The organism is Trinickia camelliae, assembly GCF_053525655.1.
In genome coordinates, this window is sequence record NZ_JBCHAA010000019.1 from 1 (window position 1) to 111,927 (window position 111,927).

Sequence of the window (111,927 nt, forward strand, 5' to 3'; positions counted from 1 at the left end):
CGCGGATCACCGGCGCGGATTCACCGGTAATCGCCGATTCGTCGACCGACGCCACGCCTTCGACCACTTCGCCGTCGGCCGGAATCGTGTCGCCTGCTTCGACGAGCACGACGTCTTCGCGACGCAGGTCGTTCGCGGCCATGATGCGTACTGCCGCTTTCGGATGGGGTTCTTGGAGTTTCTTGGCGACCACGTTGTGCTTCGCGCTCTTGAGCGATGCGGCTTGCGCCTTCGAGCGGCCTTCGGCGAGCGCTTCGGCGAAGTTCGCGAACAGCACCGTGAACCACAGCCACAGTGCGATCGCGAGGATGAAACCCGCCGGGGCTTCGGCCTGTCCGCCGAGCGCGGCGGCCCACAGGATCGTCGTGAGTATGCTGCCGATGTACACGCAGAACATCACCGGGTTGCGCACTTGATGGCGTGGCGCGAGCTTTTTGAATGAATCGGCGAGCGCCGGCTTCACGATCGCCGGGTCGAACATCGAGCGCGCGGCGGTGCGCGCCTGGCCGATGTTGCCCGGCTGATGGACGGGCGGTTGGGTGCGGGTGCTCATGCTTTCCTCTCAGTTCTTTTTTCTCGCGATCTCCGGCGTCGAGCGCTGACGGAGTTCGTCGAATGAACTTTAGGAAAGCCGGCGTAAAGGCCGTGGCAAGGGTTGGGGCGCGGGTGTAAAGAGGCAGTAAAAAAACGAAGGGGGCGCATGCCCCCTTTGAATACCAAATCAGGCATACCGAATCAGGTATACCAAATCCGATCCTCAATCGATCCCATGAAACACCGCGTCGTCCGGCCCGAGATACGCGGGCGGCTGCCACGTGGCATCGCGCATCGAATGCTGGACCAGATGATCGACGCCGAGCAGCACCGCAAAAATCGCCATGCGAACCGGAATGCCGTTGTCGGTCTGCCGGAAGATCGCGAGCCGCGGATCGTGATTCAGGTCGACGGAGAGATCGTTCGCGCCCGGCCGGCTGTCGCGCGGCAGCGGGTGCATGATCAGCGTGTCGCGGCCGCAGACCGAATCCACCAGCGCCTGGTTGATCTGGAAGTCCGGCGTGTAGCCTTCGAACGATTCGTCGGTGAAGCGCTCCTTCTGAATTCGCGTTGCGTAGACGACGTCCGCGCCGGAGAGCCCCGTCGCGAGGTCGTGCGTCTGTTCGACGACATGTCCGTGACGCGAGATCTGATCGACGATATAGGCGGGCATTTCGAGCATCGGCGGCGAAACCAGTGTGAACTTGAGGCCGCGATAGAGCGCGAGCAGCTTGACGAGCGAATGCACGGTGCGTCCGTACTTGAGGTCGCCAACGAGCGCGATGTGCGCGCCGTCGACGATCTTGCCGAGCCGCGAAAACTCGCGCTGGATCGTGTACAGGTCGAGCAGCGCCTGGCTCGGGTGCTCGCCCGGACCGTCGCCGCCGTTGATCACGGGTACGTTCGTCGCGCGCGCGAATTCGGCCACCGATCCTTGCTCGGGATGGCGCACGACGAGCGCGTCGACATAGCCGCTCATGACGCGGCTCGTGTCGTAGATCGATTCGCCCTTGGCCATCGACGAGAACGTGAAGCCGGTCGTGTCGCACACCGAGCCGCCGAGCCGGCAGAACGCCGCGCCGAACGACACGCGCGTGCGCGTGCTCGCTTCGAAGAACAGGTTGCCGAGCACCGCGCCTTCGAGCACGCGCGAGATTTTCCGGCGGCGCGCGATCGGCTGCATGATGTCCGCGACCCGGAATAGCGCCTCGACCGATTCGCGCGAGAACTGATCGACCGACAGCAATTGCGCCTTTCCTTCGAACAGCATCTGGCTCGCCAGCGTACCGGTATGTACGCTCTGCGTAGTCTTTTCGTCGGGACCGCCGTGAACGACGATCTCCGACACAAAGCGCTGCACGATCTCCGGCATCGCGCGCGATTCTTGAGAGTCCTCGGGCAAGAGCCACGTATCGAGGGCGCGGCGCGAGACGCCGATGCGGTTCGCAAAGCTTTCGCGGGTCATGTTCATGCGGCGCATGGCGTCGCGGAGGAAGGCTTGCTGGGGCACGGTCATCGATCGCCTCTTCGGGTGGTTGTACGCGGTGCGTATATTAAGTCGGATTTTCGGGATGTCAAGAAAAATGCTTGGCGAGTAGCCGGGCGAGCCGGTAGACTCGCTCGGATGGAAACCGCACGCATTCCCTTCGCGCTCGAACTGCTCGCCGGCGACTCGCTCGGCACGGTGTTCGCGCGCCCGGTTTCCAAAGCCAAAAAACAGCTGCTCATCTGACCGGAGCAGGCTGTTCCGTCAGATGTGCGACGGGACAGTTTGCGAGGCGCGCCTTAGACCTCTTTCTCTACTCCCTTGCTGCACACTCTGAACGGATTCGATTCGGTCACGTTTAGAGGTGAAGTCATGGGTGTGTTTTCGGGTATCTGGATTCCGCTGGTCACGCCGTTCAATCGCGGCGCCGTTGATTACGTTGCGTTGCGCTCGCTCGTCGAACGCTATGCGAAGGCCGGTGTCTCCGGTCTGGTCGCGCTCGGCACGACGGGCGAGTCGAGCGCATTGAGCGAAGCGGAAAGCGACGAGGTGCTGGCGACGATTCTGCACGCGGCGCGCGGGTTGCCTGTGCTGGCTGGCGTCGCGGGCAATCAGACGGCGCGGCTCGTCGAGCGCGTTGCGCGCCTCAACGCGCTACCGGTCGCGGGGATTCTGGTTTCGGCGCCGTACTACATCCGGCCTTCGCAGGCGGGGCTGATCGACCATTTCACGCAGCTCGCGGACGCGAGCGAGAAGCCCGTCGTGCTCTACGACATTCCCTACCGGACCGGCGTGCGGATCGAACTCGATACGCTGTTGACGCTGGCCGGCCATCCCCGCATTCAGGCGATCAAGGATTGCGCGGGCTCGATCGAGACCACGCTCGCATTGATCGTCGATGGCCGCCTGCAAGTGCTGGCCGGCGACGACAGCAATATTTTCCAGACGCTTTGCATGGGCGGCAGCGGGGCCATCGCCGCGTCGGCGCACCTGCGGCCGGAGCGCTTCGTCGCGATGTATCGCGCGCTGGCGGAAGGGCGGCTCGTCGAGGGCAGGGCGATCTATCACGAGCTGGCCCCGCTCGTGCGTGCGCTCGGTGCGGAGCCGAATCCGGCGCCGGTCAAGGCGGCGCTGGCCGCGCAAGGGCTATTGCGCAACGAACTGCGCGCGCCGATGACGTGTGCGACCGAAACGCTCAGCCGGCGGCTTGCCGAACTCGTGCTCGATTGACGATCTTTGGTATGCAATATCCGGTGTGCTGCATGCAGAATGCCGGCTCGTTCGCGCTACATCATGCCGCCGCCGCCTCCCGTTCCTCCGGTGCCCGTGCCGCCCGTGGTGCCCGGAGGCGTGATCGGCGCAGGCGGGAGCGGATGCTGCGCGCCGAGCGTCGTCATCAGCGTGACCGCGACGGGGTCCGGCTCGCCGTTCGAGTCGATGGCGCCAGCTGCGAGCAGCGCTTGGAGGTCGCTGTCGACGCCCGGCTTGCCGACGACAAAGGCGGTGGTCAGGAAGTTCGTGACGCTGAGCGTGAGGTGGTACTCCGTGTCGAGTCCTTGGACGACGGCCGCTTGCGCGTTCAGCACGGTGCTTTCGTTCGCGAGCGTCTGCTGAAACTGTGCATTGCGCGGAAAGTTGTTGATGAGAGTGCCTTCCGTCGTGCCGAGCTGCGCGGCCACGTAGACGAGCAGCAATTCCGTTTCCGGCGTGACGTTGAAGGTGCCGCCGGCGAAGGCGGTCGAACGCAGCACCGTGCTGCCGGACGTCGCCGTGATCAGGCACGGCGCGGCCGCCGAGAGCGTCGCCTGAAAAGCGCCGCTCGCGTTGGTGCTCGCGCTCGTCGAGCCTTGTGCGCAGACGATTCCAAGCATCGCGTTCGGCAGCGCACGGCCCGTCGCCGCGGTGCCGGACAGCGCGATCGACGGCGGCGGGGAACTGCCGCCGCTTCCGCCTCCGCCGCCGCATGCAGCCAGCAACGCAACGCCCAGCGTCAGCAATAGCGCATTGCCGGCTGGCCTGACAGATCGGGACCGCGTGTTCATCGTGAGCTCCGGCGAACGTTCGGGTACGCCCTATAAACGAATGCCGCTCGGCCCCTATTCCACGCTTGCCCGGTGTTTTACACCGCCTGCGCCGGTACCGGCGTGACGAGCGCAAACCCCTCGTCGATCCAGCCCGTGATGCCGCCCGGCATCACCTTCACGGGCCGTCCCAATTGCGCGAGCCGAATCGCACCACGGGTCGCGCCGTTGCAGTGCGGGCCCGCGCAATAGGTGACGAACACGGTATCGGGCGCGAAGTCCTGCAGCTTCGACGCGACGATCTTGCCGTGCGGCAGGTTGATCGCGCCGGCGACATGTCCGCTCGCGAATAGCGCGGGGCTGCGCACGTCGAGCAGGATGAAGTCGGGCGTGCCGGAGGTGAGCGCCTGATGCACGTCGGAGCAGTCGGTTTCGAAGCGCAGGCTCGCTTGGAAGTGGGCGAGCGCGGCGGCGCTGTCGGCGGGGGCGATGTGGGTGACGGCGGACAAGATCGATCTCCTTGAGTCGAATGAAGCAACGGGAGTCGTCATTGTCGCGGCTCAGCCTTGTAGATGGCAGTGGCGCGATCGACAAGTTTCGGTAACATCGCGCCATGGACAATCATCTCGTCGTCGCGCTCGCTTACGATCGCCTCTGCACTTTCGAATTCGGCTGTGTCGTCGAACTGTTCGCGCTGCCGCGTCCGGAACTCGATGTCGACTGGTACCGCTTCGCCGTTTGCGCAGCGGAATCCGGACCGATTCGCGCGGCAGGCGGCATCACGATCGAAGCGCCTTATACGCTGAAGCTGCTCGATCGCGCGCAGACGATCGTCATCCCCGGCTGGCGCGATGCCGACGAAACCCCGCCCGAGCCGCTATTGCGCAAGCTGCGCGCAGCCTACCGGCGCGGCGCGCGGCTGTGCTCGATTTGCTCGGGCGTCTTCGTGCTGGCCGCGGCCGGCGTGCTCGACAACAAGCGTGTCACGACGCACTGGCGTTATGCCGACAAGCTCCAGCAGCGCTACCCGTCGTTGCAGGTCGAGCCCGATGCGCTCTATGTCGACGAAGGGCAGATCGTCACGTCCGCGGGGTCGGCGGCGGGGCTCGACATGCTGTTGCACATCGTGCGCAACGACCATGGCGGCGCGGTGGCGAATCGCGTCGCGCAGCGCCTCGTAGTGCCGCCGCATCGCGAAGGCGGTCAGGCGCAATTCGTCCCGCGGCCGATGCCGCCCGGCGACAGCAGCCGCATCGCCAAGCTGATGGACTGGGTGCGCGAGCGTCCCGCGTTGCCGCATACGCTTGCGTCGCTCGCCGAGCGCGCGGCGATGAGTCCGCGCACGTTGCAGCGGCAGTTTCTCGAGGCGACCGGATTCGGTCCGTATGAGTGGCTGATTCGCGAGCGCGTGGCCGTCGCGAAGGAGATGCTCGAAGCGGCGGCGCCGATGGCGATGGCGAGCGTTGCCGAGCGCTCGGGCTTTGGGTCGGAAGAATCGTTGCGACGGCACTTCCGGCGCATCGTGCAGACGAGTCCAGCCGCCTATCGACGCAAGTTCGGACCGGCTGGGCGCGCGCAGGCTTAGCGCTTGCCGGCCAGCGCGAACCGTTGCCAGCCGTTTCTAGCCAATGAGCGCCTGCTTCGTGCGATCCGCCCGCCAGCGCGCCGGGCTCGCGCCCGTGTGCCGTTTGAAGGTCCGCTGAAACGCGGCCTCCGACTGATAGCCGACCGCTTCGCCGATCGCCGCGATCGGCTCGTCGCTTTGCGCGAGCTTGCGCGCGGCGAGCGTCATGCGGATTTCCGTGAGCACGTCGTTGGCCGAGCGGCCGAGCGCGTCGTCGAAATGGCGCACGAAGGTCGCGCGCGACATGTGGCAGAGCTCGGCGAGCGCAGGCAGGGTCCACGGCTTGCCGGGCGCATCGAACATCGCGGCAAGCGCAGGCTGCAGGCGTGAGCGTTGTGCCAACGCGAGCAGTCCGCGCGGCGGCTCGGGCGCCTCGCTCGCGAAGCGCAGCGTCAGCGCGAACAGCGCGCCCGACAAGTGATTGATGAGCGCCGCGCTGGCGGGTGCGCCGTCGAGCGCTTCCTCGCGCATCAGTTGGATCAGCCGCGTGAGCCGTGAGCCTGCGGGCGCTGCTGGGGCGGCGTCGGCATCGCCGATGGCGCTACCTCGGCCTTCGCCTTCGCTCCGTGCCGCAGGCAAGCTGCGCACCACGAGACGCTCCGGGAGGTAGTCGCGCAGCAGCCTGTCGGGCATGCCCGGCAGCAGAAAGCGGCCGCAGAGGATGTCGGCGCGCTTGCCTGTGCCGCGATTCTCGTGGACGAGCAACTCGCCCGCACGATGCTCGACAGCCGGCCTCGGACGCTTGCCGCTGCCGTCGTGCAGCCGGTGCGGGCTGCCGCCCGGAAACAGCACGATGTCGCCGGCCGCGAGGTGTTGCGGCGCGCCGCTGTCGTCCTCGATCGTCGCCTCGCCTTCGAGCAGCACGTGATAGGGGATTTCGCTGGTCTGCGCGGCAGGATGGTCGATGACCCAGGGCGCGCCGAAGTGGCAGCGCACGTCGACGCGGCCGTTGACCGGCAGCAACGCAAGCAGGCGGCTTAGCAGATCCATGTGAGACGATCGAGCATAAATGTGCGGTTTTTGAATATTAACAGGATCATGGGCAGTGCCTAAAGTGACGACATGCCAGACGAGCTGGCCCATCAACAAACCAGGAGCCCATCATGTCCCGTTTTAGCTCAGTCAATCCCGAAGCCGCTACCGGCGCTACTGCTGAAGTGTTCGCGAAGATCAAGAAGGCCGTAGGCAAGGTGCCGAACGCGTATGCGACGATCGGCAGCCACACTCCGGCGGGCTTGAGCGCGATGCTCGCCGCCGACGCCGCGGTGGCGGCCGGCAGCCTTTCGAAGCCCGACGTCGAAGCGATCAAGCTCGCGGTCAGCGAAGTGGGCGGGTGTGACTACTGTGTCGCCGCGCACACGATGGTCGGCAAGATGGCGGGCCTCAAGCCCGAAGAGATGAAGCAGATCCGCGCGGGCGAAGCGACCGGGGCCGCGCAGCGCGATGCTCTGGTGCGCTTCGTGCGCAACGTGATTCGCTCGAGCGGCACCGTCGATGCCGCCGAAGTCGAGGCGATCCGCGCCGCCGGCTACTCGGAGACGCAGATCATCGAAGCGTTGCTGGCGGTGACCGTCATCACGTTCACGAACCTCGTCAATCGCGTGAACGATACGACGGTGGATTTCCCGGCTGTCGCGTAAGGGTTGGGCCGCGGCTGCTGAGAGGTCACTCCAGGGCCGCGGTTTTGCAACGGTTTTCCGGCGATTTAACGGCCGCGGCGCGCACGCACCGCGGCCGCGAGCGTTTCGAGCACCGGCTCGGTCTGCGTCCAGCCGAGGCACGCGTCGGTGATCGATACGCCGCGCTTGAGCGGGACGCCCGGCTTCAGATCCTGCCGACCTTCTTCCAAGTGGCTCTCGACCATCACGCCGATGATCCGTTTCTCGCCGCCCGACAGCTGTCCGGCCAGATCCTGAGCCACATCGACTTGCCGCAGGTGCGACTTGTTCGAATTCGCGTGCGAGCAATCGACCATCACCTGCTCGCGCAAGCCGGCCGCACGCAATGCCTCGCAGCATGCCTCGACCGACGCCGCGTCGTAGTTCGGGCCCTTCTTGCCGCCGCGCAGGATCACGTGGGCATCGTCGTTGCCGCGCGTTTCGAAGATCGCGGCCATGCCCATCTTCGTCATGCCCATGAACGCGTGGCTCGCGCGCGCCGCGACGATCGCGTCCGCCGCGATCTGCACGCCGCCGTCGGTGCCGTTCTTGAAGCCGATCGGGCACGAGAGGCCCGAGGCGAGCTGACGATGGCTCTGGCTTTCCGTCGTGCGCGCGCCGATCGCGCCCCACGCGATCAGGTCGGCGATGTATTGCGGGCTCAGCAGATCGAGGAATTCGGTGGCGGTCGGCAGGCCGAGCGCGTTGATGTCGAGCAGCAGCTGCCGCGCGCGGCGCAACCCTTCGTTGATGCGGAAACTACCGTCCAGGCGCGGGTCGTTGATATAGCCCTTCCAGCCGACTGTGGTGCGCGGCTTTTCGAAGTAGACGCGCATCACGACCAACAGGTCGTCGCGCAAGGCGTCGGCCTCGCGCTTCAGACGCTCGGCGTACTCCATCGCCTGATCGTGGTCGTGGATCGAGCACGGGCCGACGACGATCAAGAGCCGGTCATCGCGGCCCTTGAGGATATCGGCGATGGCCGAGCGGCTGTTCTCGACGAGGTCCTGCACCGGCTTCGGCGCGGGCAGTTCGTCGAGCAGCAGCGCGGGGGAAATCAGCGGACGGACCGCTCCGATGCGGGTGTCGTCGACGCGGGTGATGTCTTCGGTCGAGTCGGCAATGCCGACTTCCTGATCGTGTGCGGGGTTGTCGATGCGGCTCAAGATGTTCTCCGGGCTTCTTTGGCAGGCATCGATTATGGCACTGCGCGCGGGCATGGCGCGCTGAATCCGGAATTCGGTATACCAAAGCTGGTATTCCGAATTCCGCATTCCATTCAACGCGCCTCGCGGCGGCGAGCCTGCGAGCGCAGGGCGTCGACGAACTGGGCCGCGGACCAGTCTTCGCGCAGCGCTTGCTTGCACAGCATCTGCTGACTGGGCGGGGCGAGCCCTCCTAACGGTGGATCGCGATCAAGATTGGTCGGAAACGGATAGCCTTCGGCGCTCGCTGCGATGACGGCATCGAGCTGCGCATCGCTCATCCGCTGCTCCTGGCGACACGCGCGCAGCACCGGATAAAGCGCTTCGCACATCGCGGCGCGATCGACGGATTCCATGGCTCGCCCGTAGGCCGACGAAATTTGCAGCAGGTTCGCCATGCGCGAGATGTCGGGCGTGCGGTTCGATCCGGCGGCATGAAAGAGCGCGGGGTTGAAGAACAGCGCATCACCCTTTGCGAGCGGCAACTGCACGCAGTGCGCTTCGAAGCAGTCGCGAAAGTCCTGACGGCGCCATGCGAGATAGCCGGCCGCGTAGCGCTGCGAAAACGGCAGCAGCTTGGTCGGGCCGCTCGCGACGGGCATGTCGCCGTGCGCCACCGCGCCTTGCAAGGTCAAGAACGGCGACATGTGATGCACGTGCGCCGGATAGCGCTCGGCGTCCTCGACGGTCTGAAAACCGAGGTGGTAGTCGCGATGCGCCTGCTGCGCTTCGCCGCCGGGCCGCACGACGTTGATTTGCGATGTCATCTGATAGTGCGGGCCGAGCCATGCCTGCGCTGCCGCCGCTAGAAACGGGTTCGCGTAGTAGCGCGCGAAGACGTCGGGTTGGCGGAGGCAGAACTTTTCGAGCGCGTTCCAGATGCGGTCGTTGGCGCCCGCTTTGGCGAAGTGGTCGGCGCCGCTTACGCCGGAGGCGCGTTCGTCCGCGATGATCGATTCGAAGACGGCGGTTGCGGCGTCGATAGGTGCGGTGTCGCCATAGGCCTGTTGCAGCACGATCACGCCGGCCCCGTCGAGCATCACGCGAGCCCATTCGGCGAGTAGCCTTGGTCGCGCGGCGTGATCGTTCAGCGTGCTTTCGAGCGCGGGGCAGTCGTAGACGGGGATGTTGCGCTGTACGTCGGACGCGAACTCGAGACTTGCTTTATCGGTCTGCGAGCGCACCAGCGCTTCGAATTCGCCGATCGAGCAATCGGCTTCGCGGTACCACGCGGCGGCTTGCTGCGATGGATGCGAGGTGTGTTCGGGCATGGCGGCGTCTCCTGATCTCGTTTGACAAGACTCGTTCGACAAGAGGATATCGCCTTGATCGAGCGGCGCGTGAACGGCGATCGATAAAAAGCGCATCCGTTTCGACAAATCGATTCCGATTCATCGCGTGCCTGGCCACCGGAGGTCAGTTTTCTTCAATACGCGCCTGCATGCCCGGCCTACGCTTCGGACATTCCAACTTCCGAACAGGCATTCCAAGCATGCTCATGACCGCTCTTCCTTCCATGGCCGCGTTTGCGCTGGCGTCGTCGATTTCCCCGGGGCCCGTCAATGTCGTTGCGCTGAGCTCTGGCGCGCAGTTCGGGCTGCCGGCGAGCATGCGCCACGTGACAGGCGCGACCGTCGGCTTTTCGGCGCTGCTCTGGTTGACCGGCATGGGGCTGCACGATGTGCTGATGCATTGGCCGCATCTGACGAAAGTTATTCAGTGGGCCGGCGTGGCGTTTCTGCTTTACATGGCCTGCAAGCTCGCGCTCGACGACGGCACGTTGGGCGTTGGCAAAACACCGAAGCGTCCGTCGCTCGTCTACGGCGCGACGATGCAGTGGCTCAATCCGAAGGCGTGGCTCGCGTCGCTTGCCGGCATGGCGGCGTTCGCGGCACACGGCGAGGTGGCGCTGGTTTCGCAATTCACGCTGATCTACTTCGTGATTTGCTACCTATCGATTGCGTGCTGGGCTTGCGCCGGGGCGCTGCTGCGGCAGCATTTGCGCGACGCGCGGCGCGTGCGTTTTTTCAATCGCGTGATGGCCGCACTGCTCGCGGCAAGCGCGCTCTATTTGCTGGAAGCCTGAGCGCCACGGCGACGCGCCAGGTTCAAGAGCGGTATTGACCGGGCGTCACCGCCAGGAATTGCTTGAACGCGCGCTGGAAATGCGCCTGGTCGGAGAAACCGGTTGCGTAGGCGACGTCGGCGATCGAATGGCCGTCTCTCAAGCGCGCGCGGCCGATCTGAATGCGGCGGTTCACGAGATATTGATGCGGCGTCATCCCGTAGTGCTTGCGGAACGCGCGGATCAGATACGACGCGGAAAGGCCCGATGCCGCGCAGATTTCGTCGAGCGTCAGCGCTCGCGTGCAGTTGTCGGCGAGGAACTCGGCGGCGCGCACGACCTTGTCGCTTGCGTCCGCTTTGGTTTCCCGGGCGCGCACGGGGCTCAATTCGTGCTGCACGTGCGCAAAGAATTCGACTGCCGCGCTGTGTTTGTGCAGCGTGTCGGCGTGCGCGTCGGTCAGCGTGTCGCAGAGGTGGATCAGGCCGTCATAAAGCACGGTATCGGTGCTGAGCATGCTGGCGAACGGCGTCAGCTCGCGGCCATTGCCGATGCCCATTTCGTGCTGGAGTCCGGCGAGCCAGCGCGTATCCACATAGAGCATGCGATACGCCCACGCCTGATCGTCGATCGGATTGCACGCGTGGACGTCCTGCGGGTTCATCACGACCACCGCGCCCGCACCGACACGCTCTTGCCGGTTGCCGTTCAGATAGGTGCTGCGTCCGCCCGTGACCGCGCCGATCGAAAACGTCTCGTGCGAGTGACGTGCGTAGCAAAACGCGCGGCCGTCGTGCACGACGCGTGCTTCGATGAACGGCAGCGACGCATCGCGCCAGAAGGTCGATTGGGTTTGGTGGGCGCGGCGGGCGTTCATGTGGTCACTCGAGTTAGCGGGCGGCTGCCAGCGCCGCAAGCGCATTGCGCACGGAGGCAATCACGCTGTCCCAGTCGCCGAGCGTCGGCTGGCGGAACAGTCGCACGTCGGGATACCACGGACTGTCATCGCGTCCGAGCATCCAGCGCCAGCAGGTGTCGAGACGATTCAGTATCCAGACGGGCTTGCCGATCGCACCGGCGAGGTGGGCAGTCGACGTGTCGACGGAAATCACGAGATCGAGATTCGACACGAGCGCGGCGGTGTCGGCGAAGTCCGCGAGTTCCTCGGTCAAGTCGACAATGCCGCGGCTCGCCGGGTAACGCTCATGCAGCACCGCCAATTGCTGCGCTGGCGGCCCTTTCTGCAAGCTGAAAAACTGGACGTTCGGCACATCGAGGAGCGGAGTCAGGCATTCCAACGCAAGCGAGCGCCGCGCGTCGTTCTTCCGCAACTCGGGCACATGGGGCCGGTTGCCGCCTGCCCAGACGAGGCCCACCTTCAATACGTCTGCGCCCGGTGAAGCGGCGTCCATCGTCATCGCAACGCGTGAGCGCCAGTGCGCGACAGCCTTGGGATCTGCGTACAGGTAGGGCGTATCGCCGGGAATGCTTGCAAGACTGGTCTTGAACGCGAGCGGCAGGCTCAACAGCGGACAGTGATAGTCGAACGCGGGCAAGGGCTGGCCCTGCGCAACGAGCTGCGTCACGCCTTCGAGCGGCCCAAGCAGTCTCATCAATTCGGGCTGCACTTCGAGCACGACCTTCGCGCCGAGCTTCGCGACCATCGGCGCGTAGCGGCAGAACTGCAGCGTGTCACCGAGACCTTGCTCGGCATGCAGCAGAATCGTTTTACCTTCCAGCGATTCGGCGCCGAGCCACAGCGGTTGCGTGAAGCCGCGCAGACTCGCTTTGCTCCGGTTGCGTCGCCAACGCCATTCGTATTCTTGCCAGCCCTCATCGAGCCGACCCATTTGCAGCAGACACAACGCGCGGTTCCAATGCCCTTCGACGGAATCGGGCTTCAGCGCGAGCGCGCGATCGTAGCTCGACAGCGCGTCGGCATGGCGGTTCATGTCGATGAGCGCGAGGCCCAGGTTGTTCCAGGCATCGGCGAGCGTTTGCTGTGCCGCGATGGCCTGGTGATAGCTCTGTTCTGCTTCGTGAGGACGGTTCAGGTCGCTCAATGCGTTGCCGCGATTGCTCCACGCTTCCGCGTAGTTCGGCCGCAGGACGATCGCGTGATCGCAGCTCGTCAGCGCGTCGGCGGGGCGGTCGAGATCGCGCAATACGCAGCTGCGATTGTTCCAGGCTTCGGGCATGTCGGGCTTGAGCGCGAGCGCGCGGTCGAAGCTCGCGAGCGCCTCGGCCGGCGCATCGAGCGCGCCCAGCGCCGTGCCGCGATTGTTCAGCGCATCCGCGAAATTCGGCATCAGCGCGAGCGCGCGATTCGCGCTTGCGAGCGCGTCTTTGTATTGCTGCTTGGCGTTCAGCGCGAAAGCGAGATTCGAATGAATCGGCGCGTGCATCCCGTTGATCGAAACGGCCTTTTTGAGGAACGTGATGCCGTCGTCGAGACGCCCCGCTTGCAGCGAGAGTGCGCCGAGCAACTGCAGCGCGTCGAAGTGCTTGGGCCGGATCGCGAGGATCTCCCGGTACAGTTCCTCGGCTTCGGCCAAGGCGCCGTTTTGCTGGAGCGCCAGGGCCTGCTGAAGCAGGGTGTCGAGTTGTCGCTGATTGCCGGGCTTGCTCATGAATGACGCGGTAAGGCAGGGCGCATCGACCTGCGGGTGGAGACGAACGAGTGGGGCTGATTATCGCTGAAACGGTGGCGCATTTTATGGCGCCGCATTACGGTTTTCTTACGCGATCGAGCCGGCCTCATGTGCTCGCTAAGAGTTCGTATAGGCGCTGCACCACCCATGCGCCGCGACCTCTTTCGCGCCAAACAGCACGCAGCCGCCCGATGGAGCGCCCGACTTGCCCGAGTAGAGCGAGCAATTCGCGCATTCCTGCCCGGCTTGATAAGTGGAGTATTTCGCCTTGTCGACTTTCGACGCATCCGCTTGGTAGCCGTACGACAGCGCTTGCGGATCGGATTCGCTCAACTGCTCCGCGGCGCCAACCCGTTGCGCCAAAATCAGCGACGATCCGATGCCGACGCTGGCGATCAAAAAACTCCGACGCGATGCCTTCATGGTTGGACTCCGTTCCGGTTACGTTGGGGACTTCTTCTTCGTGTTCTTCTTCGGCGACGACCGCAACGCCGGCCCGTCGTCGAGCGACCGATACGCCTCGTGCACGATGCTCTTGAACCATTCGAGCCCCGGATCATGCGCGCTCGTGCGGCGATAGAGCATCGATACGTCGTAGTCGTCGAACCGCACCGGCGGCGCGCACATCTCGAGCTGCGAGACTCGCGCGAGCACACGGGCGGCATGCAGCGGCAGCGTGGTCACCGCTTTCACCGACGCCAGGAACGCCGGCACCGCCGAGAAATGCGTGAGCGCGGTTTGCACGTGACGCGCCTTGCCGATCGCGCGCAAGGCCGTATCGACGGCGCCTTCGCGTCCCGAGAACGACACGAGCACATGCGGCAAGGCGAGGTAGTCGGCAAGCGTGAGCGGCATCTTGATGCCCCAGCGCACGCTGTCGACCACGCACGCGTAGTTGGAGGTGCCGAGCGGATCGCGGCAGGCCCAGCGTTTCGGCGATGCGCCTACCGTCACCGCGAGCTCGATCTGCTGTTCCTCCAGCATCGCGTCGACGGTGTGCCGGTTCGTCTGCCTGAAGATAACCGATACGCCGCTCGCGCGCTCGAGCACGCGCCGCGAGATTTCGGGGCCGATCGCCAATTCGAAATCATCGGACATGCCGATGACGAAGCGCCGCGTCGACGCGAGCGGATCGAACTGGGGCACCGGCGCGAGCGCGGACGAGAGCGAACCGATGCCGCTTTGCAGCTGCTCGACGATGTCGAGCGCGCGCTGCGTCGGTTGCATGCCGCCTCTGACACGTATGAAGAGTTCGTCCTCGCAAGTCTCGCGCAGACGCGCGAGCGCGGCGCTCGTTGCCGCCTGGCTCAACGCGAGGCGCGCCGCCGCGCGCGTCACGCTGCGCTCTTGCCACAGCGCGAGAAACACCACGGCGAGATTCAGATCGATCTTCCTGACATCCAAAATATCGATTTTCATCATCCAAACAATTTGTTTTATTCATATTCACGGCGGTAGCATACTTGGCTTCCTCAACTAAGGGGAGGGTCGATTGATGAGCACGCATCGTGTTGCCGTGGTTCAAGCCGGGTCTACGCTGTTCGATACGCCGCGCACGCTCGAGCGCATGCGCGCGCATTGCGAAACGCTCGCTCGCGAGGGCGTCGAGCTGGCGGTGTTTCCTGAGGCGTATCTAGGCGGGTATCCGAAGGGCCTCGATTTCGGCACGCGCGTAGGCTCCCGTTCGAGCGCCGGACGCGACGATTTTTTGCGCTACGCGCGCTCGGCCATCGATGTGCCGGGCGTCGAAACCGAGCGCATCGGCGCGTTCGCCCGAGAGGCGCGTTGCAACCTCGTGGTCGGCGTGATCGAACGCTGCGGCGCGACGCTCTATTGCACGGCGCTCTTTTTCAACGAACGCGGCGTGCTCGTGGCCAAGCACCGCAAACTCATGCCGACCGCAAGCGAGCGCTTGATCTGGGGCAGCGGCGACGGCTCGACGCTGCCCGTGGTTCAGAGCAGCGTCGGCAAGGTGGGGGCGGCGATCTGCTGGGAAAACTACATGCCGATGTTGCGGCAATCGATGTTCGCGCGCGGTGTCGAGATCTGGTGTGCGCCGACGGTCGACGAACGCGAGATGTGGCAGGCTTCAATGCGCCATATCGCGTATGAAGGGCGCTGCTTCGTGCTGAGTGCGTGCCAGTTCCTCACGCGCGAGGATTGCCCGCCCGATTACGATTGCATCCAGGGCAACGAGCCCGGCACGCAGTTGATCTCAGGGGGTAGCGTGATCGTGAGCCCGCTCGGCGAGGTGCTCGCGGGCCCCGTCCGTGGACAGGAGGCGGTGCTCACCGCCGATATCGATTTGGATGATGTCGTGCGCGGCAAATACGACCTGGACGTGGCGGGGCACTATGCGCGCCCCGATGTGTTTTCGCTGCAGGTCGACATGCGGCCGAAGAGCAGCGTCGTGTGCACGATCGATGCGCTCGACGCAAACGGCGAAGAAGCGGCAAGCCGTTTGCCCGAACCGCCGCCGATGGCGCATGGCGAATGAGCGTGACGCTGGAGGTCCGGGCCGTGTGCTTGCCGCGTCACGCCGGCGGCAATTCGCGCACGTCGGCGGTCGGGACTTGGCCGAAGCCATCGCTTAGCACATAGCCGATCAGTTTCGACGCCGATTGCTCCGGCGTTGCGAGCTGCCCGTTGCGCTTGAGGTCTTCGAATCGTTCGCGCAGCGGGAAGCGGTCGGCTCCCGTGCCGCGGATTTCGGCTTGCATGTCGGTGTCGACGACGCCCGGCGCGACGCTGCAGATTTTCAGCGCGCGGCTCTCGTCGAGCGCCACCGAGCGCGCGTGATGATCGAGCGCGGTTTTGGTCGCGCAATAGATGCTCCAGCCGGCGTACGCATTGCGTGCCGCTCCGCTCGAGATATGAACGATGCGGCGGTCGCCTGCGTCGGCGGTCGCCGCCGCGAACGCGCTTGCGAACATCAACGGCGTCGCGACGTTCAGCGAAACGGCACGCGCGATTTCGCCCGCGTTCTGCACTTCGCAAGGGCCGATCGGCTGCACCGTCCCTGCGTTGTTGATGAGCAGCACGCGTTGCGCTCCGCTCGTGAAATCGCGCAACGCGTCGCCGGCGAGCCATTGTTCGACGTGCGCGAGGTCCGACAAGTCCAGTTCCGCTTCATCGAGCAAGCCTGCGAAGCGTTGCGCCAGCGTGGCGTGGCGCGAACGCGAGACGCCCAGCACGGCGATGCCGCGTGCGAGAAGTTGCTCGGCAAGCGCTGCGCCGATGCCGCGCGTATGGCCGGTGAGGATGACTTTGGTGAGCGGGGTGCTGCTGGAGGGGGTGGGGGTGGTCATGGCAAGGTTGGGTAGACGCGGGAAGTCGCAAAGTGTGCGTATTTTGCGACTGAACGAAAGGATTGGCTATGTAGCTACGATGTAGATACGGGCGCTTGACTCGTCGATCCGGTGTATCTACAATGGCTATCCATAACTGGAGTGCCGCAATGGAACTGTCGATTCAGAAATGGGGCAACAGCGCGGCCGTGCGCTTGCCCACCGCATTGCTCGATCAACTCAAGGTTGCTTTGGGCGACAAGCTGGCTGTGGACGTCCGTCCAGAAGGCATCATGCTGAAGCCCGCGCGGCACAAATACGTGCTCGAAGACCTCGTTGCTCAATGCGATCCCAAAGCGCCGCTGCCTGCCGATCTGGAGGCATGGGGCGGTGTGGTTCCGGTTGGTCGTGAAGCATGGTAAGGCGCATCAAGTTCGATCGGGGCGATATCGTGCGCGTCAACCTGAATCCAACGGCGGGGCGTGAGCAGCAAGGCGATTTTCGCCCGGCGCTCGTGCTTTCGCCCGCGGCGTTCAATGCACTTGGTGTCGCGCTTGTGGCGCCGATTACCCAAGGCGGCGAGTTCGCGCGCTTCGCCGGCTTTGCTGTTCCGTTGTCGGGCTCTGGCACGGAAACGCAAGGGGTCGCGCTGGTGAATATGGTTCGAACGCTCGATCTTGAGGCGCGCGGAGCGAAGAAGGTAGAACGCGCACCCGCTGAAGTCGTAGACGACGCTCTGGCTCGCTTGCAAACCATCCTTGATTGATGTGACGCAACACGTTAGATGAACGCCCGGCCTAACTACAGCTGGGCGTTTGCCATTCACTGAAAATCCGTCGACACCGACACCGCCTCCCACGCATCGATCTCCGCCTTCAGCGCGCTCAACTTCTCCCGCACCAACGTCACCGCGTCACGCCCGAGCAGCAGATGCATTGGCGGGTTCTCCGATGCCACGAGCTTGAGCATCGCCCGTGCCGCCTTCGCCGGATCGCCCGGCTGGTTGCCGTCGAGCTTGCGGCGCCGCTCGCGAATCGGATTGAACACCTCGTCGTAGTCGGCAATCGTGCGTTCGGCGCGCACGAGCGAGCGGCCCGCCCAATCGGTGCGGAACGCACCCGGTTCGACCGCCGTCACGGCGATGCCGAGGCTCTTCACTTCCTTCGCCAGCGCCTCGGAAATCCCCTCGAGCGCGAACTTGCTGCCGTGATAGATGCCGAGGCCCGGGAAGGTGATGATGCCGCCCATCGACGTCACGTTGAGAATGTGGCCCGCGCGGCGCTTGCGCATATGAGGCAGCACCGCGTGAATCATGGCCACGGCGCCAAAGACGTTGACGTCGAATTGCTTGCGCAATTGATCGAGCGTCGATTCTTCCAGCAGCCCCTCGTGGCCGTAGCCGGCGTTGTTGACTAGCACGTCGATCGGACCGAAATCCGCTTCGATTTCGGCGACGACGCGGTGGACGGCATCGGTGTCAGTAACGTCGAGCAGCTTGCCAAGGGCACGTTCGGGATCGAGTCGATTGAAGGCTTCGAGCGCGTCGGCGTTGCGTACGGTGCCGACGACGCGATGTCCATCGGCGAGCGCGGCTTCAGCGAGCGCGCGCCCGAAACCGGAATTGGCGCCGGTGATCAGAAAGACTTTGCTTTGCGGGTTCGACATGGGTTTGACCGTTCGGTAGGGGAAGGAACCCTCATGCTAGGTCCGTCCCTTCCGTTCGGTAACCCGTTTTGGCGCGTCAGCCTTTGAAGCCAAACTTCAAGCGGACGATCACAACAGCAGCAGCGCCGCGCTCGCCACGCAGGTCGGCACGATCGCAGCTGCGAGCAATCCCATCACGCCGACGGATTCGTCTTCGAAGCCATGGCGCACGATCGCGAGCCCGGCGGGGTTCGGCGCATTCGCGATCACCGTGAGACCGCCACCGGCCACCGCGCCCGAGACCAGCATGTATTTCGCCTCCTCGGACATGCCCGCGATCAGCGAGCCGAGGTAGGTGATCGCGGCGTTGTCCATGACGGCCGTGAGGCCCAGCGCACCGGCGTAGAGCGCGTGAGCGTCCATCGATGCGACCACGGCTTGCAGCCACCACTGCTGCAAGCCGCCGAGCACGACGAGCCCGCCGAGGAAGAACGCAACGAGCAGACTTTCGCGCAGCATCAGCGGCGATTGGAATTGCTCGTAGGCTTGCGTGTAGCCGAGGAAGAACAGGAACAGGCCGATGAAGACCACGGGATGATGCGCGCCGATCACCACGCCAACGAGGAACAGCAGGTGGATGAGTGTCACGGGCAACGGCACGGCGGGCGGTTTGGGCGTGTCTGCATTCGCGCCGGTCGTCCCGGTCTCGGTTGAGCGCGCGTTGCGCAGCGCCGTGCGCATGAGCAGCATCAGGCCGGTGGCGTTGATCACGACGGCAAGCGCCGCTTTCCAACCGAACTGCGCGGCCATGAACGTGCTGTCCCATCCCCATGCGGACGCCACCATCAGCACGGGCGGCGCGGCGTAAGCGGTCAGCGTGCCGCCCACCGAGACGTTGACGAACAGCACGCCCAATGTCAGATACTTCCAGCGCTCCGCGATCGGCGCGGCAAAGAGACGATCGCGCAGAATCAGCGCGGCGAGCGTCATTGCGGCAGGCTCCGTGATGAACGAGCCGAGCAAGGGAATCACGGTGAGCGAGAGCCAGACGACGGTGACATTCGTGTCGAACGGCAAGAGGCGAGCGATGCGCATGACGAGCCCCGTCACCGCTTCGAGAATCGGCCGGCTCGCCGCGATCACCATGATCGTGAACACGAAGAGCGGCTCGTTGAACTCGCGCGACTCCGTGTAGTGCAAGGCCTGCTGAGGCCCGGCAAGCGCGATGATCGCGAGAATCAGAATCATCGCCCAGAAGCCGAACACGACTTCCACTTCGCCGAGAAAGTGAAAGAGCCCGGCATGTTCGGGATGCCGGTGAGCGAGCACCTCGAAGCGTTTCGCGAGAAACGTATGGACGAGTGCGAGACCGAAAATCACCGCGCCGGCAATCTCGACTGAATGTGGCATCTGCTCTCCTCGATATAAACGATTCGCGCGGAGTGTACGCGATGAGTACGCAGATGGTCTGCTTTTAAGATGAGCGCGGGCGATGTCGGAAACACTCGGGGATTCGTTGGTTGCGCATTGTTTTTAAGACGAGTCTGATATTTAAGCCTCCTGCACGTGGTCAGAATCCTAGCCACCTCTCCCATCTAGAAAAGGCAACCACGATGCAATCCACTCACCGTTCTCGCCGGCTGCGTCTCGCGATGTGGCATCAGATCCTGATCGCGTTGATTCTCGGCGTGGCCGCCGGACACTTCATCGGCGAACCCGCGAAGATGCTGCAGCCGCTCGGCGATATCTTCATGTCGCTGATCCGCATGTGCGTGATTCCGGTCGTGTTCGTTTCGCTCGTGTGCGGGATCACGTCGCTGTCCGATCTGGCCGCGATGCGCCGTATCGCGACGAAGTCGATCGTCATCTACTTGGCGCTGATGGGGTCGACCACGGTGATCGCCATCGTGATCGCGATGACGGCGCGCGTGGGCGTCGGCTTCGATCTGCCGGCAGGCGCGTCGGCGACCGCGGCGATGAGCGAACCGACGAGCCTCAAGGAAGCCTTGCTCGCCGCGATTCCGTCGAACCCGTTCAAGGCATTCGCCGAAGGCGCGCTGCTGCCGACCATCGTGTTCGCGATCTTCTTCGGCCTTGCCGTCAATCTGTCGGGCGAGCGTGCGGCGCCGGTCCGCACGTTCTTCGAGAGCCTCTCCGCCGTCGTCTTCAAGCTCATCGGCATGGTGCTCAAGTTCGCGCCATTCGGCGTGTTCGGCCTGATGGCGTTCGTGACCGCGGACCGCGGCTTCTCCGTGCTTGGCCACCTCGCCTCGCTCGTCGTGGTGAACTACGCGGTGATGCTGTTCTTCATGATCGTCGTGTGCAGCATCTTGCTGATCATGGTGCGCCTGAATCCGCTGCCGTTCTTGCGCAAGGTGTTGCCTGTACAGCTCTTCGCGTACTCGTCGGCGAGCAGCGCGGCCACGCTGCCGCTCAATCTCGAGACCACCCAGGAGCGGCTCGGCGTCGATTCGCGCGTCGCGAGCTTCGTGCTGCCGCTCGGTTCGACGGTCAACATGGCCGGCCTCGCCTGCTACCTCGGCACCGTGACGATCTTCGCGAGCAACGCGTATGGAATCCATCTGACGACCTTGCAGCTCGCGATGGTCGTGGCGACCACGGCGCTCGCGTCGATCGGCGCGGCTGGCATTCCCGGCGCGGGTCTCGTCGTGATGAGCCTGGTGTTGGCTTCGGTCGGGTTGCCGCTCGAAGTGATCGCGGTGATCGCGGCGGTGGACCGTCTGATCGACATGTGCTGCACGTCGGCCAACGTGACCGGCGATACGCTGACCGCCGTGGTGGTCGCGAGGACCGAAGGCGCGCTCGATCTCGAACAATACAAGCGCGCGTGATTCGCGCGTCCGGGCGCGCCTTTCGAGCGCGAGCCCGGCTCTATCGCAGGAACGCTTCCGTATGGGGCGTTCCTGCTTTTTCTTCCTGCCGCAGAAAGTCGATCAGCGCCCGCAGCTTGGGCGCCACGCGGCGCCGGTCCGCGTAATAGAGCGTGAAGCCGGCGAGCGGCGGGCTCCAGTCCGCGAGCACGCGCACGAGGCGGCCGTCGTCGAGGAAACGCTCGAGGTAGCCGTTGATCATGTAAGCGATCCCGATGCCGTCGAGCGCCGCCTGCACGAGCGCAGCGGAGTCGTTGACGATGAGCGGCCCGCAGACCGCCAGCTCGAGCGTTTCTCCTCCCTTCTCGAACGGCCAGCGTTCGATCTGGCCGGACGTCGAATGCCGGAAACAGATGCAAGCGTGATTGAGCAGATCGTGCGGATGCCGGGGCAAGCCGTGACGCGCGAGGTATTCCGGCGAGGCGATCACGTGGGCCGTTATCGGCGGCCCGATTTTGACGGCGACCATGTCGCGTTCGACCAGATCGCCGAAGCGGATTCCCGCGTCATAGCCGCGCCCGACGATATCGACGAGCGAGTTTTCGATCGATACGTCGAGGCGGATGTCGGGGTACTGGTCCAAAAAGCGTCGCAGGATCGGCTGCAGCACGATCATGTGGCCCGAGCGCGCCACGTTCAGGCGCAGCAATCCGGCAGGCCGGTCGGCGACCGCGCCGAGTTCCTCCGAGGCGAGCGTCAATTCGCGCACGGCCGGCAAAATGCGCTCGAAATAGGCCGCGCCGGCTTCGGTCAGGCTCGTGCCGCGCGTGTTGCGGTTGAACAGCGTGAGCCCGACGCGCGCCTCCAGATGGCGGATCGCCTGGCTGACCGCCGACGGCGATACGCCGAGCTTCACGGCCGCCGCCGAAAAACCGTTCTCTTCCGCTACCGCAATAAATGTGACGATTCCATCGAGCTGATCCTGACGCAATTGCAAGCTCCTGCGATGGGATGGGCTCGGTCAGCGCTGTTTCAACACGTCTTCGAGCCGGTTGCAAAACATATCGCAAATCGATTCGTCATGCGCGATCGACAAGTAAAACTTCGTGCCCATCGGATTGAGGAAGATCCCGCGCTCGAACAAACCGAGCATCATCTTGCGGGCCATCCGTTTGTCGCCGCGAGCGCTCGTGCGGTAGTCGTTCACCGCGCCGCTCGTGAAGACGATTTGCGCGAGCGGGCCGTCGCCGATCACTTGTCCCGTCACGTCGCATTGCTCGAGCACCTCTCGCAGCGAGGCGCGAAAGCGCTCGCCTAGCGCATGCAGCGCCGCATAGGTGTCCGGCGCGCGCAGCACCGCGAGCGCGGCATTGCCCGCCGCGCTCGACACCGGATTGCCGCCGAGCGTGGAAGCCATCCACACGTAACCCGGCGAGCCGATGTGCTGCTCGTTCACGTGGTCCATCAACTCGGGCCGGCCGCCGAACGCGCCAATCGGATAGCCCCCGCCGAGCGCCTTGCCGTAAGCGACGAGATCGGGCACGACGCCGTAGTATTCCTGCGCGCCGCCATAGGCGAGCCGAAACCCGGTGACGACCTCGTCGAAGATCAAGAGCACCTGCGCTTCGTCGCAGATGCGGCGTACGCCCGCCAGAAAGCCGGGCTCCGGCGGCGTGCAACGCTGCAGCGGCTCCATGAGCACCGCGGCAAGCTCATGGCCGTGCTGCGAGACGATCAACTCGGTCACGCCCAAATCGTTATATGGCGCGACGAGCAGTTCGCGATCCACCGACGGCGTGCCCGCGCTCGTGTGCTCGGGCTGCGGGAACGGCAACTGCTTGCTGGGGAAGAGGCTCGTCACGCCTGCTTCGTTGGCGCCGTGATAGGCGCCTTCGAACTTGAGTATCTTGGGCCGCCCTGTCGCGGCACGGGCGAGCCGCTGGCAGTACATCGTTGCCTCGGTGCCCGACGCGCAGAAGCGGACCTGCTGCGCCGCCGGGCTCACGCGGCGGATTTCCTCGGCGAGCTGCAAGCAAGGTTCGTTCAAGTGTGCAAAATTCGAACCCAGCGCCGCCTGGCGCTGTACGGCTTCGACGACTTCCGGCCGCGCGTGTCCCACGAGCGCTGAACCCCAGCCCATCGAGAAGTCGAGGTATTCGCGCCCGGCGGTGTCCCACAGCCGGGCGCCTTCTCCGCGTTGTATTGCGATCACGCTCTCAGGCGGCCAACCGAATTCGCCATTGGCGACGCCGCCGGGAAAGACCTGCAACGCTCTCGATGCAATCGACTCGGCCATGATCGTTCTCGCGAAGACACGCTGTTGCAATTCGCAAAACACCTTTCAGTCAGCATAGACGATGATGCAGGGAGCGCATGATTCGGCGCGAGACTTCATGTCCTAGCGGCGAAAGCGCCGCGACATCAAATCGCCACAAGACACGTCGAGCATCGTCCACTCGCCGCCGCGCTTTACGGCGCGTCGCGGCTGGGCGCCGCTTTGACCTTTGACTCAACGCAGCCACGATTCACGATCTAGGAAAGGAGTGCACTATGGACCTGCAATTCGATCACGTCGTTGTTCTGATGCTCGAAAACCGATCGTTCGACCACTTGTTCGGCTACCTCGGCATCGGGGAGGGCGTGCCCGCAGGAGGCTTCACCAACTACAAGACCGCCGGCAACGCCGAGACCACGGCGTATCAGACTCGCAAGGGCGGCGACTACACGTCGGTGGGGCAAGGCCCGGCGCACTCGCTCAAGCAGATCAACGAGCAGCTCTTCGGCAAGACCAATGTGCCCGCAAACCAGCCTGCCGCTTCGGCGAAGCTCGATGGTTTTGTCGCGTCGTTCAATACGTCGTTGCGATACGACCTCAAGCGCGACCCGACCGATAGCGAGCTGCAGCAAGTGATGAATTGCTTCGATCCGGTGCAATTGCCGGTGCTCTCGACGCTCGCGAAGAACTTCGTGCTGTGCGACCACTGGTTCTCGGACGTGCCCGGGCCGACAGTGCCGAATCGCGCGTTCGTGCATGCGGCAACGTCGCAAGGCTATACGTACAACGCGAACTGGAAGCCGAATCTCACCTGCGACACGATCTACGACCGCATCAACGCGACGAAGAGCGCGTCGTGGCGCGTCTACTATCACGACACGAACGACGTGCTCCAGCTCTTTCCGAACGTCGAGAAGACGCCGCAAAACAACGTGCTGTTCGAAGGCAACTTTCTCGCCGACGTGTCCGGCGACAAGCTTGCCACCTACTCGTTCATCATGCCCGCGTTCATCGGCTCGCCGACACAGCCGGTCAACAGCATGCACGCGCCGGCCGACGTGCGGCCCGCGGAAAAGCTCGTGGCGGACATCTACAGCGCGCTGCGCGCCAACGAGGACGTTTGGAAGAAAACGCTCTACATCATCGTGTTCGACGAGCACGGCGGGTACTACGACCACGTGCAGCCGCCCGCAACGATATCGCCCGACGGCATTCCGGGCCGCCTCGACCAGTCCTATCTCGTGCCGTTCGATTTCGATCGACTGGGGCTTCGCGTGCCTTGCATCCTGGTTTCGCCTTGGTTCCAAGCGGCGGTCGATTCGACCGTGTACAGCCATTCGACGATTCCCGGCTCGGTGATCGAAGCGTTCGGTCTCGGCAACTTCTTGACCAAGCGCGATGCGCAGGCCGCCAAGCTGACCCAGAAGTACCTCGCGAAGAACGACACGCTGACCTGGCGCACGGACACGCCCGATGTGACCGTCCCCGTTCAACCGCAGGTCATGGACGCGATGCAGCGAGAGTTGCTCGATGGCTCGGTGCATCTCGATCCGCATCCCGCGAACCGCAATCCGCTGCGCACGCAGGACATTCAGGACCCGCAGCAGGCGAAGGACTTTATCCGCACCCAGGTCGCGAAGCATCTGGAGCATTACTTCGCTTCGGGCGGCAACAGTAGGGTCGCGGCCGGGTTGTCGGCCGACAATCAGCATCCTGGCGCTTCCGTTAGCGCGTCGCGTATCGACGAGTTGCGAGCATCGAAGGGGCATCATGCGGAGCCGAAGGAACGGCCCTAAACGACGCCGCATGCACAACAGCGACGAAGCAGCGTATCGTCTCGAACAGGGCGGGCGATGATGCTGGAGCAAAGGCGTCATCGCTCCGGCAACATCGAATCAACTTGCAGGAGACACGTTTTGAATCCACTCGTCGCGATGGCGGCCGACGATCTCGCGCAAACGATTCGTGCGCGCGAGGTGTCGTGCCGCGAAGTGATGCAGGCTTACCTCGATCAGATCGAACGCTTCAATCCGTCGGTCAATGCAATCGTCGCGTTGCGCGAGCATGACGCGCTGCTTGCCGAGGCCGCCGAGAAAGACGCCGCGCTCGCTCGCGGACACTATGAAGGCTGGCTGCATGGCATGCCGCAGGCGCCGAAGGATATCGCGCAAGTCGCGGGCATGATCACCACGCAGGGCTCGCCGATTTTCCGCAACAACGTGACCGGCATCGACGGGATTGCGGTGGCGCGCGTGCGTCGCGCCGGGGCGATTTTCATCGGCCGCACCAACACGCCCGAGTTCGGTTTGGGCTCGCACACCTTCAACGAAGTCTACGGCGCGACGCGCAATCCCTACGACGCGAAGAAGAGCGCGGGCGGCAGCAGCGGCGGCGCGGCCGCGGCGCTCGCGATGCGACTCTTGCCCGTTGCCGATGGCAGCGACTTCGGCGGATCGCTGCGCAATCCCGCAGCGTTTTGCAACGTGTATGGCATGCGCCCGTCGCGAGGCCGCGTGCCGGCAGGGCCAGCTCCCGAGCGTTTCATTCAGCAGCTCGGCACCGAAGGGCCGATGGGGCGCACGGTGAAGGATGTCGCGATGCTGCTCGCGATTCAGGCGGGCTACGATGCGCGTGCGCCGCTGTCTTTAGCCGAGGATCCCGCCGTCTTCACGCAGGCGCTCGACGCCGATGTGAAGGGACAGCGCATCGGCTGGCTCGGCGACTGGAACGGCTATCTGCCGCTGGAGAATGGCATTGCCGCGATGTGCGAGCGCGGGCTCGGCGCGTTGCGCGGCATCGGTTGCGATGTCGATGCACTTGCGCCGCCCGTCGCGCCCGAGAGTCTGTGGCAGACCTGGCTCGTGCATCGTCACTTGCTAGTCGGCGGCAATCTGCTCGCGCTCTATCAGGACGAGGCGAAGCGCGCGTTGCTCAAGCCCGAGGCGGTGTGGGAAATCGAGGGCATGCTCAAGCTTTCCGCGGCTGAGGTTTATGCGGCGAGTGTCGAGCGTTCACGCTGGTATGACGTGCTGCTTGACGTGTTCGAGCGCTTCGACTACCTCGCGGCGCCGACCGCGCAAGTGTTCCCGTTCGATGTGAACAAGCGCTGGCCGGACGCGATCTCAGGCGTGCAAATGGACACCTATCATCGCTGGATGGAAACGGTGTGCCCGTGGACGCTCTCCGGCTGCCCGGTGATCAACGTGCCGGTCGGTTTCAACGAGGCGGGCTTGCCGATGGGGATGCAGTTGATCGGGCGGCCGCGCGGCGATTTCGCTTTGCTGCAGCTCGCGCGCGCGTATGAGCGGGAATGCGATTGGGTCAATACGATTCTGCCGCCGGCATTGGCTGATGGGATCCAATGAAGGGATCGAATAAAGCGTTGCACTAGGATGAGATCAAGTATGAATAGTCGCGAAACACAAAGGGACCTTATCGAGCTGCGCGATCGCTTGCGCGAGTTCGCGGCCGAGCGGGACTGGGAGCAATTCCACACGCCGAAGAATCTGGCGACGGCGCTGAGCGTCGAGGCGAGTGAATTGCTCGAGCCTTTTCAGTGGCTCGTTTCCGGAAACGAGGAGTTGGACGACGCCAAGCGGAAGGCCATCCGCCACGAAATGGCGGACGTGTTGGCGTATTTGGTCATGCTCGCGGACAAGCTCGACATCGATCTCTTTCAGGCGGCATTGGAAAAGATCGAAATCAATCGCGCGAAGTATCCCGCGGACAAGGTGCGAGGGGACTCGCGCAAGTACTCGGAATACAAGCACTCCGAGCGATAACCCGTCATATGGCGAGCCGGTGTGCTGTGCGCTACAGATCGAGCAGTAGCCGCTCGCCGCCTGCCTTCTCCGCGCTCGCCGGAACAGCGCAGCAAATCAGCGCTTCGCCATCGGGCACTTCGAACATCGGCGGTTCCCGATAAGCGACCGCGCCTTCCACGATCCGCGTGCGGCATGCGCCGCACATTCCCGCGCGGCAGCCGAACTCCGGCGTCAAGCCGCGTGCTTCCGCCAGATCAAGGAGCGTTCCGTGATCGGGCGTCCAGCGCGCTTCCTTGCCCGAGGCGACGAATAGCACTGGAGCGGATTTTTCCGCAGGCGCTCGCGCCTGTCCCACTTCGGCGCATCGATCCTGGGTGCGCTGAAGTCCTGACGGTCCGAACGATTCGGCGTGGATCCGCTTGTCCGCAATCGAGAGTCCGCGCAAGCCGTCATAGAGCGACTGCGTGAATCCGGATGGGCCGCAGACGTAGAAATCGAAATCGTCGAAGGGCAGCGTGGCTTTCAGCACGTCGATATCGAGGCGGCCTTGCGCATCGTAGTCGTGTTGTTCGACGGCGCCCTCGGTGTCGCTCAGCATGCGAATGATGCGCACGGCGCCTCGCGACTTCTCGACCAGCGCTTCGATCTCCGCCGTGAACGCACGCTCAGCGAGCGAGCGCGCGGAATAGAAGAACCACGTAGGACGAATCCGCCGGCGGCGCAGGCCCTCGTAGACGAGATGCCGCAACATCGCGAGCATTGGCGTCACGCCGACTCCGCCAGCCAGCAATACGACGGGGCGCTGTTCGTGCGCGTCGATCGTGAAGTTGCCGGCGGGCGCGCGCGCTTCGATGACGTCGCCCTCGCGCAGCGTGTCGTGCAGATGTTGCGACACGGCGCCGTCGCGCTTCACGCTGATCCGGTACGTGTCGTCGGACGGCGCGACCGATAGCGTATATGTGCGAATCAGCGGGGTTTCGCCCGTTGTACGAGCGATGCGGATCGGCAGATGCTGGCCGGCCAAGTGCGGGATCAGTCCCGCTCCATCCGCGGGTTCGAGATGAAACGAACGGATCACCGAGCTTTCGTCGACGATCTTCGCGATCCGGAAGGGGCGCCATGCGTCTGCGAGCTTCATCGCCTTGACGCGCTCCGCGCTTTCCTCCCAGCTTCCGGTCATCGTCGCATAGGGGGAGACGCCGTCTTCCGGCAGCGTCCAGCGCAGCGGCATCGCTCCCGCACGATAGACGATGCGGCGCGGCGTGAAGCGCCACAGCCGCTCCGCGCCTCGGAACGTGGCGATCTCGGGCGAGTCGAGGTCCACTTCGGCGTCGCCGGTGAGCTGCAGCAGGTCGCCGCTTTCGAAATCGGCGAACACGAGCCCGGCCTTCGGGTTCGATAGAAAATTGCCGAGCGTGTTGAAGAACAAGTTGCCTGAAAAGTCCGGCACGGTGAGCACGCCGTCTTCACCCAGGCGCACGAACCCGCGCTTGCCGCCGCGATGCGAGACGTCGACTTCGCGGCTGCCGTCGCTGCGCTCGACGTATGACGCGACAAAAAACGTATCCGCTGCAGCGATCAGCGAGGCCGCGCGCGCGTCGAGACGAGACAAGTCGACCGGCGTTTGCGCTGACGGCAATGAAGGCTCACGGACGAATTCAAACTGGCGCGCCTGGATATAGCGATTGCAGTTGCCGAACGATTGCCTGACGCCGACATCGAAGCCGCGCTCGGACGCCTGGCTCACGACGCCGTTCAACCGGTTGCGCCGCCGCGTGTGCAGTTCGACGCCGATGAGCGCGACGGCCGCGCCGTCGTGAATCCCGGCGCTGGCGGGATCGCGCGGATCGCGCATCGCGTTCACCTGGAGCGCGTCAGGCGTCGGCGCCTGCAGGAAGCCGGGCTCGCCCGCGAGCAACGTGGCCCATACGTCGCCCGCTGCGTCCACCGCGCCGAGCGCGACGAACGGAATGAGCGGATAGAACTCGCGATGCTGGTCGATCAGATGATCGCGCACCACGCGGCGGCCCACGCCGTCCATTTGCCTGACGACTCCGGTACGCCGCTGCAACGCCAATTCGCCCGCATGCCAGGGCGAACCGGTGTCATTCTCTTGTGCAGGCGTCGGCATGATGAACCCTTTACGTGAACGCGATTTGCGCAATGCGCCATCGAAGGAGTGTAGGGTAGCGCTCGCCGCCGCGCTTCGATAGACACCGGGCGCGGGCTTGAGACGATTGAGCGGATATATGAGCCACCCGAGCGTGCGCCGGCAAGACAAGGCTCCTACACTCGAACCGCAGCGCACCGAGCGCTGACCCGCATTGGAGCGTCCACTGGAGAACCCATTTCATGACGACACAGACTGAACCGTCCGCTGCGCTTCCGTCCACCGCGTTGACGCTGCCAAGCCGGCACGATTTCCAAACCACGGTCATTCGACTGAAGGATGCGCTGGCCGCGAGCGGCATCACGCTGTTCGCCGACATCGACCAAGCCGCTGCCGCACGCGAGGTAGGAATGGCATTGCGCCCGACGCGGCTCTTTCTGTTCGGCAATCCGAAGGCGGGCACGCCGGTCATGGTGGCCAATCCGCTTGCTGCGTTGGAATTGCCGCTGCGTGCGGTGATCTGGGAGGACGAGGCGCACGCGGTCCACCTCACGTATCACGACGTGACGAAAACGCTCGATGGCGTGTATCGCGTCGATCCCGCGCTCTACGCGCCGTTGAGCCGAGTGCCGGCGCTGCTGCAGCGCATCGTCGGGGAGGATTGAAAGCGAGCGATCCCCCTCGGTTGTCGAACGCCGCGATCTGACCGACACTATGCGTCTCGCTGAAATTGAACGCATAGACGCTACCTGGAGAATCGCGATGTTCGAGCACGTTCCCGCCTATCCCGGCGACCCGATCCTGAGCCTCAACGAAGACTTTCAGCAGGATCCGCGGCAAAACAAGGTCAACCTGAGCATCGGGATCTATTTCGACGACGCCGGCGCGCTGCCGGTGATGGGCGCGGTGCGCGAGGCGGAAAGCGCGCTGCTCGGCAGCATCGGGCCGCGCCCGTATCTGCCGATGACGGGCCACGCGGCGTACCGCGACGCCGCGCAGGCGCTCGTGTTCGGCGCCGATAGCGACGCCCGCGCGAGCGGCCGGATCGCGACGCTGCAGACGATCGGCGGCTCCGGCGCGCTGAAAGTCGGGGCCGATTTCTTGAAGCGCTATTTCCCGAACTCGCAGCTTTGGCTCAGCGATCCGAGCTGGGAAAACCATCGCGTCGTGTTCGAGAGCGCCGGCATCACGGTCAATTCGTATCCGTACTATGACGAGCGCTCGGGCGGCTTGCTCTTCGAGGAAATGCTCGACACGATCAAAGGCCTGCCGCCGCAAAGCGTCGTGTTGCTGCACGCGTGCTGTCATAACCCGACGGGCGTCGACTTGAACGACGCGCAATGGGCGGAACTCGTTCCCGTCTTGCAGCAACGCAAGCTGATCGCCTTCGTCGATATGGCATATCAAGGCTTCGGCGCGGGGCTCGAGGAAGATGCGGCATGTATCCGTATGCTGGCTTCGTCGGGTGTGCCGCTCATCGTCGCCAACTCGTTCTCGAAGAATTTTTCGCTGTACGGCGAGCGCTGCGGCGCGTTGAGCGTCGTGTGCGAATCGGCCGAAGAAGCGAAGCGCGTGCTCGGCCAACTGGCGTCGAGGGTGCGCGCGAACTACAGCAATCCGCCTACGCACGGCGCGCGGCTCGTGGCCGGCGTGCTCAATGCGCCGGCGCTGCGCGCATCGTGGGAGCAGGAACTGGGCGCGATGCGCGAGCGGATTCTGGCGATGCGCAAGCGCATTTACGACGGGCTGAACGGTCACGTCGAAGAGCGGCTTCTCACGCGCTATCTCGCGCAGCGCGGCATGTTCACGTATACGGGCTTGACCGAGGCTCAGGTGGAAAGCCTGCGTGAAGAGCACGCGGTGTATCTGCTGCGCTCCGGGCGCATGTGCGTGGCCGGCTTGAACGAGCGCAACGTCGGCTACGTGGCTTCGGCCATTGCCAGTGTTGTGAAAAGCACCGCGTGAGCGGGGGCGTGTTCGAGCGGCGGCGTGATTTCGCGCGATGGGCGGCTGCGCTGGGGGCCGCCGCATCGGTCGTTTTGTCGGCGGTCGCGCTGCCTGCAGTCGCGCAAGAGCAAGCGGGGAGTTCGACGCTGCACCCGGTAGCGGTGATCGCGGATGCGCGTCTGCCGATCGACACGCAGCAAGGGCATGCGGAGTTTCCGCTCTATGTGTCGGGAGACTGGAGCACGCCGCAACCGCGCGTCGAGCGCGCCGTGATCGTGATTCACGGCAGGCTGCGCAACGCCGATGTCTACTACCGGACTGCGGAGAAAGCGCGCGACGCTGCCGGTGTCGATGCTGCCACGACGCTATTGATCGCGCCGCAATTTCTCGCGACGATCGACGCCACGACGCACACGCTGCCGGAGGGCTTGTTGCGCTGGAAGGGCGAAGCATGGGAGGGCGGCGAGGCCGCTGTCGGAAGCGTGCCGATCAGCTCCTACGCCGTCCTCGATGCGATCTTGGCCCGCCTCGCCGACCGGCGTCTCTTTCCCAACCTCAAGTACGTGACGATCGCGGGCCACTCGGGCGGCGCGCAGGTGGTCCAGCGTTACGCCATCGCCGAGCATGGAACGCAAGCGCTGACGGACGAAGGCATCGACGTGCGTTACGTCGTGGCCAATCCATCTTCCTACGCATATTTCGACCGGCAGCGCCCCGACGCGCAAGGCGTCGCGGGCACATTCGACGCCGCGCAATGTCCCTCGTTCGACGCCTGGAAATACGGCATGGAAGACCGCCCCGCTTACGTGAACGATCGCACACCGGCGCAACTCGAAGCGGCATTCGTGAAGCGGCGCGTGGACTATCTGCTAGGCGGAGACGATATCGATCCGCAGCACCCGGCTCTCGACAAGAGCTGCATGGCGGAAGCACAGGGCCCGCATCGCATGGCACGCGGCCGCGCTTACTTCGCTTATTTGCAAAGCCGTCATCCGGGCGACTTGAATCAGAGCCTGCACATCGTGCCGGGCGTGGGGCACAACGGCGATCTCATGCTGAGCTCGCCGTGCGCGCTTCATGCGATGTTCGGCACGGGCGAATGCGCGGATTGATCGGAAAGACTCTCGATGAAGCGCGCGACCAGCGGATCGGCGATGAAGCTCGCGGCGGAGTCCGCGAGCAGAATCGCCGAGCACTCTTGCGGCCTCGCCACGACATAACCTTGCACGTAGTCGACACCGATTTCATGCAAGGCCTTTAGCGTATCCAAGTCTTCGACCCATTCGGCGACGCTGCGCATGCCGAGATTGTGCGCAAGCGCGACGAGCGCTTCGACGATCGCGACGTCGGCCGGATGCGAGCACATCGAGCGGACGAACTCGCCGTCGATTTTCAGGGCGTCGGCCGACAGCGACTTCAGATAGCGGAACGACGTATAGCCCGCGCCGAAATCGTCGAGCGCGATCTTGGCGCCCATGTCGTGCACGCGGTTGATGAAGCGCTGCGTGTTCCCGAGGTCGTGCAGCGCGACGCTCTCTGTGATCTCAAGGCAGAGGTACCGAAGAATCGAACGGTAGCGGGCAAACAACACGAAGATGTCTTCGGTGAAGCGCTCGTCGTTCAGCGAGCCGCCGTTCAGATTCACGCAGATGAAGCGCGTCTTCGGCAGCGACCTCTGGTTGGTTTCGATCCAATCGAGCGTGGTGCTGACGACCCATTTGTCGAGCGCGGCGATGTTGCCGGACTCTTCGGCGGCGGCAATGATCTTGTCGGGCGTGACGACTTTGCCGTCGGCCGCGCGCATGCGCAGCAGCACTTCGAAATTCAGCGATTCGGTCGGCGCGGCGAGCGACATGATCGGCTGCATCACGAGGAAGAGGCCGGCCGGCAACTGATTGCGGCCGAACGATTCGACCAGCTTCAGCTCCGCTGCGCGTTGTTCGAAGGCGGCAGCCCCCTTGCGATACACGACGAGCCGGTTGTGGCGGCTTTCCTTGGCCTCGCGGCACGCGCGGTCGGCATGCGAGAGCGCGTCTTGCACGCGCACGCCGTGCGAACACTCGACGAGGCCGATCGACGCCTTGACTTGAAACGCCCGGCTGCCCACCTGATACGGAATTTCGTTGAGTTCGGCGAGCAGCCGCGTGCACATCTCGACGGCTTCATCGATCGACGTCTCGTGCATGATGCACACGAATTCGTCGCCGCCCATGCGCCCGAACGAGAAGTTGCCGTGAAAGCGCGCGAGCACGCGGTCGGCGACCTGCTTGAGCACTTCGTCGCCCGCGCGGTGGCCGAAGAGATCGTTGATCAACTTGAAACGGTCCAGATCGATATAGGCGAGCGTCCAAAGCGCCGCGTTCTCGCTTTGCGTCGCGATCGCCTTTTCCAAGCCGCGCCGGTTCAGCGACCCCGTGAGCGGATCGTGCTCGGCGAGAAAGCGCAGCCGCTCGATCGCCTTCGAGCGTTCGGTCACGTCTTGTAGCGAGCCTTCGATCCAGTTGTTCGACGTGATCGCCTTGAGCAGATAGCGGCGATCCGCCGTGCCGTGCGCTTCGGAGCCGCCGATTTCGAGTTCGCTGTCGCGGCCTTTGAGCGACAGCGCTTGCAGCGAGCCCCATGCGCCCGGCTCGAAATAGTCGTTCCAGTGGCGCAGCCCGTAGTCGCTCTTTTGCATGGCGAGTATCTCGCGCAACGCGGGATTGGCGCGCACGAAGCGCCCGCGCGAATCGAGCGTGAAGAGGCCGATCGGCGTGACCTCGTAGGTGTTGCGCAATTCGATCTGCGCCTGGCGCCGGTGCTCGCGTTCCGCGCGCATCTGTTCGGCGATGGCGAAGGCGGCCATCATGCTCGAGGTCAGCGCGGCAAGCACGGGGCTGACACCGGCAGCCAACTGGCGCACGCCAAACGCCGCGCCGAGCACCTCGGAGAAAGTCGCGAGCAGCACGACCGCAAGCGATGCGACGTACCACATCACCGTGCGCGAGCGCGCTTTCCAAAGCAGCCGCGTCAGCAGGAAGATCAGCACGCTGATGCCGAAGCCGCCGAGTACCCACAGCGCTGGGATGAAGTGTGCGTAGGAGAGGGGAATCGAGAGGACGAGCAACACGAGCCCGACGTTTTGCGCAACGCGCAGCAGCCAGCGATAGCCGACGATTCTGAGCTCGCGGCGAAACAGCTGGCTAAATAGCGCGCCCGTCAGCAGGTAATACGCGGCAAAGGTGACTTTGCGCAGCAGCGGCAGATCGGCGGGAGGGATCACACGATCGAGCCACTCGGTATCCCAGCCCATCGCATTAGCGCACAAACGTAGATTGCCGATGAGCCACATCGCGAAGATCACGTAGGTCCACTCGCGATTGATGATGGCCGTGACAAAGACGAATACGGCAAGCGTCAGCAGGCCGCCCGCGATCAAGCCGGAACTCTCCTGGAAGTCGAGCGCCGAATTGCGCAATTGCTCGGCGTTCAACGCGTCGATGGTCAATTGCGCGGGACCCGAAAACGTGCCGCGGCAGAGCAGCTGCGTCGGAGTTACGGGTTTGCCGAGCGAAACCGCAAAGCCGGCTTTGACCATGCGCATCTGTCCGGATACGGCATCGCGGCTGGCGCGGCCCAGCGACTGCAGTGCCGGTGCGGTCCAGCATTCGAGCATTTGCGCGTGGCGCGACGGAAATTCGACGAGCGTCGACAGACGCGCGCTGGCGACGGGTGCGGAAAACGTGAACCAAATCGGTGTTTCCGCGAGTTTCGTGCTGAAGTGATTGATCGCTGGCGCGTTGGCCAGCGCGTCCAGTGCGGAAGCGGGGGTAAGTGTCGACGTCTTGTCGTTGAGCGCGCGAAAGGCCAGCGAGCCTGAATTGGCCGACGGGTATTCCCGAGGCAGCAGCAAAAGAACGACGATCGTGCTCAGGGCAATCAGCACCGGCACGATGTAAATGGAAAAGAAGTAAAGCGCTTGATCGAGCTTCGATCCGGCGCGTGCGCGTCTTAAACGGGCGATGGAGCCGCCGAAGCGGCCGCCAAATAATCCACCAGGACCTCGAGGACCAAGCGACGCCATATCTGCAATTCCCCCAGCCACACTCTTGCGCCGCCGGAACGGCGGCGGTGCGAATCTTCGCCCGCCGCCACCCGTTCGCTGTTGCGCCCGGTCACATTAGAGCGCGGCTTCATTTCATTTCCATAGCTCGATTAAGCAATGCGCGATCCTTCTTGGCATCGTACCGGTTCCGGCCTCAAAGATAAATCGTTCGGTACGCGCAAATCGATATCCGGATGATGTGTCTGGAAGACGAATTTGAAAAGTGGGTGTTTCGCTTCCCCCCACCGCTGGCGCGCCACCCCGACTTCTCCGGCCATGACCCGATGCGGCAAGCCGCCGACGTGCGCCATCGGCATAAATTGCCGATGCTCAAAAACATCTTCGAACAGCATTGCATCGTATTCGCGATCGATTGGCGAACGCGCGGTAATAATGAGCCAATCAATTTGTTGTTGCTCGCAATAGAGGAACAATGCTTTGAACAACATCATTTTCACGACCTTGCCGACGGCGCCGTTCGCGACCCCCAAGCGAGTGGCTTCGGCAAGGCGCGCAGCACCAAACCGGTGCGGCAGGTCCACCGAATTTTCGACGGGAAGCGGCCCGAACTCGTTGGTCTGAATGCGCATCGTGCCGATCGGCGCATCGTCGAGCTTGGATTCCGCGAGCAGCACGGTCGTGCCGGGCTCGCGGTCGCAGACTTCGACCGCCATCTTTTGCGCAAACTCCGGCAAGTGCCGGCCATATGCCGTGCGCCGCACATCCACGCATTTCCTTAGATCGCGTTCATCGGACGCAATGCGGATCGAGAACGGCATCCGTTCTGGATTTTGGAGCGCTTGAATAGCCGGTAATTCAAGCCTGCTGGCGAGTTCGCGAGCATCCTGCATCATTTCCATTGCATTCATTTTGAACCCCTTTGTATTGGTGAGGGAGAGCCGTAGCGCCGGCCGTATGTGGCGTGGCAGCGCGGCAGGATTAGCGTCTCACGAAGACAAATTCGGGAGTGCGGTGTACCGAAGGTTCGGGAGCAATTTTTGCGGCTTTCGATGAGAGATTGGCGGATCGCGGCAGCGGGAAGGGGACGCGAGTGCGTGGCGCAGCATTGACGGGGCAAGACGGATGCGGCTGAGATGTCAGCTGTTGAGATGGCGGCGTGCGCGCGAGAGCTGAAAGAGCGGCAGGGGATCGCTGCGTTAGCAACCTTTCGTTAGCCTGAATAACAGTGAGATTGCCTGGCGCGTACGCGGTTTCATCGCGCTGGTTGCCTGGCGATTGCATGCCGTTATAGGAATTTCGGGCGATTTCCATTCGTTGCCGATGGAATAGCGCTTTCGACTTTTACACGTAAAAAGGCCAAATCGTGGGAAACGCAACGCGCCGCTGTTATTGCGTTTTCCATTCATGCGTATGTCTCTAATTCGCAGAGCGTGAGAAAACGTCCTGAATTGCGACACATCCGGTTTTGACAATTGCGCTAAAGCTATTTGAAAGGTTTTGGCGAGCGACGCCTGCGCAAAGGATGTGCAGCCGTTGAAGTTGGGATTCATCCCCGGCTAGTATTCGGTGATGGGGCCGAATAACTACCGAGGAGGAGCACCTGCATGGACCGCCTTCAGGCGATGGAAGTCTTTACGCGCGTCGTCGAGACCAATAGTTTTTCCAAGGCGGCCGAGATGCTCGAGTTGCCGCGCGGATCGGTGAGCAATCTGGTGCAAGCGCTGGAGCAACACGTCGGCGTGCGCCTCTTGAACCGGACGACGCGGCAGGTCAGCGTGACGGAGGATGGCGCGCTTTACTACGAGAAGTGCGTCAAGATCCTGGCTGAGATCGCCGACGCCGATTCGTCGCTATCGAACAAGCGCAAGAACCCGTCGGGCACGATTCGCGTCGACACGTCCGGCACGATTGCCAGGTCGCTGCTGTTGCCCGCGTTGGACGAGTTCTACCGGCTGTATCCGCTCATCGAGGTCCGGCTCGGGCTCGCCGACCGCAACATCGATCTGATTCAGGACGGTGTCGATTGCGTGATCCGCATGGGCGCGCTCGAGGAGTCGAGTTTCGTCGGGCGCCGCGTTGGCAATGCGAAGATCGTCACGTGCGCGTCGCCGGCTTATCTGGAAGAGTACGGCGAACCGGCCACGGCGGAAGACCTGAGCCAGCATCGCGCCGTGAACTACGTATCGCAGCGCACGGGAAGGACGTTTCCGTTCGAATACGAAATCGGCGGCGAACTCGTCAAGATCCCGATGAATGGCGTGCTATCGGTCAACGATGGCTCGACTTACATCACCGCGGGGGTGCTCGGCTACGGGATCATCCAGCCGTCGCGCTACATGGTGGCGGACCTGATCGCCGAAGGGAAATTGAAGGAGATTCTTACTTCATACTATTGCCCGCCAACGCCTATTTCCGTCGTTTATCCGCATCGCGAGCACCTTAGCTCGCGGGTCCGCGCGTTCACCGATTGGGTGATCGAAATGGCGGCGCGCAATCCCGATCTGCGGCTTTGATCGATTCGGCTGGCTCGGTACGGGTTGCGCGTGAATCGTTGCTATACGCGCTCGCGATTCGCCACGCCGGCCGGGATCATCGCAGCCAGGCTCACGCGTCCTTCTGAAAGCAGCTTGAATGTCGATACCGATCCGGCCACGGCCAAGCCAATCGGGATGAGAAAGTCGTGGCTGACGCGCGTGAATTCCATGAGCAACACTATTGCCGTGAGCGGCATCTGCATCGATGCCGCGAGAAACCCCGCTGCGCCGACGATCGCAAACGCGCCCTGCGAGGTACCCGGCCAAACGAGATTCCACAGGCCGCCAAGCACGATCGCGAGCAGTGCGCCGTTAGCGAGACCCGGGGTGAGCAATCCGCCTTCTGCGCCGGCGCGCAGGCTGCTCGCGCAAATGGCGACCTTGAGGATCAGCAAAGCGGCAGCGAGTCCGATGGTCAGATTGCTGTCGAACGCGAGACTTGCGGGGCCCTTTCCGTTGCCTGGCAATTGAGGGAAGTGCATCGCAAGCACGCCGATCACCGCGAAGTTAATCAGCGACAGGAGGGGCAAGCGCCAATCTTTAGGCGCATTCGCACGCGCTCGCGTCATCAGCTTGGTGAATCCCCATGCGGCTGCTCCGAAAACCGGACCGCACAACAACGACCACACGAAAAGCGGACTGCTCACCGCGAGCTGCGCAACCCGATACTGATGCTCGTTTCCGAGCCCGACCCACGCCACGACCGCGGCCACGGCTGACGTCACGATGGCCGGCACCAGCGCCGGCCAACCAAAAGTGCCCAGCAGCACTTCGAGCACGAAGATCGCGCCGCCAAGCGGCACGTTATAAACCGCGGCGAGACCGGCGCCCGCGCCGCAAGCCACCATGATGCGGCTCTCGGCAGCGCTCAATCCGGCGCGATGCGACACCCAGCCGGCCCACATCGAGCCGATCTCGCGCGGCGCGACTTCGCGCCCCAGCGGCGAGCCCAACGCGACGGTCACGATCTGCAAGAGCGCATGAACCGTCGTGCTCACGACAGGCATGCGCGGATCGTCTGCCTTGACGGCTTTCTTGATGCTGACGAGCGGACGTCCGAAACGATAGAGCGCCCACCAGCCGGCGCCCGCGACACTGCCGCAAACCGTGAGCGCCATCAGGCGCCGCTGCGGCGCGGCGGCGCTCACGCCTTGCAAGAAGCTTTCGCTGCTGATCACATGATCGACGCTAAAGCCGTAAGCGATGTGCTGAATCCAATGCAGCAACAACGCGAGCAGCATGCCGCCAAGGCCGGCGCCGACGCCCGTCAGGAGCGTGACCGCGATAAGTGCGCCGAGGGGGCTTCGGTCGCGAAGCGTCTTGGCTTGCGTGGTCGGAGTGGTTGGCATGGCGTTGCGCATGGGAAAGCGGTTTGGAATGCCGCCATCCTATTGAGCAACGACGCATGAGACAAATTGATTTTTCTCACCTTTTGATGCGCGCACTGCATAGGCGCAAGGCGAAGCCGTCTCGGCAAGGCTGATGTTTAGTTTTGTTCTTGCCGATGCCGATTTGTGTTCAGAAACGCAGGCAGCATGCTGGACAGTCGCGTAAGCAGCGAGCCGGACGATTCGGCAACCTGCCATGCAAACAAGCCGGGCACATAGATCAGCAGATCGCGGATGCGCCGCGCGCCCGCAAGCGCGAGGCAAGTCGACGGATCGAGGCCGAGTGCGCCGCCGATCAAGACGAAGCCGCCCTCCTGAACGCCGAGACCTCCAGGTACAAAGAACGCAGCGCTACTGACAGCCTGTATCAGCGACTCGATGACGACCGCTTCGAGGAAGCTCACCTGCGCGCCGAGAAAATAAAGCGCGATCCAGATCTCCAATGCAGTGGCGAGGCATTGCAGCGTTTGCCAGAAAAACAAATAGCGGAGCACCACGCCGCGCCGCCGCCAGATCAGCTTGATGGAGCGGTCAATTTGCGCGGATCGACCGACGAGGGCAGTGAGCTGGCCGCTCGTCATGCGATTGAGCAGACGCGTGAGGCGCTCGAACGGGCTCGCGTGCTGCACCAAGGAAAACAGCACGAGAATCGGCGTCAGAGCGACGACGCCCCAGGCCAGATCGCCGGCCAGACGCCCAGCGCCGGATTGCGCGTGACTGAACAGCACGCCGATGCCGAACATCGTGAAGAGCAATTGGCTGATCAGCGTGAGCTGAACGTCGGCGACAAGACTCGCGACGGCCGTCGCCGGCCGCACGCCGTACTTCTTCAACAGCCGGAACGAGACGAGCTCGCCGCCGATCCGCGCGACCGGCAACATGCAGTTCACCGATTCTCGAAGCCACACCAGATGCAGCATGCGCGCGAGACTCGGACGATTGGCGCCGCGTATCAGCGTTTGCCAGTCGCGCGCGTTGGCGAGCATCGGCAAGACATGGGAGAGCGCGGCCAGCACGAGACCGGCGCCCGCGGCGCGCATCAGCCCGAGCACGGCGCCGGGATTGCTGTGCCAGACGAGCCAGAGCGACGCCAGCAGTCCCGCTAGCGCGGCGATACGGCCAAGGTGTTTGCTCATGCGGCAATCACCGACTTCGAAGTGGCCGCGTTGCGGGCGTCGAAACGAAAGTGCTGCAACTGTATCCAGCCGCAACAGCGCAAGCGGCTGTCCAAATGAATCGACATTACCAATTACTCATCCTGTACCGGCGACAGCAAGCCGTTGCCGTCGACCTTGAAACGGAAGCCGCGCCAGACCACGCGTGTCGAGAAATAGCTGGCCACGAAGATCATGAACGACACGATGTCCCATAGCGGTTGCAGCCACAGGTCCGCGTGCGGCTGGCGCAGCGTGCGATCCGTTTGCCATATGAGCGCAAAGCGTGTCAGCAGCGCGGCCAGCGCAACGGCCCACGACCATGCGGCGCCGCCCGAAAGCAAAACGGCAAGCATCGCAAAGGCGAACGGATGGATCAATGCCGAACCCAAGTGACCGATGGGGTCGATGGTGCGGATCGTGCGGCTCCAGCGCAACTCGTGCGCGACCAGTTTCGGGGCGCTGTTTTCCACGCACCCATGCGAGACGGTGAAGGGTGGAATGACTACTTTCTCGCCGATCTTGCGCACCGCTTCGCCGATCGCGTGATCCTCGGCCAGATGATGGACGAATTGCGCGAAGCCGCCGATCTTGTCGAACGTCTCGCGCCGCATCGCGATGGTCTGTCCAAAGCACGGGCGCGCCAAGCCGAGCGCGAGACCCGTCACGACGCTCGGTAGAAACTGATAGTTGGTGGCCTTCACCGATAGACGCGGCCAGAAGCCGGGATCGGGTTGCCCGCGATACACGCAAGTGACGAGCCCCACGCCGGGCTTTTGCAACTCGCCGATCACATGGCGCAGATAGTTCGGCCCGACGCTGACGTCGCTGTCGGCAAAGACCAGCATGTCGTGCCGTGCTTGCGGCAGCATGTTGACGACGTTGCTGATTTTCCGGTTGGGACCGTACAAGCGCGCATCGGCGACGACGGCGATATCGGCCTTGGGAAAGCGTCTGCGCAATTCGTCTACAGTTTTGAGCGCCGGGTCTTGCGAGTCGTGTACGCCGAAGAGGAATTGCACCGGGCCAGGGTAGTTTTGCTTGCAGAAGCTGGACAGATTGTCGAGCAGCGCCCATTCCTCGCCGTGCAGCGGCTTGACGATCGTCACCGGCGGGAAGCTCGTCGGCTCGGCGCTCGCGCGCGCAAAGAAGCGCCGGATCAAAACGGTCGCGAGCAGCGTGTACACGATGCCGAGGACCGCGGCCGTGCCGCAGATGTAGGTCATTCCGACAAAGAGCCAATGGTCGGCGCGCGGCGTTTTTTCAAACGCGATCAGCGCGCCCGCAATGAGCAGACCAATCAGGCCGGCGCGCCATACGCGGCGCATCGTCGCCATGCCGTCTGAACGAGCGGACTCGAACGGCGCGTGTAGATCGCGTTTCATGCGAGAGCCGAAAGCGAACGACCGGTGCGACGAATAGAAGGAAATACGTGATCTGCGAAAGCGTGTGATGCCGTCATACTCAGGTTTACCCTGCAGTCGCGAGTCTGCCATTAGCTTTCCCCTGGCTTTTATAGGTTCTCACGCGTCCCGGCTGAACGTCGAGGGGTGTTGCGGTGTCGTGCGAGAGCCACTTCCTTAGCGTTCGGCCATGTCGAATAGTATTCGATCGACGCGCAACCGGAGTGGTTTTGTGAACGAATGCGGCGATATGCATAAAGGTAGATATCAGGCGCACTTTCATTTTTCTTGCGAGGCGCAACGAGGCGAGACGTTTAGCAGGCTGTATTCTTGCGCATTCTCCCGCCGGATGATGACGATTTGATCGGGCGCGAAGCCGGACAGTTTTACCGTGAGTTACAAACGCCGCGCTTGCTTTTACCGATCGGGGGCCGAGTGTTCTGTCTGTTTCCAAAGTGTTGTCAGCTTAAGCGCTGACGCGTTAACGTGCTTGCGCGCTTGAGCACTTCGCTCTGCCTCACCTCTTCGACAACGAACTCGACAAAGGCCGCTACGCGCGGCGGCAGGTGTTTGCGCGCCGCGTAGTAGATGCAAATGTCGCTGCGTTTGTCGCTGAATTTGGGCAGCACGCATTTGAGCTTGCCCGCCGCAATCAGCGGCGCCGCATGATGCGCGCCGAGCAGGACGATGCCGCACCCGGCAACCGCGAGCTCCGTCATCGCTTCGGTGTCGGTGACGATCAAATGGGAGCGGGGCTGAATGATCGCTTCCTTGTTTCTCGAGCGCAGTTTCCAGGGCTGAATGCGTCCCGAACTCGGCGAGCGGAACACGATGAGCTCATGGCGTTCCAGGTCGTCGACGGATTGCGGCTCGCCGTTGCGCGTCAAATAAGCGGGCGCTGCGCATAGCACTAGCGTCAGCGGTGCGAGCGTGCGGGCGACCACGCTCGAATCGGTATCGTGCAACTTGCCGATCGCGCAGTCGAATCCTTCCGACACGAGATCCACGTGGCGATTTTCGAATCGCAGATCGAGCGTGACGTGCGGATGGCGCTCGCGAAACTTGTCCAACACGGGCAATAGCGCGACGCGGCTAAACGCAAGCGGCAACGACACTTTCACGAGGCCGCCGACCTGCGTCTCATCGGCGGACAGCGCGGCGATCGCGTCTTCGATCTGTTGCGCCGGTTGCTGCACCATCATGTAGAGACGCCTGCCTTCCTCGGTGACGGACAGATGCCGCGTCGTGCGTTGAAACAAGCGACAGCCGAGCGACGCTTCGAGAAGGCCGATCTGTTTGCTCACGGCGCCGGGCGTCACGCCGAGCTGGCGGCCCGCCGCCGAAAAATTCTCCGACTCGACCGTCGCGGTGAAGGTCTTCAACGCCCTGAAAAGATCGATGGAACCGCTTGCGCTGTTTTTCATTTTCGACCGTAGCTCACAACTGTTTCACCGCTTAGCAGCATAGACCAGGACGGCTGCCGCGCCGAGAATGAACGTCGCGATGCGAGCCGCGATCTCGCTGGCGGCTCGTCATGCAAGTCACGTCAAGGAGGATGGATCGTGAAGATCGGGATCATCGGTGGGGGCAATGTCGGGAAAGGGTTGACGAGGCATCTCGTGCCGCGCGGCCATTCGGTCATGCTGAGCTTCAGTCTCGACATGGCCAAGCTTCACGAGACGGCGGCGGCGCTCGGCGCGAGCGTCGGCACGGTCGAGGAGGCCGTGCGTTTTGCCGACGTGGTCGTCTTGGCCACGCCTTGGGGCGTCACTTCCGAAGCCTTGGCGCAGGTGGGAAGCGTGACGCAAAGGAAAGTCCTGTGGGATTGCACCAACGCACTCAAACCGGACATGAGCGGCCTCGCAATCGGCACGCATACGTCGGGCGCGGAAGAGGTCGCGAAGCTCGCGCCGTGGGCGACGGTCGTCAAGGCGATACCGCCGTTCGCTCAGACGCTGCATTCGCCTAGCCTGCTGATAGGCGTCGATCGCGCGGCCGTGTTCGTGTGCGGCGACGACAGCGATGCGCGGGGCATCGTGGCGAAGCTGCTCGACGAGATCGGTGCTGAACCTGTCGATGCCGGCCCGCTGATGCTCGCGCGCTTTGTCGAGCCCGCGGCGATGCTGCTCGTGCAACTCGCTTACAAGGGCGGATTCGGCACGCGGATCGGGCTGTCGCTGTTACGCGATACGGCAACAGGAACGGGTCATGCGGTTCCTTCGTGAGCCCAAGCACGCCCCGCTTTTGCCTAGACAAGTCAGTCGCCTGACCCTTGCCGCGCCAGGCGAAACTTCGGATCGCCGAACGGAACTTCCGTTCCTGTAGCGAGCCGGCGCTGCCGTTCGGGTGTACTGAAGGGTCAAGCGCCAAACGAAGCGCACGACCGGCAAGCGTTGTCGAGTGCCTTCCGTTGCGCCCTACAGGAGACAAGGCATGTCGACGCCCATCAGCAATTCATCCAATTCCAACGGGCACACGATCAACCAGTCCGAAGGGAACCAGACGTCCGGCAACGCGCAGGGCACGTCTGCCCAGCCGCAGGCCACGAGCACGCCCAAGCATTCGATGCTCGGCGCGTTGGCGAACGGCGCCAAGCGCGCGGGCGGCAAGGCGGTGGACGGCGTCAAGACGGGACTCGAGAAGACCGAACCGGTGCTCGGGCCTACCGCGTCGGCCGGCTACGAGCTGTGGGCCGGCAGCAATGCGACCTCGGACGGGGCCGGCCTCGCCAGCACGTTTCATGGCGCGAACGAGGTGACCAATGCGGTTTCCTCCGCCACGAACGATATCGGCATGTTGCCGTCGGGGCTCGATGTTGCATCGACGGCCGTGGGTTTCGCCAATAAAGCGTTCGCGCTCGCCAAGACCAGCAAGGATGTGAAGACTGAGGAGCCGGGCAGCCTGGCCGGCAAGGATGCGCTGAGCGCGCACCAACAGGCGAAGGGCAACCTCGTGCGCGCCACGCCGGGCGCGATCCGCGACGTCGGACTTGGCGCGCTGGGGCTCGCGGGCCGTATTCATACGGCCGAGACGGGGCATTCGCTTTACGGCTCCAAGCCCGACGCAATGAACGCGGACGGCGGCTTGGCGATCGGCTCGGGCGCGATGTACATCGCGGCGGGGGCGCTGCAAAGCGCGAAAGTCGACCGTTCCGTGGATCGCATGCAGGCGTTGCGCTCGGCGGTGCGTCAGCCCGCAAGCGGACGAACCGACTCGCAAAGCCCGGTGATGCGCCGGCTCGACGACGCGTTTGCAGCCAGGGACAGCAAAATCAGCCCGGAAGTCTACGGGATCTTGCGCACGCGAAGCGACGCGCAAGTGTCGCGCTTTCTCGACAACTACAACGCGCTCGGGCCGTTCGGTCAGCCGCGTTTCGCGAAGCTGCTGCATTTTTCCGGCCAGCGCAATGCCATGCAGGTCCTCAATATGGGCCGCACGACCAATCTGAACACCGCGAGCATGCGCCACGCGGCGCGCGAAGACGTGATCGATGCGTTCATCGGCGAGAACGTTCGTCCTGGGCGCTCGGCGGCTGTGATCGACAAGCTGAAGACCGTGCGCAAGGAAGCGCTCGGTGCAAAAGCATCGCCCAGCGTTGTCGCCGCCGAACACGCGTTGCGCGACGCGCAGATCGACCCCAGCCAATTCAGCGCGAACACTTTGAGGGCCGTGGCGTCGTCCGGCAAGGGGCAGGCGTTCGCGCAACGCTATGCGACGCTCTCGCCGGAAGACAAGACGCGCTTGCAATCGACGCTGCACTTCGGCTCGTGGCGCTTCTGGAAACAAGATGCGACGCTGCCCACCACGAAGCACCAGCGCTCGGATATTCGCGCGGCGCTCGTCAAGCAGTTTGCGAACGGCGCGAGCCTCGATCGTCTCGATGCGATGAAGGTGCGCTACAACCAGAAAGTGCTGCCGCTGCAGACCGGACGCATGCATCTGCAGCCCGAACCGCCCGACACGCTGCGCGCGCACATTCTCGCGCACCAGGACAGCACGCTCACGGCGCTGAAAGAGGAAAAGCGCCACGCAAAAGTCCAGATTGGTTACGGCGCGGTCAACGCAGCGGCCGGTATCGCGGAGTTGGCCGTGAATCCGGCTGCGGCGGCGGGTATCAGCGCCACGCGCGCGGTGTTGAATCCGGTCTATCTCGCCTATGCCGGGCGGCGCGGTTTGGTCAGCCTGATCAACCAGAAGAACGCGCAGCCGGTCAGCGCCGCGATGCGCGAAGAGGCGTTGCTGCATGCCTTGCCGCAGGTGCACGAGCGAATCGCGACAGGCGGCTCCGACACGGGGCGCTTGCGCAATCCGCAGCGATTTCTGCGCGACGAATTGAAGTTGAGCGACTCGGAAATCAATAAGGTCGATACGCTGGAGCGCGCCGGAAAGCACGACGAAGCGCGCGCGTTTCTCGCGCAGAAAAACCCGGAGGCGAATGCGCTGATCGCGCTGCGCGTGGTGGCCGAAGAGGGCGCCGGGTACGGGACGGATCTGCAGAAGCAGCACGCGCTGAACTTCATCGGAGCGGAAGCGACTGCCAGCCACAACGACGCGCTCGCTGGAATCAACAACCTGTCCGATCCAAACGAGACCTACGAGACCCTCAAGGCACACTTCATCGACGATGTGTCCTACAACCCGTCCGCGGGCATCGACTCGCTGGCTCACCGCCTTTCGACGGGCGCGACGCCAGTCGACTACGGCTTCGATACCGCTCGCTATACGGGACAGCCGCAGCAGGACATCGCACGCGATCTGCATCAGCGTTTCGCACAGGACAATCCATCGTTCGCGACGCGCCAATTCGTGGCGGACCTGTTCGGCGACGGACAACGGGCCGTGAACGCACGCAACATGCTGCGCGATTTCCAATTCAGCGAGACCGAAATCGAGCAACTGCAAGGGAAAGGGAAGAAGGGCGCGGCCACGTGGCTCGAAGGCCATCTGTTTGGCGAGAACTTGCGGCGGCGCTTCTCGACGCAGACGCTCGATCAGCCGGGGCGCGACAACGCATCGGCGGTTGCCGACCGCATGCCGGCTCATCAGGCAAGCGCCGACGAGCCGTTGACGTGGCGGCGCAACCTCGAGGACGTCGGCGTCCACGTCATCGACAACGCCGGTACGCCGGGCCTCGATTCGATGCTGCATGCGCTCCATCAGAACTTCTCGGGCAAGACCGATTCCGCGTCGAGCGCGATGAACCACAAGGTCGTGGAGGCTCGCCGCCGCGTGATCGCGCACGTGACGGCAGGCGCACCCGGGACGCATGTCGACGTGACGCAGCATCGCGACGACATCGTCCGCATCGCGGGGCAGGTGTTCGGCAAGCCGGGCGCGACGGTCAAGATCGTGCCGTCGTCGGGCGCGGAGGCGGCGCAACGCGTGGGCGCCGGGCACGACGACCCGAATGCGCAGATCGCGGGCGTGCTGTGCCACGACACGCAAACCGGACGCACGTTTGCCTTGCACGGCGGCGATGCGAGCAAGCTGCCGGCGCCGGTGGCGGTGACTGCGACGACGACGAACGCGACGACGACGAACGCAACGACGACGAACGCGACGACAACGAACGCGACGACAACGAACGCAACGACGACAAACGCAACGACGACAAACGCAACGACGACAACCTCGGCGACGACGGCCCATCCGTTGCCGCCATCGAACCCGCCGCTGCCGCCCGTGGCCTCGTCGAGCACAACAAACGGCACCACAGGCAATCAGCCGGTCCAGAACACCACCACAACGCCACAGCCATTACCGGCGACTTCCAGCGGCGCATTGATGCCGTGGGAAGACTTGCCCGATGGAATTAAAGCGTTCTACGGAAACCGCGCGGCGTACGAACAGGCGCTCGCGCAGCCCCCGGAAGGAACCAGCGGCACCGTTTAGCGGCGGGGGGCGGTCGACGTTGATCTGGTATACCGCATGTGATATTCGGTATACCGAATCGACCGCATCACTTCAATTGGTTTTCGCCAACTCAGCCCGAATTTCCGCTTCGGTATGCTCGTAGTTGCCTTCTCCGAAGTGGCTGTAGACCACCTTTCCGTTCTTGTCGATCAGATAGAGCGCAGGCCAGTACTGGTTGCCGTAGGCGTTCCACGTCGCGTACTCGTTATCCTGCGCCACGGGGTAGGTGAGACCGTATTGCTTGAGGGCGGCGCTCACCTTGTCGGTCTCGCGCTCGAACGGATACTCCGGCGTATGCACGCCGACCACGACGAGGCCCTGGTCCTTGTACTTCTGATACCAGCTCTGCACATACGGCAGCGTATGGATGCAGTTGATGCACGAGTACGTCCAGAAATCGACGAGCACCACTTTGCCGCGCAATTGCTGCATGGTCAGCGGCTGGCTGTTGAGCCATTTGTCGATGCCGGTGAATTCGGGGGCAGTGCTGTTGCGTTCGATTGGCAGCGCAGCGGTTGCGCCACGGCTTGCCGAGAACACGGCAAACAGGGCGCCGGCGGCAACCGTCGAAACGGCGAGAGCGGTCTTGAATCGAGAGAACATAGTGGCATCCTTTGTCTAGCGCGCAGATAAGCCGGAATTGGCATGAACGCATTGGAACGCTCCGCCGTATCCCGCTTGTGTCCGCCGCGCCGCGCCAGTGCAATGTTTTGTATCCCGGCATCCGCCAGATACAGTGCGATACAAAGCGCCGCGCCGATTGCGCTATAAAGCAGGCGTTACTCAAATTACTGAACGAGGAGAGCCAGATGAGCGCTGAACTGCTGCACGGGTCTTGCCATTGCGGGGCCGTGAAATTCGAAGTCCGTACGCCGATCACGCCCGCATCGCGCTGCAATTGCAGCCTGTGCCGCCGCAAGGGCGCGCTGATGACGCCGGGGTTCGCCGCCGATCAGCTGAAGATCGTCAGCGGCGAGGATGCGCTGACGCTGTATCAGTTCAATACGCGCGTGGCGAAGCACTATTTCTGCAAGCACTGCGGTATTTATCCATTTCATCAGACGCGTAAAGATCCACTGCTTTGGCGCGTCAACATCGGTTGTCTCGAAGGCGTCGACCCGTATGCGTTGGAAGCGGGCGTAGCGGATGGGGCAAGCCTTTCGGTCGTGGAGGATGCATGAAGCGGCTCTTTGCAATCGCCTTCCTCCTTGCGGGCGGGCTCGCCGCGGAAATCGCGCACCCCGTGCAGTGCACGCTGATCACCGCGAGCCGCATCCGGGTCAAGCGCCAAAAGGTATGATTTCGCGATGGATAAAATCGACCACGTCCTGCTCGTCGACGACGACCGGGCTATTCGCGAACTCGTCGGCACCTATCTCGAGAAGAACGGCATACGCGTTTCGCTTGCCGCCAACGGCCGCGAAATGCGGGCTGCGCTGGAGTTCGGCGCGCCCGATCTGATCGTGCTGGACTTGATGCTGCCCGGCGAAGACGGACTTGTCTTGTGCCGGGAATTGCGCGCCGGCAAATTCCGCACCGTGCCCGTGCTGATGCTCACCGCGCTAAGCGAGGAGACCGATCGTATCGTCGGCCTCGAAATGGGCGCCGACGACTACCTTGCGAAGCCATTCGCGGTGCGCGAGCTGCTCGCGCGCATCCGCGCCGTGCTGCGCCGCGCGCGCATGCTGCCGCCCGGCATGCAGGTGACGGAAGCGTCGCCGATGCTGAGCTTCGGCGACTGGCGTCTCGACACCACCGCGCGGCACCTGCTCGATGCGGAAGGCACGATGGTCGCGCTGAGCGGCGCGGAGTATCGCTTGCTGCGCGTCTTTCTCGATCATCCGCAGCGCGTGTTGACGCGCGACCAGCTGCTCAACCTGACGCAGGGACGCCAAGCCGATGCGTTCGACCGCTCGATCGACTTGCTGGTCAGCCGATTGCGTCAGCGCCTGCGCGACGAGGCGCGCGAACCTCGCTACATCAAGACGCTGCGCAGCGAAGGCTATGTATTCTCGGCGGCGGTGACGATGATCGAAGGCACGCCATGACGACACCCTTGACGTGGCCTTCGTGGCCGTCGTGGCACTGGCCGCGTACCCTGTTTGCGAGGCTTGCGCTGATCCTCTGCGTGGGGCTCGTGCTCGCGCAAACGATGTCGTTCTGGCTCACGGTGACCGAGCGCGACGCGGCGACGGAGCACATGATGATGAACTACGTCGATCGCGAGGTCGCGAGTTCGGTGGCGTTGCTCGATCATTTGCCGCCGGACGAACGCGCGGCGTGGCTGCCGCGGCTCGCACGGCGCAGCTACGGCTTCATCCTCGGGCCCGGCGAAACGGGCAATCCGCCCGATGCGCGACTGTCCGAGCAAGTGGCGCGCGCGATCGACGACGGCATCGGCAAAGCCTATCCGCTGACCGTGAACGCGATTCCCGGCACGCGCGAACATCTGCAGGTCCATTTGCGTTTGAGCGACGGCTCGCCGCTCACCATCGACATTCGTCCGATATCGGGCATTCCGCTATCGGGCTGGCTGCCGGTCGTGCTGGTGCTGCAGTTGGCCGTGCTGGCCGCCTGCTGTTGGCTTGCGGTGCGCGTGGCGACGCGTCCGCTGCATCAATTGGCGAAAGCCGCCGATACGCTGGGTCCGGATTTGAAAGCGTCGCGCTTGCCGGAAGAGGGTCCGTCGGAAGTCGCGCGCGCGGCGCGGGCGTTCAATGCGATGCAGGACCGCATCGGGCTCTATATGACCGAACGCATGCAGATTCTCGCCGCGATCTCTCATGATCTGCAAACGCCGATCACGCGCATGCGCCTTCGCCTCGACGTGATCGACGACAACGCCGAGAGCGCCAAGCTGCGACAGGACTTGCTCGAAATGGAGAATCTCGTCAAGGAAGGCGTCACTTACGCGCGCACGTTGCACGGCGCGGCTGAAGCGCCGCGCCGCATCGATCCGGATGCGCTGCTCGACAGCCTGGTCTACGACTACGTCGATGCTGGGCAGCCGGTCTCCTTGGAAGGCCGCGTCGATATCGCGCTGGTCACGCGGCCGCAGGCTTTGAAGCGGATCGTCGGGAACCTGGTCGACAACGCGTTGAAATACGGCGGGTCGGCCGAGATCAATGCGCAAGCGGACCAGGACGGACAAGTGACGATCTCGGTGCTCGACCGAGGGCCCGGTATTCCGCCGGAATCGCTGGACGCGGTATTCGAGCCGTTCTACCGGCTCGAAACGTCGCGCAATCGCCATACGGGTGGAACGGGCTTGGGCCTCGCGATTGCCCGGCAGCTCGCGCTCGCGATGAATGCCGCGTTGTCGCTGCATAACCGGCCGGGCGGCGGGCTCGAAGCGCGGCTGACGCTAAAGAACCGGGGCTGAACGGCAGTCGATGGGACTGCCAGCCTCGCAAGCGGCATGACACGTCGGCCAATCGTCGATCACACGAACCCGCCAGATGTTTGTATCGCAGTTTGTCTATCTGGCGCACGAATACAAAACATTGCAAAACCGGGCATTCCGGAAATAAGCCAGATACCTCAGAGAGTTCAAATACACCTAACGCAAGGACAGCAGCTGATGACGAGTTCGAATCAGCGGCAATCCGAAGCGGCATCGATCGCGCCAAAGCGCAAACGGTGTTTTTAAAAACTGACTCTCTGGAGGTACACCATGAAGCTCGTTCAATCGCTCATCATCGCCGCTGTCGTCGCCATCCCGGCCGTCTCGTTCGCACAGTCCGCGCAACCGGTCACCCGTGCCCAAGTGCGCGCGGACCTGGTTCAACTGCAAAAGGCCGGCTACAACCCGGCCAGCGATGAAACGCAATATCCGATGAACATCCAAGCCGCTGAAGCTCGCATCAGCGCGCAGAACAGCGTGGCGACGACGTCCTACGGTGCGCCGATGGATGCGACGTCGGCTTCCGGTTCGCACGCGCAGCAAACCGAAATCGCAGGGCTCGGTCCGATTTATGCCCATCCTTGAGTTGTCGATCCGGCGAGGCATGTGCCTCGCCGGATTGCATGACGCTTACATCGCGGCAAATGGCGCTCAAGTTCCCCTTCATTGTTTTCAACTCCAAAACAGTGAATTCTCCCCAGGTCCATTGATGTAGCGCGCAGGACGATTAATCTTGAGGTCATGGGTTGCTGGCTTTGGCCTGCTGTTTCAGTCGCACAAATCTTCGGCGGAGGCTCAAATGGACATCCTTGAATTGGCCCGTAAGTCGGGTATGACGATTGTCCTCGACGCCAAGATCGGGCGTCAGGAATACCGCACCGTGCATAGCTCGGTTGACGCGCTCGAACGTTTTGCCGAGCTGGTTGCGGCATCGGTGGAATGCGAGGCGCTGGAGCACCATTGACGAGCGGTGAAGGCAGCATGAGCACGGCTTACATTGAATGAAAGCATGACGTAAAACGATGGACGTCATGGAGATTCTGCAGAGGAATGGACGATGAAATACGACTCTTCGAATGTCATGAATATCGAGGCCCAAGGCGGGTCGAGTGTCCGGCGCGCTACAAAATCGGCATCGAGCGAGGTCTCGCAAGCGATGGTTGAGAAGACGGCGATTGCCAGGAATTGGGCTTGGGCGCACCACAGCGAATCGTATGACTGGATGGATACCCACAGTCCGTTTTCGCCAGACGATCTCGACGACTGATCGAAGCGCTGCAGAAGTGCGGCTCTAAATTTATCGCACTTGCGACTAAATCGCATCCGATCTATATAATGTGTCCTTGTTAAGACTCCCGCCGAGCGCGGGCAAACGAGGACACAGATGAAATCCACCGACAACGCAGAAGCGGAGGCCGTGAGGCTATCCGACTTCCTGTGCTTCGCCGTCTATTCGGCGAATCTCGCTTTCGGCAAAGCGTACAAGACGATTCTCGAAGAGCTCGGCCTCACGTACACGCAATACATCACGATCATTGCGCTGTGGGAGGAAGACAATCAGACCGTCGGCAGTCTCGGGGAAAAGTTGTTTCTCGAATCGAACACGCTCACGCCGATCCTGAAGAAGCTGGAAGCGATGGGCTATTTGCACAGGCAGCGCGATCCGCAGGACGAGCGTCAGGTGCTGGTTGGTCTGACGAAGGCCGGGCGGCGCTTGCGCGAAAAGGGCCTGTCCATGGACGTCGTGGAGGCTTGCGGCCTGACACCGGAAGAATTCCCCAAGATCCAAAAGGCGATCGTCACGCTGCGCAACAACCTCGTCAAATCCGTGCGGGACCAGGAATAAGCGCACTGCCGCGCTCAGATGTTTCGCTCGCTAGGGCCTGTTCACGCCAACTGGCGTGAACAGGCCCTAGCTATCTGTCGGAGCGATCGCTGCTATCTCAACAATTCGTTTCAAATGCCGGGTTCGATGCATCAGTATTGTCGAAGAGGCATTCAATCAGGGATAGCGACCTATCCCGACGATTAGGAGACGAAGATGTTTGAGCGATACGAGCAGCTCGCACGGCAACTCGGCGTTGAACATCCGGTATTGCTTGCACCGATGGACTTGGTCGCAGGCGGCCGGCTTGCCGCTGCTGTCACGAAGGCGGGAGGCTTTGGCATTATCGGCGGCGGTTACGGCGACGAGGCATGGCTGCGCGAGCAATTCGCCGCGGCGCAAGGCGCGCGGGTCGGCGTGGGGTTCATTACGTGGAGCCTGTCGCGCCAGCCGCATTTGATCGACGTCTGCCTCGAACATGAGCCGGCCGCCATCATGTTCTCTTTCGGCGATGCGAGCGAGCACATCGCGAAGACGAAGAAGGCCGGCATTCTCACGATCTGCCAGGTTCAAACCGCCGCCATGGCGCGCGAGGCCGTGGAATACGGCGCGGACATCATCGTCGGGCAGGGCGCCGAAGGCGGCGGCCACGGCATCGCGTGCGGCACGATCTCGCTCGTTCCCGCGATCGTCGACGCCGTCGGCGACAAAGTGCCGGTCGTCGCGGCCGGCGGCATCGCGGATGGCCGGGGTTTCGCCGCCGCGCTCGCGCTCGGCGCTTCGGGCATCGCGATGGGAACCCGTTTCTACGCGAGCGAGGAAGCGATTGGCGACGACGACGCCAAGCTGCGCATCGTCGCGTGCAACGGCGGCGAGGAAACCATACGAAGCATTCTGTTCGACATGGCTCGCAACAACGTATGGCCGGCGCCATATTCAGGCCGCGTGCTGCGCAACGCGTTTTCGGACAAGTGGTGCGGACGCGAGCGAGAGTTGCTGCAGCAATTGCATGTCGAACAACCTCGCTATCAGGAGGCGCGCGCGAATCACCTTTACGACACGGCTGCCGTAATTGCTGGCGAGTCCGCGGGATTGATCCACGAGATCTTGCCGGCCAAGACGATCGTCATGAATGTCGTTGAGGAAATGCGCGACATCCTCGGCTATTCCTCGTACAAGCAGCGCCATGAGGCTTAACTCATGAACACACCCACTACCGTGCAGCGTATCGGCACCTTTGCCTACGGCGCGAACACCACGCATCTCACGCCCCATGCGCGCGAGGTCTTCAAGCGAAACATACTCGATAGCCTTGGGTGCGCGATCGCCGCGTTGCCAGGCACGCCATTCAGGGTGCTCAGGGATCAGTTCGCCGAGTATCGCGGTTCGGGATCCTGCACCTTGATCGGCGGAGGCAGCACGTCGCCCGATCAGGCCGCGTTGTACAACACGAGTCTCGTGCGCTACGTCGATCTGCTCGACAGCTATATGTCGCCCGGCGGCCTCTGCCATCCGAGTGATAACTTCGGCACGATTCTGGCCGCGGCGGATCATGCGTCAGCCAGCGGAGAGGATTTCATGCTGGCGCTTGCCGTTGCGTATGAGATCGGATGCCGTATCACGGCCATCGTCCCCGTCATGGCCAAGGGATTCAATCACGCGATTCAATTGGCCATCTCGACGGCCGCCGGGTCGGGCAAGCTGCTTGGGCTCGATGCCGGGCAAATCGCACATGCGATTGCGATCGCGACCGTCGACAACGTGTCGCTGTCGTGCGTGCACTCCGAGCCGGTGTCGCAATGGAAGGGCTTTTCGCCCGGCATCACCGGTATGCGGGCCGTCTATTCGGCATCGCTTGCAAAGCGAGGCTTGACTGGCCCGCTGTGTCTCTTCGAAGGGCCAAACGGGCTGGTGCGCATGTTCGATCAACCGCTGGAAGTGGACTGGAACGATCAGCGGCTCGACGTCATTCATCAGACCGTCATGAAGAAGTATTGCTCGTTGATTCACGGCCAACCGGTGCTCGAAGCGACGCTCGCGCTCAAGCGCAAGCACGGCGTGAAGAGCGAGGACATTGACGCCGTGTTGTGCGACATCTTCCAGACCGGGTACGACATCGCGGGCGGCGGCGCCTTTGGGCCGAAAGACGATCCGCAAACGAAAGAGCAAGCCGACTACAACCTCAAGTATCTGATCGCCACTGCGCTGCTCGACGATCAGGTCGGCCCGGCGCAGCTCGAACCGCAGCGCGTGCAGGCGGCGGACGCGCAAGCGTTGCTCAAGCGCGTGACGGTGCGGCCGGACGCGGCATTCTCGGCCCAATACCCGAAAGCGTTGAACACGCGGGTGACGATTCAATGCAAGGACGGCCGCGTGTTTTCGAAAGAGCACGTGGGCTTCGAAGGCGGGCTCGACAATCCATTCACGTGGGAACGCACGGTCGAGAAATTCCATTGGCTGAGCGAGCAATACGCGGACGAAGCGCTTCGAGATCGGATTATCGATTGGGTCTCGACGCTGGAGGAGCAATCGGTCGATGCGTTGATGCAACTTCTGGCGAACGTGAGTCCGGTTGCGAAGTACCCGGCGAAACATCCGGGGATTCAATAAGCCACGCCGGAACTCAGGAGTTTGGCATGGTCCTTATTTGGCACCGGAGCGACGCGAACAGCGCATCAGGGATATCATCCACGTCACCACGCACGATTCGATCGGATTGGAACCTAAGGTTATCAATGTCATCGTGCATCAACATCCGGCTGTAACTATCAGCGTTTCCAGTCGCATCAACGGCGAGGACTTCCAGAAGGTAAAGACGGGCTGATTGCGCGGCTGGATGTCAACCCGAGTCCTTGAACTTTTAGGCGTCTCCTGCAGTGCCGGGCGCCTAAAACACCCTTAAAGGAGTTTGTAATGTCGATCGAACAGGTTCTCTACCGAGCTCACGCAGAAGTCACCGGTGGCCGCGACGGCCGCGCAGTGGTCCCCGACAGCAAGCTCGATCTGCACCTGACCACGCCGAAGGAACTGGGCGGAAAGGGCGGCGATGGCACGAATCCCGAGCAGTTGTTCGCGGCCGGGTACAGCGCGTGCTTCATCGGCGCGATGAAGTTCGTCGCCGCGCGCGACAAGATCGCCATGCCCGCGGATGCGTCGATCAACGGCAACGTCGGTATCGGCGTGATTCCCAATGGCTTCGGCATCGAAGTCGAGCTCAAGATCTCGCTGCCCGGCATGGCGCGTGACGCCGCCCAGGACTTGATCAACAAGGCGCACGTCGTGTGCCCGTATTCGAATGCGACGCGCAACAACATCGACGTGACGTTGACGCTCGTTTAAGTCGCTTATCTGAGCCAACTCCCTGCTTTTGCTGCAGCTAGCCGCCTTTCTCAAAGGCGGCTAGCGCTTATTTGCAGCCAATGCCTGATTTCGCTTTGATGTAGCATTAGCGTCAAACTTGCGCTGACTACATCGAGGTGTGAAGCATGGATGTTGCCGACCTCATGGTATTCGAGGCAGTGGCCCGTCATGGAAGCATGAACCGCGCGGCCACAGAACTTCATACTGTTCAATCCAACGTAACCGCTCGAATCCGATCATTGGAAAGAGAGATCGGCGTGGCGCTTTTTCAGCGTCACGTGCGCGGCGTGAGCTTGACGCCGGCGGGGCAGCGGATGCTGCCATACGCGGCGCGTATCGCGAAGCTCGTAGCGGATGCGAAGCTCGCCGCGCTCGATGATGGTCCGCCTAGCGGCGCGCTCGTGTTGGGCACGCTCGAAACCACGGCGGCGCTGCGCTTGTCGCCTATCCTCAGCAACTTCGCGAGAATGTATCCGCAGGTGCAGCTGTCGCTGACCACCGGCACGAGTTGCAGCCTGACGTCGGATGTCGCTGAGTGCCGGCTCGATGGCGCATTCGTTGCGGGACCGGTGGACCATCCGGACCTGCATACGGAGACGATCTTTCAAGAGGAACTGGTGCTGGTCACGCCGCGCACCTTGCGCTCGCTTGAGTCGATTCTGTCGGTCAAGGATCTCAAGACGATTGTCTTTCGCATGGGCTGTTCCTATCGTCAGCGGCTCGAAACCTTGCTCGCCGAAATGGGCGTCCTCACCGCGACGCCGCTCGAATTCGGCTCGCTCGACGCGATCATCGCGTGCGTGGCTGCCGGGATCGGGATCACGCTGCTGCCGCGCGGCGTAGTGGCGAATGCAGCGGCACAAGATCTCGTTGGCATTCATCCGATCGCGCCTGAAAAGGCACAAGTCGCAACGCTTTTCATTCGACGCCACGACGCTTACGTATCGAGCGCAATGCGCGCATTCGTCGATGTGGCGCGTTCGGAGTTTGGCCCGCGCATGGTTGCCGCTTAGCTCTCGCGACGTCTTGCCTCTCGCTCAATCAAATTGACCCGTACCAGGAAAAGCACTTGTTCCTGGCGGGTAACGATTTCCTTGCATCGCGCTTCTAGAATGATCGTCAGTGATCGTTCTAGTGAGACCCGGAACCGCAATGGAAAACGCCACCACCACCCTCCCGCGATCGGCAGCGCCGCCTGCCGAGAAGGTCACGTACGCGGCGCGCAATGCTCTGTACTGGCGACGGAACCTGATCATCTGTGTGTTCGGCTCCTTCACGACGCTGGTCAGCTTGAGCATGCTGCTGCCGTTTTTGCCGCTCTATGTGCAGCAGCTCGGCGTCACTTCGACATCCGCGGTCGTGCAATGGTCGGGCGTGGCGTTTGGCGTGACGTTCCTGGGCACGGCGCTTACCGCGCCGATCTGGGGGCAATTGGCTGACCGCTATGGACGCAAGCCGATGCTGGTTCGCGCAGCGGTCGGCATGGCGGTCGTGATGTCGACGATCGGTCTCGCGCACAACGTCTACGAACTCGTGGCCTTGCGATTCGCAGCAGGCTTGATCGGCGGATACGCATCGGCCGCGATCGTGATGATCGGTACGCAGGCGCCGCCCGAGCGGTCCGGCTGGGCGCTGGGCGTGCTTTCGACAGGCGTGCTTGCGGGCAATCTCGTCGGCCCGCTGATCGGCGGCGTGCTGCCGAATCTGATCGGCATTCGCGGTGCGTTCTTCGCCGCCGGCGGGATGATCGCAGTGGCCGCGATCCTGACGGTCGCGCTGGTTCGCGAAGACTTCAGCTCGCGGCCGGAGCCCAAGGCGAAGCAAGCGCAAGCGGCCGCATCCGGCGGCAAGCGCAATTACGCAGCGCTCGCGGCGTTGCTCGTCACGGCGACGATGGTGCTGCTGTCGAACATGTCGATCGAGCCGATCATCACGGTCTATATCGGTCAGTTGGGCGTGGCGCACAACCGGCTGGCGACGATCGCCGGCATCGTGATGGCGTGCTCGGCGTTCGGCAGCATGTTGATGGCGGCGCGCCTTGGCGCACTGGCCGATCGTATCGGCGGCTGGAACGTCATCATCGGCTGTCTCGTGGCGACGGGTCTCGTGATGATTCCGCAGGCATTCGTGACCGAATGGTGGCAACTCGCCGCGCTGCGCGGGTTGATGGGCATGACGCTGGCGGGTTTGTTGCCGTCGATCGCCAAGCTCGTGCGCCATGCCGTGCACGAGCGCGAATCGGGAAAGATGCTGGGATATCTGCAGTCGTCGCAATACGCCGGGCAGGTGATCGGTCCGCTGATCGGCGGTGCGATCGGAGTGCACTTCGGCATGCGCTACGTGTTCTTCGTGACGGGTGCGCTCTTGGTTGCCTGCGCCGTGCTCGACAAGTGGGCCAAGCAAAAAGCGGAGACGGCGACGGCGGCTTGAACGGCTGCTTGACGCTTCGATATCAATCGCCCCGCCTTGACGCTGCTCGATATGAGCCGCCAAGGCGGGGCGATGCGTTTACCGGGGAATATCTTCGCTTTTTGCGGGCGTGTCGAAATGCGCTTCGAGCATCGGCACGCCAATCAGCGCGCCGTGAATGCCGATCACGCTGACGATCTCCAGAACCTCCATGATCTCGCCTTGCGTGGCGCCGTGACGAAGCGCGTTGCGCATGTGCGTCTTGATGCCGGGCTTGTATAGATGCGTTGCCGCGGCGTCGAGTGCGCAGAGCACGAGCTCCTTCACCTTGGGATCGAGATGGCCCGCGCGCCACGGGATCGCGGAAAACGCCGCATAGGCTTCGAAGAAATCCGGGTCGAGATCGAGCAGCGCCTCCCATGATCGTTCCCAATAGCCTTGCTCCTCGATGAATCGTTGCTTGAGCGCTTGACGTCGCTCGTCGAGCATCGAGACATTAAAGGTTAGCCCTTCCTCGTCGAGCACTTCGAGGAGAATCGGCACACCGGCATTGGATGCGTGAATACCGACTGTGCTCGTCAATTCGAGCACCTCCATCAGTTCTTCGCGGCTGGCGCCGAAATCGATCGCGGCCTTCAGATGCATGGCGATACCCGGCGAGAACAGATGAGTCGATGAGGCGTTCACCGCGATATAGATGAATTCCTTGACCTTGTTCTCCAGGTGGTTGTGCTTGAGCGGCACCACCGACATCTGCAGGTAGCCGTTCAGGAACTCGCAATCCATTCGCAAGAGGCTTTCCCATTGCGGGGCCCAGGTGTTCCTAAGCCGGATGAATTCATCTTTGATGGCTTGCTGTCTTGCAGTGAGCGGCATGATCGGCTCCGTCGGGGCGAAGGGAAGAACGACGCGAGGGCGCCGTCTCGCGACGGGCGCCCTGGCTATCGGTGTGGGGGCTTGCGGCGATCAGGCGGCGACGAGCGTCGGGGCCTTGCGCCGGAGTGCTTCGGGGGCTGTTGCGATCGATTCCGCGCGCGGCGTGACGCTATCTCGGCGGAAGAACTCGGTGCAAAAATCCACGAAGGTCCTGAACCGTGCTGGAAGCAGCTCTCGATGCGAATAGAACAAACAGATTTCGACATTGCCGTCCGGCGTCGAGCAGCCGGGCAGCACCGGGATCAAATGCCCCTTCGCAACGTCTTCGCGAACCATCGCTTCGGGCAGCTCCGCGATACCGGTGCCCGTTAGCGCTGCCGCGCGCAGGAGCACTTCATTGCCGTCCATCGATGACATTGGAATGACCTTCACCGGCTCGCCGTTTTCAAGCAGCTCGATGAAGTGAGTGCCGCGCTGCCGCGAGTGAGGCGGCAGCAACAAGAAATGCGCGGAGAGGTCGGCTGCGCGTGCCGGCATGCCGTAGTTGCCTAGATAGCCAGGAGCGGCGACCAGCACCCTCGCGGACTTCGACAAGCTTCTGCGGATCACCGCCGATTGCTCCACTTGATGAGGCGGGAGAATCGCCATGTCGAAGTGTCCGTCGTAGAGATTGACCGCACCCTCTTGCACGGAAACCATGACGTTCACGTTTGGCGCGATCGCTCGATAATTCGACAAAAACTTCGAGAACGTCTCGCTGACCAGCATGGGGTGGACCACGAGGCGCAGCTTGCCGCTATCGACCTCTCGTTCTTGCTTTATTCGGCGGTTCGCCTCATCGAGTTCCTCGAGCAGCCTGCAGCAGCTCAGGTAATACGACTGCGCTTCCTCGGTCAGCGTGACTGAACGCGTCGTGCGGTGAAGCACGCGGGTTTGGATGGCGGCTTCGAGCTTGGCGATGGCTTTCGAAATGGACCCGGTCGTGACGCCCAGCGAGGCAGCAGCCTTGCTAAAGCTGCGCAGCCTCGCTGCGGTGACGAACGCTCTCAGTATGTAAAGCTGATCCATCTCTCACCTCGACTCCGATTGTTGCCTGACTGCGATGCAGTCACTTTAGCAACAGAGTGAAAGGTGAATGCGCGGTTTGTTTCGATAGGGCTATCACTGAAATTGATAGCGCGCGGCCGCGGTCTGTCCAACTGAGTATGTAACGCGGGCTTGATGGACCGTCAACGGCATGGCAGAAAAATGGCACGGAAGTGACTGATAATTCGGATAACGAATTTCACTGAAGACTGTGAATTTTGGTAAATAGATTTTTGAGTGTTTGGGGCTTAATCCTGGGGAAAACCCTAACTAGAATCTAATCACCGCCGCGAAAACTGATTCACGGCACAACTTGGATTCTTGGAGAAAGTCATGAAAACACTCATCGCCTCTGTTGCTATCGCTGCCGCTTGCTCGCTTTCCGCAACGGCGTTTGCGCAATCGAACGGATCGGATAACGGTTCGCAAGCGCTGACCGTCGCGGCGCAGTCGGCGTCAACAAATAGCGACCGCCAAAGCAGCCATCGCTGGTATTCCTTCCTGCGTCATGGCGCGAATCGAAACGCGGGTCGTGACAATGCATGCGTCGGCCCGGCCAGCTTCTGCAATGTGTATTTCGGCAGCTAATTTTGGCAACTAAGCGTGATCGTCTATGGACGATTCTGAAAATGCAAGGGGCGCGTCAGCACCCCTCGCAATGCTGTTAGGCCGTTCCTTGAATGCGCGGATCAAAATCGAACTCGAGACGGATACCGCCTGGTTCATAGACCATCGTGTGCCGCTTGGGTCCATCGCCAAGATTCTCCGGCGCGAACTCGACCTTGACGCCTGGCCACTGCGACACTTGCGCAAAGATTTCGTTGAGCGCTTCTTCAGAACCGACGCGCAACGCGAGGTGATGCAAGCCGACGTTCGTCTTGCGGTCGAACTCGACGCGTTGATCCTGATTCTTGACTTCCCAAAGCGTCAGCACGACGTGCCCATCCGACACGAAAGCCGCCGGATAGGCGGGGCGCTCGCCGACCTGCTTCCAGCCCAGGCAATTGACGAAGAAGTCGCGAGTGAGGCCCAGATCACGCACGCTCAGTCCGATATGGTCGAGGCCAAGCGTTAGCGGTTTAGCGGTCATTTTCAAGTTCTCCAATTCGGTGACGGCGGTAGGGGTATGCGCGACCGTCCTCAATCAGCCAACAATGCTTCCACCGATCGACGCTTACCCGCCCGCCATGCGAAGCATAGACTTAATTCACTGTTTCAGTCCGGCGAGATTGTTGACGCTCATTCAACTATTTAGCGCGAGTGAACGCGAACAGGCAGCCGCGATGCCTCAGCTCGTGGCTGCGCTATCTCGCAGGCTGCCGTTCCATCCGCCTGGGTGGTGGCCAGATGAAATTTCCTCTTTGTCGTTGTGTTGGGCGGAGTGAGTTTCCGTTCAAAGCGGGAGGCGCTACTTCGCTGCTCGCTGTTTGCGAAACTCGTCGACGGGCAGTCCACCCCAGCCCCAGTTTTCTTTTTCCACCTCTTCAATGACGACAAAGGTGGCTTCGACCGGCTTGTTCAGTACGTCGCGCAGCAGATGACTCACGCCCTTGATGAGCTGAGCCTTTTCGTCTGCGGTCACCGAGTCGGCGCCGGGCTTGGTTCCCTCGCGGGTAACTTGAATCGTGACAATCGGCATTTCGCGCTCCTTGAAACGCGATGAACGAATGGAGCGCCGGCGAGCGGCGCTCCGCGTGGAGTGCTTAGTGGCCGGCGCTCTGACCGCCGTCGACGTGCAGGATTTCGCCCGTCACGAACGGTGCGGTATCCAGATACACGATGGCGTTCACGATATCGCTCATCTCGCCCATGTGGCCCATCGGATGCAGCGCGCCGAGCGCAGCGTGCGTTTCTTCAGGGTGCATCGGCGACTTGATGATGCCCGGCGCGACGGCATTCGCGCGGATCCCGCGCTTGGCGTACTCGATCGCGAGCGAGCGCGTCGCGGCCGCGATGCCGCCCTTCGTCAGCGAAGCCAGAACCGACGGCACGCCGTCGACCGCGTGATCGACCAGCGTCGTCGTGATGTTGACCACGTGGCCGCTCTTGTTCTTCTCCATCTCGGCGACGGCGAGCTGCGTGACGTAGAAGAAGCCCGCGAGGTTCACGTTGGTAATCGCAGCGTAGTCTTCCGGCGTGTATTGCGTGAACGGCTTGGCGATGAAGATGCCGGCGTTGTTGACGAGCGTATCGACGCGGCCGAAGCGCTTGACGGCTTCCTCGACCACGCGGCGGGCCGTCGCCGGATCGCCGATGTCGCCTGCGACGGTCGCGAGGTTGGGATCGTCGGACGGCTTGATGCTGCGCGCGGTGGCGACGACGTTGTAGCCCAGCTTGCGGAATGCCTTGACCGTTTCCGCGCCGATACCTTGCGATGCACCCGTGACGATGGCGACTTTTTGCGAATTGCTCATATGAAACCTCGAAGTAAGTGAATTTAGCTTTGAATCTGCTCGGAGTGGCTGCTCCGATGGGTGCCAAATTTAGGCTTGTTCCCGCTGAGTACGAATACCCGGTAGGGACAAACAGTCTTGCGTCGATGTAACAAATGGGCGCGCCGCGCGCGATTAGAGTGCGATCACTGGGTCGCGCGATGTCCGCGTGATGCCCGCTAGCAATGATTGAAGGGATAACGAGGAGTTCGACGCGATGGACAAACCTGCACAACGCGTGTTCTTGATTACCGGCGCCAGTTCCGGCTTTGGCCGGGCATTTGCACAAGCCGCTTTGAGCGCGGGACACACGGTTATCGGCACCGTCAGAAGCGAAGCGGCCAAGGCGGAGTTCGACACGCTGCATGCGAGGCGCGCTCATGGCGTGATGCTCGACGTCACGGACTTCGCGTCAATCGATGAAGCGCTCAAGCAAGCGACGGCGCTGACCGGCCCTGTCGATGTGCTCATCAACAATGCTGGCTACGGTCACGAAGGCACGCTCGAAGAATCCCCGCTCGAAGAACTGGTCCAGCAGTTCAACGTCAACGTGTTCGGCGCCGTGGCGATGATCAAGGCCGTGCTGCCTTCGATGCGTGTGCGGCGCACGGGCCACATCATCAACATCACGTCGATGGCCGGGCTCACGACGTTTCCTGGCATCGCTTACTACAGCGGCAGCAAGTTCGCGCTCGAGGGTATTTCGGAAACGCTGGCGAAAGAAGTGCGCGGCTTCGGCATCAAGGTCACGGCGGTCGCGCCGGGTGCGTTTCGCACCGATTGGGCGGGCCGCTCGATGGTGCGAACCGAGCGCAGCATCGAGGACTACGACGCCCTGTTTGCACCGATCCGCCGCGCTCGCCGAGCCAAAGACGGCAAGCAGGCCGGCGACCCGGCCAAGGCCGCGCAAGCGCTGCTCGATATCGTCGAGCACGACAATCCGCCGGTTCACCTGCTGCTCGGCAACGATGCGCTAAGCGTCGTCAGGGAAAAACTGGCCACGCTGACGGCGGAAATCGACGCGTGGGAAACGGTTTCGAAATCGACCGACTTTTCCTGAGCGCGTCTCCGTTCTCATGTCCCTCCTACATAGGAAACCCTTCGGCGAAGTGTTCGCGAAGGTAAGCGACGAAGAGCCCGACCGCACGTGGCACGTGCGACGTATAGGGGCGCAGGATGTAGAGCTGCTCCGCGAACGTACCGGTGACGCGCCATTCGGGCAACAGTACGACCAGCTTGCCGGCCTTGACGGCCGCTTGCGCTGTGAAATCCGGCAACAGGGCGATGCCGAGGTCGTCGAGCGCCGCATCGCGCAGCGCTTCGCTGTTGTTGGCGGAAAATTGTCCGTTGATCGGCAGCGAGACGGCTGTCGCGGCGGATTTTCGCGCGGCTCTGCGCTCGAACGACCACATCGGTGCGCCCGTCGAGCGGGGATAGAACAGACAGTCGTGCGCCAACAGGTCCTGCGGAATGTCCGGCGTGCCGCGCTTGCGCAGATACGCACGCGTCGCAACGATCACCGATTGGGTTTCGCAGAGCTTCCAGGCGACGTGCGTATCGGGCGCGGCGGCGCTGTGGCGAATCGCCAGATCGAAGCCTTCCTGCGCGAGGGAAATCAGTCTGTCGGAGACTTCGAGTTGAACGCGAACCTCGGGATTCGTCCGAAGAAAACCGGAGAGCCGTGGCAGCAACTGTTGCCGCGCGAACGCGACGGGCGCGGTGACGCGCACGAGCCCGCGCGCCACGCCCGCCGATTCCCGCACGCTCGCAAAGCTCGCCGCGATTTGCTCGTACTGGCCGCGCGTGTTGTCGACGAGCCGCTGCCCAGCCTCCGTGAGCCGGACGCTGCGGGTGGTGCGCTGCACCAGCGAAATCCCGGCGGCGCGCTCCAGCTCGGTGATGCGCTGGCTCACGGCTGCCTTGCTGACGCCCAGGCGCGCCGCCGTGGCCGTATAGCTGCCTTGCTCGGCGAGCATGGCGAGCCAGTGCAGATGCGTCCAGAGTCCTTCGATCTTTTGGGTATCCATACACTCATTGTTCATTCGGCTAAACAATGAGTTCAATGTTAGCGTCTTTCCAGCGAGGCCGCCGCTTTCTACACTGCGTACATCATCCATTTACGCAAAGGAGACGGCATGCAAGCCTATAACGACAGCGCGGACGTCGTGCATTTCATCCAAGGTCAGCGTGTGACGGGCAGCGGCACTCGCAGCCAGCCCGTGTTCAACCCCGCGACCGGTGCACGCGCCCGCAAGCTGGTTCTGGGCGAAGCGGCGGATGTCGACGCGGCGGTGGCCAGCGCCAAGGCCGCGTTTCCGAAGTGGAGCGATACGCCGCCGATCAAGCGCGCGCGCGTCATGCTGCGTTTCCTCGAATTGATGAACAAGCACGCCGATGAACTCGCCGCCATCATCACGGCCGAGCATGGCAAGGTGTTGTCCGATGCGCGCGGCGAAGTCGAGCGCGGCATCGACGTCATCGAGTTCGCGTGCGGCATTCCGCAACTGCTCAAGGGCGATTACACCGAACAGGTCTCGACGGGCATCGACAATTGGACGACGCGTCAGGCGCTCGGCGTCGTCGCGGGCATCACGCCGTTCAATTTCCCTTGCATGGTGCCGTGCTGGATGTTTCCGGTCGCGATTGCGGCAGGCAACGCGTTTATTCTGAAGCCGAGCGAGCGCGATCCGTCGGCGTCGCTGTTCATGGCCGACCTGCTCAAGCAAGCGGGCCTGCCCGACGGCATCTTCAACGTGGTGCAAGGCGACAAGGTCGTCGTCGACGCGCTGCTCGAACATCCTGACGTCAAAGCGGTCAGCTTCGTCGGCTCGACGCCGATCGCCAACTACATCTACGAAACGGGCGCGAAGCACGGCAAGCGCGTGCAGGCGCTCGGCGGCGCGAAGAACCATATGGTCGTGATGCCGGACGCCGATCTCGACAAGGCCGTCGATGCATTGGTCGGCGCCGCTTACGGTTCAGCAGGCGAGCGCTGCATGGCGATTTCGGTCGCGCTGCTCGTCGGCGACGTGGCCGACAAGCTCATTCCGAAGCTCGCCGAGCGTGCCCGCAATCTGGTCGTCAAGAACGGCATGGAAGGCGACGCCGAAATGGGCCCGGTCGTCACGCGTCAAGCGCTGGAGCGCATCGAAGGCTATGTCGCGGAAGGCGTGAAGGAAGGCGCGACGCTCGTCGTCGACGGCCGCGGCTTGAAGGTGCCGGGTCACGAAGATGGCTTCTTTACCGGCGGCACGCTGTTCGACAACGTCACGCCCGACATGCGCATCTACAAGGAAGAGATCTTCGGCCCGGTGCTCTCGTGCGTGCGCGTCAAGGATTTCTCCGAAGCGATCGATCTGATCAATGCGCACGAATTCGGCAATGGCGTCGCGTGCTTCACGCGCGACGGTCACATCGCACGTGAATTCGGCCGACGCATCGAAGTGGGTATGGTCGGCATCAACGTGCCGATCCCTGTGCCGATGGCGTGGCACGGCTTCGGCGGCTGGAAGCGCAGCCTGTTCGGCGATACGCATGCCTACGGCGAAGAGGGCGTGCGCTTCTATACGAAGCAGAAGTCGATCATGCAGCGCTGGCCCGAGAGCATCGAGAAGGGCGCGGAGTTCGCCATGCCGACGGCGAAGTAAGGTCGCACTGAGTGTTTGGGCTGGGCGGCACGAAGGTCGCCCAGCGCATTGGTGCGGAGCGTCAACTTGCGTTGCATGCCTTGATGTAGCCCGGCAACGCGTCGATGCCGGCTACGACCTGGTCCGGAACCTGGCCAAGTTCCTCGAATACGTTGCCGGTGCGATTCACCCAGCAGACTCGATAGCCGAACTGATGCGCGCCCGACGCATCCCACGAGTTCGACGACACAAACAGAATTTCTGAGCGATCGAACCCGAGTTCGTCTTCTCCAAGCTCATACACCTTGTGGTGCGGTTTATAGACCTTGACGCTATCCGCGCTAAGCAGATGCGTGAAGCGCTCCTCCAAGCCCGAATGGCTGACCACGCTGCGGATCGATTGCACGGATCCGTTCGACAGAATCGCAAGAGGCAATCCCATCGACTGAAGCTCGGCGAGGGCGGCAGGCACCTCGGGATGCGGCTCGAGTTTCAGATACGCATCGCACAGTGCGGCGCGCGTGTCGTCGTCGAGCGGCAGCTTCAGATATTTGCACGCGAAGACGAGGGCGTCCTCGGTTAGCGCCTCGAACGGGGCGTATTCCCCCATGAGCGTGCGCAGCCACGTGTACTCGAGATTCTTCTGGCGCCAGAGAGCGCTGATTTCTTTTCCGCTCCCAGGGAAGAACCCGTCGCAGCGCGCGGCGACCGAGTGCACGTCATAGAGCGTTCCATACATGTCGAAAGCGATGCCTTTGATGGCGGTCATTTGACTACTCCACAGAAAGTACGATCAAGCTCGTGCCGCATAGCGCACGACGCAACGACAGCATAGAACTTAAGCGCTCACAACGTGGCGCCGCTTTGTTTCTAGAACGACAAAACACTTCGTCTTCAAATGGCCTTTTCCCACAGGTAAAGACTGTTTTTCCAGCTGACCGGTTGACCGCTCAATCACGAAAAAAGAACAATCTCATCAGGATGATCTCTGAGAGAGAACCCGATCGAGAGCAACATGGATTTCTCATCGCTGGAAATTTTTTGCGCCGTCGCTGCGGAAGAGAGCATCACGCGAGCGGCTCACCATCTCGCGCGCGTTCAGTCGAACGTGACGACGCGCGTCAAGCAGCTCGAACAAGAGCTGCGGGTCGAGCTGTTTTCGCGGGAAGGCAGGCGCATGACGTTGACGCCCAACGGACGCCGGATGCTCGTATATGCGCAGCGTTTGCTCGCGCTGGCTGAAGAGGCGCGCGAGGCGATGAGCCCGGATCAGCCCATCGGCGTGCTGCGTATCGGCGCGTTGGAAAGCACGGCGGCGACGCGCTTGCCTTCGTTGCTTTCTGTCTTCCACAGCCGCTGGCCGCAGGTCGAACTGGAGATCTCGATCGGCACGTCGCGTTCGCTCATCGACGACGTATTGATGAGCCGCCTGGACTGCGCGTTTGTGGCCGACGCGGGCTTGGGGCGCTTTCCAGGCGACGGCGCCGGCGGCGGCTTTGTCGAGCACAGCGGTTTGAGCACAATTCGCGCTTGCACGGAAGACATGCTGTTGGTGCTGCCGCCCAACCATCCCCCCATCAAACATCCGGAGGACATTCAGATCAGGACGCTGGCCGCCTTTGCGAAAGGGTGCAGCTATCGAAGCGTGCTCGAGCGGTGGCTCGGCATCACGGATGGGGAGCACGAGACCGGTTGGAAGCTGATGGAGCTCACGTCTTATCACACGATGCTTGCCTGCGTGGCCGCGGGATCGTGTTTCGCGTTGTGTCCGAAGTCGGTCTTGGAGTTGCAGCGTCCGCCATTGCATGTCCGGACCCAGCCGATCGAGACCGTCGATACCTATCTGATCGCGCGCTCGGCGTACAGTAGCGGTGCGTACGAGGCGCTGCTTCGAGCCGTCGACACCCGGATTCGCGTGACGCGCGAAGACGGCACCGCTCGTTAGCCGCATCGTGAACAACAACATCGGATGGGGCGAAACGGCCATGCAGCGTCAATTCGAAGATCTCGTTCTGGGCAGCATCGAACTGTTCTGTCTGGCGGCGGAAGTCGAAAGTTTCACGCTCGCGGCCAACGCGGCGGGCGTCACACCGGCCGCCGTCAGCCGGGCGGTGGCGCGCCTCGAAGAGCGGCTCGGCGCGCGGCTTTTCGTGCGAACCACACGGCAGATTCGCCTGACCGATTTGGGCAAGCGCTACTTCGAGCAGTGCCGGCAGGCGCTGGCCCAGCTCTCGGATGCGGAGCGCGAAGCGACCGGTCAGCAAACCACGCCTGCCGGCCTGCTGCGCATCAGCATGCCGACGCCATACGGCCACTACCGTGTCTTGCCGATCCTCAGCGACTTTCGCGCGCGCTTTCCCGAGGTCAAGGTGGCCACGCACCTGAGCAATCGCAACATCGACTTCGCCGAAGAGGGATACGACCTCGCGATCCGTGGGCGCGCGCCGCGCGATTCCGGCCTCATTGCACGCAAGCTCGAAGACGCGGAGATCGTCGTGGTCGCCGCGCCCGCCTATTTGCGGCAAGCCGGCAAGCTCGAAACGCCCGACGACCTCGCTCATCACGATTGCATCCAGTTCGAGTTGCCGAGCACCGGGCGCAATTTGCCTTGGACGTTCAAGCGCGACGGCGAATCGGTCGAACTGGTCACCAACGGTGGCTATGGGTCATCGGGCGATGCGCTTGCCGGCGTGACGCTCGCGCGTAATGGCGCAGGCGTTTTTCAGACCTATCGCTTCATCGTCGAGAAAGACATCGTGGACGGCACGCTCAAGGTCGTGCTGCCTTCTTATGGCGGCTGCTCGCGGCCGTTCTACTTGCTTTATCCGCACGGCCGGCATTTGTCGTCGCGCGTGCGCAGCTTCGTGGACTTCCTGATGCTGAAACTCGAGGCGTAGCGCGAGTGCGACGCCACCCCGACGCCACTCATTTGAAGAGGAACCGACATGACTCACCCGACAGACAACCGAACGCTGCTGCCGCTGTTGCATTTGCTGGGCATTGAAAAGCCGATCATCCAGGCGCCGATGGCGGGCGTCAGCACCCCTAAGCTGGCCGCTGCCGTATCGAACGCGGGCGGGCTCGGCTCGCTTGGCGTCGGCGCGACGAACGCCGAAGGCACGCGCAAGTTCATCAAGGACACGCGCGCGCTGACGTCGAGGCCCTTCAACATCAACTTCTTCTGCCATAGCCCGGCGATGTCGAACGAAGCGGTCGAGCGCCAGTGGCTGCAATGGCTCGCGCCGCACTTCGCGAAGTACGGCGCGACGCCGCCCGCTTCGCTGTGGGAGATCTACACGAGCTTCCTCGCGGACCCGGATTCGGTCGAGGTGTTGCTCGAAGAAAAGCCGGCCGTGGTCAGCTTCCACTTCGGCTTGCCGACCGCCGAGGTGATCGCCGATCTGAAGCAGGCCGGCATCAAGCTGCTGGGCGCGGCGACCAATCTCGACGAGGCGGCGCGCGTTGCCGATGCCGGTCTTCACGCGATCATCGCGCAGGGCATCGAGGCGGGCGGCCATCGGGGCGTGTTCAATCCCGATGCGATCGACGACCGCTTGGGCACCTTTGCGTTAACACGTCTTATCGTCAAAGAGTTTCCGCTTCCTGTCATCGCCGCGGGCGGCATCATGGACGGCGCGGGCATTGCCGCGGCGCTCGCGCTCGGCGCACAAGCGGCGCAACTCGGCACGGCGTTCGTGGCTTGCCCGGAAACGTCGATCGACGACGGCTATCGCCGCACGCTGCTAAGCGATTCGGCGCGCCACACGACGTTCACCGCGGCCATTTCCGGGCGCGTCGCACGCGGCATGGTCAACAAGTTCACCGAACTCGGCAGCGAGGCAAACGCGCCGGAGGTGCCCGACTATCCGATCGCCTATGACGCAGGCAAGGCGCTGCACGCGGCCGCCAAGGCGAAGGGCGAATTCGGCTACGGCGCGCAGTGGGCGGGGCAGGCTGCGGCGCTCGCGCGGTCTCTGCCTGCGGCCGAGCTCGTCGCGCAGCTCGAGCGCGAGTTGAAGGAGAGCGTGGGGCAACTGCAGCAGCTTGCGGGCTGAAGCGTTTCGCTCGATCGCGATCCGGGCACACGGGTCGTGACGGAATAAATCCGGATTCGCGATCGTTTACTGCTCACCCGAAGTTCGCGCACGGGGCTATCGTGCTCCGTCGGCGCTGCGCGATGCGAGTTCTCTCGCAGGGTGACGCATGCCCGCCGCTTGGCGGCATCGCTTCGGTTGGCGTTGTGTGAAGCGCTGCCCGTTCCTCCCGCCAATTTCATGGAGACCCGTGCCATGAAGCTTCTATTCGCCGGCCACAAGCCGGATGACGTTCCTCGATTCACTTCACGTAGTCCCATTGCGAGAAGCCGCGCTCTACCATTTCTGCTAGCGGTCGCGGTGCAAAGCGCAAGCGTCCTGCTTGCCGCAAGCGGCGTGGCGCACGCAGGGGATATCACGCAGCTCTTGCCGCCACCGCAGGTCACCTCGTCGACGGTGCCGCCTAACGGCGACACTAATCCGTATGGCGTGGCGTTCGTGCCGCGAGGGTTTCCGCAATTCGGCACGATAAACGCAGGCGATTTGCTGGTCTCCAACTTCAATAACGCGCAGAACCTTCAAGGGACCGGCACGACCATCGTGCGCATTGTTCCAGGCGGCACGCCCGCCGTATTTTTCCAAGGACCCATGGGGCTCGGGTTGAGCACCGCGCTCGGCGTGCTCAAGGCGGGCTTCGTGCTGGTCGGCAACGTGCCGACGACCGACGGCACGTTCGCCACGATTCAGCCCGGCTCGCTGCTCGTACTCGATCGCACGGGCAATGTCGTCGCGCAATGGACACCCGCGACGGCCGGCATCGACGGCCCGTGGGATCTGACGATCTGGGATCAGGGCAATCGCGCCAAGATCTTCGTGTCGAACGTGCTGAACGGAACCGTCGTGCGGCTCGACGTCACCATCGACAGCAACGGCGTTCATCTCCAGCGCAGCACACAGGTGGCGTCGGGCTACCCGTTCCGCGGTGATAAGAACGCGCTCGTGGTCGGCCCCACGGGCCTCGCGTACGATCCGCAGGCCGACGTGCTGTACGTGGCGTCGACGGTCGACAATGCGATCTTCGCGGTGTACGGCGCGGGCAATACGCAACAAGAGAGCGGCAAAGGCGTCGTGATCTTCGCGGACAACAAGCATTTGCATGGACCGCTTGCGTTGGCGCTCGGACCGAACGGCCATCTCTTCACCGCCAACGGCGACGCGATCAACGCCGATGCCAACAATCCGAGCGAGATCACCGAGTTCACGGTGCAAGGCCGTTTCGTCGCGCAATACTCGGTGGATCCGGCGGAGGGCGGCGCGTTTGGCCTGGCATTCGGGCAGGCACGCGACGATTTCGTTCACTTCGCCGCTGTCGACGACAACGTGCCGAACATCACCGATTGGCGGCTGCCGTTCGACTCAGGGCAATAGGAACGTATGCGTGCTGGCGCGCTGCATCGAGCGGTCTGCGGCGCGCCGGCGGCGGAAAGCAAGACACGACCTGCGCAGGTAGAATCCAGCAGTGCGTTTTAGTTCGCCGCGTATCGTATCGGCGGGGTTCAAACGCAAACTCTTGCTACCGTTACCAGGCTTAGGACCACGCATGACGAACCTGTCCGACTTTCCGATCACGGCCAAATGGCCCGCGCAACACCCTGACCGCATTCAGCTCTACTCGCTGCCGACGCCCAACGGCATCAAGGTGTCGGCGATGCTCGAAGAAACCGGGTTGCCATACGAACCGCATCTCGTGCGTTTCGATTCCGATGATCAGCTGTCCCCCGAATTCCTGTCGCTCAATCCGAACAATAAAATTCCGGCGATTCTCGATCCCAACGGCCCGGACGGCAAGCCGCTCGCGCTGTTCGAATCGGGCGCGATCCTGATCTATCTGGCGGACAAGAGCGGACGCTTGATGCCGAAGGACCCCGCCGGCCGCTACGAGACGATTCAGTGGCTGATGTTTCAGATGGGCGGCATCGGCCCGATGTTCGGGCAGGTGGGCTTCTTCCACAAGTTCGCGGGCAAGGAGTATGAGGACAAGCGCCCGCGCGACCGCTATGTCGCCGAGTCGCGGCGTCTGCTTAACGTGCTTGAGGGAAGGCTCGACGGCCGCCGCTGGATCATGGGCGACGACTACACGATCGCCGATATCGCCACGTTCCCTTGGGTTCGCAACCTGATCGGCTTTTACGAGGCCGGCGAAATGGTGGGGATCGAGGATTTTCCGAATGTCACGCGCGTGCTGAAAGCGTTTGTCGAGCGTCCGGCTGTGGCGAAGGGGATCAATATCCCTAAGCGCGATTAAGGTTTGATCGAGGCGCGAAACTGTATTTAGGGCGCGCCTCGCGCGAATCTTGGGCAGGCCGGTCGCGCAGCAGCACGGGCATCAAACGCCGGTTGGCTGTGTGCGCCGCCCACTCGCAATACGCGGCGCTGCCGAGCACCCAGCCCTTGAGCGTCGACTGCATCAGGTTATTGACCTCGAGTTCGTCAAGGGGCTGTGCGCCCAGATCGCGGTAAGCCTGGTGACGGTCGATTGGCGTACTGCCGAGCGCCCGGTAGAGTGAATGGTCCTTGATGAAGCTATCGACACGCAGCCCGATGTGATGCGTGTAGCTCGACCACGGGTAGTTTCCAGGCTCTGCCACAAGGTGTTTGCGCACCGGCGCATGATCGATGACCTGGCTCGCGAGCAGGAAATACCGGTCGGGCTCGATTACTGCTGCCGAGTAACCTCCACGCCACACCGCACCGCGACGTCCGTGGCGGCGGTTGAAGGTCTCGACATAGCGACGGCCGACCGCCTGCATGGCCATGGCAACGCTCGATTCGTATGAAGGCGTGACGAGGAACTGTACCGCGTCAGGCATGAGTACCCACGCGTGGACTGCCAGATTGGCGACGCGCGCGGCGTCCGCCAGGCAGGCGAGGAAGTACAGATAATCTCCCTCGTCCAGAAATGCGGGCCCCGTGAGACCCTGCAAGATAACGTGCTGCGGTTGTTCTGGAACGTAATGCCGTGCAAGCCGTGTCATGCTGAAGTAACCGGTAATCCGATGTGAGAAGGCTATCCGTCAGAGCTCGTTCGCGTGACGGTGTGCAAGCAAATTCTATCGATCATGTGCGTGCGTTTGCATCATGGAATAAGCCTTTTTTCTGGCCTCTTTTCGTCGAATTGCCGATCGCACAGCGTCTCTTTTATGGCACCGCTGAATAGCGGCGCCGTGCCATGCAACTCCAGCGTTCTGCCCCCCTCACTTCGCCGACAGCAGCTTCGCATGCATCTCCAGAGTCAGTGCTTCAATGCGCGTGCTCAATTGCCGCTTGATTTCGGTGAGCTCGGTGTTTTGCTGCAACAGCGCGGCCATCTGCGCGGAGTGTTCGGCCATTTGCAATTGCCGCTGCTCGGCGGACTTCGCGATATCTTCGCGATGGCGTGCATCCGCGTCGGCGAGCGCCTTGTCACGGTCCGCCTGGCGTGTGTGCGCCAGCAGGATCAACGGCGCCGCGTACGCGGCCTGCAGACTGAACGCGAGATTTAGCAAAATGAAAGGATAGACATCGAATTTCGTCAGACCTGCCATATTGACGATGATCCAGATCGCGACGACCACCGTCTGGGAGATGAGAAACGTCGGCGTGCCGAAAAAGCGCGCGAATGATTCAGCCTTGAGTGCGAACCAGTCATCGCCGAAGGTTGTCGTCACATGGTTGTAAGGAAGATGGAACCGCAAATGAGGCCAGTTTTCGTGACTGGATGGCGACTTGCTGGCTCTGGCTTGATCGAAGGGTGTCATGGCGGTGAACTCGTTCCAGTTGGGTGGCGTTCCAATGTATACGAGCGATATTGCGTTCGCGAGCGTGCGTCACATGCCTTCGAATAGGCGCCGCGAACAGGATAGCGTCGTCGATTTGCTTCAATTCCGATATCAGGATTCACGTATGTCCCGCTCCGAACGTCTCCTTCATCTCCTGCAAGTATTACGTCGTTATCGACGTCCCGCGAGTGGCCAAGCCCTGGCCGAGGAGCTCGGCGTGAGCATCCGCACGCTATACCGGGACATCGCCAGTCTGCAGGCGCAAGGAGCCATGATCGAGGGGGAACCGGGCGTCGGTTACGTTATGAAACCGGGTTTCATGTTGCCGCCCATGATGTTTCGCTCAGAGGAACTCGACGCCCTGGTTCTTGGCATGCGCTGGGTGGCCGATCGCTGCGACAAGACCCTATCGTCCGGTGCGCTGAGCACGCTTGCGAAGATAGCCGCCGTACTGCCCACTGAACTGCGTCGCGAACTGGAGGAGTCTTCGCTGCTGGTCGGCGCGCCGTTGAAGAGACCTGCCCACAAAGTCTCGCCTGACCTTCTGCGTGCCGCAGTCCGAGAAGAGCAGAAGCTCAAGATTACCTACGTGGACGCCAGTGGTATGCACTCGCAGCGTGTCGTTTGGCCCTTTGCCTTGGTGTATTTCGACCAGGCGCGAGTCCTGATGTGTTGGTGCGAGCTTCGAGCTGATTTTCGGAATTTCCGTTCGGACCGGATCTCCAACGTCGAGCATTTGGAAGAGCGCTACCCCAAAAGGCGGTCAACACTGCTTCGTGAGTGGCGCAGGCTCAATCACGCCGCCAGCCGCACAATACTGCCAGAATTTGACAGTATCGATCATTAGACTGAGCTTCCTTTCTTGGCGAGGAGCTCAAAATGAAGTTCGCATCGGTTCGTGTTGTTACCCGGGATATCGATGGGCTGGTGGAGTTTTATCAAAGGCTTTCCGGTATCGAGGCAATACGTCCGGCCGACGGATTTGCCGAATTGCGGTTCGAAGGAGCGACGCTTGCGATTTCGTCTGAGCGTCTGATCGAGCTTTTCAATGTCGGTGCTGCCACTGCGGCTGCTAATCAATCGGCGATCCTGGAGTTCGAAGTGGAGGACGTTGACGCGGTGTTCGAACGGATGAATGCGTCCGGGACAAACATCGTGATGCCGGCGACGTTGATGCCCTGGGGCAATCGATCGCTCTTGCTGCGCGACGCTGACGGGAATCTCGTCAACATATTCTCTCGCCCCAAGCGTTGAGGAAACCCGGCGTCACGTCTGGCCGCCGGCTGTAATTCTGATAACTGACGGGACATCTCGTGGGGGCGGAGAGCACCGCTGGCTGATTGCATCACCCGCGTCAGCGACGGGGCCGCTAGCAACCGGATGGCCCCCGTCTTTCACGAATTGGCCGGTTGGTCAGTAATCGTATACCTGACTCTCGGGGGAAGAGGGCGAGACGGTCGTAGGCGAACCCGATACCGATGACCCGGTCTTTACGCCGCCGTACCCAGTTGAGCCATCATGGGCCGCCACACGCGCTTCCGCTGCCTGAATGTCTTGCGGGTAGTTGACGTCCTCGCCCCCCGAGGGGCTGTAGCCGGCCTGCTCGAGTTGCTGGAGTTCGGCGCGCACCTGGGCGCGTGTGATGGGCGCCTGCGTGTCCGACTGGGCGAATGCCGCGAGCGATACGGCGAGGGCGGATGTGGCGGTGACTGCCAGAATGACCGATTTCACGACGACCTCCTTTTGCGCGTTCCGCGCACTAATGCCCGGTTTTCCCATCCTTGGCGTCTAGGCGGGTAACCATACGAGACTGATACCTGGGGCGTGGCGTTCGCGGCGTTCACTCCGGCTAAACGAAACTGCACCCGGAAAATTGACTCGTTGATTTGGCCACGATATTTGTCTGACTATCGAGCGATAACTCAAACGCGTCCGTCCGCAGTGACAATGCTGCGACGGAGCTCAGAATCATGGCTTTCATCGCATTCTCCAGCGCGGTGCATTGACATTGCCAACGCGGCACGCCTGCAGTTATGACTGTATTCGCTGACCAAATGCGCGTGAATAAGGCAAGCGTCCTAAAAGAGGCTCGGGGATTACCTTATTCAGTGAGCAGTTCCACCCTATTGGCTCTCGATCCACTGAATTGCGAACCGCATCGGCTCCATAGCGCACAAGTCTTCGGGGGGCGTTATGAGACAGGCCGCTCGGGTCGTAGTAACCTGCACCATGCACGCTAGGTTTCCGGCAGATTGGATTGGGTCGGCTCTCTTAAATAAAAACACCAGAGTAGTTCATTGATACCGGTCTGATTGCCCATCAGGCAAGTGTGCAGGCCGGTAAAGAGGTGTTTGGAGAGCGATGATGAAACCAAAGCTGTTGATGATGACAATGGTCGTGGCAACACTGTCTGTAGCGACCACTCTGGTGGGCGCCCAATCCGTTCAATCTTCGCAGTCAAGCTCGACGCAGGCGGTATCGACTCAAGGTCCGAAGACGCGAGCGCAGGTGCGCGCGGAATTGGCCCAAGCCCGTGCGGACGGCGCTATTCCGCGTTTCGGCAACCCGGATCCTTATGGGCCCGGTGGTACGCCGAATTTTATTAGCCATCCGGCGGCACATACCTGGTAGGGCGATTGTGTGAACAGCGCATGTAGCTGTCCGCTTTGTGGAATGTCGAATGTCTCCTCGGGGTCGATCTGAGCCGACGGCATCAGGAAGAGGCCGGCCAATAGACAGTCATCCGGTATGCCAGATCAGCCGTCGTGCGGTCATGTAGAAAATTGATCATGCTCCCGTGGACTAACGTGCGCTGTCGATGATCGAGCCTCCGTCAGGGGTGAGGCTGTAACCCGTCAGGAACTGCGCATCCTTGCACGCCAGGAAGAGGACAACGGGCGCGATGTCATCGTCCGGCGATCCGTAGCGGCCTAGCGGATTGGTCGGGGCGGGCACGTCGACATTCTTATCCCAAGTTTCAGCGACCGGTAGGACATTGTTCACCGTGATCTTATCGGCGCCCCATTCCTTAGCTGCAGTTCGCGTCAGGGCGCGTACCGCCTCTTTCGCCATGTTGTACGGGCCGTAACCGACAAGGCCCACGACGCCCGCCATCGAGCCAAAGTTGACGACCCGTCCTTCACCGCTCGCCTTGAGGTAGGGATAGCAGGCCTGCATCATGCGCAGGTAGGCGATCGGGCCGACCTCGAAATTGCGCTGCAATTGGTCCACCGAGAGATCGATGATGGATGAGAAGGGTGCGGTGGGATCGAAGGCGTTGTTCACGAGGACGTCGATGCCACCGTAGGATTCGACGACCTTTTCTATCGCCGCCTTGATTTGTTCGGCGTCGCTGATGTCGCACGGCACGCCGAGGGCCGTGCCGCCGAAAGCCTCGATGTCCGCGACGACCGCATCCACATTGGCGGGGGTGAGCGAAAGAACTGCTACTTTGGCGCCTTCCTCTGCGAACAGCTTCGCGGTAGCACGACCGATACCTCGACCGGCGCCTGTCACGATGGCTACTTTTCCGTTAAGTCGGCCCATAAACATCTCCATTCAGTTGAAGCTTTGGTGGATGGGCTGCGCGAAGTTCGGTGCATAGGGCGACGGAACCTGACGAGCAGCGTTTTGCGTGGCGAATGAGGTGGCGACGAGGGCTAGGCCCACGACTGCTGGCACAGCCGCCTTCGGATTGCGCGCACCGAGATGTGCCATGCCAGACAAGATCAGGTGATAAAAGATGCCGGTATAAGCCAAATCACTGAGGGAAACACTCAACCGCGAAAGGATGGCGACCGGGCCCAGAATTTTCACGACGATCATGAAGGACACGAGATGATCGGCGGAGTAGCCCAGCGCGATTTGTGCCTCCTTCACATGGTCTCGTTTGGTCACGTACAGATGGGCCGAGACCAGATACAACAGCGACAACAGTGCTGTGCTGATCCAATACGTATAGTTCTCAAGCATAAAGTCTTCCTTTGCGGGGCACTCAATCGACTAGGCGCGAGAATGTCGCCTAAGATGAAATCTCGCAAGTAGGATGAAAAAATGGCGCTTAGTATGAAAAACCAGACTAATGGCGATGAAGAAATCAATATGCATGACGAAATGCGACGTGCTTTCGCGCTCCTTTCCGGCAAATGGAAGCTCGAAATCATGTGGCTGCTCAACCAGCGAATCTATCGCTTCGGCGAGTTGAAAAAGGCAATTCCTGGCATCACACAGCACATGCTGACGGCGCAGCTTCGTGAACTGGAAGCGGATGGCTTGGTGTCGCGCACCGTATTCGCGGAAGTACCTCCGCGCGTGGAGTACGAGATCACTCAGAAGGCCCGCGGGCTTGGGCCCACGATGGAGGCACTAACGGCCTGGTGGAATGAATATGGACGGAGCGTGCCGGTAAAGTCCACTTCGCGTGGGCGCAAAGCCAAAATGGCCAAGTCAAAGGCGGGATGATGACGACGCCAGTCGTCTCGCCAGATGACTGGCGCGACCTTGCAAAGCTGCTCGCGGCCTGCCGCGTCGGACGGTAGCCGGCCAGGAAGCGTCGTTCGTTGGTGTCGCAGACCTGATATTCAGGTGTCAGCTTCGTTCAGTTTTCGGCCGTTCGCAGGTCGCATCATTGGCCGCCCCGGATGTCCTCCGGATTGCGATCGGCGAACCGCCGCTTCGGAGGAAAGTCTCGGGCGGAAGACGCATTTGTCTGCGTGCTGACCAATCAAACGACAGGGGCCGGTTCGCTACGGCGCGGCCGGAAAGATGGCTGAAAGGAAAATTATTCGATCCCCGATCGCTCATGTACTAGCCTTCAGAGATAGTCGCAAAGGCCCCAGTACGAGCTGGTGAGGCCGTATTGAATCCACTTCATCAGGGGACATGCAAATGTTCCAATTGAACGCAGCCATTCCGGATTCCCTGCATGCGACGCTGCAGGCACGAGCAAAACAGACCGGGTGCGGAGCCTCATCCATCGTCACGGCGGCGCTTGCGCAGTATCTCGACCATCCGCTGCACACGATCTTCCAGGTATCCACATCCGGCGCGCTCGTGGCGGGCGTCTACGATCAGGAAGTGACTGTCGCGACGCTGCTGCAGCACGGCGATTTCGGCCTCGGAACCTTCGCCGATTTAGACGGCGAAATGGCCGTTCTCGATGGCAAGGTCTATCAGATTCAGGGCTCCGGCAAGGTGAGCGAGGCAAGTCCCGACGCCGGTGCGCCGTTTGCCGTCGTCACGGCGTTCGAGGCCGACAGTGAGACGTTCATCGAACAGGTGACGAGCTTCGCCGATCTCGAAGCGAAGTGCGATCCGCATCGCGGCTCGGCAAACATCTTCTACGCGTTGCGCCTGGACGGAAGGTTCGACAGCATCACCACGCGGGTCGTGAATCCACCGCAAGCGGGCGTGGGTCTCGCGGACGCATCGAAGACGCAGACCGAGTTCACCTTCGACAATATTGAAGGAACGCTCGTCGGAATCTGGTCGCCAGGATTTTCGAGCGCGTTCAGCGTCCCCGGCTATCACATGCACTTTCTGTCCGTCGACCGTCAGCATGGCGGTCACGTGCTCAAACTCGAAGCCGAGCGCCTGCGGCTCAGGATCGAGGCGCTCACGGATTTCCATCTGGTCTTGCCGGAATCGGAAAGCTTCCTCGAAGCCGATCTGAGTCGCGACACCTCCCAGGCCCTCGCCTACGCCGAACAGGCTCACTGATTCACGGAGAGCTCACATGCCAAACGAAAAGCAACAAGCTTCGCAGATCGGCGCGGATCTGGTCGTGCGCGCACTTGAGCAGCATGGCGTCGCGCATGTGTTCGGCGTGCCGGGAGCCAAGATCGACGCGGTATTCAACTCGCTGGTCGATTCGAAGATCCAGACGGTCGTGTGCCGTCATGAACAGAACGCTGCGTTCATCGCGGGCGGCATCGGCCGTATGACTGGACGTGCGGGCGTCGCGATCGCGACTTCCGGGCCGGGCGTCTCGAACCTGACGACGGGCCTCGCCACCGCGAACACCGAAGGCGATCCCGTCGTCGCGCTGGGCGGCTCCGTCGGAACCGCGGATGCGCTCAAGCAGATTCACCAGACGATGGACGCCGTATCGATCATGAAGCCCGTCACCAAGTTCAGCGCGACCGTGGGCGCGGGTCATCAGGTAAATGAAGTGATGGCGAACGCGTTCCGCGAGGCGGAGAGCGGGCGCCCCGGCGCGGTCTATGTGAATCTGCCAATGGATGTGATGAAAGGAGCGTGTCCGTTCGACCCGCTGCCCATGCCGGCTTTCGCCGGTCCCGGCCCGGCCGACGGCAACGCGATCCGCGAGGCTGCACGTCTCATCAATCAGGCCAGCAATCCCATCATCTTGCTCGGCATGCTGGCAAGCCAGCCCGCGCACGCGAGCGCGCTCCAGTCATTCATCTCGAAGGGAAACCTCGCCGTGGTGGGCACGTTCCAGTCGGCGGGCGCCGTCGGCGCGCCGCTCTTCGACAACTTCGGCGGTCGTGTCGGTCAGTTGGCCAATCAGCCGGGCGACCGGCTGCTCGATTCAGCCGATCTCGTTATCACCATCGGTTACAACCCGGTCGAATACTGGCCGCCAGAGTGGAATACGAATGTCGACCGTCCGATCGTCCACATCGATGTCCTGAGCGCCACGCTCGACAATGCGTACCGGCCCCGCGTCGAACTGACCGGCGATATCGGCCAGACGCTCGATGCACTCACCCCACAGATCCGGCGTGAATCGAAGTCGGCATTGTCTGAGAACATGCTGAATTCAATCATCGCAGCGCGCGACGCGTTATCCGCCGAATCCGCGACACGCGGCGGCACGCCGATCCATCCGCTGCGTCTCGTACATGAGTTAAAGCCGTTCGTTGGCCCAGACGTGACGGTATGTCTCGATATGGGCTCATTCCATTTGTGGATTGCGCTGCATCTTTATAGTTTCCGCTCGCGTCAGCTGCTGATCTCCAACGGCCAGCAGACGCTCGGGGTGGCCTTGCCGTGGGCGATTGCTGCAGCACTCGTACGGCCGACAGAGAAGATCTTGTCTATTTCCGGCGACGGCGGCTTCCTGTACTCCGCTATGGAACTGGAAACCGCAGTGCGTCTGAAGGCCAACCTAGTCCACATGATTTGGATCGACGGCACGTACGACATGGTCGGTACGCAAGAGCGTCTGAAGTATGGTCGCGTGTCCGGCGTCGATTTCGGACCGGTCGACTTCGTGAAATACGCGCAGGCGTTCGGTGCAACGGGCCTCATGATCGACACACCCGACAACATCGGGCCCGTCATGAAGAGGGCATTCGACACGGCGGGCCCGGTAGTCGTCGGCGTACATGTCGACTACAGCGACAATCACAAGCTGTTCGAGATGGTGAAGGGCGACAACTTTCACTGAGTATGAGGCGGCCACTCTGGCGAGCGGCTGTCGACAGACGTTGGGCTGCCGACTTCCGCGCACGACGACACCGCGCCCGGGAGTAGGTACGAGGAATGACTGTATTTCGGCGTATTGCCGAGCAATCGCATACGGCATTTCTGACTCGCTTTGGCGTTCCGGGGAAATCGACTGGATCCACGTCCGGCAAGGTGACCGTGCTGCCTTCGCGTCCGGTGCGGAAGCCCTTCTCACCGGACGCCTGGCGGAGTGCGCCGGGAGTTGCCGAATCGTTCTTCGGCACGCTCGAAGCGGAGCTCCTATCGCGCGAACACCTTGCGACCCATGGACAGGCCATGGCAGCGCATCTTCTTGTTCCTGGAGGGCTGGTGCAACGTACGCCACCTGCACAGCAGAATCGGCTACTGTTCGCCGCTCGAATTCGAGAACATCACCACTAAAAGGCAAACCGTATCGCCTTGCGGGTTGCCCACCGGCGGACAGCGCCATCGTCGAGACAGGCGCCCCGCCGCCCGCCCGTGGACAACCCGCGACTCAACGCCTAGAGGAGGCTAGATCACACCAAATCGCTGACTGCAAATTCGTCCGTCGAACCGGGTCAACCTCAGTGTTAATGCGCGATTCAGGATTATTTCGCGTCACTGCTCATAAGCTGAACACCAGTCGTGAAGCACGGGAAGCCGTTGCCTTTTGGTGTGGCGGCCCGGGTCAAGGACGAGGCAAGTACCGGTCATTGGCCAACCCAATGATTTCTTTTACCTAACACGACCGCACAAGTCGGACTTGCACGCGCAAGGCTCGATCGAAGCTGTTGTCATGGAGTAGCGTATGGAAAAGCAAACCATTGCCGACTATCTGGCGAAGACACTCACTGCAGCAGGTGTCGAGCGGATTTGGGGGGTAACTGGCGACAGCCTGAATGGACTGGCGTACAGCCTCGATCAGGTTGGTTCGATACGCTGGATGCATACCCGCCACGAGGAGGTCGCTGCGTTCGCCGCAGGCGCAGATGCGGCGTCCACTGGACGACTGGCGGTCTGCGCCGGAAGCTGTGGGCCGGGCAATCTCCACCTGATCAATGGCCTGTTCGACTGCCATCGCAATCATCAGCCGGTGCTCGCCATTGCTGCGCATATACCCTCAACTGAAATCGGGCTTGGCTACTTTCAGGAAACGCATCCCCAGGAGCTGTTCAAGGAGTGCAGTCACTACGTCGAACTGGTGTCGAACGCGTCGCAGTTTCCACGTGTGTTGGAGCGCGCGATGCGCACGGCGATCGAGGAGCGTGGCGTTGCGGTGATCGTGCTGCCGGGAGATGTCGCGTTGAGTGAGGGTCCCGCCGCCGCAGCTCAATGGAGCAGCACCGCGCCGCCCACCATCGTGCCAGCCGACACCGATCTGGAACGCCTTGCCGCGATGCTGAACGGCTGCGAAGCCGTAACGCTCATGTGCGGCAGCGGTGTGGAAGGCGCGCATGGCGAGGTCGTCGCGCTGGCCGACACGCTGGGTGCACCGATTGTTCACGCGCTGCGCGGCAAGCAGTTCATCGAATACGACAACCCGTACGATGTGGGCATGACCGGACTAATCGGGTTCAGCTCCGGCTACCATGCAATGATGTCGTGCGACACGCTGCTTCTGTTGGGCTGCGACTTTCCATATCGGTCGTTCTATCCACCTGAAGCAAAGGTCGTGCAGATCGACCACAAGGGCTCGCAACTTGGCAAGCGTACGCCGCTAGCGCTCGGACTCGTCGGTACGGTCAAGGAAACGATTGCAGCGTTGTTGCCGAAGCTGCAGCGCAAGACAGACCGCAGCTTCATGGATAACGCTCGCAAACATTACGCGTCCGCCCGCAAGGAGCTCGATGATCTGGCCACCCCGTCCGATCCCGGTAACCCGATCCATCCCCAGTACCTGACCAGAATGATCGATCAGGTGGCAAGCGATGATGCAATCTTTACGGCCGACGTAGGCACGCCGACGCTGTGGGCTGCGCGTTATCTGACGATGAACGGCAAGCGGCAACTGCACGGCTCGTTCAACCATGGCTCGATGGCCAACGCCATGCCACAGGCGCTCGGTGCTCAAGCAGGCCACCCGCAACGGCAGGTTGTCTCTCTATCGGGGGACGGTGGTCTGTCAATGCTGCTGGGCGATCTGCTCACGGCCCGCCAACTCAACCTGCCGATCAAGGTAGTGGTCTTTAACAACAGCCTGCTTGGCTTCGTCTCGCTCGAACTGAAAGCGGGTGGCTACCTTGACACCAATGTTGATTTGAGCAAGACGGACTTCGCCGCGATCGCCCACGGTGCGGGCATTTTTAGCATTCGTGTCGAGGAGTCGGAGGGCCTGGAAGCGGCGTTAAAGCAGGCGTTCGCCCATCCCGGCCCCGCCCTGGTGGACGTTGTCACGGCGAAATACGAACTCGCGATGCCACCCCATATCGCGCTGTCGCAGGCAAAGGGCTTCAGCCTATTCATGCTGCGCGCGATTCTGAGCGGGCGTGGCGACGAGATCATTGAGCTCGTGAAGACCAACCTGCGCTGAACATTTCGTTGTTGATCGCAAATCGGAGTTGCTCTGCGAGTGCAGCCACTCGCAGAGCGATTTTGTGCATTTCCTGTAGATCGGGATGGCACTCCCTGTAGGAAGGCTTCCATTCGTAACATCGCCCTTAGTGTTTTTGCGGGGCGTCGCAATCGCGCGATTGACGCTTGGGAACTGGTTACACGGGGGCAATAAATCGTCTTGGATACTAATGGAGCAAACGCGCGCTTGGCGGAACTGCTTGCAGTCCCAATTTCGCTCCATTTTCGCTGACATCTCGCGAATAACGGCCGAGACGCCGCGCGAATGGCCGCTCCAGTTTGCAACCTGCCATAGCACTCGCATTCGGTCGAAAGGCCGTTGAGGGTCGATGACGGTCGTTGTATGACGGGGCGCGCTCGCAAGAGCAGTGGACAATGTCGAGGCGGGTGGCAGGGCCCTCGTGTCTGTCTACACCATGATGAATCCGTGCCGCATGCCGAGCATCACCGCTTCCGTGCGATTGGTCGCGCCGAGTTTGCCGAAGATGGATGAGAGGTGGAATTTCACCGTGTTGTCCGAGATGTCGAGTTGCCGCGCAATCTCCTTGTTGCCGAGTCCGTCGGCGAGCATCGCCAGCACTTCGATCTCACGCAAGGTCAAGGCTTCGAACGGTTCGCCGGATGCCATCTGGTGCAATGGCTTTCGTCCGGGGAGCAGTCTTGCGAGGAGGTCGGGTGACAGCACGCAAAGGCCCGCGGCGACGGCTTCGATGGACACGGCGATTTCGGCCGGCATTGCGTTGCGCGGCAGGATCGCCGTCGCATCGGCGGGCAGCGCGTCGAGGATCCAGTCGCTATCCGGGTCGTCGATCAACAGGACAAGCGCCGGTGGCGCGTGCCCGAGTTCGAATAGCGTCTTGAGCGCGTCGCTCGCATCCGGCTCGATGTCGGTCACGAGCACATCCGGCACCGAACCCGCGAGGCAATCGGCGAGCGTTTCGGCGTCGGCTGCGCTACCCAGGAAATCGAGTGCCGGGTTCCCCTCGACCAGCGTTTGCAGGCTTGCGCGCAGCTGCGACGATGCCGCAATGACCGCGACCCGCACCGGCCCCATGTGTACCCTCTGTCCATCCGACATATCGCCGCTTCCCGGACCTCACCTGCACGAATTCCGTTGGGGGCGTTCACCCACTGCGACCGAACACGCGTGGCGTTCGCCACCTCGGATCGACGTGATTTGCAACGGCTGTCCAATGCTTGAGGAACCCAGCGCTGCGTGCACGTCGTCCATGTCGCGGCAAGGCCTGCCGTCCAGTTCGATCAGGACATCACCGATGAGCACGCCCGCCTGTTCCGCAGGACCGCCCGGCGCAAGCGAATTGATCAGCAATCCGCTTTTGAACGGCAGGTTCAGTTTGTTCACCCACGCGTCCAGCAGGCTGACCTGTTGCGTGCCGACGCCAAGGTAGCCCCGTGCGACGCGCCCTTTAGCCAACAGTTCATCCGTGACGCGCTCCACGGTCATCCCGGGAATCAGCATGCCGGCGCCGCGCATCAGTGCCGACGTGCAGATGCCCATGACCTTCCCGCGCATATCGGCGAGGGCCGCCCCGGAGAAACCCGGGCGCAGACCGCCGTCCAGTCGCACGAACGCATCGAGCTGTCCACCTCTCCACGTGCGCCAAGTACCACCTGTGCCGCCGATCACGCCAAAATCAGCACTGATGCCGATCTCGTCCGCACGCGCGACGGCGAGCGCCAGATGACCCGGCTTCAGTGAGCGGGCATCGCCAGACTCGATTGGGTCCAGGTCTACGCCGTCCAGTTTCAGCACCGCGAGGTCGGTGCCCAAATCCAGGCCCGCGAGGACTGCGGCGACCGTACGGCCGTCGGTCAATGTGACTTCGATCCCGTCCTCACGCCTGATCGTGTGCGCAGCCGTGACGACGACGCCATGGCGCCAGATTACCCCACTGGACGGCATGCGATGCCGGCCGTGTACTGCCACGACGCTCCGTCCGACTCGCCCGACAATGTCTGCCAGACTGTCCGATAGATCCATCAAAGGATTACCGCTCGAGAATGTGGTTTCCATTTCCAGTCTCCTGCCAGTTACGCAATGACCTGCTTGTGCGTCGCTTCGTCGATTAGTCACCTATCGTTGGCGGGTAGCGTTGCGACGACCGGCTCACAATGACAGAAGGACAAGGGACGCACACCACCCAAATGGGTAGCGGGGTAGAGGCGGACTACCGGATGCGGTCGGATTTGAATGGGAACGGACGGCGAGTTTTTTCGACGCATCCTGTCCGTCAGCACGCGCCCCGCGCGTCATTGTGATGGCGGCTCGATTTCATTCGTCCGCCTCAACCCCAAGACGGAGGCTCATATGCAATACCTATTGATGATCTATTCGCAAGAAAACCGCTGGAACCAGATGACCGACAGCGAGCGGCAGCAAGGGGTCGCCGCGTATCAGGCGTACTCGGAAGCGTTGACCAAGGCGGAGGTGCTGGTGGGCGGCAACCGGCTGCAGCACACGAACACGGCCACCACGGTGCGGCTCGTCGACGGCAAGCCGCAGGTGCTTGACGGACCGTATTCCGATTCGAAGGAGCAACTCGCCGGCTACTTCCTGATCGACGTGCCCAACCTGGACGCGGCGATCGCGTGGGCCTCGCGTTGTCCCGGCGCGGGGCACGGCATCATGGAAGTGCGCCCGGTCTGGACCGCTCCCTACAATGAGCCGTCTGCCGCATGAGTCTGTCCGGCGGCGATCGTGACGCAGACGGCGCCGCGCATTCGATTGCCGAGGCGGTCGCTCGCCGCAGCTACGGCAAGCTCGTCGCGCTGCTGGCGATGCGCACGCGCGACGTTGCTGCGGCCGAGGACGCGCTAGCCGACGCGTTTGCGGCCGCGCTCGCGGACTGGCCGGAGCGCGGCTGCCCCGCGAATCCCGAGGCGTGGCTGATGACGGTTGCGCGCCGCCGGGCAATCGACGGCGCGCGCCATCGCTGGGTCGGCGATGAAGTGGCGAACCAGCTCGCGATCCTCGCCGATGAGATCGACGAGCGTGAAGCAGGCGCGTTGCCCGACCGGCGTCTTGCGCTGCTGTTCGCGTGCACCCACCCCGCGCTCGAGGCAGCAATTCGCACGCCGTTGATGCTGCAGGTGGTGCTGGGGCTCGAAGCGAAGACGATCGCATCCGCGTTCCTGACGTCGCCCGCCGCGATGACCAAGCGCCTCGTGCGGGCGAAGAACAAGATCCGCGACGCGGGCATTCCGTTCAGCGTGCCCGAGCGCGAGGAGTTGCCCGGCCGTCTCGCTGCGGTGCTGGAAGCGGTCTACGCGGCCTATGCGCAAGGGTGGACTGATCCGATCGGCGGCGATACCGTGCGGCGCGATCTCGCCGGCGAGGCGTTGTTTCTTGCGCAACTGCTCGTCGAGCTGCTGCCCGATGAGCCGGAGACGCTGGGTCTGCTCGCACTGATGCTGTATGCGCAGGCGCGGCGCGATGCGCGACGCGATGCGGCCGGCGAATACGTGCCGCTGTCGGCTCAGGATCCGGCGGCATGGGACGCACCGATGATCGGCGCAGCCGACGCGCTGCTACGGCATGCGTGCGCATTCAACGCAATCGGACGCTTTCAGCTCGAGGCCGCGCTGCAGTCTGCGCACGTGCACCGCTGCCGGACGCATCACCCGAACTGGGACGAGATAGTGCGGCTCTACGATGCACTGCTCGCGATCGCGGCGTCGCCGGTGGTCGCGGTGAACCGCGCGATCGCGCTGGCGGAACGCGACGGCCCGCAGGCGGCACTCGACGCGCTCGCGCTGTATGCGGACGATCCGCGGCTAGCCGACTATCAGCCGTACTGGGCCGCGCGCGCCGATCTGCTCGCGCGTGCTGGCGCGACGGCCGAAGCGCTCGGCGCGTACGATCTCGCGATTGGCCTCGAGCCTGATCCGGCCGTACGCCGGTTCCTGCAGCGAAAGCGTGCGGAGCTGTCCTCGGCGAGTGGCTAGATCGCGCGCGCCCACCATCAATCGCCGCCGAGTTTCAGCGATCGAAAAACCATGCAACCGGCCCCAAGCGCAATCAGCGCCAGTGCGATGGCAAATGCAGTCGCACCGGCCGCCAAGCCAAAGACGTCGATCGCGTAGCCGGTCATAACGGGCAGCAGCCCCGCTGGCAGATAGCCGCCGATATTCATGACGGCAATGGCTTCGGCCCGGCGCGCGTCCGGCACATGCAGGCCGATGAGCGTCAAGCCGCCCAACTGCCCAAGGCCCTGCGCTACCCCCGCGAACAGCGCAGCGGCCACCAGAACCGACGCCGACAGCATATGCACCGCGGCACATAGTGCACACATCGACAGTACGGTCGCCGTCGTACCTGCCACGAACAACGCACGTACCGACCAACGCCGCACGGCGAACTGAACTCCCGTTGCAGCGAGAAACATCATGCAAGCCATGCCGCCGGCGAGCAACGGGCTGTGAACTTCGAGCAGACGGGCGAGTAACGAAGGCCCCAAAGCAAGCACAAACGATGTTGCAGTAATGCCGGGCCCGAAAACGCCGATACCGGCCGCGACGTGCCGTCGATTCATCGCTGGGACCGACGGCAAATGCAGACGCGCGACATTGCCCGCTGCCCTTGCTGGCCGGCCAAGGGGCAACCGCCACGCAATGACGAGAGCACTCAGCAGCACGAGGAATTCGATACCGAAAACCAGCGCTACCGGATGCGCGACCGTTTGCGCGGCGCCGCCGGCCAGCAACGGCCCGAGGCCCGCGCCGAGAACCATCGCCACCGATGCGAGCAGTGCTGCCTGACGTCGACGCTCACCACCGCCGAGGTCCGCCACGGACGCCATTCCTGCCGACACGATGACACCGACCGAGATACCCGTCAGCAGCCGGGCAACGGCAAGCGTTGCAATGGACGTTGCGTTTGCGAACAACGCACATGCGACCAGCGCCACAAGGATCCCCGGCAAAAGAACCGGCTTTCGGCCGTAACGATCCGATAGCTGTCCGGCGACCGACAGCGTGCCGAGTAGTCCAAGGATGTAAAGGGCAAAGATGACCGTCAAGGTGCCGGATGAAAAACCGAGCGTGCGCTGCCAGACCACATACAGCGGCGTCGGGGAATTGGACAGCATGAACACCGACGTGACCGTCCATGCGGCGCGCCACATGTCGGGGGAAATGTGCGCGGACGCGCGGCTGGATTGCACTGCGGCAGTGTCGGACACGGTGATCTTCCTTGTACGAGTTTTTTCGTACTATAGCTTAGTTCGAAAAAACTCGTACAGTGATATAGTCGTGAACATGAAACGCACGACCCACCGCGACCTGGCCGCCGCAGTACCTGCCAACCTTCCCGATCCGCTGCCGGAGCCGGCAGTGTCCGATTTGCGTCTGGACGCGATATTCGGCGCACTGGCCGACCCGTTGCGCCTGACGATCGTCCGCCGGTTGTTGCTGGAATCCGAGGCGTACGACCACCCGTGCAGTTGGTTCGGTTTCAATCGTGCGAAATCGTCATTGACCCATCACTTCAAAGCGCTGCGTGAAGCGGGCGTGATTCGTCAGCGTCAATATGGGCTCGAGCGACGCAGCCGCGTGCGAACCGAGGATCTTGAGTCGCGATTTCCGGGACTGCTGCAACTGGTGACCGCATGGGAGCCGTCCGGCGACGAACAGGGCTGAGTCCGCCCGTGTCGTCTACTGGCGGATCGATGGCTTCGTCGCACACGTTGCTCGCATACGGGGCTCGCCACGCCGACGGCCTCAACCTAAAAGGACCGCCGGCGCTTTGCGGCCGTTACTCCGAATGGTCACCCGAATCGTCGTCCCCGGTGGTCTCGAAGCCCGGAAGGAGCTGGGTGCCTTCACGTTGAACATCCACCAGTTTGTGTGGATCGAGGCCGAGCGCCTTCAAGATAGTCGGCGCCACTTGCATGTTGGTCACCGGCGTATCGACGACCTTTTTCTTCAGCGTCGGATTGGAGACCACCAACAGCGTGTTGGTATCGTCAGCGGCGAGGCCCCCGTGCTCGGCCAGTTTAGCCGCGCTCCCGCTGTAAATCGTCCCAGGTATCGGCTGGATGATGAGATCAGGGACGCGGCCCTTCGCGGGATCCCCCCAGATCGCCTTCAAGGTTGGGCCGTCGTAAAGGGTCTGGATGCGGGTGGTATTGCTGCCCGCCTGGTCAGCGCTGAGGATCGAGACGGCCTGATCCTTATCGCTGTGGTTTTTGAGCCATAAGAGCGACACGTCGTCGGCCGTTTCCTGGGCGACCGCTACGCCGCCATTCTTGAGCAGGGTCATGGGGTCGGTCACGTCGGCGGTCGCATAAGCGTTTTTCGAACCGCTAAGCATGTGAAGCTTCGTGACGTCGATCGGCGACTGGCCATGCTTGGCGCCGACGATGATCAGCGTCGAATTCAGCAGATGGCTCGCTTTGAGCGCATCGTACATTTGGCCCAGAGAGGCATCGACGAAGTCCAGCGATTGTTCCAACGGCACGGTCGGGGTCGCGGCCGCGTCGAGATAGCCACCACGGGTCGTGGACGAGCCTTCCATGGCCACCGTGACTTTCTGTCCGACGCTGACAGCCTGAAAGTTCATGCCGAAGATCGCGGGCACACCGACCTGCTTCGTCCCAGTCTGATCCAGCCCATGGATCCAGTTCAGGACGACCTTGACTTTGAAGCCATCGTAGGTCCGGGTATAGATCGGGTCGGCGGTCCAATCGTCACTGGCGGGTGCGTTCGGAAAGCCATTCGCCTGCAGGGAGGTCGAGTTGATCTCGGGGGCATAGAGTTCGTCCAGCCCCACCCCGGACGGCCCATTGAGGATCTCGTAGGCTGGGTGCTTATCCGACCATGCGGTACGCAGGCCGGCCTCATGGATGATCTCGAAGATCGTGTTTGTCTGGTGCTTCATGTAAAGATGCGGCCAGACCTTCTCGCAGCCGGCAGCTGTCTTGCGCAGCGCGAGATTCGCGGGATTGATGTGCGGATTGCGTGGATCGAACGCGACTCCGGGCGGGGCTGATCCGCCGTCCAGCTTGGTCAGATCCCAGTCGAGTGCTTCGAAGTTGCTCACTTCCGTGCCGGGTGTGCCGGTGCAATTACTGCCCGGCGGGAACAGGGTAGCGTCGTAAGTATCGTCATAGAAGACGCCGTGGCTAAGCGGGCTGCCGCCGGTTGCAAACGCCAGAAGCCCAGGAAACGAGTCCGAGGGCTTGGAGGTCGAGGCATGGGTGTACTCGACGCCATGTTTGACCAGCTTCGCCAAGGTGGATCCCGGGTGGGTATTGACGTAATTGATCAGGTCGACCTGATGCATCCCATCCACACTGATCAGCAGGACGTGCTTGTATTGCTGATGATCGTCATCCTCCGCTGTCGCGGCCATGCTCGCGAACGCCAGCATGCTCGCGCTGAATATTGCACCGACTCGAGCCCACTTCCTGATCTTGTCCATTTTTGACCTCGTAAGTTGCTAGGGAGCGACCACGCCCCGAACGAGATAAGGATTGAAAAGAGAAAGTACGGTGAAGGGTGGCTTTCAGTTGTCTTCGGGCGAGGGCCGGGAGACTCACGGGGCGGGCGGTTGAGAGAGTGTAAAAATTTGTATCAGCGGAATGCTTTTAAGGCATGGCGAAAGACAGAAGTACGTCGCGCCCAAACGGACTGACCTCTATGCGTGCGTGGAGATACTGTCGAGGCAGCCGATCTTGCAACGTGGCGCGAGACGCCAACGCGTAAAGTCGGAGGATTAATCGAGGGCTAGAGATCGGCAGGCGAAAGCTCCATTCGTTCCCCTGCTTGTGGGGACGCAATCTGCTCTATAGCCCGCAAAATACGGCGTTTGCCGAGTTCGAACGCGAGCGCAAGTTGCTTTGCGCTTTCATCGCCGGCGCCGAGCTTTTCGCGGACCGTCTGCGCGGGGAGCGCAAAGGCGCGGTAGCCCCAGCCGAAAGCGAAGGCCGAAAACCAGATCGTCGAGTCCGAGGAGAAAATCGGCGACGTAAGAACTATGGGTTGATCCATGACGTTCGGCTTCCTGACCGGTGATCGCGGGATTTGATTCTTGCACGGCGAGCTTACGGAAGCCGATTGCGTCAGCGGTGACGTGGCCGCAGACCGTAGCCATCTCAGTCCGGCCGTGAACGGCCGTTCGCCATCGCCATCAAGCAGGCTAGTCCTTCATCAAGTGCGTCGCGTGCGTGATTGCCGCGCCGGCACGCATGGCCGTTGCCACCATCGCGGCCTCGGTGAGTTGCTTGTCGGTTGCGCCTGCATCGCGAGCCGCTTTGGTGTGAACCTCGATGCAATAAGGGCACTGCGTTGTCAGCGCGACAGCTACGGCAATCAGTTGCTTCGTCTGGACTGACAGCTCGCCCGCTTCGAAGGCTGCCTTGTCAAACGCCCAGAACGCCTTGACGGCTTCGGGCGCATGTTCTTCGAGTGTCTTCAGACGCTTGAGGTTGGACATGTTGAACATCGCAAACTCCTTATAGGGAAAGCGACAGCTGTGGGAAAAGCACAGTCGCTGGCGAACTCATATCAAGAATAGGTGATTGATTCGACTGCGGCCGTCTCATGTGAATCGGAAGCCGTCGTTGGCCCCAAAGACGCGCGAACGACAGCAACGGGTCGAAATGCGGATCCCCGAAAAATTAAAAACCCCTTCGCGCCGATTCGTCTTACGTAAGCGACGCGGCGCCGAGTCCCTGCTCGCATGGCAAGGCGGCTCGGGCGGGCGCGCGCGACAGCCATCCGGGGGACGACATGGCCGATATCCGCATGCTCATGGTTACCGACGGTAACTTCTTCAACTACGGCCCGCAGACGACCTCGCAGTACGACTCGAGCTGCTTCTCGCTAGTCACGCTCGTCAACGCGCTCAACAATCCCAGCAATATCCCGTCGATCCAGGTCGATACCGCGCACAGGCGCGGCGCGATGTTTGCCGGAAACGATCCCGACACCTCGCAGAACTTGACCTACCCGGGCGATTTCGTCTTCACCGATGTGCCCAACCTCGCGGTCTACGACCTCATCTGGCTGATCGCCGACGAAGGCTATAACGGCACGCAATTGGCCAATTGGAATACCAACATCACGGCCGACGAACAGATCGCCATCGCCGACTTCATGAAAGGTGGCGGAGGCGTCTTCGCGGTCGGCGATCACGACGGCCTCGGGGCGTGCATGTGCGGTGGCCTGCCGCGCGTTCGCGTGATGCGCAAGTGGTTCGAGTGGGACCATGCGTTCACCGATCCGGCGACCGGCCAGACGTTCATGCCGAACTGGTCCGTGGGCGGCGACGCCACGTCGCCCGGTTATCCCGCCGGCATGACCGACCGCTTCGATACGCTGCAACCCGACGCGACGTTGTTCGGCGGGCAGAAGGTCTATTTCTTCTGGGATCAGTCCGATCCGACACCGCAAACGTTGATGGATGCCGCGGGCAATCCGTTGACGCAGTCGCCGACTCCGATCCACGCCGTGCTGCGCGGCACGGGCGGCGTGGCGATCGCCGATTTTCCGGACCACATGCACGAAGGCGAGGCGACCGACTTCTCGACGATCCTCGCATCGGGCGCATCGTTCAATCCGAACGACGGCAGCGGCACGCCCAACTCGCTGACCTTCACCGACAGCGGCAACCATCAGCATTCCTATCAAGAGTTTCCGAATCCCGGCGGTTATCAGCCGACACCCGAGATCATCGCGTACGGCAAGGATGTCGGGCACGCGACTTACGACGGAAACGTGCCGCCGGGACAGCAGCCCGACTATTCCGCCACGAACGAGAAAGTGCATGGGACCGTCTGCGTCTACGACGGCTATGGCGCGAACGTCGGCCGGATCGTCACCGGGTCGACGTTCCATCACTACCTCGACAAGAATCTGATCGGCGATCCGCACTCCGATAAGATGCACGGGCCGCCGACCAACACGACCCTGGGTCTGCCGCCCGCCATTCTCGGACCGATCACGGAGTTCTACGTCAACGTCGCGACGTGGCTCGCGCGCAAGAATACGACGTTCCATTTCTGGACCCTCAAGAACACCTTCGGCGCCGACGAGGTGCAAAGCGCCGCGACGAGCGGGAAGAATTTCCCTGACGCGTTCTATCTCGCGCTCGAAGGCTTCGCGCCGAGCGTGGTCGGCAATCCGGCGATTCAGTTTTCGGGCCCGTTTGCGGCGCAAGGCGCCACGTTCCAACAGGGCAGCGCCGTCTACAGCGGCAACGCCAGCACGCCGCAGCGCATTCTGTTTCCGATCACGGTGCTGTCGATCCCGAGCGCGGCGTTTCCCGCGCATGGATCACCGGCGATCATCTCTCCGCTCGAGGCCAGCATCGCGTTCGGCTCGCAAGCATTCAACGCCGAGGCGCTGTTCGAACTCACGGCCGGCGCGGACCCGTATTTCACCAACGTCGACGCGAACACCAACCCGCCCAACGCGTTCTATTTGAGCCAGGATCTGCGGGTGTTCCAGGTCATACCGGACTTGAACCAGGAGCCGTTCATCAACTTCCCGAGCGGCGGCAATGCGCCTTTCGACTACCTCGGCAATCTGTTGACTTACCTGAACGATGCGTCGAACGGCTACACGCAGCAGGGCGGCACCGATCCGTTTCAGACGCTCAACGAGGGGAACGATCTCATCGAAGATTCGTCGGTGGCGAACCAGGTGCTCGGCCCCGACAACAAGAAGCACACGGCGTACAACTTCGCGATCGCGCGCGTGAGGATGAGAGGCACCGGCTCGACGGCCACCAACGTCAAGGTGTTCTTCCGCATGTTCGCGACGCAGTCGAACGACACTGACTACGATCCGCAAACCACGTATCTGAGCACTTACGATGCGTTGAACCTGCCCGACAAGCCGCTCAACGGCGTGGACGCCACGACGAACCCGCCCGACAACCTCACGTTCGCGTTCTTCGCGACGAGCGGCGGCACGGGCGATTACGATCTGAGCGGCAGCAACCCCGGGGCCAACGAGGCGACGATCAGCAGCTCGAGCAACAACGAGACCTATCACTATTTCGGCTGCTATCTGAACGTGGGCGATCTGCCGCCGAATTCGCTGCCGGGCACGCATCACTGCCTCGTCGCGCAAATCGCCTATGACGGCGCGCCGATTCTCAACTCGAACGGGATCACGCTGAGCCCGGAAAACACCGACAAGCTCGCGCAACGCAATCTGCAGGTGTCGTGGTCCGGCAATCCGGGCGGTGCCGCCACCCACCGCATTCCGCAAACCTTCGACAACAAGCCGAGCCTGCGCACCGGCAACCCGCTGACGACGATGCTTGGTTATCCTGACGAGCTGATGATCGATTGGGGCAACACGCCGAAGGGCAGCGTCGCGAGCATCTTTTGGCCGCAGGCGAGTTCGCTCGATGTGGTGCGGCTGTCGATGCTGCTCTACGCGGACGTCCCGTGGACCGCCACCGACGAGCACACCGTGCAATGCACGGTCGATCATCCCGTGACGTATCTGCCGATACCGTTCGGGACCGGCGCGAGCTTCGCGGGCCTCTTCACGATCGACCTGCCGATCGGCGTAAAAGCCGGGCAGCAGTTCAATATCGTGGTGCGCCGCGTACGCAGCCGGCAACCGCCCGCGTTGACGAACAACACGGGTATCGTTGCACAGGCGCGTGCCGAGGCCAAGCGCAAACCACCGGTCACCGACTGGCGCTACATCGTCGGCACCTTCCAGGTCACGATTCCGGTTTCGCTCGAAGAGCCGCTGCTGTGGCCCGAGGAGAACACGCTCGCGATCATGAAGTGGCGCTTCCTGAACACGCCGCTGACGAGCCGGTGGCATCCGGTCTTGCAGCGCTACTTGTCCTACCTGGTGGGCCGCGTCAATGGGTTCGGCGGCAAGGCGGGCGCGATCCCGGCGTCGCCGAACGGCGCGCCGGAGCCGGGCCCGGGTCAAGGGATCTGTAACGGGCTCGGTCAGGGGCAGGGCGGCGGAGAGGGGTGTGGCGGACGCGGCGGACGCGGCGGCGCGCTCGTGGAGTATCGCGGCAAGGTCCGCGAGGTGCTGTTCGATTGCTTCGGCGATTTCGAGGGGTTCGTCCTCGAAAGCTGCTGCGGCACCCAGCGCTTCGCCACCTGCGAAGCGGGCGTCGCCGATGTCGTGCTGCGCGCGTGCCGCGAGCGCTTGGTGCTGACCGTTTTTGTCGAGCAGGGGCTCAAGGACAGGATCCGGCAACTGATGGTCACGTGTTGCTGATCGAGTGAGCCATCGCTGCATCGAGCAGCACGTCGATCGAATCGCGCCGGTGACGCTGGTCGTGCCGGCGCGATTCGATCATTTCTGGTCCGCGAGCGAACTCAAGATCCGATAGGCCGCCGCGACCCGGGCATCGATCGGGTAGGACTTGTTCGCGAGGATGACGATGCCGATCTTGCGTGCCGGGATGAAGACCGCGTAGGTCGAAAAGCCGTTCGTCGAACCGGTCTTGTTGATGAGCGCTTCGGATTGCGGCGGCAAGGGCGGCGTCAAAGCCGTCGCCGCGACGCCTTTGTAGATGAGGTCAGGCGAGTTGCCGGCCTGCAGCGTGTTCAAGGCGACCGGATACGGATACTGCTCCCAGATCAGGTCCTGAACGAAAGGGCCTGCCGCGTAGTAGCCCGTCTGAGCGCACGCAATCGCGCGCTGCCACTTGGCATCGACCGCCGCGACGTTCATGTTGACGTCGAGGAATCGCAGGACATCCGTCGTATCGGTCTTGATCCCGTATGCCTCGGATGCCAGAGCGCCAGGGTTCAGCCGCACCGGGGCGTCGTTTTTGTTGTAGCCCTGCGCGTAGTCCTTTATCACGCCGGCCGGCACGTCGAGGTAGGTGTGCGTCATGCCGAGCGCGGGCAGCAGCATGCCTTGCATCGCGTCGTCGAACGGCTGGTTCATGCTTTTCGCCGCAATCAGGCCGAGCGTGCCGATCCCGGGATTTGAATAGAGGCGGTACGTCCCCACCGGATGTTCCGGTTTCCAGTTGCGCAGGAACGTCGTCAGTTGCGCGTTGTTCGCGACGCTGTCGGGTACGAAGAGGGGCAGGCCCGACGTATGGGTGCCGAGGTTCAGCAGGCTCACGCGCGCGAGGCTGCTGCCGCGCAGCGCCGGCAAGTGCTGTTCAGCCGTATCCGAAAGCGACAGCTTGCCGTCGACTTGCGCGTAGCACGCGAGCGTGGCGGTGAGGGTCTTGCTGAACGAGCCGACCTCGAAGAGCGTACGAGGCGTGACGGGGTTGCGCGTGTCTTTCGACGCGATGCCGTAGTTGTAGAAGCTGTGCTTGCCGTCGACGGTCACGCCGACCGCGATGCCTGGAATGCCGTACTGCTGCTTGACGGGGGCGATGGCCGCGTCGACGGCGTGCTGCAGCGCTTGTTGTCGAGCGTCGGCGGCGGTGGCGGCTTGGCTTTGCGAGGCGACGACACACGCGATCGTCGTCAGAAGGGCTTTGAGTTTGCGTTTCATGGGTTGCGATTTGGGAATAGGCAGCGTATCGCTGAAAGAAGCGGTAAGAAGTGCGTTCGAAGTGCAGCGATTGTCGTTCCCGCTTGGACCCAGCGACAAGCGAGGATAACTTAAGCGAGCCATAAGAAATTCTTTGCGCTCGCGCGTGCAGACGATTCCGTTTTCCTTTTTGGGCGAGTAAGTAACGAGTAAGTCGACCGGTCCTAGAGTCGCGTCTGTTGCCTTCACCGACCACCGGAAAACGACTGTGAAAATCACGCTCCGCCGCGAACGTCCGCTGTTGCTTGCCATTGCTTCCCTTGTGCTCACGTCGGGCCCCGCCTGGGCCGATGGCCCCATCGGCGCGGAATCGTCAGGGGTGAACGATTCCGGCCTCACCATCCTGAGCAACGCCACCAATGTGACCCGCTGGGGGCTCGGCGCGGGAGTCGGCATCGAGGAGGCGCCGTACAAGGGGTACGGCGCCAAGACCACGCCGCTGCCGCTCTTCTATTTCGACGATAAATGGGTGCACGCCCTCGGCACCACCATCGACCTGAAGATCGGCAACTGGAGCGGCGTGAGCGTCGCGCTGCGCGGCCAGTACGCGCTCGGCGACGGCTACAAGGGGTCGGATGCGCCGATCCTGAACGGCATGGAAAAACGCAACGGCGCGTTCTGGTACGGCCCGGCGCTCACTTGGCATACCGCATTCGGCACGCTGTCGACCGACTACCTGCTCGGCGGAAACAAGGGCGAGCGGGCCAATATCGACTTCAGCAAGTCCTTCGATATGGGGCGTTTTTCTGTTACGCCGCACGCCGGCGCCGAATGGCTCAGCAATAAATACGTCGATTACTATTACGGCGTGCGGCCGTCCGAAGCCGAGGCGGGGCGCCCGGCGTACAACGGGACTTCGACCTGGAACCTGACGGTGGGCACGCGCGTCGACTATCACTTCACCAAGCAACAGCAGGTGCTGCTCGATGTCGGCGTGTCGCACCTCGGCAGCGGCATCACCGACAGCCCGATCGTCGGCAAGCGGTACGTTCCCGAGGTCAGGATCGGCTATCTCTATCACTTCAATTGAGCGCAGCGCCATGTCGCGAGTTGCGATTGTCGAAGACCACGAGCGCCTCGCCGGCATGGTGCGCCAGGCGCTCGCCGACGCGGGGATCGAAGCCGATTTGTTCCGCAGCGTCTCGGAGGCGCGCTATGGCGTGAGCCAGGCCGACTACGCGGTGCTGATCATCGACCGCGGCCTGCCCGACGGCGACGGGCTCGCGTTCCTGCGTTCGCTGCGCGCCACCGGGCGGATGACGCCTTGCCTGATGTTGACCGCGCGCGATGCGCTGCATGACCGCGTCGACGGTCTCGAGAGCGGTGCGGACGATTATGTGACGAAGCCGTTTGCGATGAGCGAGCTGGTCGCGCGCGTACGCACGCTGATGCGCCGGCCGGCGGTGCTGACCGCGCTGATCGCGTCGTTTGGCGATATCCGCGTCGATCCCCGGCAGCGGGCCTTGCAGTGCGACGCCGAGTCGGTGGTGCTGGCGCCGGCCGAGTTGCAGATCATGCAGTGCCTCATCGAGGCGGCCGGCGGAACGGTTCGGCATGCGACGCTCGAGCACGCCGCCTGGGGCCTCGGCGGCGCGGTGACGCCCAACGCGCTCGAAGTGACGCTGCATCGCTTGCGCAAAAAGCTCGCGGCGATCGGCGCGACGACGCGGCTCACGAATACGCGCGGCGCGGGATTCGCGCTGCAAGCGGGCGCACTGCGCACCGTTTCGAGCGACGATCCGCGGGACGCGGGCCTATGAAGCCACGGATTCTCGTCGTCGATGGCGACGCCACTTGCCGCGACGCGTTGCGAGTCTGCTTGCACGCGAGCGGCTACGATGTCGCCGTGCTGTACGAGCCGGGCAAGGTGGAGAAGCGGGTCATCGAAGAGCGCCCGGACCTCGTCGTCATGGCGAGCGGCGAAGTGCTCGGCAGCGGCCTCGCGGCGCTCAAGGCATTGCGCCGCAGCGGCGACGACCTGCCCGTCATCATGCTCGGCGAACGGGACGACACGATCGAGCGCATTGTCGCGCTCGAATGCGGCGCGGACGATTTCATCACCAAGCCGTTCAACGCGTATGAAGTGCTGGCGAGAATCCGGCGCGTGCTCGCGCGCGTCAAGGACGTGTCGTTTCTGGACCCGGCGTCGCGGCCGCCCTTTCGCTTCGGCGGCTTCGAGCTCGACTTCGCTTCGCGCACGCTCAGCTTTCGCGGCGAAGCGGTGCCGCTGTCGCAGCGCGACTACGCGATCCTCAATCTGTTCACGAGCGCGCCGAACCAGGTGTTGTCGAGAGAGCGGATTGCTCAGCGCATCTGGCCTGAGACGCCGTACCGGCCCGGGTCGGTGTCCGCCGCGGTGCACCGCCTGCGCCGCCTGATCATGAGCCGGTCCGCCGTTCCCGAGCTGATCCAGACGGTGCGCGGAACCGGGTACGTGTTTTGTTCGGATTGACCACCATGTTCAAACGCTGGATTCGCAGTCTGTCCGCGCGGCTGTGGCTGACGAGCGTCGCCGCGCTGGCCATCAGCCTCGCGCTGTTGGCGACGTCCGTCATCTTCGCGCTCGATCGCTATCCGGACCCGTTGCTTGGGCAGCGTGAGCAATCGGACTTCGTCGCTTCCGTCACGCGCAGCCTCCACTTCGACGCCGCCGGCCATCCCGTTTCGGTGCAGCTGCCCGAGCGGATGGCGTGGCTATTCAATGTGACGCCAACGGAAGTCCAGTATCGTGTGCTCGACGAAAACGGTCGCTTGCTACTGGCGTCCGCGAATGCGAGAAGCGGCGACCCGTGGCTCGCCGATCGCCTTGCCGACGTTGACGGCACGATCGCTCATGTGACCATCAATGGCAAGGCGTATGGCGTCGCCACCGAGCGGATCGTGAGGGGGCAGACCGTTTCCTACGTGCAGTGCGCGACGAGCGCGCACTTCATCAAAGAGCTGGTGAGATTCAAGGTCAGGCCGATTCCAGGGATCGTCGCAATCCTCCTCTTCATCGCGACGATCTCGTTCGGATTGACGTTGCCGCTCACGATTCATCGCGTGCTCAAGCCGCTGCGCGAGGCGTCGCGCGCGGCGGAGCAAATCACGCCGCGCAATCTGACGACGCGTCTTTCGACCACGGGCGTGCCGAGCGAAATCAAGCCGCTGATCGACGCCTTCAACGAAGCGCTCGGCAGGCTCGAAAACGGCTTCACGGTGCAGCAGCAGTTTCTCGCGGCCGCGGCGCACGAGCTGCAAACGCCGTTGACGCTGGTCCGAGGACAGATCGAGCTGCAGCCCGAGATCAAGGACCAAGACCTGTTGCTGCGCGAGATCGATCTGATGGCGCGGCAGGTTCGGCAGTTGCTCCATCTCGCGGAAGTCAGCGAGTCGCAGAATTTCACGTTCGGTCAGGTGAGCATCACGGACGTGGCGCAGGATGTCGTCGCCTATCTCGCGCGCAAGGCGGACGCGAAAGCCGTCAAGCTCGAGCTCGAGGAGCACAAGGCGCCGCCTGCGATATGGGCCGACCGGAGCGCGCTGTTCATCATGCTCAAGAACATCGTCGAGAATGCGATCAACGTGTCGCCGCCCAAGGGCGTGGTGTCGCTGATGATCGACGAGGCGTCGATCCAGATACGCGACGAAGGGCCGGGTGTCCGTCAGGAGCATCTGCCGTTTCTGTTCAAGCGGTTCTGGCGCGCGCCGGATGCGAAGCACGATGGCGCGGGTCTCGGTCTCGCCATCTGCAAGGAAATCGCCATCGCGCACGAATGGCGCTTGACGGTGAGCCGCCTCGCGGCGGGGACCTGCTTTACGGTCTGGCTTTAGAAACATGATGGCTTGCGCTATCGAGGATCGCGATTCAAATTGTTCGCGATCAGGAATTCGATTCGCTCCCGGGTCGCCTCTGTTGCCGGGTTGTAGATCACAAGGCAAAGATCAGGCCGGCCGTCGACGGCGAACGCCGAATATTCAAGTTCGATAGGCCCGACGAGCGGATGCCGTATCTCTTTCGTGCCTTCGCCATGCGTGCGCACGTCGTTGTCGCGCCAGATCCGGTCGAATTCGGGGCTGAGCCGGCAGAGTTCCTCCACGAACGCCTGCACGTTCCTCGCCGCTCCCGCGCGCGTGGTGTCGGCCCGGAACGCCGCCACCGCGAACTGCGCCACGCGTTCCCAATCCGGTTGCGCGGCACGCACGTAGGGATCGAGAAAGATGAGGCGTAGCACGTTGCGCCGCTCGGTCGGCAGCGCGCCGTAGTCGCTCAGCACGGCCGTGGCCGCGCGATTCCACGCGACGATGTCCCAGGTGGGCGTCCTCACGACGGCGGGGCTGAATCTCAAGGCGTCGAGCACGCGTTGCAGCCGAGGCGGCACGTCGCTTGCCGCCTGATAGCGGACTTCGGGCGGCCGACCGAGTCCGATCAGATAGAGGTGCTCGCGCTCGACGTCCGTCAGCATCAATGCGCGCGCAATCCGGTTGAGCACTTCCGCCGAAGGCGCGCCGCCGCGCCCTTGTTCGAGCCACGTGTACCACGTCGCGCTGACATTCGCGCGTTGCGCGACCTCTTCGCGCCGCAAGCCCGGCGTGCGCCGCCGTGCAATGGGGAAGCCCAACGCCGCGGGGTCGAGTTTCATGCGACGGCCTCGGAGATAGGCGCCAAGCAGATTGTCGGTTCCGTTCGCCATGCTCATCCTGTTAGTCCGTTTACCCGTAAAACGTCACGACTTCACCACGGTTGGCGATGAGTGGATAGTGATCCTCGAACATCACCTGGAGGATTTCACGATGCGCGTCTTTGTTACTGGAGCGACGGGATTCGTCGGCTCCGCCGTGGTCAGCGAACTCATCGCGGCGGGACATGAAGTGCTCGGCCTGGCACGCTCGGATGCCGGCGCCGAGATCGTGGCGGCGGCGGGCGCCAAGGTTCATCGCGGTTCGCTCGAAGACCTGGAGAGCCTCAAAAGCGGCGCGTCCGCGGCCGACGGCGTCATCCATACGGCTTTCAACCACGACTTCTCGAAGTTCGTCGAGAACTGCGAGCTGGACCGGCGCGCGATCGAGGCGCTCGGTTCCGTGCTCGAAGGCTCCGATCGGCCGCTTCTCGTCACGTCCGGCGTGGCGCTGCTCGCGCCCGGCCGCACGGCGACAGAGGACGATGTGCCCGGTTCTGCTCACGCTGCCTATCCCCGCGTTTCGGAGGAGACGGCGGTCTCGCTCGCGGCGCGCGGAGTGCGGGCGTCGGTCGTGCGCCTTCCGCCGTCGGTTCATGGCGACGGCGATCATGGCTTCGTTCCGCGTCTGATCGCTATTGCACGCGAGAAAGGCGTGTCGGCTTATGTCGGCGATGGGCTCAACCGCTGGCCTGCGGTGCATCGGATCGACGCCGCTCGCGTCTACCGGCTCGCGCTCGAACGAGGCGCCGACGGTGGCCCGTTTCACGCAGTCGCCGAAGTGGGCGTGCCGTTCAAGGACATCGCCGGCGCGATCGGCCGCGGGCTGAATCTGCCGGTTGTCTCGAAGCCGGTCGAAGAGGCGGAGGCGCATTTCGGATGGTTCGGCTTGTTCGCGGGCATCGATGTGCCGACATCCAGCGAGCGAACCCGCGCGCTGCTCGACTGGCAACCAAAGCACACCGGGCTGATTGCGGACCTCGATCACGGACGGTATTTCGAAGCCTGAGTTGTTGCAGGCGGGCGCGGTGCTGTGTCGAAGGAATCCAGATCATCGATCTGGATTCCTAATAAGAACTTTAAGGATTCGTCTGTTCGGCGTTACGGCAGCCAATGCGCCAGCGCGACGTTGCCTTCGGCGCTTGCGCGACTTCGGCGACCTCGCGCCACCACCGCTCGCCGCGATGCGGTTCGGCCAAATCGAGCCGCTCGCCCATGCGCGGCGTCGAAAGCGCGATGCCGCGCGCCGCCGCCAAGCCCGTCACGCGCTCGAACGGTTCCTGCCAGCGATGCATCGCCAGATCGAAGGTGCCGTTGTGAACCGGCATCAGCCAGCGTCCGCGCAGATCGACATGCGCCTGCACGGTGTCTTCGGGCTGCATGTGGACGTACGGCCATTGCGCATCGTAGGCGCCCGTTTCGAGCAGCGTGACGTCGAACGGGCCAAGCCGCTCGCCGATCGTCTTGAAGCCGTCGAAGTAGCCCGTGTCGCCGCTGAAGAACACGCGCAAATCGCCGTCGACGATCACCCACGACGCCCACAACGTGCTGTTGCCGTCGAACAGGCTGCGCCCGGAAAAGTGCTGCGCGGGCGTCGCCGTGAACGACAAGCCGTCGGTCTCCACGTTCTGCCACCAGTCGAGCTGACGGATCTTCGCGGCATCGATGCCCCATTCGATGAGACGGTCGCCGACGCCCAGCGGCGTCAGGAACAGGCGCGTCGTCTCGGCGAGCGCGAGCACGGTTTCGCGGTCCAGGTGGTCGTAGTGGTCGTGGGACAGAATCACGCCGGCGAGCGGCGGCAGATCCGCGAGGGCGATCGGCGGCGCGTGGAAGCGCTTCGGACCGACGCGCTTGAACGGCGACGCGCGCTCGCCGAACACCGGATCGGTCAGCCAGAACTGGCCGCGCAGCTTGAGCAGCATCGTCGAATGCCCGAGGCGGAAGAGGCTGCGGTCGGGCGCGGCGTCGAGCTGCTCGCGGGTGAGCGCGTCGACGGGCAGCGAGCCCGCGGGAACGGTGCCGCTCGGCTTGTTGAACAGCACGTTCCAAGTGATGCTCAACATCTTGCTAAAGCCTTCGACAGGACGCGGCTTGACGTTTTGAAAGCGCTCGCCGTCGTGCTGCGGGGACAGGTGCGAGCGAGACATTTCGCGGCCGCGCTTCGCGGCGGTGAAACCCAGAGCGCGGCTGAGGAAACCGGTAAGCGATGTCATGTAAGACGAATCCATGATGGAAAGTACACCGGGCAGTGTAGTTTATTTTCGAGAAAAGTAAACTACGCGGTGTAAAATTTCCCCATGGAAACGACTGCCACCCCCCAACGCCTGACCGATCGAAAGCGTGTCGCCATCATCGAGGCGGCCATCGAGGAATTTCGCTCAGCCGGCTTCGAGGCGACCAGCATGGACCGCATCGCCGCGCGCGCGAGCGTCTCCAAGCGCACCGTCTACAACCATTTCCCGAGCAAGGAGGCGCTGTTCGCGTCGATCCTGCACCAGCTGTGGGATGCGACTCAGACGGGCAGCGGCTCGCCGGACTATCGCGCCGATGAGCCGTTGCGCTCGCAGTTGCTTGAGCTGCTGATGCGGAAGCTCCGTCTCATGGCCGACGAAGCGTTCTTGTCGCTGGCGCGCGTGGCGATCGCGGCGGGCATCCATTCGCCGGAGCGCGCACGCGATATGGTCGCGCGCATGGGCGAGCGCGAGGAAGACTTGACGGTGTGGATACGCGCGGCCGCGGCTGATGGGCGTCTCAAGACAGCGGACCCGGTGTTCGCCTCGCATCAATTGCACGGGCTCGTGAAGGCGTTCGCGTTCTGGCCGCAGGTGACGATGGGGCAGCCGCCGCTCAGCAAAAGCGAACAGAAGAAAGTGGCGGAAGCGGCCGCCGATATGTTTCTCGCGCGCTATGAATGACTAGCGCGCGAGAAGTGCGAGAAGTCCGAGAAGCGGCGCTAACGCTTCACTACTGCTGATCTTCCGTCGAGATGAAGGCCATGCCGTGCGGGCTCTGCAGATTGGTCACGAGCGGAAGCAGGGCGCCGCTCTTCAGATCGAGCTGACCGACATACGCGGGCACAGCCGGCGTCGTGCCCGCGGCTGCCACACCCGTCGACGCGGAGAACGCCGCGTCTTTCTGCCAGACATCGGCCGTGATCTTGTAGACGAGGTTGGCCTTCGTGTCCGACACCAGGATGTAGCCCTTACGCGCGGAAGCGAACACCGTGTCGTCGATCTGCACATTGCCTAGCAGCGGCAGATACTCGATTTGCGGATCGGTGCCCGGTGCGCGCCACAGTACGAGCTGGCCGTCGCCTTGGTCGTCGAGCAACACGTCGCCCGACGGCGTCAGCGTCATCGAATCCGGATCGGTCAGGTTCAGCCGCTTCACCGTGCCGAACGGAATGTCGCTCGCTGCCGGCGTGCCGGAGAGCACCGCGGAGACATCGATCGTGCCGTCCGATTCCAGGATCGCGCGCACGATCGAAGGCCCGGTGTTCACGCCGCTCCCGTTGAGCGTGGGATTGGACGCGCTGAAGTACGCCTGTCCGTCCTTGAAGACGATGTCGTCGTAACCGCCGCCGTGCGGCGGCCTGCCGAAGACATAGCGCGTGGTGCGGCCCGTCGACGAATCGATCGTGACGAGGTTGGCATTCGCATCCTCGTTCTGCACGGCCCAAATTTCGCGCGTGTACGGATTGACCTTCAGGCCGTCGTTGTGCCCCGCCACCGTGATGTTGCGGATGACATTGCCGTCGCGCGAGTATTCGACGATCTGGCTTTGCGCGTTGCCCGTACCGTCGGGCGCGCCGTTGTTGGCGTAGCCGATCCAGATGTGATTGTCGAGCACGGTGATCGAGTCAGGCGCGCTGGACATTCCCGGCGGTTTGGCGAAGACGCTGATGCTGAAGCCGGGCGTGGCGACCGGGCCCGTTGGCGATGACGTCTGCGCGATGGCGGCGCCAGAGACGAGGCAGTAAGCGGCGAATGCGAGTGTGGTGCGATGAAGAATCCGGCGAGCTGCAGAAACTGATTGAACGCAAGGCATGTTCGGCTCCTGAGACGGGTACGCGGGGGGACGCAAAAGGCGCCGGACGGATTGAGTCGAGGCGGCTTGGCCCGACGCGGATCGACCGTTATACGCAGAAATATTTCGAAAGACATGGAAGCATTCGAATGTGACTGCGCGGTGTCCGGGGCGCAAACGAGGCTGGCTTTGCGAAGCAGGGGAATCGCGCCGGCAGATCCGGATTCGCAATGAACGGGCGGCATCCGATACCTGATCCGTCATTCCCCGCTTCTGCAAAGCCCCATCATCCACGCATAAACCGCATCCACCGCAGCGGAGCGCGCCGGCTGCGCCGAGCGCATCAACCACAACGGCGCAAGCGCGAAACTCGGTACTTGCGGCAAGACTTCGACGCGCCCGCTCGTCAATGCCTCACCGGCGGTGAGACGCGACACCATGGCAATCCCCACTTCCTGTTCGGCCGCCGCAACCAGAAAGCGCGGATCGTTGACCGTCATGGCCCGTCGTGTTCGCAAGCCAGCGCGTCGCAATTCGGGCAACCAGGGCGCCCAGTCCGGGCGCGCCTCGTGAACCAGCAACGGCGCCTGCGTCAACACCTCGGGGAAGGGCACTGAGCGCAAGCGGCGCGCGGTCACCGGTCCGCAGATGGCGACCGCCTCTTCGGCGAGCAAGGGCTCGCAGATTACTTCGGACGTACGGATCTCCTGCGTCGAAACGACGAGATCGACGTCGACGCGATCGATCTCGTTGACCTGCTCTCCGGTCACGAGCCAGACCTCGATGTTCGGCAGGGCCGCCGAAAACGCGCCCATGCGCGGCATGAGCCAGCCCGACGCGAACTCCGCCGCACACACGACGATGACCGAATCGGGATTGCCATACGGTTCGATACGGTCGCGGCCGTCCGCGAGCGTGGCCAGCGCGGCGGTCACGGTCTGCGCATACAGGGCGCCGGCCGCGGTCAACGCGACGCCGCGGCCGATCCGTCGAAACAGCGGCTGCCCCGTCCATTCCTCGAGTTGCTGGATCTGATGGCTGATCGCCGATTGCGTCAGCGCGAGTTCTTGCGCAGCGCGCGTGAAGCTGCCGAGCCGCGCGGATGCGTCGAAGGCGAGCAAGGCTTGTAAAGGGGGAAGTCTGCGCATGGGATCGTCGCCGGCAGCTATTAAAAATATCGATACTTCCAGCAAGATTCTTCGCTTTTCGCCGGAATTTTCACCCGCAATGATACGTCCAGCCGCCGCTCACACAGGCTCCGCATTCAAGCCGTTATGAGGAATATTTGTGTGTCGGCGCCCACGAAAACTGCTCGGATACGACCCGTATGACCCTGAATCTCGCGCCTTCGCATCTCACGCCAACCGCCGCTGCCGGCATCGACGGGCAACCTTCGCCCCCGACCTATGCCGGCGCGCTGTCCTTCATGCGCCGGCCGTACACGCGCGATCTCAACGGCGTCGACGTCGCCGTGTCCGGCATTCCGCTCGACCTCGCCACGACTTACCGCCCCGGCACCCGTTTCGGTCCGGCGGGCATGCGGGCCGCTTCGGTGCAGTTATCGGAGCTGGCTGCGTATCCGTGGGGTATCGACCCATTCGACCATCTGAACGTGGTCGATTACGGCGACTGCTGGTTCGACGCCCACAATCCGCTCGGCATTCGCGACGCGATCATCGCCCACGCACGCGGCATTCTGGCAACCGGCACGCGCATGCTGACGCTGGGCGGCGACCACTACATCACCTATCCGCTGCTCGTCGCGCACGCGGAGAAGTACGGCAAGCCGCTGAGCCTGATCCACTTCGACGCGCATTGCGACACGTGGCCGGACGACAACTCCGACTCGCTGAATCACGGCACGATGTTCTACAAGGCGATTCGCGACGGGCTCATCGATCCCGCACGTTCGGTGCAAATCGGCATTCGCACCTGGAACGACGACTTCATGGGCGTGCGCGTCCTGGACGCGCCGTGGGTGCATCGCAACGGCACGCAGGCGGCCATCGACGAAGTGCTGTCGATCGTGGGCGATGCGCCGGCTTACCTGACGTTCGACATCGACTGCCTCGATCCGGCCTTCGCGCCCGGCACAGGCACGCCGGTGGCCGGCGGTCTCAGTTCGGCGCAAGCGCTGGAAATCGTTCGCGCACTGGGCCCCGTCAACCTGGTGGGCGCGGATGTGGTGGAGGTGTCGCCGCCTTACGACCATAGCGATGTGACCGCGCTTGCCGCCGCCCATCTTGCCGTCGACATGCTGTGCCTGATGCGCAACCAAAAGCTGAATCGCCATCGGAACACATAGGAATACCAATTATCAACCGTAGCCTTTCCGGATAACTATCATGTCCCAACCCATCATGAAGCCGATGCTGGCAGCGCTCCTGCTCTGTGCTTTCGGAGCAGGCGCGCACGCCGAAGACAAGCAGCTCAATTTGTACAACTGGTCCGACTACATTGCGAAAGACACGGTGCCGAACTTTGAAAAGGAGTCCGGCATCCAAGTGCACTATGACGTCTACGACGGCGACGAAACCTTGCAGACCAAACTGCTGAGCGGATCGACCGGCTACGATGTCGTCGTGCCCACTTCGAACTTTCTCGCCAAGCAAATCGAAGCCGGTATCTATCAGAAACTCGACAAATCGAAACTGCCGAACCTGGTGAATCTGGACCGCAATCTGCTGAAGCTCGTCGCCGATGCGGACCCCGGCAATCAATATGCGGTGCCGTGGGCGTGGGGCACGACAGGACTCGGCTACAACCTGACACGCGTCAAGGCGATTCTCGGCAACGATGTGCCGCTCGATAACTGGGACATCCTCTTCAAATCCGAATATGTGAGCAAGCTGAAGAGTTGCGGCGTCTCCGTGCTCGACGCGCCGGCCGATGTGTTCGCGGTCGCGCTGCACTACATCGGCAAGGACCCGAACAGCGAAAATCCGGCCGACTATCAGGCCGCCTACGAAGCATTGAAGAAAATTCGCCCCTATATCACACAATTCAACGCGACCACCTACATCAACGATTTCGCGGGCGACGACATCTGTTTTGCGCTGAGTTGGTCGGGCGACGTATCGATGGCGAGCCATCGCGCGCGCGAAGCCCATAAGAGCTACGAGATCAAATACTTCATTCCCGCAGGCGGCGCGCCGGTGTGGTTCGACATGATGGCGATCCCGAAAGATGCGCCGCATCCGCAAGCGGCGCTCGAGTGGATCAACTATATCGAACGCCCCGAAGTGCACGCGGCCATCACCAACGAGGTGTTCTATCCGAATGCCGATGCCGCCGCGCGTCAGTTCGTGCGCCCCGAGATTCTGAACGATCCGACCGTCTATCCGCCCGAGCCGGTGCTGAAAACGCTGTTCCTGCTCAAGCCGCTGCCGGCGACCATCAAGCGGCTGGAAAGCAGGCTGTGGACGCAGTTGAAGACGGGAGGGTAGGCGCTCCCGGCGATCGTTCTGCGTGCGGGGAGTCGTCGGTCAAAAGCGATCGCTTATCGATAGCTTCGCTTGGTGCAAGAGCACGGCCCCCGCCTCAAGATCCCAGCAACCCGGCCGCAATGTTCACACAGAGCCCCAGCACAGCCGCATTGAAGAAAAACGACAAAATCGACTGTGCCAATGCCGTACGTCTCGCACGGCGCGAGCACAGCGACACATCGGAGGTCTGCGACGCCACCGCAATCGTGAAAGAAAAGTAGAGAAAGTCCCAGTAGTCGAGCGGCTCGCTCTGCTCGGGAAACTTCAATGACGCTTCATGCGCGCCGGCCTGATGGTAGTAGCGCGCGTACTGCAAGGTGAAGATAGTGGGAATCAGCAGCCACGCGCCGACCATCGTCGCGGCCGTCAACCCGTAGTTGATGCTCGCTTGGCGCGGGCCCAGACCCTTGGCAGCCGACAATTCGACCACGATCGCCACGAGGCTCGCGACGGCCGCCACAGTGATGATCACGAGTACCGCGGTCGCACCCTCGTCTTCCCGCTCGGCCACTTGCTGTACGTCTTTGGGGCTCGCACTCACCATCCGTGTCCAGATCATGACGAGGTAGAGCCACATGCCGACGTCCCATCCGAACAGCCATCGCTGTATCGGCCGCAAATGCCAGGGCTCGACGAAGTACGCGATGATTCCGACGGCCACGCCGATCAAAATGCGTGGACGGTTGCTCAAAAAGCGAAGGATGCGCGCAGAAGCGTCCATACGGGTCCGATCGAGTCAATGAAGGGGTGAGGGCTGCCGCGTTGCGCCGGCCGACAGGTCGCCATTATCGCCGCGTCGGCTCGCTGCAGTTCGCCGCAATAGCTGTATCTCGCTCACGCAGACGCGCTAGCTTCCACCCGTCAGCTCGACAACGAAATCAAGAAAAGCTCTCGTCTTTGCCGGGATGTGATGCCGCGATGGGTAGTAGGCGTAAAGCGGAAACCGCTCGTCCGCCCAATCGGGAAAGAGATCGATCAACCGGCCTTCAGCAATGAGCGGTTCGGCAACGATACGAAGCAGCTGTGCAATCCCCGAACCGGCGAGGCATGCGTGGAGAAGCGCGCTGGGATCGTTGACCGTGAGGCGTCCCCGGGTGTCGACCTCCATGCGTTTGCGCTTGCGATGGAATTCCCAGACGAACGGCTTGCTCGTCTCCGGGTTGCGAAATTCCAGGCATCGGTGGTTTCGGCTTTCCAGGTCTTGCGGTTTTGCCGGGTGTCCCCAACGCGCGACGTACGAGGGCGCCGCGACCGTAACCACGCCGCTGTCGAGCAGCTTTCGCGCGACCAACGTGGAGGCTTTAGGCTCGCCGAATCGCAGCGCGAGATCGAAGCCGTCCATGACGAGATCGCCAAGATTGTCTCGCGCGATGAACTCGATTTCGAGGTCGGGGTGCGCGTCCATGAAATGGTCGAGCTGTTGACCGAGGATGGCCCGGTAAAAGACGGGATCCAGATTGATTCTCAGCTTGCCGCGCACCGCCGATGCGCCGCCCGCGGCGGCTGTGGCGGCTTCCTCGAGCCCGACAATGTGGGGCATTACCTGCTCGTAGAAACGGCGGCCCTCTTCCGTCAGCGAGACGGAGCGCGTCGTTCGGTTGAAGAGACGGATTTTCAGCCGCTTTTCCAGCCTGGCTATCGCCCGGCTGACGCCCGGCGGCGACATGCCGATCACTTCCGAAGCGGCCGCAAACGTCCCCGCATCGACGACGGCGGCAAACACGCTAATTCCACCGGACAGATTTTCGCTACTGGATCTCATAGATTCCAAGCATGCCTCATTGGTGACTTTCCGTCACTTATCTAGTGCCATCCATGTCATTTTGTTTCGACCGC

Annotated in this window: 106 protein-coding genes; 57 read left to right on the forward strand and 49 right to left on the reverse strand. The window is 62.7% G+C overall.

Annotated features, from left to right (window positions below; translation table 11 throughout):
* Both AAHK20_RS26995 and AAHK20_RS27000 read right to left on the reverse strand, forming a co-directional pair.
* A partial coding sequence (locus AAHK20_RS26995; protein ID WP_449184546.1) for a P-type ATPase actuator domain-containing protein occupies positions 1–553 on the reverse strand: 553 nt, incomplete at its 3' end.
* A 204-nt stretch (positions 554–757) separates the two neighbouring features.
* Entirely contained in the window at positions 758–2,050 is a 1,293-nt protein-coding gene (locus AAHK20_RS27000; RefSeq protein WP_449184547.1) for an aspartate carbamoyltransferase, read from the reverse strand.
* A 342-nt stretch (positions 2,051–2,392) separates the two neighbouring features.
* Here AAHK20_RS27000 and dapA point away from each other — a divergent pair, with 342 nt between their 5' ends.
* Positions 2,393–3,250: a 4-hydroxy-tetrahydrodipicolinate synthase gene (gene dapA / locus AAHK20_RS27005; protein WP_449184548.1), complete on the forward strand. Its 858-nt coding sequence runs from the start codon at positions 2,393–2,395 to the stop codon at positions 3,248–3,250.
* Positions 3,251–3,306: 56 nt separating this feature from the next.
* On the opposite strand, the gene AAHK20_RS27010 is transcribed toward dapA, so the two are convergent.
* Together AAHK20_RS27010 and AAHK20_RS27015 are read right to left on the reverse strand one after the other, a co-directional pair.
* Positions 3,307–4,062, reverse strand: a complete 756-nt coding sequence (locus AAHK20_RS27010) for a hypothetical protein (protein ID WP_449184549.1) — start codon at positions 4,060–4,062, stop codon at positions 3,307–3,309.
* A 77-nt stretch (positions 4,063–4,139) separates the two neighbouring features.
* Positions 4,140–4,592, reverse strand: a complete 453-nt coding sequence (locus tag AAHK20_RS27015) for a rhodanese-like domain-containing protein (RefSeq protein WP_449184550.1) — start codon at positions 4,590–4,592, stop codon at positions 4,140–4,142.
* 62 nt (positions 4,593–4,654) lie between these two features.
* Between AAHK20_RS27015 and ftrA the strand changes: the two genes are divergently transcribed.
* Entirely contained in the window at positions 4,655–5,626 is a 972-nt protein-coding gene (ftrA, locus tag AAHK20_RS27020; protein WP_449184551.1) for a transcriptional regulator FtrA, read from the forward strand.
* 36 nt (positions 5,627–5,662) lie between these two features.
* On the opposite strand, the gene AAHK20_RS27025 is transcribed toward ftrA, so the two are convergent.
* Positions 5,663–6,655, reverse strand: coding sequence for an AraC family transcriptional regulator (locus AAHK20_RS27025; RefSeq protein WP_449184552.1), 993 nt, complete (start codon positions 6,653–6,655; stop codon positions 5,663–5,665).
* A 113-nt stretch (positions 6,656–6,768) separates the two neighbouring features.
* On the opposite strand from AAHK20_RS27025, the gene AAHK20_RS27030 reads away from it, so the two are divergent.
* Positions 6,769–7,305: a carboxymuconolactone decarboxylase family protein gene (locus AAHK20_RS27030; RefSeq protein WP_449184553.1), complete on the forward strand. Its 537-nt coding sequence runs from the start codon at positions 6,769–6,771 to the stop codon at positions 7,303–7,305.
* 65 nt (positions 7,306–7,370) lie between these two features.
* On the opposite strand, the gene AAHK20_RS27035 is transcribed toward AAHK20_RS27030, so the two are convergent.
* Entirely contained in the window at positions 7,371–8,489 is a 1,119-nt protein-coding gene (locus AAHK20_RS27035) for a 3-deoxy-7-phosphoheptulonate synthase (protein ID WP_449184554.1), read from the reverse strand.
* Positions 8,490–8,602: 113 nt separating this feature from the next.
* Positions 8,603–9,799, reverse strand: coding sequence for a phytanoyl-CoA dioxygenase family protein (locus AAHK20_RS27040; RefSeq protein ID WP_449184555.1), 1,197 nt, complete (start codon positions 9,797–9,799; stop codon positions 8,603–8,605).
* 227 nt (positions 9,800–10,026) lie between these two features.
* Here AAHK20_RS27040 and AAHK20_RS27045 point away from each other — a divergent pair, with 227 nt between their 5' ends.
* On the forward strand, positions 10,027–10,614 hold the full coding sequence (locus AAHK20_RS27045) for a LysE family translocator (protein WP_449184556.1): 588 nt from the start codon (positions 10,027–10,029) through the stop codon (positions 10,612–10,614).
* A 22-nt stretch (positions 10,615–10,636) separates the two neighbouring features.
* Here the strand turns inward: AAHK20_RS27045 and AAHK20_RS27050 are convergent, their stop codons facing one another.
* From AAHK20_RS27050 to AAHK20_RS27065, 4 genes are all read right to left on the reverse strand, one after another.
* Entirely contained in the window at positions 10,637–11,470 is an 834-nt protein-coding gene (locus tag AAHK20_RS27050; protein ID WP_449184557.1) for an AraC family transcriptional regulator, read from the reverse strand.
* A 13-nt stretch (positions 11,471–11,483) separates the two neighbouring features.
* Positions 11,484–13,223, reverse strand: coding sequence for a tetratricopeptide repeat protein (locus AAHK20_RS27055; protein WP_449184558.1), 1,740 nt, complete (start codon positions 13,221–13,223; stop codon positions 11,484–11,486).
* A 138-nt stretch (positions 13,224–13,361) separates the two neighbouring features.
* Positions 13,362–13,667 carry a high-potential iron-sulfur protein gene (locus AAHK20_RS27060; protein WP_449184559.1) on the reverse strand — a complete coding sequence of 102 codons (306 nt, stop codon included), beginning with the start codon at positions 13,665–13,667 and terminating at the stop codon, positions 13,362–13,364.
* Between the two features lie 18 nt (positions 13,668–13,685).
* Positions 13,686–14,666, reverse strand: a complete 981-nt coding sequence (locus AAHK20_RS27065) for a LysR substrate-binding domain-containing protein (RefSeq protein ID WP_449184560.1) — start codon at positions 14,664–14,666, stop codon at positions 13,686–13,688.
* A gap of 73 nt (positions 14,667–14,739) precedes the next feature.
* Between AAHK20_RS27065 and AAHK20_RS27070 the strand changes: the two genes are divergently transcribed.
* The gene (locus AAHK20_RS27070) at positions 14,740–15,741 is read left to right on the forward strand and encodes a carbon-nitrogen hydrolase family protein (protein WP_449184561.1); all 1,002 of its coding nucleotides are present in this window, start codon (positions 14,740–14,742) and stop codon (positions 15,739–15,741) included.
* A 37-nt stretch (positions 15,742–15,778) separates the two neighbouring features.
* Here AAHK20_RS27070 and AAHK20_RS27075 read toward each other — a convergent pair whose 3' ends face one another.
* Positions 15,779–16,552, reverse strand: coding sequence for an SDR family oxidoreductase (locus tag AAHK20_RS27075; RefSeq protein WP_449184562.1), 774 nt, complete (start codon positions 16,550–16,552; stop codon positions 15,779–15,781).
* A 149-nt stretch (positions 16,553–16,701) separates the two neighbouring features.
* On the opposite strand from AAHK20_RS27075, the gene AAHK20_RS27080 reads away from it, so the two are divergent.
* Together AAHK20_RS27080 and AAHK20_RS27085 are read left to right on the forward strand one after the other, a co-directional pair.
* The gene (locus tag AAHK20_RS27080; RefSeq protein ID WP_449184563.1) at positions 16,702–16,953 is read left to right on the forward strand and encodes an AbrB/MazE/SpoVT family DNA-binding domain-containing protein; all 252 of its coding nucleotides are present in this window, start codon (positions 16,702–16,704) and stop codon (positions 16,951–16,953) included.
* A complete protein-coding gene (locus AAHK20_RS27085) occupies positions 16,947–17,297 on the forward strand; it encodes a type II toxin-antitoxin system ChpB family toxin (protein ID WP_449184564.1) in 351 nt (116 codons plus the stop codon). The genes AAHK20_RS27080 and AAHK20_RS27085 overlap by 7 nt, the downstream gene beginning before the upstream one ends.
* 56 nt (positions 17,298–17,353) lie before the next feature.
* Here AAHK20_RS27085 and AAHK20_RS27090 read toward each other — a convergent pair whose 3' ends face one another.
* On the reverse strand, positions 17,354–18,196 hold the full coding sequence (locus AAHK20_RS27090) for an oxidoreductase (RefSeq protein WP_449184565.1): 843 nt from the start codon (positions 18,194–18,196) through the stop codon (positions 17,354–17,356).
* A gap of 108 nt (positions 18,197–18,304) precedes the next feature.
* Entirely contained in the window at positions 18,305–19,585 is a 1,281-nt protein-coding gene (locus tag AAHK20_RS27095; RefSeq protein WP_449184566.1) for a putative Na+/H+ antiporter, read from the reverse strand.
* A gap of 203 nt (positions 19,586–19,788) precedes the next feature.
* Between AAHK20_RS27095 and AAHK20_RS27100 the strand changes: the two genes are divergently transcribed.
* Positions 19,789–21,027 carry a dicarboxylate/amino acid:cation symporter gene (locus AAHK20_RS27100; RefSeq protein WP_449184567.1) on the forward strand — a complete coding sequence of 413 codons (1,239 nt, stop codon included), beginning with the start codon at positions 19,789–19,791 and terminating at the stop codon, positions 21,025–21,027.
* A gap of 40 nt (positions 21,028–21,067) precedes the next feature.
* Here the strand turns inward: AAHK20_RS27100 and AAHK20_RS27105 are convergent, their stop codons facing one another.
* Positions 21,068–21,997 (reverse strand): LysR family transcriptional regulator, encoded by a 930-nt coding sequence (locus tag AAHK20_RS27105; RefSeq protein WP_449184568.1) that lies wholly within the window; start codon positions 21,995–21,997, stop codon positions 21,068–21,070.
* 30 nt (positions 21,998–22,027) lie between these two features.
* Entirely contained in the window at positions 22,028–23,302 is a 1,275-nt protein-coding gene (locus tag AAHK20_RS27110; protein ID WP_449184569.1) for an aspartate aminotransferase family protein, read from the reverse strand.
* Positions 23,303–23,556: 254 nt separating this feature from the next.
* Here AAHK20_RS27110 and AAHK20_RS27115 point away from each other — a divergent pair, with 254 nt between their 5' ends.
* The 3 genes from AAHK20_RS27115 to AAHK20_RS27125 all read left to right on the forward strand — a co-directional run bounded on the left by AAHK20_RS27115 (position 23,557) and on the right by AAHK20_RS27125 (position 27,063).
* Positions 23,557–25,077 carry an alkaline phosphatase family protein gene (locus AAHK20_RS27115; RefSeq protein WP_449184570.1) on the forward strand — a complete coding sequence of 507 codons (1,521 nt, stop codon included), beginning with the start codon at positions 23,557–23,559 and terminating at the stop codon, positions 25,075–25,077.
* 120 nt (positions 25,078–25,197) lie between these two features.
* Positions 25,198–26,646, forward strand: a complete 1,449-nt coding sequence (locus tag AAHK20_RS27120) for an amidase (RefSeq protein ID WP_449184571.1) — start codon at positions 25,198–25,200, stop codon at positions 26,644–26,646.
* A gap of 39 nt (positions 26,647–26,685) precedes the next feature.
* Positions 26,686–27,063, forward strand: a complete 378-nt coding sequence (locus AAHK20_RS27125; protein ID WP_449184572.1) for a nucleotide pyrophosphohydrolase — start codon at positions 26,686–26,688, stop codon at positions 27,061–27,063.
* 31 nt (positions 27,064–27,094) lie between these two features.
* Here the strand turns inward: AAHK20_RS27125 and AAHK20_RS27130 are convergent, their stop codons facing one another.
* Positions 27,095–29,176 (reverse strand): 2Fe-2S iron-sulfur cluster-binding protein, encoded by a 2,082-nt coding sequence (locus AAHK20_RS27130; protein ID WP_449184573.1) that lies wholly within the window; start codon positions 29,174–29,176, stop codon positions 27,095–27,097.
* 221 nt (positions 29,177–29,397) lie between these two features.
* Here AAHK20_RS27130 and AAHK20_RS27135 point away from each other — a divergent pair, with 221 nt between their 5' ends.
* From AAHK20_RS27135 to AAHK20_RS27145, 3 genes are all read left to right on the forward strand, one after another.
* Positions 29,398–29,820 carry a DUF302 domain-containing protein gene (locus AAHK20_RS27135; protein ID WP_449184574.1) on the forward strand — a complete coding sequence of 141 codons (423 nt, stop codon included), beginning with the start codon at positions 29,398–29,400 and terminating at the stop codon, positions 29,818–29,820.
* 97 nt (positions 29,821–29,917) lie between these two features.
* A complete protein-coding gene (locus AAHK20_RS27140) occupies positions 29,918–31,120 on the forward strand; it encodes an amino acid aminotransferase (protein WP_449184575.1) in 1,203 nt (400 codons plus the stop codon).
* Complete coding sequence (locus tag AAHK20_RS27145; RefSeq protein ID WP_449184576.1) at positions 31,117–32,214, forward strand: alpha/beta hydrolase; 1,098 nt, start codon at positions 31,117–31,119, stop codon at positions 32,212–32,214. The genes AAHK20_RS27140 and AAHK20_RS27145 overlap by 4 nt, the downstream gene beginning before the upstream one ends.
* Here the strand turns inward: AAHK20_RS27145 and AAHK20_RS27150 are convergent.
* Together AAHK20_RS27150 and AAHK20_RS27155 are read right to left on the reverse strand one after the other, a co-directional pair.
* Positions 32,178–35,165, reverse strand: coding sequence for an EAL domain-containing protein (locus AAHK20_RS27150; RefSeq protein ID WP_449184577.1), 2,988 nt, complete (start codon positions 35,163–35,165; stop codon positions 32,178–32,180). The genes AAHK20_RS27145 and AAHK20_RS27150 overlap by 37 nt on opposite strands.
* A 131-nt stretch (positions 35,166–35,296) precedes the next feature.
* Positions 35,297–36,055 carry an N-acyl amino acid synthase FeeM domain-containing protein gene (locus AAHK20_RS27155; RefSeq protein ID WP_449184578.1) on the reverse strand — a complete coding sequence of 253 codons (759 nt, stop codon included), beginning with the start codon at positions 36,053–36,055 and terminating at the stop codon, positions 35,297–35,299.
* A 696-nt stretch (positions 36,056–36,751) separates the two neighbouring features.
* Here AAHK20_RS27155 and AAHK20_RS27160 point away from each other — a divergent pair.
* Positions 36,752–37,660 (forward strand): LysR family transcriptional regulator, encoded by a 909-nt coding sequence (locus AAHK20_RS27160; RefSeq protein WP_449184579.1) that lies wholly within the window; start codon positions 36,752–36,754, stop codon positions 37,658–37,660.
* A gap of 41 nt (positions 37,661–37,701) precedes the next feature.
* Here the strand turns inward: AAHK20_RS27160 and AAHK20_RS27165 are convergent, their stop codons facing one another.
* From AAHK20_RS27165 to AAHK20_RS27180, 4 genes are all read right to left on the reverse strand, one after another.
* On the reverse strand, positions 37,702–39,042 hold the full coding sequence (locus AAHK20_RS27165; RefSeq protein ID WP_449184580.1) for a chloride channel protein: 1,341 nt from the start codon (positions 39,040–39,042) through the stop codon (positions 37,702–37,704).
* A gap of 125 nt (positions 39,043–39,167) precedes the next feature.
* Positions 39,168–40,205 (reverse strand): lysylphosphatidylglycerol synthase domain-containing protein, encoded by a 1,038-nt coding sequence (locus AAHK20_RS27170; RefSeq protein ID WP_449184581.1) that lies wholly within the window; start codon positions 40,203–40,205, stop codon positions 39,168–39,170.
* A gap of 113 nt (positions 40,206–40,318) precedes the next feature.
* Positions 40,319–41,560, reverse strand: a complete 1,242-nt coding sequence (gene hpnI / locus AAHK20_RS27175) for a bacteriohopanetetrol glucosamine biosynthesis glycosyltransferase HpnI (RefSeq protein WP_449184692.1) — start codon at positions 41,558–41,560, stop codon at positions 40,319–40,321.
* 527 nt (positions 41,561–42,087) lie between these two features.
* Positions 42,088–43,050 (reverse strand): LysR family transcriptional regulator, encoded by a 963-nt coding sequence (locus AAHK20_RS27180; protein ID WP_449184582.1) that lies wholly within the window; start codon positions 43,048–43,050, stop codon positions 42,088–42,090.
* A gap of 138 nt (positions 43,051–43,188) precedes the next feature.
* Here AAHK20_RS27180 and AAHK20_RS27185 point away from each other — a divergent pair, with 138 nt between their 5' ends.
* Positions 43,189–43,851 (forward strand): NADPH-dependent F420 reductase, encoded by a 663-nt coding sequence (locus tag AAHK20_RS27185; protein ID WP_449184583.1) that lies wholly within the window; start codon positions 43,189–43,191, stop codon positions 43,849–43,851.
* Positions 43,852–44,059: 208 nt separating this feature from the next.
* Entirely contained in the window at positions 44,060–47,518 is a 3,459-nt protein-coding gene (locus tag AAHK20_RS27190; RefSeq protein ID WP_449184584.1) for a hypothetical protein, read from the forward strand.
* A gap of 72 nt (positions 47,519–47,590) precedes the next feature.
* Here AAHK20_RS27190 and AAHK20_RS27195 read toward each other — a convergent pair whose 3' ends face one another.
* Positions 47,591–48,142, reverse strand: a complete 552-nt coding sequence (locus AAHK20_RS27195; protein ID WP_449184585.1) for a thioredoxin family protein — start codon at positions 48,140–48,142, stop codon at positions 47,591–47,593.
* Between the two features lie 206 nt (positions 48,143–48,348).
* Here AAHK20_RS27195 and AAHK20_RS27200 point away from each other — a divergent pair, with 206 nt between their 5' ends.
* From AAHK20_RS27200 to AAHK20_RS27260, 13 genes are all read left to right on the forward strand, one after another.
* On the forward strand, positions 48,349–48,720 hold the full coding sequence (locus AAHK20_RS27200; RefSeq protein WP_449184586.1) for a GFA family protein: 372 nt from the start codon (positions 48,349–48,351) through the stop codon (positions 48,718–48,720).
* Positions 48,717–48,839: a hypothetical protein gene (locus AAHK20_RS27205; protein WP_449184587.1), complete on the forward strand. Its 123-nt coding sequence runs from the start codon at positions 48,717–48,719 to the stop codon at positions 48,837–48,839. The genes AAHK20_RS27200 and AAHK20_RS27205 overlap by 4 nt, the downstream gene beginning before the upstream one ends.
* A 7-nt stretch (positions 48,840–48,846) precedes the next feature.
* On the forward strand, positions 48,847–49,587 hold the full coding sequence (locus AAHK20_RS27210; protein WP_449184588.1) for a response regulator: 741 nt from the start codon (positions 48,847–48,849) through the stop codon (positions 49,585–49,587).
* Complete coding sequence (locus AAHK20_RS27215) at positions 49,584–50,921, forward strand: sensor histidine kinase (protein ID WP_449184589.1); 1,338 nt, start codon at positions 49,584–49,586, stop codon at positions 50,919–50,921. The genes AAHK20_RS27210 and AAHK20_RS27215 overlap by 4 nt, the downstream gene beginning before the upstream one ends.
* A gap of 291 nt (positions 50,922–51,212) precedes the next feature.
* Positions 51,213–51,527, forward strand: coding sequence for a DUF4148 domain-containing protein (locus AAHK20_RS27220; RefSeq protein ID WP_449184590.1), 315 nt, complete (start codon positions 51,213–51,215; stop codon positions 51,525–51,527).
* Between the two features lie 214 nt (positions 51,528–51,741).
* A complete protein-coding gene (locus AAHK20_RS27225; protein WP_449184591.1) occupies positions 51,742–51,906 on the forward strand; it encodes a hypothetical protein in 165 nt (54 codons plus the stop codon).
* Positions 51,907–51,999: 93 nt separating this feature from the next.
* Positions 52,000–52,209 (forward strand): hypothetical protein, encoded by a 210-nt coding sequence (locus tag AAHK20_RS27230; protein WP_449184592.1) that lies wholly within the window; start codon positions 52,000–52,002, stop codon positions 52,207–52,209.
* A 117-nt stretch (positions 52,210–52,326) separates the two neighbouring features.
* Complete coding sequence (locus AAHK20_RS27235; protein ID WP_449184593.1) at positions 52,327–52,788, forward strand: MarR family winged helix-turn-helix transcriptional regulator; 462 nt, start codon at positions 52,327–52,329, stop codon at positions 52,786–52,788.
* A gap of 195 nt (positions 52,789–52,983) precedes the next feature.
* Positions 52,984–53,964, forward strand: coding sequence for an NAD(P)H-dependent flavin oxidoreductase (locus AAHK20_RS27240; protein ID WP_449184594.1), 981 nt, complete (start codon positions 52,984–52,986; stop codon positions 53,962–53,964).
* Between the two features lie 3 nt (positions 53,965–53,967).
* A complete protein-coding gene (locus AAHK20_RS27245; RefSeq protein ID WP_449184595.1) occupies positions 53,968–55,377 on the forward strand; it encodes an MmgE/PrpD family protein in 1,410 nt (469 codons plus the stop codon).
* 303 nt (positions 55,378–55,680) lie between these two features.
* Positions 55,681–56,106: an organic hydroperoxide resistance protein gene (locus tag AAHK20_RS27250; RefSeq protein WP_449184596.1), complete on the forward strand. Its 426-nt coding sequence runs from the start codon at positions 55,681–55,683 to the stop codon at positions 56,104–56,106.
* Between the two features lie 146 nt (positions 56,107–56,252).
* Positions 56,253–57,140, forward strand: coding sequence for a LysR family transcriptional regulator (locus AAHK20_RS27255; protein WP_449184597.1), 888 nt, complete (start codon positions 56,253–56,255; stop codon positions 57,138–57,140).
* A 139-nt stretch (positions 57,141–57,279) separates the two neighbouring features.
* A complete protein-coding gene (locus tag AAHK20_RS27260) occupies positions 57,280–58,557 on the forward strand; it encodes an MFS transporter (protein WP_449184598.1) in 1,278 nt (425 codons plus the stop codon).
* A gap of 78 nt (positions 58,558–58,635) precedes the next feature.
* Here the strand turns inward: AAHK20_RS27260 and AAHK20_RS27265 are convergent, their stop codons facing one another.
* A complete protein-coding gene (locus AAHK20_RS27265) occupies positions 58,636–59,412 on the reverse strand; it encodes a carboxymuconolactone decarboxylase family protein (RefSeq protein WP_449184599.1) in 777 nt (258 codons plus the stop codon).
* Between the two features lie 90 nt (positions 59,413–59,502).
* Positions 59,503–60,480 carry a LysR family transcriptional regulator gene (locus AAHK20_RS27270; protein WP_449184600.1) on the reverse strand — a complete coding sequence of 326 codons (978 nt, stop codon included), beginning with the start codon at positions 60,478–60,480 and terminating at the stop codon, positions 59,503–59,505.
* 351 nt (positions 60,481–60,831) lie between these two features.
* On the opposite strand from AAHK20_RS27270, the gene AAHK20_RS27275 reads away from it, so the two are divergent.
* The gene (locus AAHK20_RS27275) at positions 60,832–61,086 is read left to right on the forward strand and encodes a hypothetical protein (protein ID WP_449184601.1); all 255 of its coding nucleotides are present in this window, start codon (positions 60,832–60,834) and stop codon (positions 61,084–61,086) included.
* 76 nt (positions 61,087–61,162) lie between these two features.
* Here the strand turns inward: AAHK20_RS27275 and AAHK20_RS27280 are convergent, their stop codons facing one another.
* From AAHK20_RS27280 to AAHK20_RS27290, 3 genes are all read right to left on the reverse strand, one after another.
* Complete coding sequence (locus tag AAHK20_RS27280) at positions 61,163–61,588, reverse strand: VOC family protein (RefSeq protein ID WP_449184602.1); 426 nt, start codon at positions 61,586–61,588, stop codon at positions 61,163–61,165.
* 318 nt (positions 61,589–61,906) lie between these two features.
* A complete protein-coding gene (locus tag AAHK20_RS27285; RefSeq protein ID WP_449184603.1) occupies positions 61,907–62,137 on the reverse strand; it encodes a tautomerase family protein in 231 nt (76 codons plus the stop codon).
* A 64-nt stretch (positions 62,138–62,201) separates the two neighbouring features.
* Positions 62,202–62,912 carry an SDR family NAD(P)-dependent oxidoreductase gene (locus AAHK20_RS27290; RefSeq protein WP_449184604.1) on the reverse strand — a complete coding sequence of 237 codons (711 nt, stop codon included), beginning with the start codon at positions 62,910–62,912 and terminating at the stop codon, positions 62,202–62,204.
* A 235-nt stretch (positions 62,913–63,147) separates the two neighbouring features.
* Here AAHK20_RS27290 and AAHK20_RS27295 point away from each other — a divergent pair, with 235 nt between their 5' ends.
* Positions 63,148–63,990: an oxidoreductase gene (locus tag AAHK20_RS27295; RefSeq protein WP_449184605.1), complete on the forward strand. Its 843-nt coding sequence runs from the start codon at positions 63,148–63,150 to the stop codon at positions 63,988–63,990.
* Between the two features lie 25 nt (positions 63,991–64,015).
* On the opposite strand, the gene AAHK20_RS27300 is transcribed toward AAHK20_RS27295, so the two are convergent.
* On the reverse strand, positions 64,016–64,957 hold the full coding sequence (locus tag AAHK20_RS27300; RefSeq protein WP_449184606.1) for a LysR family transcriptional regulator: 942 nt from the start codon (positions 64,955–64,957) through the stop codon (positions 64,016–64,018).
* A 108-nt stretch (positions 64,958–65,065) separates the two neighbouring features.
* Here AAHK20_RS27300 and AAHK20_RS27305 point away from each other — a divergent pair, with 108 nt between their 5' ends.
* Positions 65,066–66,577, forward strand: coding sequence for a CoA-acylating methylmalonate-semialdehyde dehydrogenase (locus AAHK20_RS27305; protein WP_449184607.1), 1,512 nt, complete (start codon positions 65,066–65,068; stop codon positions 66,575–66,577).
* Positions 66,578–66,638: 61 nt separating this feature from the next.
* Here the strand turns inward: AAHK20_RS27305 and AAHK20_RS27310 are convergent, their stop codons facing one another.
* Positions 66,639–67,325 (reverse strand): haloacid dehalogenase type II, encoded by a 687-nt coding sequence (locus AAHK20_RS27310; protein WP_449184608.1) that lies wholly within the window; start codon positions 67,323–67,325, stop codon positions 66,639–66,641.
* Positions 67,326–67,571: 246 nt separating this feature from the next.
* On the opposite strand from AAHK20_RS27310, the gene AAHK20_RS27315 reads away from it, so the two are divergent.
* The 5 genes from AAHK20_RS27315 to AAHK20_RS27335 all read left to right on the forward strand — a co-directional run bounded on the left by AAHK20_RS27315 (position 67,572) and on the right by AAHK20_RS27335 (position 72,895).
* Complete coding sequence (locus tag AAHK20_RS27315; protein WP_449184609.1) at positions 67,572–68,501, forward strand: LysR substrate-binding domain-containing protein; 930 nt, start codon at positions 67,572–67,574, stop codon at positions 68,499–68,501.
* A gap of 40 nt (positions 68,502–68,541) precedes the next feature.
* Entirely contained in the window at positions 68,542–69,453 is a 912-nt protein-coding gene (locus tag AAHK20_RS27320; protein ID WP_449184693.1) for a LysR family transcriptional regulator, read from the forward strand.
* Positions 69,454–69,501: 48 nt separating this feature from the next.
* The gene (locus AAHK20_RS27325; RefSeq protein ID WP_449184610.1) at positions 69,502–70,611 is read left to right on the forward strand and encodes an NAD(P)H-dependent flavin oxidoreductase; all 1,110 of its coding nucleotides are present in this window, start codon (positions 69,502–69,504) and stop codon (positions 70,609–70,611) included.
* Positions 70,612–70,950: 339 nt separating this feature from the next.
* On the forward strand, positions 70,951–72,018 hold the full coding sequence (locus AAHK20_RS27330; protein ID WP_449184611.1) for an NHL repeat-containing protein: 1,068 nt from the start codon (positions 70,951–70,953) through the stop codon (positions 72,016–72,018).
* A 172-nt stretch (positions 72,019–72,190) separates the two neighbouring features.
* A complete protein-coding gene (locus tag AAHK20_RS27335) occupies positions 72,191–72,895 on the forward strand; it encodes a glutathione binding-like protein (RefSeq protein ID WP_449184612.1) in 705 nt (234 codons plus the stop codon).
* Here the strand turns inward: AAHK20_RS27335 and AAHK20_RS27340 are convergent.
* Complete coding sequence (locus tag AAHK20_RS27340) at positions 72,882–73,625, reverse strand: transposase (RefSeq protein ID WP_449184613.1); 744 nt, start codon at positions 73,623–73,625, stop codon at positions 72,882–72,884. The two genes, AAHK20_RS27335 and AAHK20_RS27340, sit on opposite strands and share 14 nt — an antisense overlap.
* Positions 73,626–73,844: 219 nt before the next feature.
* A complete protein-coding gene (locus tag AAHK20_RS27345) occupies positions 73,845–74,387 on the reverse strand; it encodes a DUF1003 domain-containing protein (protein ID WP_449184614.1) in 543 nt (180 codons plus the stop codon).
* Positions 74,388–74,532: 145 nt separating this feature from the next.
* Here AAHK20_RS27345 and AAHK20_RS27350 point away from each other — a divergent pair, with 145 nt between their 5' ends.
* Positions 74,533–75,255 (forward strand): helix-turn-helix transcriptional regulator, encoded by a 723-nt coding sequence (locus tag AAHK20_RS27350; protein WP_449184694.1) that lies wholly within the window; start codon positions 74,533–74,535, stop codon positions 75,253–75,255.
* 32 nt (positions 75,256–75,287) lie between these two features.
* The gene (locus AAHK20_RS27355; RefSeq protein ID WP_449184615.1) at positions 75,288–75,662 is read left to right on the forward strand and encodes a VOC family protein; all 375 of its coding nucleotides are present in this window, start codon (positions 75,288–75,290) and stop codon (positions 75,660–75,662) included.
* A gap of 159 nt (positions 75,663–75,821) precedes the next feature.
* On the opposite strand, the gene AAHK20_RS27360 is transcribed toward AAHK20_RS27355, so the two are convergent.
* The gene (locus tag AAHK20_RS27360; RefSeq protein ID WP_449184616.1) at positions 75,822–76,139 is read right to left on the reverse strand and encodes a DUF4148 domain-containing protein; all 318 of its coding nucleotides are present in this window, start codon (positions 76,137–76,139) and stop codon (positions 75,822–75,824) included.
* Positions 76,140–76,772: 633 nt separating this feature from the next.
* Here AAHK20_RS27360 and AAHK20_RS27365 point away from each other — a divergent pair.
* On the forward strand, positions 76,773–77,039 hold the full coding sequence (locus AAHK20_RS27365) for a DUF4148 domain-containing protein (RefSeq protein ID WP_449184617.1): 267 nt from the start codon (positions 76,773–76,775) through the stop codon (positions 77,037–77,039).
* A gap of 171 nt (positions 77,040–77,210) precedes the next feature.
* On the opposite strand, the gene AAHK20_RS27370 is transcribed toward AAHK20_RS27365, so the two are convergent.
* Positions 77,211–77,954 carry an SDR family NAD(P)-dependent oxidoreductase gene (locus tag AAHK20_RS27370; protein WP_449184618.1) on the reverse strand — a complete coding sequence of 248 codons (744 nt, stop codon included), beginning with the start codon at positions 77,952–77,954 and terminating at the stop codon, positions 77,211–77,213.
* Positions 77,955–77,966: 12 nt separating this feature from the next.
* Positions 77,967–78,380 carry a DoxX family protein gene (locus tag AAHK20_RS27375; protein ID WP_449184619.1) on the reverse strand — a complete coding sequence of 138 codons (414 nt, stop codon included), beginning with the start codon at positions 78,378–78,380 and terminating at the stop codon, positions 77,967–77,969.
* Between the two features lie 93 nt (positions 78,381–78,473).
* On the opposite strand from AAHK20_RS27375, the gene AAHK20_RS27380 reads away from it, so the two are divergent.
* The 4 genes from AAHK20_RS27380 to poxB all read left to right on the forward strand — a co-directional run bounded on the left by AAHK20_RS27380 (position 78,474) and on the right by poxB (position 84,369).
* A complete protein-coding gene (locus AAHK20_RS27380; protein ID WP_449184620.1) occupies positions 78,474–78,869 on the forward strand; it encodes a winged helix-turn-helix transcriptional regulator in 396 nt (131 codons plus the stop codon).
* 426 nt (positions 78,870–79,295) lie between these two features.
* Positions 79,296–80,126 carry an acetolactate decarboxylase gene (budA, locus tag AAHK20_RS27385; protein ID WP_449184621.1) on the forward strand — a complete coding sequence of 277 codons (831 nt, stop codon included), beginning with the start codon at positions 79,296–79,298 and terminating at the stop codon, positions 80,124–80,126.
* A 16-nt stretch (positions 80,127–80,142) separates the two neighbouring features.
* The gene (gene alsS, locus AAHK20_RS27390; RefSeq protein WP_449184622.1) at positions 80,143–81,819 is read left to right on the forward strand and encodes an acetolactate synthase AlsS; all 1,677 of its coding nucleotides are present in this window, start codon (positions 80,143–80,145) and stop codon (positions 81,817–81,819) included.
* 828 nt (positions 81,820–82,647) lie between these two features.
* Complete coding sequence (gene poxB, locus AAHK20_RS27395; RefSeq protein ID WP_449184623.1) at positions 82,648–84,369, forward strand: ubiquinone-dependent pyruvate dehydrogenase; 1,722 nt, start codon at positions 82,648–82,650, stop codon at positions 84,367–84,369.
* 450 nt (positions 84,370–84,819) lie between these two features.
* Here the strand turns inward: poxB and AAHK20_RS27400 are convergent, their stop codons facing one another.
* Both AAHK20_RS27400 and AAHK20_RS27405 read right to left on the reverse strand, forming a co-directional pair.
* A complete protein-coding gene (locus tag AAHK20_RS27400) occupies positions 84,820–85,488 on the reverse strand; it encodes a LuxR C-terminal-related transcriptional regulator (protein WP_449184624.1) in 669 nt (222 codons plus the stop codon).
* A gap of 18 nt (positions 85,489–85,506) precedes the next feature.
* Entirely contained in the window at positions 85,507–86,412 is a 906-nt protein-coding gene (locus tag AAHK20_RS27405; RefSeq protein WP_449184695.1) for a S1C family serine protease, read from the reverse strand.
* A 327-nt stretch (positions 86,413–86,739) separates the two neighbouring features.
* Here AAHK20_RS27405 and AAHK20_RS27410 point away from each other — a divergent pair, with 327 nt between their 5' ends.
* Both AAHK20_RS27410 and AAHK20_RS27415 read left to right on the forward strand, forming a co-directional pair.
* On the forward strand, positions 86,740–87,111 hold the full coding sequence (locus tag AAHK20_RS27410) for a YciI family protein (RefSeq protein WP_449184625.1): 372 nt from the start codon (positions 86,740–86,742) through the stop codon (positions 87,109–87,111).
* Entirely contained in the window at positions 87,108–88,376 is a 1,269-nt protein-coding gene (locus AAHK20_RS27415; protein ID WP_449184626.1) for an RNA polymerase sigma factor, read from the forward strand. Before AAHK20_RS27410 ends, AAHK20_RS27415 begins: the two co-directional genes overlap by 4 nt.
* Positions 88,377–88,393: 17 nt before the next feature.
* On the opposite strand, the gene AAHK20_RS27420 is transcribed toward AAHK20_RS27415, so the two are convergent.
* Complete coding sequence (locus AAHK20_RS27420; RefSeq protein ID WP_449184627.1) at positions 88,394–89,611, reverse strand: MFS transporter; 1,218 nt, start codon at positions 89,609–89,611, stop codon at positions 88,394–88,396.
* Between the two features lie 76 nt (positions 89,612–89,687).
* Here AAHK20_RS27420 and AAHK20_RS27425 point away from each other — a divergent pair, with 76 nt between their 5' ends.
* Entirely contained in the window at positions 89,688–90,068 is a 381-nt protein-coding gene (locus AAHK20_RS27425) for an ArsR/SmtB family transcription factor (RefSeq protein ID WP_449184628.1), read from the forward strand.
* A 115-nt stretch (positions 90,069–90,183) separates the two neighbouring features.
* On the opposite strand, the gene AAHK20_RS27430 is transcribed toward AAHK20_RS27425, so the two are convergent.
* The 3 genes from AAHK20_RS27430 to AAHK20_RS27440 form a co-directional block, all read right to left on the reverse strand.
* Positions 90,184–91,851 (reverse strand): alkaline phosphatase family protein, encoded by a 1,668-nt coding sequence (locus AAHK20_RS27430; protein ID WP_449184629.1) that lies wholly within the window; start codon positions 91,849–91,851, stop codon positions 90,184–90,186.
* A gap of 305 nt (positions 91,852–92,156) precedes the next feature.
* Entirely contained in the window at positions 92,157–92,420 is a 264-nt protein-coding gene (locus tag AAHK20_RS27435; RefSeq protein WP_449184630.1) for a hypothetical protein, read from the reverse strand.
* Between the two features lie 148 nt (positions 92,421–92,568).
* Complete coding sequence (locus AAHK20_RS27440) at positions 92,569–92,874, reverse strand: carboxymuconolactone decarboxylase family protein (protein ID WP_449184631.1); 306 nt, start codon at positions 92,872–92,874, stop codon at positions 92,569–92,571.
* Positions 92,875–93,161: 287 nt separating this feature from the next.
* Here AAHK20_RS27440 and AAHK20_RS27445 point away from each other — a divergent pair, with 287 nt between their 5' ends.
* Positions 93,162–96,635 carry a hypothetical protein gene (locus AAHK20_RS27445; protein WP_449184632.1) on the forward strand — a complete coding sequence of 1,158 codons (3,474 nt, stop codon included), beginning with the start codon at positions 93,162–93,164 and terminating at the stop codon, positions 96,633–96,635.
* Between the two features lie 78 nt (positions 96,636–96,713).
* Here AAHK20_RS27445 and ampC read toward each other — a convergent pair whose 3' ends face one another.
* Positions 96,714–97,880, reverse strand: coding sequence for a class C beta-lactamase (gene ampC, locus AAHK20_RS27450; RefSeq protein WP_449184633.1), 1,167 nt, complete (start codon positions 97,878–97,880; stop codon positions 96,714–96,716).
* Between the two features lie 247 nt (positions 97,881–98,127).
* On the opposite strand from ampC, the gene AAHK20_RS27455 reads away from it, so the two are divergent.
* Genes AAHK20_RS27455 through AAHK20_RS27470 form a run of 4 tightly spaced genes read left to right on the forward strand, consistent with a single transcriptional unit; the run spans position 98,128 to position 101,732 of the window.
* Positions 98,128–98,949 carry a MipA/OmpV family protein gene (locus AAHK20_RS27455; RefSeq protein ID WP_449184634.1) on the forward strand — a complete coding sequence of 274 codons (822 nt, stop codon included), beginning with the start codon at positions 98,128–98,130 and terminating at the stop codon, positions 98,947–98,949.
* A gap of 10 nt (positions 98,950–98,959) precedes the next feature.
* Entirely contained in the window at positions 98,960–99,679 is a 720-nt protein-coding gene (locus tag AAHK20_RS27460; RefSeq protein WP_449184635.1) for a response regulator transcription factor, read from the forward strand.
* Complete coding sequence (locus AAHK20_RS27465; RefSeq protein ID WP_449184636.1) at positions 99,676–100,371, forward strand: response regulator transcription factor; 696 nt, start codon at positions 99,676–99,678, stop codon at positions 100,369–100,371. The genes AAHK20_RS27460 and AAHK20_RS27465 overlap by 4 nt, the downstream gene beginning before the upstream one ends.
* 5 nt (positions 100,372–100,376) lie before the next feature.
* The gene (locus AAHK20_RS27470) at positions 100,377–101,732 is read left to right on the forward strand and encodes a sensor histidine kinase (RefSeq protein ID WP_449184637.1); all 1,356 of its coding nucleotides are present in this window, start codon (positions 100,377–100,379) and stop codon (positions 101,730–101,732) included.
* Between the two features lie 17 nt (positions 101,733–101,749).
* On the opposite strand, the gene AAHK20_RS27475 is transcribed toward AAHK20_RS27470, so the two are convergent.
* On the reverse strand, positions 101,750–102,592 hold the full coding sequence (locus tag AAHK20_RS27475) for a helix-turn-helix transcriptional regulator (protein WP_449184638.1): 843 nt from the start codon (positions 102,590–102,592) through the stop codon (positions 101,750–101,752).
* A gap of 100 nt (positions 102,593–102,692) precedes the next feature.
* Here AAHK20_RS27475 and AAHK20_RS27480 point away from each other — a divergent pair, with 100 nt between their 5' ends.
* Complete coding sequence (locus AAHK20_RS27480; protein ID WP_449184639.1) at positions 102,693–103,586, forward strand: SDR family oxidoreductase; 894 nt, start codon at positions 102,693–102,695, stop codon at positions 103,584–103,586.
* Positions 103,587–103,656: 70 nt separating this feature from the next.
* Here AAHK20_RS27480 and AAHK20_RS27485 read toward each other — a convergent pair whose 3' ends face one another.
* Positions 103,657–104,793 (reverse strand): MBL fold metallo-hydrolase, encoded by a 1,137-nt coding sequence (locus AAHK20_RS27485; RefSeq protein ID WP_449184640.1) that lies wholly within the window; start codon positions 104,791–104,793, stop codon positions 103,657–103,659.
* 84 nt (positions 104,794–104,877) lie between these two features.
* On the opposite strand from AAHK20_RS27485, the gene AAHK20_RS27490 reads away from it, so the two are divergent.
* The gene (locus tag AAHK20_RS27490) at positions 104,878–105,495 is read left to right on the forward strand and encodes a TetR/AcrR family transcriptional regulator (protein WP_449184641.1); all 618 of its coding nucleotides are present in this window, start codon (positions 104,878–104,880) and stop codon (positions 105,493–105,495) included.
* Positions 105,496–105,544: 49 nt separating this feature from the next.
* Here the strand turns inward: AAHK20_RS27490 and AAHK20_RS27495 are convergent, their stop codons facing one another.
* On the reverse strand, positions 105,545–106,627 hold the full coding sequence (locus tag AAHK20_RS27495) for a hypothetical protein (protein WP_449184642.1): 1,083 nt from the start codon (positions 106,625–106,627) through the stop codon (positions 105,545–105,547).
* A 239-nt stretch (positions 106,628–106,866) separates the two neighbouring features.
* Entirely contained in the window at positions 106,867–107,754 is an 888-nt protein-coding gene (locus AAHK20_RS27500; protein ID WP_449184643.1) for a LysR substrate-binding domain-containing protein, read from the reverse strand.
* Between the two features lie 179 nt (positions 107,755–107,933).
* Between AAHK20_RS27500 and speB the strand changes: the two genes are divergently transcribed.
* Positions 107,934–108,911, forward strand: a complete 978-nt coding sequence (gene speB / locus AAHK20_RS27505) for an agmatinase (protein ID WP_449184644.1) — start codon at positions 107,934–107,936, stop codon at positions 108,909–108,911.
* A 55-nt stretch (positions 108,912–108,966) separates the two neighbouring features.
* Positions 108,967–110,052: a polyamine ABC transporter substrate-binding protein gene (locus AAHK20_RS27510; RefSeq protein ID WP_449184696.1), complete on the forward strand. Its 1,086-nt coding sequence runs from the start codon at positions 108,967–108,969 to the stop codon at positions 110,050–110,052.
* A gap of 94 nt (positions 110,053–110,146) precedes the next feature.
* Here the strand turns inward: AAHK20_RS27510 and AAHK20_RS27515 are convergent, their stop codons facing one another.
* Both AAHK20_RS27515 and AAHK20_RS27520 read right to left on the reverse strand, forming a co-directional pair.
* A complete protein-coding gene (locus AAHK20_RS27515; protein ID WP_449184645.1) occupies positions 110,147–110,812 on the reverse strand; it encodes a DUF1345 domain-containing protein in 666 nt (221 codons plus the stop codon).
* A 126-nt stretch (positions 110,813–110,938) separates the two neighbouring features.
* Positions 110,939–111,853 (reverse strand): LysR family transcriptional regulator, encoded by a 915-nt coding sequence (locus AAHK20_RS27520; protein ID WP_449184646.1) that lies wholly within the window; start codon positions 111,851–111,853, stop codon positions 110,939–110,941.
* Positions 111,854–111,927: the final 74 nt, after the last annotated feature.

What these genes read in the sequence shown, in the direction of transcription:
- AAHK20_RS27030 (WP_449184553.1), top strand. Translation starts at nt 6,769, where the DNA reads ATGTCCCGTTTTAGCTCAGTCAATCCCGAAGCCGCTACCGGCGCTACT.
- AAHK20_RS27210 (WP_449184588.1), top strand. Translation starts at nt 48,847, where the DNA reads ATGGATAAAATCGACCACGTCCTGCTCGTCGACGACGACCGGGCTATT.
- AAHK20_RS27470 (WP_449184637.1), top strand. Translation starts at nt 100,377, where the DNA reads ATGTTCAAACGCTGGATTCGCAGTCTGTCCGCGCGGCTGTGGCTGACG.
- AAHK20_RS27170 (WP_449184581.1), bottom strand. Translation starts at nt 40,205, where the DNA reads ATGAGCAAACACCTTGGCCGTATCGCCGCGCTAGCGGGACTGCTGGCG.
- AAHK20_RS27110 (WP_449184569.1), bottom strand. Translation starts at nt 23,302, where the DNA reads ATGGCCGAGTCGATTGCATCGAGAGCGTTGCAGGTCTTTCCCGGCGGC.
- AAHK20_RS27290 (WP_449184604.1), bottom strand. Translation starts at nt 62,912, where the DNA reads ATGAGCAATTCGCAAAAAGTCGCCATCGTCACGGGTGCATCGCAAGGT.
- AAHK20_RS27445 (WP_449184632.1), top strand. Translation starts at nt 93,162, where the DNA reads ATGGCCGATATCCGCATGCTCATGGTTACCGACGGTAACTTCTTCAAC.
- AAHK20_RS27230 (WP_449184592.1), top strand. Translation starts at nt 52,000, where the DNA reads ATGAAATACGACTCTTCGAATGTCATGAATATCGAGGCCCAAGGCGGG.
- AAHK20_RS27520 (WP_449184646.1), bottom strand. Translation starts at nt 111,853, where the DNA reads ATGAGATCCAGTAGCGAAAATCTGTCCGGTGGAATTAGCGTGTTTGCC.
- AAHK20_RS27305 (WP_449184607.1), top strand. Translation starts at nt 65,066, where the DNA reads ATGCAAGCCTATAACGACAGCGCGGACGTCGTGCATTTCATCCAAGGT.
- AAHK20_RS27200 (WP_449184586.1), top strand. Translation starts at nt 48,349, where the DNA reads ATGAGCGCTGAACTGCTGCACGGGTCTTGCCATTGCGGGGCCGTGAAA.
- AAHK20_RS27355 (WP_449184615.1), top strand. Translation starts at nt 75,288, where the DNA reads ATGAAGTTCGCATCGGTTCGTGTTGTTACCCGGGATATCGATGGGCTG.
- dapA (WP_449184548.1), top strand. Translation starts at nt 2,393, where the DNA reads ATGGGTGTGTTTTCGGGTATCTGGATTCCGCTGGTCACGCCGTTCAAT.
- AAHK20_RS27025 (WP_449184552.1), bottom strand. Translation starts at nt 6,655, where the DNA reads ATGGATCTGCTAAGCCGCCTGCTTGCGTTGCTGCCGGTCAACGGCCGC.
- AAHK20_RS27150 (WP_449184577.1), bottom strand. Translation starts at nt 35,165, where the DNA reads ATGGCGTCGCTTGGTCCTCGAGGTCCTGGTGGATTATTTGGCGGCCGC.
- AAHK20_RS27400 (WP_449184624.1), bottom strand. Translation starts at nt 85,488, where the DNA reads ATGTCGGATGGACAGAGGGTACACATGGGGCCGGTGCGGGTCGCGGTC.
- AAHK20_RS27040 (WP_449184555.1), bottom strand. Translation starts at nt 9,799, where the DNA reads ATGCCCGAACACACCTCGCATCCATCGCAGCAAGCCGCCGCGTGGTAC.
- AAHK20_RS27410 (WP_449184625.1), top strand. Translation starts at nt 86,740, where the DNA reads ATGCAATACCTATTGATGATCTATTCGCAAGAAAACCGCTGGAACCAG.
- AAHK20_RS27345 (WP_449184614.1), bottom strand. Translation starts at nt 74,387, where the DNA reads ATGACACCCTTCGATCAAGCCAGAGCCAGCAAGTCGCCATCCAGTCAC.
- AAHK20_RS27000 (WP_449184547.1), bottom strand. Translation starts at nt 2,050, where the DNA reads ATGACCGTGCCCCAGCAAGCCTTCCTCCGCGACGCCATGCGCCGCATG.
- AAHK20_RS27335 (WP_449184612.1), top strand. Translation starts at nt 72,191, where the DNA reads ATGACGAACCTGTCCGACTTTCCGATCACGGCCAAATGGCCCGCGCAA.
- AAHK20_RS27060 (WP_449184559.1), bottom strand. Translation starts at nt 13,667, where the DNA reads ATGAAGGCATCGCGTCGGAGTTTTTTGATCGCCAGCGTCGGCATCGGA.
- AAHK20_RS27485 (WP_449184640.1), bottom strand. Translation starts at nt 104,793, where the DNA reads ATGACATCGCTTACCGGTTTCCTCAGCCGCGCTCTGGGTTTCACCGCC.
- AAHK20_RS27130 (WP_449184573.1), bottom strand. Translation starts at nt 29,176, where the DNA reads ATGCCGACGCCTGCACAAGAGAATGACACCGGTTCGCCCTGGCATGCG.
- AAHK20_RS27010 (WP_449184549.1), bottom strand. Translation starts at nt 4,062, where the DNA reads ATGAACACGCGGTCCCGATCTGTCAGGCCAGCCGGCAATGCGCTATTG.
- AAHK20_RS27510 (WP_449184696.1), top strand. Translation starts at nt 108,967, where the DNA reads ATGAAGCCGATGCTGGCAGCGCTCCTGCTCTGTGCTTTCGGAGCAGGC.
- AAHK20_RS27090 (WP_449184565.1), bottom strand. Translation starts at nt 18,196, where the DNA reads ATGTCGAACCCGCAAAGCAAAGTCTTTCTGATCACCGGCGCCAATTCC.
- AAHK20_RS27280 (WP_449184602.1), bottom strand. Translation starts at nt 61,588, where the DNA reads ATGACCGCTAAACCGCTAACGCTTGGCCTCGACCATATCGGACTGAGC.
- ftrA (WP_449184551.1), top strand. Translation starts at nt 4,655, where the DNA reads ATGGACAATCATCTCGTCGTCGCGCTCGCTTACGATCGCCTCTGCACT.
- AAHK20_RS27270 (WP_449184600.1), bottom strand. Translation starts at nt 60,480, where the DNA reads ATGGATCAGCTTTACATACTGAGAGCGTTCGTCACCGCAGCGAGGCTG.
- AAHK20_RS27365 (WP_449184617.1), top strand. Translation starts at nt 76,773, where the DNA reads ATGAAACCAAAGCTGTTGATGATGACAATGGTCGTGGCAACACTGTCT.
- AAHK20_RS27160 (WP_449184579.1), top strand. Translation starts at nt 36,752, where the DNA reads ATGGACCGCCTTCAGGCGATGGAAGTCTTTACGCGCGTCGTCGAGACC.
- AAHK20_RS27490 (WP_449184641.1), top strand. Translation starts at nt 104,878, where the DNA reads ATGGAAACGACTGCCACCCCCCAACGCCTGACCGATCGAAAGCGTGTC.
- AAHK20_RS27295 (WP_449184605.1), top strand. Translation starts at nt 63,148, where the DNA reads ATGGACAAACCTGCACAACGCGTGTTCTTGATTACCGGCGCCAGTTCC.
- AAHK20_RS27370 (WP_449184618.1), bottom strand. Translation starts at nt 77,954, where the DNA reads ATGGGCCGACTTAACGGAAAAGTAGCCATCGTGACAGGCGCCGGTCGA.
- AAHK20_RS27415 (WP_449184626.1), top strand. Translation starts at nt 87,108, where the DNA reads ATGAGTCTGTCCGGCGGCGATCGTGACGCAGACGGCGCCGCGCATTCG.
- AAHK20_RS27265 (WP_449184599.1), bottom strand. Translation starts at nt 59,412, where the DNA reads ATGCCGCTCACTGCAAGACAGCAAGCCATCAAAGATGAATTCATCCGG.
- AAHK20_RS27315 (WP_449184609.1), top strand. Translation starts at nt 67,572, where the DNA reads ATGGATTTCTCATCGCTGGAAATTTTTTGCGCCGTCGCTGCGGAAGAG.
- AAHK20_RS27190 (WP_449184584.1), top strand. Translation starts at nt 44,060, where the DNA reads ATGTCGACGCCCATCAGCAATTCATCCAATTCCAACGGGCACACGATC.
- AAHK20_RS27350 (WP_449184694.1), top strand. Translation starts at nt 74,533, where the DNA reads ATGTCCCGCTCCGAACGTCTCCTTCATCTCCTGCAAGTATTACGTCGT.
- AAHK20_RS27255 (WP_449184597.1), top strand. Translation starts at nt 56,253, where the DNA reads ATGGATGTTGCCGACCTCATGGTATTCGAGGCAGTGGCCCGTCATGGA.
- AAHK20_RS27205 (WP_449184587.1), top strand. Translation starts at nt 48,717, where the DNA reads ATGAAGCGGCTCTTTGCAATCGCCTTCCTCCTTGCGGGCGGGCTCGCC.
- AAHK20_RS27225 (WP_449184591.1), top strand. Translation starts at nt 51,742, where the DNA reads ATGGACATCCTTGAATTGGCCCGTAAGTCGGGTATGACGATTGTCCTC.
- AAHK20_RS27435 (WP_449184630.1), bottom strand. Translation starts at nt 92,420, where the DNA reads ATGGATCAACCCATAGTTCTTACGTCGCCGATTTTCTCCTCGGACTCG.
- AAHK20_RS27245 (WP_449184595.1), top strand. Translation starts at nt 53,968, where the DNA reads ATGAACACACCCACTACCGTGCAGCGTATCGGCACCTTTGCCTACGGC.
- AAHK20_RS27405 (WP_449184695.1), bottom strand. Translation starts at nt 86,412, where the DNA reads ATGGATCTATCGGACAGTCTGGCAGACATTGTCGGGCGAGTCGGACGG.
- AAHK20_RS27135 (WP_449184574.1), top strand. Translation starts at nt 29,398, where the DNA reads ATGACGACACAGACTGAACCGTCCGCTGCGCTTCCGTCCACCGCGTTG.
- AAHK20_RS27260 (WP_449184598.1), top strand. Translation starts at nt 57,280, where the DNA reads ATGGAAAACGCCACCACCACCCTCCCGCGATCGGCAGCGCCGCCTGCC.
- AAHK20_RS27310 (WP_449184608.1), bottom strand. Translation starts at nt 67,325, where the DNA reads ATGACCGCCATCAAAGGCATCGCTTTCGACATGTATGGAACGCTCTAT.
- AAHK20_RS27440 (WP_449184631.1), bottom strand. Translation starts at nt 92,874, where the DNA reads ATGTTCAACATGTCCAACCTCAAGCGTCTGAAGACACTCGAAGAACAT.
- speB (WP_449184644.1), top strand. Translation starts at nt 107,934, where the DNA reads ATGACCCTGAATCTCGCGCCTTCGCATCTCACGCCAACCGCCGCTGCC.
- hpnI (WP_449184692.1), bottom strand. Translation starts at nt 41,560, where the DNA reads ATGGCGACGATGCGCCGCGTATGGCGCGCCGGCCTGATTGGTCTGCTC.
- AAHK20_RS27050 (WP_449184557.1), bottom strand. Translation starts at nt 11,470, where the DNA reads ATGAACGCCCGCCGCGCCCACCAAACCCAATCGACCTTCTGGCGCGAT.
- AAHK20_RS27140 (WP_449184575.1), top strand. Translation starts at nt 29,918, where the DNA reads ATGTTCGAGCACGTTCCCGCCTATCCCGGCGACCCGATCCTGAGCCTC.
- AAHK20_RS27430 (WP_449184629.1), bottom strand. Translation starts at nt 91,851, where the DNA reads ATGGACAAGATCAGGAAGTGGGCTCGAGTCGGTGCAATATTCAGCGCG.
- AAHK20_RS27065 (WP_449184560.1), bottom strand. Translation starts at nt 14,666, where the DNA reads ATGATGAAAATCGATATTTTGGATGTCAGGAAGATCGATCTGAATCTC.
- AAHK20_RS27465 (WP_449184636.1), top strand. Translation starts at nt 99,676, where the DNA reads ATGAAGCCACGGATTCTCGTCGTCGATGGCGACGCCACTTGCCGCGAC.
- AAHK20_RS27045 (WP_449184556.1), top strand. Translation starts at nt 10,027, where the DNA reads ATGACCGCTCTTCCTTCCATGGCCGCGTTTGCGCTGGCGTCGTCGATT.
- AAHK20_RS27250 (WP_449184596.1), top strand. Translation starts at nt 55,681, where the DNA reads ATGTCGATCGAACAGGTTCTCTACCGAGCTCACGCAGAAGTCACCGGT.
- budA (WP_449184621.1), top strand. Translation starts at nt 79,296, where the DNA reads ATGTTCCAATTGAACGCAGCCATTCCGGATTCCCTGCATGCGACGCTG.
- AAHK20_RS27215 (WP_449184589.1), top strand. Translation starts at nt 49,584, where the DNA reads ATGACGACACCCTTGACGTGGCCTTCGTGGCCGTCGTGGCACTGGCCG.
- AAHK20_RS27325 (WP_449184610.1), top strand. Translation starts at nt 69,502, where the DNA reads ATGACTCACCCGACAGACAACCGAACGCTGCTGCCGCTGTTGCATTTG.
- AAHK20_RS27460 (WP_449184635.1), top strand. Translation starts at nt 98,960, where the DNA reads ATGTCGCGAGTTGCGATTGTCGAAGACCACGAGCGCCTCGCCGGCATG.
- AAHK20_RS27340 (WP_449184613.1), bottom strand. Translation starts at nt 73,625, where the DNA reads ATGACACGGCTTGCACGGCATTACGTTCCAGAACAACCGCAGCACGTT.
- AAHK20_RS27055 (WP_449184558.1), bottom strand. Translation starts at nt 13,223, where the DNA reads ATGAGCAAGCCCGGCAATCAGCGACAACTCGACACCCTGCTTCAGCAG.
- AAHK20_RS27475 (WP_449184638.1), bottom strand. Translation starts at nt 102,592, where the DNA reads ATGGCGAACGGAACCGACAATCTGCTTGGCGCCTATCTCCGAGGCCGT.
- AAHK20_RS27165 (WP_449184580.1), bottom strand. Translation starts at nt 39,042, where the DNA reads ATGCGCAACGCCATGCCAACCACTCCGACCACGCAAGCCAAGACGCTT.
- AAHK20_RS27015 (WP_449184550.1), bottom strand. Translation starts at nt 4,592, where the DNA reads ATGACGACTCCCGTTGCTTCATTCGACTCAAGGAGATCGATCTTGTCC.
- alsS (WP_449184622.1), top strand. Translation starts at nt 80,143, where the DNA reads ATGCCAAACGAAAAGCAACAAGCTTCGCAGATCGGCGCGGATCTGGTC.
- AAHK20_RS27180 (WP_449184582.1), bottom strand. Translation starts at nt 43,050, where the DNA reads ATGAAAAACAGCGCAAGCGGTTCCATCGATCTTTTCAGGGCGTTGAAG.
- AAHK20_RS27480 (WP_449184639.1), top strand. Translation starts at nt 102,693, where the DNA reads ATGCGCGTCTTTGTTACTGGAGCGACGGGATTCGTCGGCTCCGCCGTG.
- AAHK20_RS27425 (WP_449184628.1), top strand. Translation starts at nt 89,688, where the DNA reads ATGAAACGCACGACCCACCGCGACCTGGCCGCCGCAGTACCTGCCAAC.
- AAHK20_RS27080 (WP_449184563.1), top strand. Translation starts at nt 16,702, where the DNA reads ATGGAACTGTCGATTCAGAAATGGGGCAACAGCGCGGCCGTGCGCTTG.
- ampC (WP_449184633.1), bottom strand. Translation starts at nt 97,880, where the DNA reads ATGAAACGCAAACTCAAAGCCCTTCTGACGACGATCGCGTGTGTCGTC.
- AAHK20_RS27085 (WP_449184564.1), top strand. Translation starts at nt 16,947, where the DNA reads ATGGTAAGGCGCATCAAGTTCGATCGGGGCGATATCGTGCGCGTCAAC.
- AAHK20_RS27300 (WP_449184606.1), bottom strand. Translation starts at nt 64,957, where the DNA reads ATGGATACCCAAAAGATCGAAGGACTCTGGACGCATCTGCACTGGCTC.
- poxB (WP_449184623.1), top strand. Translation starts at nt 82,648, where the DNA reads ATGGAAAAGCAAACCATTGCCGACTATCTGGCGAAGACACTCACTGCA.
- AAHK20_RS27380 (WP_449184620.1), top strand. Translation starts at nt 78,474, where the DNA reads ATGAAAAACCAGACTAATGGCGATGAAGAAATCAATATGCATGACGAA.
- AAHK20_RS27375 (WP_449184619.1), bottom strand. Translation starts at nt 78,380, where the DNA reads ATGCTTGAGAACTATACGTATTGGATCAGCACAGCACTGTTGTCGCTG.
- AAHK20_RS27115 (WP_449184570.1), top strand. Translation starts at nt 23,557, where the DNA reads ATGGACCTGCAATTCGATCACGTCGTTGTTCTGATGCTCGAAAACCGA.
- AAHK20_RS27100 (WP_449184567.1), top strand. Translation starts at nt 19,789, where the DNA reads ATGCAATCCACTCACCGTTCTCGCCGGCTGCGTCTCGCGATGTGGCAT.
- AAHK20_RS27285 (WP_449184603.1), bottom strand. Translation starts at nt 62,137, where the DNA reads ATGCCGATTGTCACGATTCAAGTTACCCGCGAGGGAACCAAGCCCGGC.
- AAHK20_RS27195 (WP_449184585.1), bottom strand. Translation starts at nt 48,142, where the DNA reads ATGTTCTCTCGATTCAAGACCGCTCTCGCCGTTTCGACGGTTGCCGCC.
- AAHK20_RS27155 (WP_449184578.1), bottom strand. Translation starts at nt 36,055, where the DNA reads ATGAATGCAATGGAAATGATGCAGGATGCTCGCGAACTCGCCAGCAGG.
- AAHK20_RS27125 (WP_449184572.1), top strand. Translation starts at nt 26,686, where the DNA reads ATGAATAGTCGCGAAACACAAAGGGACCTTATCGAGCTGCGCGATCGC.
- AAHK20_RS27500 (WP_449184643.1), bottom strand. Translation starts at nt 107,754, where the DNA reads ATGCGCAGACTTCCCCCTTTACAAGCCTTGCTCGCCTTCGACGCATCC.
- AAHK20_RS27240 (WP_449184594.1), top strand. Translation starts at nt 52,984, where the DNA reads ATGTTTGAGCGATACGAGCAGCTCGCACGGCAACTCGGCGTTGAACAT.
- AAHK20_RS27275 (WP_449184601.1), top strand. Translation starts at nt 60,832, where the DNA reads ATGAAAACACTCATCGCCTCTGTTGCTATCGCTGCCGCTTGCTCGCTT.
- AAHK20_RS27220 (WP_449184590.1), top strand. Translation starts at nt 51,213, where the DNA reads ATGAAGCTCGTTCAATCGCTCATCATCGCCGCTGTCGTCGCCATCCCG.
- AAHK20_RS27095 (WP_449184566.1), bottom strand. Translation starts at nt 19,585, where the DNA reads ATGCCACATTCAGTCGAGATTGCCGGCGCGGTGATTTTCGGTCTCGCA.
- AAHK20_RS27495 (WP_449184642.1), bottom strand. Translation starts at nt 106,627, where the DNA reads ATGCCTTGCGTTCAATCAGTTTCTGCAGCTCGCCGGATTCTTCATCGC.
- AAHK20_RS27235 (WP_449184593.1), top strand. Translation starts at nt 52,327, where the DNA reads ATGAAATCCACCGACAACGCAGAAGCGGAGGCCGTGAGGCTATCCGAC.
- AAHK20_RS27320 (WP_449184693.1), top strand. Translation starts at nt 68,542, where the DNA reads ATGCAGCGTCAATTCGAAGATCTCGTTCTGGGCAGCATCGAACTGTTC.
- AAHK20_RS27515 (WP_449184645.1), bottom strand. Translation starts at nt 110,812, where the DNA reads ATGGACGCTTCTGCGCGCATCCTTCGCTTTTTGAGCAACCGTCCACGC.
- AAHK20_RS27070 (WP_449184561.1), top strand. Translation starts at nt 14,740, where the DNA reads ATGAGCACGCATCGTGTTGCCGTGGTTCAAGCCGGGTCTACGCTGTTC.
- AAHK20_RS27075 (WP_449184562.1), bottom strand. Translation starts at nt 16,552, where the DNA reads ATGACCACCCCCACCCCCTCCAGCAGCACCCCGCTCACCAAAGTCATC.